Annotated in this window: 106 protein-coding genes, 1 tRNA gene, 1 rRNA gene, 3 pseudogenes and 1 other annotated feature (2 of these 112 only partly in view); of the genes and pseudogenes, 32 read left to right on the top strand and 79 right to left on the bottom strand. The window is 49.7% G+C overall.

The genetic code is table 11. The features are described from left to right. The 10 genes from BBD41_RS30495 to BBD41_RS14820 form a co-directional block, all read right to left on the bottom strand. A protein-coding gene (locus BBD41_RS30495) for a DUF7601 domain-containing protein (RefSeq protein ID WP_099480629.1) crosses the window boundary here: on the bottom strand, positions 1-86 show its start. It extends 6454 nt beyond the left edge of the window; only the first 86 of its 6540 coding nucleotides appear in the window; its start codon is at positions 84-86; its stop codon lies off the left edge, out of view. 934 nt (positions 87-1020) lie between these two features. Beyond that, positions 1021-1674 carry an FMN-dependent NADH-azoreductase gene (locus BBD41_RS14860; RefSeq protein ID WP_099478015.1) on the bottom strand — a complete coding sequence of 218 codons (654 nt, stop codon included), beginning with the start codon at positions 1672-1674 and terminating at the stop codon, positions 1021-1023. A gap of 170 nt (positions 1675-1844) precedes the next feature. After that, on the bottom strand, positions 1845-3506 hold the full coding sequence (leuA, locus tag BBD41_RS14855) for a 2-isopropylmalate synthase (RefSeq protein ID WP_077568883.1): 1662 nt from the start codon (positions 3504-3506) through the stop codon (positions 1845-1847). A gap of 80 nt (positions 3507-3586) precedes the next feature. Beyond that, positions 3587-3852 (bottom strand) — a binding site (T-box leader). Positions 3853-3959: 107 nt separating this feature from the next. Further along, positions 3960-5669, bottom strand: a complete 1710-nt coding sequence (locus tag BBD41_RS14850) for an ABC transporter permease (RefSeq protein WP_077568884.1) — start codon at positions 5667-5669, stop codon at positions 3960-3962. Next, on the bottom strand, positions 5666-6694 hold the full coding sequence (locus BBD41_RS14845; RefSeq protein ID WP_077568885.1) for an ABC transporter ATP-binding protein: 1029 nt from the start codon (positions 6692-6694) through the stop codon (positions 5666-5668). The genes BBD41_RS14850 and BBD41_RS14845 overlap by 4 nt, the downstream gene beginning before the upstream one ends. An 84-nt stretch (positions 6695-6778) precedes the next feature. Continuing rightward, positions 6779-7891, bottom strand: coding sequence for an extracellular solute-binding protein (locus BBD41_RS14840; protein WP_206098245.1), 1113 nt, complete (start codon positions 7889-7891; stop codon positions 6779-6781). A 42-nt stretch (positions 7892-7933) separates the two neighbouring features. Then, positions 7934-8752, bottom strand: coding sequence for an MBL fold metallo-hydrolase (locus tag BBD41_RS14835; RefSeq protein WP_099478013.1), 819 nt, complete (start codon positions 8750-8752; stop codon positions 7934-7936). 40 nt (positions 8753-8792) lie between these two features. Next, entirely contained in the window at positions 8793-9944 is a 1152-nt protein-coding gene (locus BBD41_RS14830) for a GntR family transcriptional regulator (RefSeq protein ID WP_099478012.1), read from the bottom strand. A 905-nt stretch (positions 9945-10849) separates the two neighbouring features. Further along, on the bottom strand, positions 10850-11038 hold the full coding sequence (locus BBD41_RS14825; protein WP_237086800.1) for a hypothetical protein: 189 nt from the start codon (positions 11036-11038) through the stop codon (positions 10850-10852). 215 nt (positions 11039-11253) lie between these two features. Next, entirely contained in the window at positions 11254-11718 is a 465-nt protein-coding gene (locus BBD41_RS14820) for a VOC family protein (RefSeq protein ID WP_099478011.1), read from the bottom strand. 102 nt (positions 11719-11820) lie between these two features. Here BBD41_RS14820 and BBD41_RS14815 point away from each other — a divergent pair, with 102 nt between their 5' ends. Continuing rightward, positions 11821-12732: a helix-turn-helix transcriptional regulator gene (locus tag BBD41_RS14815; protein ID WP_099478010.1), complete on the top strand. Its 912-nt coding sequence runs from the start codon at positions 11821-11823 to the stop codon at positions 12730-12732. A 221-nt stretch (positions 12733-12953) separates the two neighbouring features. On the opposite strand, the pseudogene BBD41_RS14810 reads toward BBD41_RS14815, so the two are convergent. The 3 genes and pseudogenes from BBD41_RS14810 to BBD41_RS14800 all read right to left on the bottom strand — a co-directional run. Next, positions 12954-13203: pseudogene (locus BBD41_RS14810) on the bottom strand (ankyrin repeat domain-containing protein); the annotation flags it as partial. Between the two features lie 294 nt (positions 13204-13497). Next, positions 13498-14373, bottom strand: coding sequence for a DUF4261 domain-containing protein (locus BBD41_RS14805; protein WP_237086798.1), 876 nt, complete (start codon positions 14371-14373; stop codon positions 13498-13500). Positions 14374-14633: 260 nt separating this feature from the next. Beyond that, positions 14634-14996: a winged helix-turn-helix transcriptional regulator gene (locus tag BBD41_RS14800; protein ID WP_077570757.1), complete on the bottom strand. Its 363-nt coding sequence runs from the start codon at positions 14994-14996 to the stop codon at positions 14634-14636. Positions 14997-15176: 180 nt separating this feature from the next. On the opposite strand from BBD41_RS14800, the gene BBD41_RS14795 reads away from it, so the two are divergent. Next, positions 15177-15713, top strand: a complete 537-nt coding sequence (locus tag BBD41_RS14795) for a dihydrofolate reductase family protein (RefSeq protein ID WP_099478009.1) — start codon at positions 15177-15179, stop codon at positions 15711-15713. 317 nt (positions 15714-16030) lie between these two features. Here the strand turns inward: BBD41_RS14795 and BBD41_RS14790 are convergent, their stop codons facing one another. From BBD41_RS14790 to pnuC, 6 genes and pseudogenes are all read right to left on the bottom strand, one after another. After that, positions 16031-16438 carry a DUF7668 domain-containing protein gene (locus BBD41_RS14790; RefSeq protein ID WP_099478008.1) on the bottom strand — a complete coding sequence of 136 codons (408 nt, stop codon included), beginning with the start codon at positions 16436-16438 and terminating at the stop codon, positions 16031-16033. 63 nt (positions 16439-16501) lie between these two features. Then, a complete protein-coding gene (locus tag BBD41_RS14785) occupies positions 16502-16780 on the bottom strand; it encodes a DUF1963 domain-containing protein (protein WP_206098244.1) in 279 nt (92 codons plus the stop codon). 67 nt (positions 16781-16847) lie between these two features. Continuing rightward, positions 16848-17399 (bottom strand): annotated as a pseudogene (locus tag BBD41_RS14780) (NADAR family protein). 2 nt (positions 17400-17401) lie between these two features. Continuing rightward, on the bottom strand, positions 17402-18286 hold the full coding sequence (locus BBD41_RS14775; RefSeq protein WP_099478007.1) for an NUDIX domain-containing protein: 885 nt from the start codon (positions 18284-18286) through the stop codon (positions 17402-17404). Between the two features lie 53 nt (positions 18287-18339). After that, positions 18340-19366, bottom strand: a pseudogene (locus tag BBD41_RS30655) (AAA family ATPase). Further along, complete coding sequence (gene pnuC, locus BBD41_RS14765; RefSeq protein WP_237087110.1) at positions 19363-20034, bottom strand: nicotinamide riboside transporter PnuC; 672 nt, start codon at positions 20032-20034, stop codon at positions 19363-19365. Before pnuC ends, BBD41_RS30655 begins: the two are co-directional and overlap by 4 nt. 316 nt (positions 20035-20350) lie before the next feature. Between pnuC and BBD41_RS14760 the strand changes: the two genes are divergently transcribed. Further along, complete coding sequence (locus tag BBD41_RS14760; protein ID WP_099478005.1) at positions 20351-21460, top strand: PRK06851 family protein; 1110 nt, start codon at positions 20351-20353, stop codon at positions 21458-21460. A 21-nt stretch (positions 21461-21481) separates the two neighbouring features. Here the strand turns inward: BBD41_RS14760 and BBD41_RS14755 are convergent, their stop codons facing one another. After that, entirely contained in the window at positions 21482-21886 is a 405-nt protein-coding gene (locus BBD41_RS14755) for a VOC family protein (protein ID WP_099478004.1), read from the bottom strand. A gap of 366 nt (positions 21887-22252) precedes the next feature. Here BBD41_RS14755 and BBD41_RS14750 point away from each other — a divergent pair, with 366 nt between their 5' ends. The 3 genes from BBD41_RS14750 to BBD41_RS14740 all read left to right on the top strand — a co-directional run bounded on the left by BBD41_RS14750 (position 22253) and on the right by BBD41_RS14740 (position 25109). Beyond that, positions 22253-23428: a sensor histidine kinase gene (locus BBD41_RS14750; protein ID WP_167392975.1), complete on the top strand. Its 1176-nt coding sequence runs from the start codon at positions 22253-22255 to the stop codon at positions 23426-23428. Continuing rightward, positions 23415-24062, top strand: a complete 648-nt coding sequence (locus tag BBD41_RS14745; RefSeq protein WP_099478003.1) for a response regulator transcription factor — start codon at positions 23415-23417, stop codon at positions 24060-24062. Before BBD41_RS14750 ends, BBD41_RS14745 begins: the two co-directional genes overlap by 14 nt. Before the next feature lie 147 nt (positions 24063-24209). After that, positions 24210-25109, top strand: a complete 900-nt coding sequence (locus BBD41_RS14740; protein WP_099478002.1) for a CPBP family intramembrane glutamic endopeptidase — start codon at positions 24210-24212, stop codon at positions 25107-25109. Between the two features lie 252 nt (positions 25110-25361). On the opposite strand, the gene BBD41_RS14735 is transcribed toward BBD41_RS14740, so the two are convergent. Beyond that, a complete protein-coding gene (locus BBD41_RS14735; RefSeq protein ID WP_099480623.1) occupies positions 25362-25934 on the bottom strand; it encodes a Crp/Fnr family transcriptional regulator in 573 nt (190 codons plus the stop codon). 115 nt (positions 25935-26049) lie between these two features. Between BBD41_RS14735 and BBD41_RS14730 the strand changes: the two genes are divergently transcribed. Further along, positions 26050-27012 carry an NAD(P)-dependent alcohol dehydrogenase gene (locus BBD41_RS14730; RefSeq protein WP_099478001.1) on the top strand — a complete coding sequence of 321 codons (963 nt, stop codon included), beginning with the start codon at positions 26050-26052 and terminating at the stop codon, positions 27010-27012. 137 nt (positions 27013-27149) lie between these two features. Here the strand turns inward: BBD41_RS14730 and splB are convergent, their stop codons facing one another. After that, positions 27150-28178, bottom strand: a complete 1029-nt coding sequence (gene splB, locus BBD41_RS14725; protein WP_099478000.1) for a spore photoproduct lyase — start codon at positions 28176-28178, stop codon at positions 27150-27152. Beyond that, a complete protein-coding gene (locus tag BBD41_RS14720) occupies positions 28171-28419 on the bottom strand; it encodes a transcriptional regulator SplA domain-containing protein (RefSeq protein ID WP_099477999.1) in 249 nt (82 codons plus the stop codon). The genes splB and BBD41_RS14720 overlap by 8 nt, the downstream gene beginning before the upstream one ends. 231 nt (positions 28420-28650) lie before the next feature. Between BBD41_RS14720 and BBD41_RS30280 the strand changes: the two genes are divergently transcribed. Genes BBD41_RS30280 through BBD41_RS14710 form a run of 3 tightly spaced genes read left to right on the top strand, consistent with a single transcriptional unit; the run spans position 28651 to position 29787 of the window. After that, a complete protein-coding gene (locus tag BBD41_RS30280; RefSeq protein ID WP_237087076.1) occupies positions 28651-28749 on the top strand; it encodes a MerR family DNA-binding transcriptional regulator in 99 nt (32 codons plus the stop codon). A 40-nt stretch (positions 28750-28789) separates the two neighbouring features. Then, positions 28790-29026: a MerR family transcriptional regulator gene (locus tag BBD41_RS14715; RefSeq protein WP_418304246.1), complete on the top strand. Its 237-nt coding sequence runs from the start codon at positions 28790-28792 to the stop codon at positions 29024-29026. Further along, a complete protein-coding gene (locus BBD41_RS14710) occupies positions 29023-29787 on the top strand; it encodes an SDR family oxidoreductase (RefSeq protein WP_099477998.1) in 765 nt (254 codons plus the stop codon). The genes BBD41_RS14715 and BBD41_RS14710 overlap by 4 nt, the downstream gene beginning before the upstream one ends. A 210-nt stretch (positions 29788-29997) precedes the next feature. Here BBD41_RS14710 and BBD41_RS14705 read toward each other — a convergent pair whose 3' ends face one another. The 5 genes from BBD41_RS14705 to BBD41_RS14685 form a co-directional block, all read right to left on the bottom strand. After that, a complete protein-coding gene (locus BBD41_RS14705; RefSeq protein ID WP_099477997.1) occupies positions 29998-31071 on the bottom strand; it encodes a hypothetical protein in 1074 nt (357 codons plus the stop codon). Positions 31072-31150: 79 nt separating this feature from the next. Beyond that, a complete protein-coding gene (locus BBD41_RS14700; protein ID WP_099477996.1) occupies positions 31151-32224 on the bottom strand; it encodes a hypothetical protein in 1074 nt (357 codons plus the stop codon). 193 nt (positions 32225-32417) lie between these two features. Next, positions 32418-33479, bottom strand: coding sequence for a hypothetical protein (locus BBD41_RS14695; RefSeq protein WP_099477995.1), 1062 nt, complete (start codon positions 33477-33479; stop codon positions 32418-32420). Beyond that, entirely contained in the window at positions 33463-34041 is a 579-nt protein-coding gene (locus BBD41_RS14690; RefSeq protein ID WP_099477994.1) for an RNA polymerase sigma factor, read from the bottom strand. Before BBD41_RS14690 ends, BBD41_RS14695 begins: the two co-directional genes overlap by 17 nt. 500 nt (positions 34042-34541) lie before the next feature. After that, complete coding sequence (locus BBD41_RS14685) at positions 34542-35339, bottom strand: SDR family NAD(P)-dependent oxidoreductase (protein WP_099477993.1); 798 nt, start codon at positions 35337-35339, stop codon at positions 34542-34544. A 253-nt stretch (positions 35340-35592) separates the two neighbouring features. Between BBD41_RS14685 and BBD41_RS14680 the strand changes: the two genes are divergently transcribed. Both BBD41_RS14680 and BBD41_RS14675 read left to right on the top strand, forming a co-directional pair. Next, positions 35593-36447 carry a helix-turn-helix transcriptional regulator gene (locus tag BBD41_RS14680; RefSeq protein ID WP_099477992.1) on the top strand — a complete coding sequence of 285 codons (855 nt, stop codon included), beginning with the start codon at positions 35593-35595 and terminating at the stop codon, positions 36445-36447. Between the two features lie 96 nt (positions 36448-36543). Beyond that, entirely contained in the window at positions 36544-37416 is an 873-nt protein-coding gene (locus BBD41_RS14675; protein ID WP_099477991.1) for an SDR family oxidoreductase, read from the top strand. A 110-nt stretch (positions 37417-37526) separates the two neighbouring features. Here the strand turns inward: BBD41_RS14675 and rlmH are convergent, their stop codons facing one another. The 3 genes from rlmH to BBD41_RS14660 all read right to left on the bottom strand — a co-directional run bounded on the left by rlmH (position 37527) and on the right by BBD41_RS14660 (position 40174). Then, positions 37527-38006, bottom strand: coding sequence for a 23S rRNA (pseudouridine(1915)-N(3))-methyltransferase RlmH (rlmH, locus tag BBD41_RS14670; protein WP_099477990.1), 480 nt, complete (start codon positions 38004-38006; stop codon positions 37527-37529). A 392-nt stretch (positions 38007-38398) separates the two neighbouring features. Further along, the gene (locus BBD41_RS14665) at positions 38399-39520 is read right to left on the bottom strand and encodes a cytochrome P450 (RefSeq protein ID WP_206098308.1); all 1122 of its coding nucleotides are present in this window, start codon (positions 39518-39520) and stop codon (positions 38399-38401) included. A gap of 75 nt (positions 39521-39595) precedes the next feature. Then, complete coding sequence (locus BBD41_RS14660; protein WP_099477988.1) at positions 39596-40174, bottom strand: TetR/AcrR family transcriptional regulator; 579 nt, start codon at positions 40172-40174, stop codon at positions 39596-39598. A 268-nt stretch (positions 40175-40442) separates the two neighbouring features. On the opposite strand from BBD41_RS14660, the gene BBD41_RS14655 reads away from it, so the two are divergent. The 3 genes from BBD41_RS14655 (at position 40443) to BBD41_RS14645 (ending at position 41518) form a co-directional block, all read left to right on the top strand. Next, positions 40443-40616, top strand: coding sequence for a DUF3934 family protein (locus BBD41_RS14655; RefSeq protein WP_099477987.1), 174 nt, complete (start codon positions 40443-40445; stop codon positions 40614-40616). A 53-nt stretch (positions 40617-40669) separates the two neighbouring features. Next, entirely contained in the window at positions 40670-41113 is a 444-nt protein-coding gene (locus tag BBD41_RS14650; protein WP_099477986.1) for a HEAT repeat domain-containing protein, read from the top strand. A gap of 111 nt (positions 41114-41224) precedes the next feature. Then, positions 41225-41518 (top strand): hypothetical protein, encoded by a 294-nt coding sequence (locus BBD41_RS14645; RefSeq protein WP_099477985.1) that lies wholly within the window; start codon positions 41225-41227, stop codon positions 41516-41518. A 104-nt stretch (positions 41519-41622) separates the two neighbouring features. Here the strand turns inward: BBD41_RS14645 and BBD41_RS14640 are convergent, their stop codons facing one another. The 3 genes from BBD41_RS14640 to BBD41_RS14630 all read right to left on the bottom strand — a co-directional run bounded on the left by BBD41_RS14640 (position 41623) and on the right by BBD41_RS14630 (position 44900). Further along, a complete protein-coding gene (locus BBD41_RS14640; protein ID WP_099477984.1) occupies positions 41623-42663 on the bottom strand; it encodes a dynamin family protein in 1041 nt (346 codons plus the stop codon). A 186-nt stretch (positions 42664-42849) separates the two neighbouring features. Then, positions 42850-43017: a CxxH/CxxC protein gene (locus BBD41_RS14635; protein ID WP_099477983.1), complete on the bottom strand. Its 168-nt coding sequence runs from the start codon at positions 43015-43017 to the stop codon at positions 42850-42852. A gap of 509 nt (positions 43018-43526) precedes the next feature. Beyond that, positions 43527-44900 carry a S1C family serine protease gene (locus BBD41_RS14630; RefSeq protein WP_077570823.1) on the bottom strand — a complete coding sequence of 458 codons (1374 nt, stop codon included), beginning with the start codon at positions 44898-44900 and terminating at the stop codon, positions 43527-43529. 786 nt (positions 44901-45686) lie between these two features. Here BBD41_RS14630 and BBD41_RS14625 point away from each other — a divergent pair. Next, positions 45687-45944, top strand: coding sequence for an alpha/beta-type small acid-soluble spore protein (locus tag BBD41_RS14625; protein WP_028406228.1), 258 nt, complete (start codon positions 45687-45689; stop codon positions 45942-45944). Between the two features lie 552 nt (positions 45945-46496). Here the strand turns inward: BBD41_RS14625 and BBD41_RS14620 are convergent. The 8 genes from BBD41_RS14620 to BBD41_RS14585 all read right to left on the bottom strand — a co-directional run bounded on the left by BBD41_RS14620 (position 46497) and on the right by BBD41_RS14585 (position 55915). After that, positions 46497-47300: an MBL fold metallo-hydrolase gene (locus BBD41_RS14620; RefSeq protein WP_077570825.1), complete on the bottom strand. Its 804-nt coding sequence runs from the start codon at positions 47298-47300 to the stop codon at positions 46497-46499. Positions 47301-47307: 7 nt separating this feature from the next. Further along, complete coding sequence (gene yycI, locus BBD41_RS14615; protein ID WP_099477982.1) at positions 47308-48057, bottom strand: two-component system regulatory protein YycI; 750 nt, start codon at positions 48055-48057, stop codon at positions 47308-47310. 444 nt (positions 48058-48501) lie between these two features. Next, entirely contained in the window at positions 48502-49779 is a 1278-nt protein-coding gene (locus tag BBD41_RS14610) for a YycH family regulatory protein (protein ID WP_099477981.1), read from the bottom strand. Continuing rightward, the gene (gene walK / locus BBD41_RS14605; RefSeq protein WP_418304254.1) at positions 49776-51530 is read right to left on the bottom strand and encodes a cell wall metabolism sensor histidine kinase WalK; all 1755 of its coding nucleotides are present in this window, start codon (positions 51528-51530) and stop codon (positions 49776-49778) included. The genes BBD41_RS14610 and walK overlap by 4 nt, the downstream gene beginning before the upstream one ends. A gap of 74 nt (positions 51531-51604) precedes the next feature. After that, positions 51605-52336 (bottom strand): response regulator YycF, encoded by a 732-nt coding sequence (gene yycF, locus BBD41_RS14600; protein WP_099477979.1) that lies wholly within the window; start codon positions 52334-52336, stop codon positions 51605-51607. Between the two features lie 46 nt (positions 52337-52382). After that, entirely contained in the window at positions 52383-53018 is a 636-nt protein-coding gene (locus tag BBD41_RS14595; RefSeq protein ID WP_162292786.1) for a hypothetical protein, read from the bottom strand. 351 nt (positions 53019-53369) lie between these two features. Then, entirely contained in the window at positions 53370-54938 is a 1569-nt protein-coding gene (locus BBD41_RS14590) for a M23 family metallopeptidase (protein WP_099477977.1), read from the bottom strand. Positions 54939-55216: 278 nt separating this feature from the next. Then, complete coding sequence (locus tag BBD41_RS14585) at positions 55217-55915, bottom strand: hypothetical protein (RefSeq protein ID WP_099480621.1); 699 nt, start codon at positions 55913-55915, stop codon at positions 55217-55219. Between the two features lie 323 nt (positions 55916-56238). Here BBD41_RS14585 and BBD41_RS14580 point away from each other — a divergent pair, with 323 nt between their 5' ends. Then, positions 56239-58182 carry a glycosyltransferase gene (locus BBD41_RS14580; protein ID WP_077570841.1) on the top strand — a complete coding sequence of 648 codons (1944 nt, stop codon included), beginning with the start codon at positions 56239-56241 and terminating at the stop codon, positions 58180-58182. A gap of 93 nt (positions 58183-58275) precedes the next feature. Here BBD41_RS14580 and BBD41_RS14575 read toward each other — a convergent pair whose 3' ends face one another. The 19 genes from BBD41_RS14575 to rpsF form a co-directional block, all read right to left on the bottom strand. Further along, positions 58276-58470, bottom strand: a complete 195-nt coding sequence (locus BBD41_RS14575) for a hypothetical protein (RefSeq protein WP_099477976.1) — start codon at positions 58468-58470, stop codon at positions 58276-58278. A 204-nt stretch (positions 58471-58674) separates the two neighbouring features. Further along, complete coding sequence (locus tag BBD41_RS14570; RefSeq protein WP_077570845.1) at positions 58675-59961, bottom strand: adenylosuccinate synthase; 1287 nt, start codon at positions 59959-59961, stop codon at positions 58675-58677. 234 nt (positions 59962-60195) lie between these two features. Beyond that, the gene (dnaB, locus tag BBD41_RS14565; protein WP_007129199.1) at positions 60196-61560 is read right to left on the bottom strand and encodes a replicative DNA helicase; all 1365 of its coding nucleotides are present in this window, start codon (positions 61558-61560) and stop codon (positions 60196-60198) included. Position 61561: 1 nt separating this feature from the next. After that, positions 61562-62005 carry a 50S ribosomal protein L9 gene (gene rplI, locus BBD41_RS14560; protein WP_028406239.1) on the bottom strand — a complete coding sequence of 148 codons (444 nt, stop codon included), beginning with the start codon at positions 62003-62005 and terminating at the stop codon, positions 61562-61564. Continuing rightward, positions 62002-64002 carry a DHH family phosphoesterase gene (locus tag BBD41_RS14555; RefSeq protein WP_077570847.1) on the bottom strand — a complete coding sequence of 667 codons (2001 nt, stop codon included), beginning with the start codon at positions 64000-64002 and terminating at the stop codon, positions 62002-62004. The genes rplI and BBD41_RS14555 overlap by 4 nt, the downstream gene beginning before the upstream one ends. Before the next feature lie 11 nt (positions 64003-64013). Next, positions 64014-64940 (bottom strand): DUF2232 domain-containing protein, encoded by a 927-nt coding sequence (locus BBD41_RS14550; RefSeq protein ID WP_237087075.1) that lies wholly within the window; start codon positions 64938-64940, stop codon positions 64014-64016. Further along, positions 64937-65239 carry a MazG-like family protein gene (locus BBD41_RS14545; RefSeq protein ID WP_028406241.1) on the bottom strand — a complete coding sequence of 101 codons (303 nt, stop codon included), beginning with the start codon at positions 65237-65239 and terminating at the stop codon, positions 64937-64939. The genes BBD41_RS14550 and BBD41_RS14545 overlap by 4 nt, the downstream gene beginning before the upstream one ends. Positions 65240-65470: 231 nt before the next feature. Beyond that, entirely contained in the window at positions 65471-65914 is a 444-nt protein-coding gene (locus tag BBD41_RS14540; RefSeq protein WP_077570851.1) for a CBS domain-containing protein, read from the bottom strand. A gap of 243 nt (positions 65915-66157) precedes the next feature. After that, complete coding sequence (locus BBD41_RS14535; RefSeq protein WP_077570853.1) at positions 66158-67144, bottom strand: LCP family protein; 987 nt, start codon at positions 67142-67144, stop codon at positions 66158-66160. A gap of 216 nt (positions 67145-67360) precedes the next feature. Then, complete coding sequence (locus BBD41_RS14530; protein WP_099477975.1) at positions 67361-68347, bottom strand: D-alanyl-D-alanine carboxypeptidase family protein; 987 nt, start codon at positions 68345-68347, stop codon at positions 67361-67363. Positions 68348-68789: 442 nt separating this feature from the next. Next, positions 68790-69755 carry an ABC transporter ATP-binding protein gene (locus BBD41_RS14525; protein ID WP_099477974.1) on the bottom strand — a complete coding sequence of 322 codons (966 nt, stop codon included), beginning with the start codon at positions 69753-69755 and terminating at the stop codon, positions 68790-68792. Beyond that, positions 69755-70729: an ABC transporter ATP-binding protein gene (locus BBD41_RS14520; RefSeq protein ID WP_099477973.1), complete on the bottom strand. Its 975-nt coding sequence runs from the start codon at positions 70727-70729 to the stop codon at positions 69755-69757. Before BBD41_RS14520 ends, BBD41_RS14525 begins: the two co-directional genes overlap by 1 nt. An 11-nt stretch (positions 70730-70740) precedes the next feature. Then, on the bottom strand, positions 70741-71664 hold the full coding sequence (opp4C, locus tag BBD41_RS14515; RefSeq protein WP_099477972.1) for an oligopeptide ABC transporter permease: 924 nt from the start codon (positions 71662-71664) through the stop codon (positions 70741-70743). Positions 71665-71676: 12 nt separating this feature from the next. Continuing rightward, a complete protein-coding gene (locus tag BBD41_RS14510; protein ID WP_099477971.1) occupies positions 71677-72639 on the bottom strand; it encodes an ABC transporter permease in 963 nt (320 codons plus the stop codon). A gap of 66 nt (positions 72640-72705) precedes the next feature. Next, complete coding sequence (locus tag BBD41_RS14505; protein ID WP_099477970.1) at positions 72706-74472, bottom strand: ABC transporter substrate-binding protein; 1767 nt, start codon at positions 74470-74472, stop codon at positions 72706-72708. Positions 74473-75190: 718 nt separating this feature from the next. Continuing rightward, entirely contained in the window at positions 75191-75865 is a 675-nt protein-coding gene (locus tag BBD41_RS14500; protein WP_077570866.1) for an SOS response-associated peptidase, read from the bottom strand. Between the two features lie 1022 nt (positions 75866-76887). Further along, positions 76888-77160, bottom strand: a complete 273-nt coding sequence (rpsR, locus tag BBD41_RS14490; protein WP_006207333.1) for a 30S ribosomal protein S18 — start codon at positions 77158-77160, stop codon at positions 76888-76890. Positions 77161-77181: 21 nt separating this feature from the next. Next, on the bottom strand, positions 77182-77658 hold the full coding sequence (gene ssb, locus BBD41_RS14485) for a single-stranded DNA-binding protein (RefSeq protein ID WP_077570870.1): 477 nt from the start codon (positions 77656-77658) through the stop codon (positions 77182-77184). 47 nt (positions 77659-77705) lie between these two features. Then, positions 77706-77990 (bottom strand): 30S ribosomal protein S6, encoded by a 285-nt coding sequence (gene rpsF, locus BBD41_RS14480; RefSeq protein ID WP_007129214.1) that lies wholly within the window; start codon positions 77988-77990, stop codon positions 77706-77708. Positions 77991-78276: 286 nt separating this feature from the next. Here rpsF and BBD41_RS14475 point away from each other — a divergent pair, with 286 nt between their 5' ends. Beyond that, positions 78277-78471, top strand: a complete 195-nt coding sequence (locus tag BBD41_RS14475) for a YjzC family protein (RefSeq protein WP_028406519.1) — start codon at positions 78277-78279, stop codon at positions 78469-78471. Positions 78472-79264: 793 nt separating this feature from the next. Here the strand turns inward: BBD41_RS14475 and BBD41_RS14470 are convergent. From BBD41_RS14470 to BBD41_RS14455, 4 genes are all read right to left on the bottom strand, one after another. Next, positions 79265-79355 (bottom strand) — tRNA-Ser (locus BBD41_RS14470). A 116-nt stretch (positions 79356-79471) separates the two neighbouring features. Beyond that, positions 79472-79690, bottom strand: coding sequence for a DUF951 domain-containing protein (locus BBD41_RS14465; RefSeq protein WP_099477969.1), 219 nt, complete (start codon positions 79688-79690; stop codon positions 79472-79474). A 64-nt stretch (positions 79691-79754) separates the two neighbouring features. Continuing rightward, positions 79755-80654 carry a mechanosensitive ion channel family protein gene (locus tag BBD41_RS14460; protein WP_077570873.1) on the bottom strand — a complete coding sequence of 300 codons (900 nt, stop codon included), beginning with the start codon at positions 80652-80654 and terminating at the stop codon, positions 79755-79757. A 15-nt stretch (positions 80655-80669) separates the two neighbouring features. After that, positions 80670-80912 (bottom strand): putative Se/S carrier protein, encoded by a 243-nt coding sequence (locus BBD41_RS14455; RefSeq protein WP_077571012.1) that lies wholly within the window; start codon positions 80910-80912, stop codon positions 80670-80672. Between the two features lie 346 nt (positions 80913-81258). Here BBD41_RS14455 and yyaC point away from each other — a divergent pair, with 346 nt between their 5' ends. After that, entirely contained in the window at positions 81259-81864 is a 606-nt protein-coding gene (gene yyaC / locus BBD41_RS14450; RefSeq protein WP_077570875.1) for a spore protease YyaC, read from the top strand. Here yyaC and BBD41_RS14445 read toward each other — a convergent pair. The 12 genes from BBD41_RS14445 to rpmH form a co-directional block, all read right to left on the bottom strand. Then, positions 81839-82339, bottom strand: coding sequence for a DUF4446 family protein (locus tag BBD41_RS14445; RefSeq protein ID WP_077570876.1), 501 nt, complete (start codon positions 82337-82339; stop codon positions 81839-81841). The genes yyaC and BBD41_RS14445 overlap by 26 nt on opposite strands. 38 nt (positions 82340-82377) lie before the next feature. After that, positions 82378-83526 (bottom strand): aminotransferase class V-fold PLP-dependent enzyme, encoded by a 1149-nt coding sequence (locus tag BBD41_RS14440; RefSeq protein WP_077570878.1) that lies wholly within the window; start codon positions 83524-83526, stop codon positions 82378-82380. 397 nt (positions 83527-83923) lie between these two features. Then, complete coding sequence (locus tag BBD41_RS14435) at positions 83924-84763, bottom strand: ParB/RepB/Spo0J family partition protein (RefSeq protein ID WP_099477967.1); 840 nt, start codon at positions 84761-84763, stop codon at positions 83924-83926. After that, positions 84756-85517, bottom strand: coding sequence for a ParA family protein (locus BBD41_RS14430; RefSeq protein WP_007129223.1), 762 nt, complete (start codon positions 85515-85517; stop codon positions 84756-84758). Before BBD41_RS14430 ends, BBD41_RS14435 begins: the two co-directional genes overlap by 8 nt. A gap of 486 nt (positions 85518-86003) precedes the next feature. Beyond that, positions 86004-86822 carry a nucleoid occlusion protein gene (noc, locus tag BBD41_RS14425; RefSeq protein ID WP_077570885.1) on the bottom strand — a complete coding sequence of 273 codons (819 nt, stop codon included), beginning with the start codon at positions 86820-86822 and terminating at the stop codon, positions 86004-86006. Positions 86823-88638: 1816 nt separating this feature from the next. After that, the gene (rsmG, locus tag BBD41_RS14420; RefSeq protein WP_077570887.1) at positions 88639-89358 is read right to left on the bottom strand and encodes a 16S rRNA (guanine(527)-N(7))-methyltransferase RsmG; all 720 of its coding nucleotides are present in this window, start codon (positions 89356-89358) and stop codon (positions 88639-88641) included. A 3-nt stretch (positions 89359-89361) separates the two neighbouring features. Next, entirely contained in the window at positions 89362-91248 is a 1887-nt protein-coding gene (mnmG, locus tag BBD41_RS14415) for a tRNA uridine-5-carboxymethylaminomethyl(34) synthesis enzyme MnmG (RefSeq protein ID WP_077570888.1), read from the bottom strand. 229 nt (positions 91249-91477) lie between these two features. Then, positions 91478-92854, bottom strand: a complete 1377-nt coding sequence (mnmE, locus tag BBD41_RS14410; protein WP_099477966.1) for a tRNA uridine-5-carboxymethylaminomethyl(34) synthesis GTPase MnmE — start codon at positions 92852-92854, stop codon at positions 91478-91480. A 236-nt stretch (positions 92855-93090) separates the two neighbouring features. After that, complete coding sequence (gene jag, locus BBD41_RS14405; protein WP_099477965.1) at positions 93091-93876, bottom strand: RNA-binding cell elongation regulator Jag/EloR; 786 nt, start codon at positions 93874-93876, stop codon at positions 93091-93093. Beyond that, on the bottom strand, positions 93873-94751 hold the full coding sequence (locus BBD41_RS14400; RefSeq protein ID WP_007129229.1) for a YidC/Oxa1 family membrane protein insertase: 879 nt from the start codon (positions 94749-94751) through the stop codon (positions 93873-93875). The genes jag and BBD41_RS14400 overlap by 4 nt, the downstream gene beginning before the upstream one ends. A 77-nt stretch (positions 94752-94828) precedes the next feature. After that, complete coding sequence (gene rnpA, locus BBD41_RS14395; RefSeq protein WP_099477964.1) at positions 94829-95179, bottom strand: ribonuclease P protein component; 351 nt, start codon at positions 95177-95179, stop codon at positions 94829-94831. A 237-nt stretch (positions 95180-95416) separates the two neighbouring features. Next, on the bottom strand, positions 95417-95551 hold the full coding sequence (gene rpmH, locus BBD41_RS14390; RefSeq protein WP_007129231.1) for a 50S ribosomal protein L34: 135 nt from the start codon (positions 95549-95551) through the stop codon (positions 95417-95419). A gap of 442 nt (positions 95552-95993) precedes the next feature. Between rpmH and gnd the strand changes: the two genes are divergently transcribed. The 4 genes from gnd (at position 95994) to gntK (ending at position 100891) form a co-directional block, all read left to right on the top strand. Continuing rightward, complete coding sequence (gene gnd / locus BBD41_RS14385; protein WP_099477963.1) at positions 95994-96893, top strand: phosphogluconate dehydrogenase (NAD(+)-dependent, decarboxylating); 900 nt, start codon at positions 95994-95996, stop codon at positions 96891-96893. Between the two features lie 153 nt (positions 96894-97046). After that, complete coding sequence (locus BBD41_RS14380) at positions 97047-97724, top strand: GntR family transcriptional regulator (protein ID WP_077570896.1); 678 nt, start codon at positions 97047-97049, stop codon at positions 97722-97724. Positions 97725-97890: 166 nt separating this feature from the next. After that, the gene (locus BBD41_RS14375; RefSeq protein ID WP_099477962.1) at positions 97891-99252 is read left to right on the top strand and encodes a GntP family permease; all 1362 of its coding nucleotides are present in this window, start codon (positions 97891-97893) and stop codon (positions 99250-99252) included. A gap of 91 nt (positions 99253-99343) precedes the next feature. Further along, positions 99344-100891 (top strand): gluconokinase, encoded by a 1548-nt coding sequence (gntK, locus tag BBD41_RS14370; protein WP_206098306.1) that lies wholly within the window; start codon positions 99344-99346, stop codon positions 100889-100891. A 239-nt stretch (positions 100892-101130) separates the two neighbouring features. Here gntK and BBD41_RS14365 read toward each other — a convergent pair whose 3' ends face one another. Beyond that, positions 101131-101862: a DUF6199 family natural product biosynthesis protein gene (locus tag BBD41_RS14365; RefSeq protein ID WP_099477961.1), complete on the bottom strand. Its 732-nt coding sequence runs from the start codon at positions 101860-101862 to the stop codon at positions 101131-101133. Between the two features lie 601 nt (positions 101863-102463). On the opposite strand from BBD41_RS14365, the gene dnaA reads away from it, so the two are divergent. From dnaA to gyrB, 6 genes are all read left to right on the top strand, one after another. After that, complete coding sequence (dnaA, locus tag BBD41_RS14360) at positions 102464-103810, top strand: chromosomal replication initiator protein DnaA (RefSeq protein ID WP_007129237.1); 1347 nt, start codon at positions 102464-102466, stop codon at positions 103808-103810. A 203-nt stretch (positions 103811-104013) separates the two neighbouring features. Continuing rightward, entirely contained in the window at positions 104014-105156 is a 1143-nt protein-coding gene (gene dnaN, locus BBD41_RS14355) for a DNA polymerase III subunit beta (RefSeq protein ID WP_077570898.1), read from the top strand. Positions 105157-105254: 98 nt separating this feature from the next. Then, on the top strand, positions 105255-105470 hold the full coding sequence (yaaA, locus tag BBD41_RS14350) for a S4 domain-containing protein YaaA (protein ID WP_028406533.1): 216 nt from the start codon (positions 105255-105257) through the stop codon (positions 105468-105470). Positions 105471-105519: 49 nt separating this feature from the next. Further along, the gene (recF, locus tag BBD41_RS14345) at positions 105520-106632 is read left to right on the top strand and encodes a DNA replication/repair protein RecF (RefSeq protein WP_077570900.1); all 1113 of its coding nucleotides are present in this window, start codon (positions 105520-105522) and stop codon (positions 106630-106632) included. A 12-nt stretch (positions 106633-106644) separates the two neighbouring features. Then, positions 106645-106896 (top strand): extracellular matrix regulator RemB, encoded by a 252-nt coding sequence (remB, locus tag BBD41_RS14340; protein ID WP_007129241.1) that lies wholly within the window; start codon positions 106645-106647, stop codon positions 106894-106896. 26 nt (positions 106897-106922) lie between these two features. Then, positions 106923-108833, top strand: coding sequence for a DNA topoisomerase (ATP-hydrolyzing) subunit B (gene gyrB / locus BBD41_RS14335; RefSeq protein WP_077570901.1), 1911 nt, complete (start codon positions 106923-106925; stop codon positions 108831-108833). Positions 108834-109158: 325 nt separating this feature from the next. On the opposite strand, the gene BBD41_RS14330 is transcribed toward gyrB, so the two are convergent. After that, entirely contained in the window at positions 109159-109962 is an 804-nt protein-coding gene (locus tag BBD41_RS14330) for a YheC/YheD family protein (protein ID WP_077570903.1), read from the bottom strand. A 470-nt stretch (positions 109963-110432) separates the two neighbouring features. Here BBD41_RS14330 and gyrA point away from each other — a divergent pair, with 470 nt between their 5' ends. The 3 genes from gyrA to BBD41_RS14315 all read left to right on the top strand — a co-directional run. Then, a complete protein-coding gene (gyrA, locus tag BBD41_RS14325) occupies positions 110433-112928 on the top strand; it encodes a DNA gyrase subunit A (protein WP_099477960.1) in 2496 nt (831 codons plus the stop codon). A gap of 177 nt (positions 112929-113105) precedes the next feature. Then, complete coding sequence (locus BBD41_RS14320; protein ID WP_099477959.1) at positions 113106-114218, top strand: HD-GYP domain-containing protein; 1113 nt, start codon at positions 113106-113108, stop codon at positions 114216-114218. 322 nt (positions 114219-114540) lie between these two features. Continuing rightward, positions 114541-115343: ribosomal RNA gene (locus BBD41_RS14315) — 16S ribosomal RNA — on the top strand; it runs 752 nt beyond the window's last position.

Here is a 115343-nt window from a genome sequence, read left to right as displayed (position 1 = left end):
AAAGAGAACGTCACTGTCTGCAAGACAAGCAGAATCGCCAGGCAGAAAGAAAGCAGTGCCTTGCCTATGCTGCGTTTTTGTTTCAAGAACATTTTTCCTCCATTCCTGGGATTGCCGGAATAATGCCGGCAGCATGGATCTCTGCCAACGCTCAAGTATGTCGACATCCGCTTGTTGCTTCAGCCAGCGGCTCATTACATCATTCGAATCTTGCGAGCTTAGGCCAAACGGGTAGGTGCCATGAGCGTTTATGGCCATTGATCATGCTTTTTCTTTATCTTCGTCAACATTTATACAAGCTGTCGGGGATCACTTGTTTGCGAAGCCCCTCTTTTTCACCTCCCATAGGAACCTGATAGACTTACCGGAACAAGCAGTAGACCCCTCTTCGCTTCCCCTTAATTTAGTTATGACGTGATCTATCATGACCAATATCTTCTCAGATGCAGGACGTCTAATAAGGGAGTGATACAGTGGACCTATCTTGGTTCCTTTTTCATACTAAACATATGAGAAGATTTTCCTACCCATTTTAAGTCATTAGACTTTTTCCGACAATACCCGGCAAATACGCCTTCTATTAACCTGTTTGTTACTGTCGGAAGGAAGAATCTATCGAAAATATAAAATCTCTTCGATAATTAATTGCAACTTGGTTATATAGTAATAAGTTTTTATTCTCAAATATGGACTAATTACCCTTGCGCAAATTCCAAACTATACTTGAACAACAAATTTGAAAGCATTATCCTTTGCGAATAGCCCAAAAAAATTTTTTCGAAAAATTTTGTTAAGCGCTTCAAAAAGGCACCGCCATTCGCTGCTCTCCTTTCGTATATAGCAGCAGGTGTGCCACGTTCAACATATTCCACATGACTATAGCGCAGCAACGAGCGATTGCAGTCAAAACGAAACAGCCTCGGTCTGATCGAATTCAGAACCGAGACTGCCTGATTGACTTGACTTTTATATTTTTGAACTGTCTACTGGGCGAGGTGAATTCACCGTCGCCAAACGAGTTCACGCGTTTTCAACATGAACCGATCTTGCAAAGGACGCCGCCGCAGACTCGGCTTCACGGAAGGCCTGGGCTAAAACTTCATCCTTTCCCCGTGAATAGCTCCCTTGAGCACGGATAATTTGATAGTCGACGCCCATAAAGTTAAACATCGCCTTTAAATACTTGTGAGAATACTCGACTTCCGTGTACCAATCCTGATTCGTATAGATTCCATCGCTTGCTTGAATGACAAGCACGTTTCTGCCGTCGGTTAGCAGACCGACCGATCCCTTGTCCGTATAGGCGAACGTCTCTTTAGCGATCAGAATGTTATCGATATAGTCTTTCAGCTTGGAGGGAATGTTAAAGTTATGGAGCGGCATGGCGATGACATATTTCTTCGCACGCTTAAATTGCTGCAGAATTTCGGTCATGCGGGTGTCGAGGGCCTGCTCTTCTTCAGTCAAGGTCTCCCCGCTTCTCCTTTTCTCGTGCAGGCTCAGAAAGGTACGGTCTATGCAAGGAATGGTATCCCGATATAAATCGATCCGTTCGATTGGCCCTTCCGGATTCATCTCTCTATACGTCTCCAGAAAATGATGGAGCACTTGCAGGCTTATCGACGAATCGGCATCCACCATGGGGTGTGCATTGATAACGAGCAGTGTTTCCAACTTCGATCTCTCCCTTATCCTGTATTTCTGATACATAGATGAGACAAATAGCAGATGTCTTTTGTGACATGACAGCTTAGCCTAGGATTCCAAATAAAAACAACCGACCCCAAAAGCAGGTCGGTTGTTCTTGTTCTATAAGCAGTCCATGAACTCAGACTTTAGTTGGCTCATTTCCGGCTAAATTGATTCACGGCGCTAAACAGCGCTTTTACAGACGAGGTCATAATATCAACGTCAATGCCGCAGCCCCAATATACGCTGCCGTCAGCAGCCGTTATACCGATGTAAGAGACCGCTTGTGACTTCGAGCCTGTTTCCAAAGCGTGTTCTTTATAGATCAAGTCGGTATAGTTCATTCCAAGCTCGGTTTGGAGCGCATTGCTGATGGCATCAAGTCTTCCGTTTCCGGTGCCCTCAATCTCCTTGACTTCATTGCCGGTTCGGATCGTGACGGTCGTATGGAAATCTTCATTGTCCGTCATCCGGTATTTGATAAACTCGACAGGAGATGTTATGTTCACATATTCCTTCACGAAAATGTCGTAAATTTCATCCGGCATCAATTCCTTCTGCTGTTGATCCGATACGTTCTTCACGAAGTATCCGAAGTTTTCGCGCATTTTCGCCGGGAGATCGAGTCCGTACTTCAGCTGCAGGACATATCCGATGCCGCCTTTGCCGGACTGGCTGTTAATGCGGATAATATCGCCTTCATACTCCCTGCCGATATCCTTGGGATCAATCAGCAGATAAGGAACCGACCAATGCCGCGGCTCTTGTTCCTCGCGCCACTTCATTCCTTTTGCAATGGCATCCTGGTGCGAGCCCGAGAAAGCGGTGAATACCAGCTCGCCTCCGTAAGGATGTCTCTCGCTTACTTTCATCTTGGTCAGCCGTTCATAGACGGAGATGATCGCAGGGATGTTCTCAAAATTCAGCTTCGGGTCCACCCCGTGCGAGTACATGTTGAGCGCCAGCGTCACGATGTCGACGTTCCCCGTTCTCTCGCCGTTTCCGAACAACGTGCCTTCGACGCGCTGGGCTCCGGCCAGCATTCCCAGCTCCGCATCCGCCACGCCCGTTCCTCTGTCGTTATGCGGATGGACCGACAAAATGACATGCTCCCGGAAGCTCAGATTCTCGCTCATATACTCGATCTGACTTGCGTAGACGTGAGGCATCGACATGGAGACTGTTGCAGGAAGGTTTATGATAACCGGGTTCTCGGCCGTCGGCTGCCATACGTCGAGCACGCTGTTGCAGATGTCCAGGGCAAACTCGATCTCCGTACCGGTGAAGCTCTCCGGCGAATACTGGAACTGGAAGTTTCCTTCCGTCTCGGCAGCGCATTCTTTGAGCAGCTTGGCGCCGCTCACGGCAATGTCGATAATCTCTTGTTTGGACTTGCGGAATACCTGTTCCCGCTGCGCTACGGAGGTCGAGTTGTACAAATGGACGACGGCCTTCTTCGCGCCCTTCAGCGATTCAAACGTTTTGCGGATGATGTGCTCTCTCGATTGGGTCAGCACTTGGATCGTAACGTCATCCGGGATCAAATCCTGCTCGATCAATGTGCGCAGAAAGGTGAACTCCGTCTCCGATGCCGCGGGGAATCCGACCTCGATCTCCTTGAACCCGATCTCCACAAGCAATTTGAAGTATTCCAGCTTCTCCTCCAAATTCATCGGAACGATCAATGCCTGGTTTCCGTCGCGAAGGTCGACGCTGCACCAAATCGGCGCCTCGGTAATGTATTCCTTTTGGGTCCAGCTCAAGCTTGTCTCCGGCGGCATAAAATATCCTCTGGCGTATTTCTCAACATTTTTCATGGATATCCTTCCTCTCATCGATTTCCTGTGCTTAACTGCAAAAGATCCGGATGCACAAAAAAAGCCTTCCATCTCCAATAACAGGAGACGAAAGACTTTGACATCTTACGCGGTACCACTCCGAATTCATGCCGTCATCAGCATGCACTCTACGGATACAGGGCTGGCAGCAACGCACAATCCTTGCATCCTCCTGAAGATAACGGTCAGGCTCCGGCTCCACCTACTCTACGGGTTCAGCGAGCAACTCCAAGGCGAGTTCCGATTTTCTCCACGGCTGTTTCGCACCATCCAACAGCTCTCTTCACGTTTTGAAAAACGTACTATTCCTTTTCAACGTTTTAAATATTAGAAACAATGTATATCACCAATACGTTTGATGTCAAGTATTATCTTCATGTGTCAGGGATGTGCATTGTTTTATAGTATGCCGCTATTTCGGAATTTTTACCTTCAAGTTCTGCTGTTTCTGCCATATACAAAATATAAAGTAATGGTGGACATGATCATCAATATTACGGAATACACCAAGGTTAACGCTTTAGTATCCGCTGCGGCCTGCGCATCCGTGCTGTTCTTGATGACGATTCCTAACGGTTGGTACAAGGGATGATAGAGGAACACCGTAACGTCGTAATCGGCCAAAATCCCGTTGAAATTCAAGGCAAGGACCGCTAACGTCGACGGAAGAATGATGGGCAGCAGCACTTTCCTGAACGTATAGAAGGGTTTGGCGCCCAGGTTTCTTGCCGCATCTTCCAAATTGCCGTCCAAGCTGAAGAATGATGCCTTTACCATACGCAGGGTGAAAGGAATATGAACGATCACATACGCGATCAACAGCATCCAGACCGTTCCCACCAGAACCGAATTCCCGATCACCAGCTTGGGCGTATTAAACGTTACGATCAGTCCGATCGCGATTAATGTCGAAGGCAGGATCCATGGGATCAGCAGCGAGTATTCCAGGGCAAGCGTCCACTTGTTATTATATTTATGCAATAATCTGGAGACCGCCAGCGTCAACGCAACAACGATGACCGAGGCTGCGGCAGCATAGACGATGCTCACGAGATACGGCTTGAATGCCGACATGGATGAAAACACTTGAATGTAATTATCCAAGGTGAAGCTGTTCGGATTCAGCGTGGCGGTTGTGATGCTGGCCGAATCGGTGAACGAAAAGAGAATGATGAGCACGACCGGAACGATATAGAGCACAAACAGGCCGTATGCCAGAATATGAGCGGCCACATTCCCGACTTTGTGCCGGATTTTCTGCTTGACCAGCTCGGACTTGACTTTGGAGACCGACATGAAGTTGCCCTTGCGTTCAAACCGGATCATCACGGTTAACAGCACCAGTGTCGCCAAACCGAGAATAAGGGCCAGCAGCGCGGCCAGATCCCTCGACGTCATGCTTTTCGAAAAAGTCAGGATCATCGGCGTAATCGTCTGGAATTCCTTCCCGCCGAGGATGAGCGGTGCGGACGTCGCAGCAAGGCCGGTCAGGAAGGTCAGAATCGTCAGCGCATAAATGGTTGGCTTCAGAACCGGAAGCACGACCCGCCGGAGGATGTACCATGCAGACGCCCCCATATTTCTCGCCGCTTCTACGGTCTGGAAGTCGATTTTGCGAATGGCATTGCTCAAGAACAGGAAGTGGTTGGACGTGCAGGCGAACGTCATGACGAATAGAACCGCCCAGTACCCATGGAACCAGGTCGTATCAAACGAAGGGAAGATGCGGACCAAGAGCTTGGTCATAAACCCCTCTTCGCCATACACGAATTTATATCCGGACACCAGCACGACCCCGCTGTAAATCAGCGTCGTCGAATATCCCAGCTTTAGGATCTTCGCCCCTTTGATATCGAAGTATTCCGAGATCAGCACGAGCGTAATGCCCACGATGTTTACCGTAACGACAAGCGAGAACGCCAGAATAAAGCTGTTATACAAACTTTTCATCGCCCGTTCGGACGACAGCAGCTTTTCCGCCGCCTCCAGCGTAAATTTGCCGTCTTTAAAGAAGATTTCGCCGTAAATATTCAAGTTCGGATAAATTAGGAAGGCAATGACGAACCAAATAATCAATCCGTACAGGATGATGGCGATTGGGTTCATGGAAGCCAGCCGGGTGTTTAGGCTCCGGACATTCATGCTTCCCCCTCCTTCATCGGGTACTGCAAAATATCGCCTACCGGAATATAAATATCCACCTCGTCGCCAACCTCATGATGGACGAGCCGGCTCTCTTTTTCGATGGTCTTTAATTGTCCGCCGCCGGAAATCTCCAGCACATATTTGCTGTATAATCCGTAAAATTCCCGCTCCGCAATCTTGCCTTTCAGCTGGATCGTATCGATGCCCGGCAGGGGCAGCAGACTTACCTTTTCATTCCGGACGTAGGCGATATTTCCCGGGCGGACCACCTCATGCAACCGGCTGTTTGTTATCACCTGCGGATCGATCCGGTTAATATCCCCGATAAAATTGCACACAAACTCTGTCCGGGATTGGTTGTAGACCTCCAGGGGCGTGCCTACTTGCTCCAGGACCCCTTGATTGAATACGCCGATCCGGTCGGACAGCGTCAACGCTTCTTCCTGGTCGTGCGTGACGTAGATCGTCGTGATCCCGAATTTCTTCTGCAATTGCTTCAGCTCGTTTCGAAGCTGTACCCGCAGCTTCGCGTCCAGATTGGATAATGGCTCGTCCAGCACCAGGATGCTCGGCGTCAATACCAGCGCTCTGGCAATCGCCACGCGCTGCTGCTGGCCGCCGGATAGCTCCGATACTTTCTTGAAGAGCTGTTCATCCTTCAAATCGACCTTACGGGCAATATCCCGTACTTTACGGTCCACTTCCGTCTTGGAAATCTTCTTAACCCGCAAGCCGAAGGCGATATTCTCGAACACATTCATTGTCGGAAACAGCGCATAGCTTTGAAACACCATCCCGATCTCCCGTTTTTCGATCGGCGTATGGGTAATGTCGGTATCTCTCAGCAGAATCTGTCCGCTCGTAGGCGTAATAAATCCGACCAGACTGCGAAGGGTCGTCGTTTTCCCGCAGCCCGAAGGACCAAGGAACGTGAAAAATTCCCCTTCCCGAATATGCAAATTGAGGTTTTTGACCGCATGAAACGCTCCGAATTTAATGTCCACGTTTTGGAATGTAATCATCGTATACTCTTCCTTTTTGTTGTTCTTGAATGAACGGCTGTATATTGGCCTCCCAATATACAGCCGGCTTGACTCCATTCCTTCTTATTGCATAATCTCCAGCTCGATTTTCTCCGCCCACTGATCCATGTTTTCGGCGATGAAGGCCCAATCCAGCTCCTGCGGTTTTAAGGTAGAATACAGCTCCTTGACGGATGCATTGGCTTGCTCGGCCGCTTTCGTATTGGCCGGCATCGCATTGAACTGTGCCGCGAATTGTCCTTGGACTTCTGCAGATCCCATCCATTCCACGAATCGTTCCGCCGTTGCCTGCTTCTTCGTTCCGTTCACGATCGCAGCGTGTTCTACGACCATCGGCACGCCGATTTCCGGACTGACGATGCCTGCCTTCACTTTATACTGCTCTTCCTTCTGCTCCAAGGTTCCGGACACCAATGCTCCCAGCGGTGTTTTGCCGCTCGCCAGATTAGCATAGAAGTCTTCGCCCTCGACAGCGTTAACCCCGTTATCATAGAGCTGTTGAATTTCGTTCCAGCCTTCCTCGGAGATGCCGAGATCGCCATTCGGATCCTGGAATCGGGTCAGAATTCCCGCTACAACAAGGCGCGGTGTGTTTTGTCCAAGGAGCGTAGGAGCCTCGTATTTCCCTTTGAACGCGTCGTTCTTATAAAGGTCCGTCCAGTCCTTCGGAGCGGTATCTGCCGTGAATTCGTTCGGGTTGTAACCAAGCAGAATCGCTTGCTTCACAAGACCGTGGTAGTAGCCTTCCGGATCGTTCAGGCCCTGCTCAACATCTCCGGCCCAGCTTGGAACAAACTTAGCCAGAACGTCTTCCTTCTTCAAATTCTCATACAGCATATTGTTCAAGCCGTATACGACGTCCGCGATCGGGTTGTTCTTCTCGGCGATCAGCCGGTTCGTCAAATCGGCGCCGCCCGCTCCGACAATTTCGATGTCAAAGCCCGCGCTCTTCGCTTGCTCGATCAACCATTCGCCGCGGCCGTCGGAGTTTGCATTCGTGTACACGATCAGCTTCTCATGCTTGGCCGGTTCGGAAGACGAGTCCGTCCCGGATGTTCCGGCCGGCGCTGCGGCACCCGAATCGCCCGTGTTTGCATTGCCGGCATTGTTGCCGCCGCAAGCGGATACGACCATACACAAGATGAGGAGCAAGACTGCCATTGTCAATTTTCTCATGATTATCCCAACTCTCCTTTAATCATTCTTCTTAATTGCGTTTCAAATGTTTATGATTAACCCGTCATAAGCCGGCACAATTCCGACGGGATTGAAGATGCGGACAAACTCATCGTGAAGCAGCTTGGAATTATGGCTAAAGTGCGTGACGACGATTTTGCCTTCGGGCTTCAGAATGTTTTCTTTTTGGAACTCGCGCTGAGCCTCCAGCACCGTTTCCACGCACATATGATTGCGGTCGCGGGAATTTCCCGTATAGCCGTGCGTGCAATCAAGGATGGCGCAATCCAGATTCTTGCCCTTTAACCATGCCCACGTCGCTTCCGGGAACCATCCCGAATCATGTCCGTACAGCAGTGCTTTCCCATCCTTCTCAATCACGTACAGCAGACAGGTTTCCATGCGGTCATGATCCGCCAACAACGGCGTTACCCGCGCATCGCCCATCCTGAACGTCTCGAACGGACGCACCAGATGGAAAGCATATCGCTGTCCTTCAAAGCGGCCGATCGCGGCACGCGTGTGATGCATCACGGTACCGTTCCCATAAATGTGCATCGGATGCTGGAGGCCGTGCGCAATCCCTTCCCTGCGGCATTCCAGGTCAGCGGCATTATAGTGGTCCGAATGGGAATGGGTGACGAGCAGATGCTCGATGGCCCCCAGATCAATGTTGTCCCGCAGCGCCTGCATATAGGAATCGGGGGAATAGTCAAACTTGATGACATCGTCAATGATGGCGGAAGTTCGGGTGCGGATATTTTTCCCGCCAAGCTCCCGCGCTTTGTTGCAATACTCGCAATGGCAAAATGCATTGGGAAAGCCCTCTGCGGCTGCGGTTCCTAGAAAGTGTATCTTCAAAAGTCATTTCTCCTTACCATGCAAACTGTAGCGATCCATGTTACGTTCTGGACAGAACGGATTTTCGTTCTACAATCGATGTTTGAATTTTAATCGTGATCGGATTCTCGTTGGAGCTGCCGACGCGCTTCATCAGCAAATCAACGGCCGATCGGGCAAGCCTCTCGGTATCCTGTCGAACCGTCGTCAGCGGAATCGGAATATAGGCCGCCAACTGGATATCGGAAAACCCGACGATGGACAGCTTGTCAGGGACCGGGATATCCATATGGAGCGCGGTATATATCGTCGAGATGGCCACATGGTCGTCACCGCACATGATGGCGGTCATGTGGGGGTTGTTCTGAATGAACTGCTCCTGTTCCGGATCGCGTTCGTGAATACGGCTGGTATTGCAAGCCACGCTCCTGAAATGAATGTTTTGGTATTTGACCGGGATTTTATGGTCGAGCAGCGCCTGGATGTAACCTTGGTACCGCTCCTCCCGGCTTGTAATATGATCGATCGCGTTCGACGTATAGCCGATTTCCCGGTGCCCCTTCCCGATCAAATACTTGGTCATTTGGTAGGAGCCCATATAGTGGTCGTGATATACGCAGTCGATCTCTACTTCATGGAAAATGCGGTCAATGATGACAAGCGGCAGCTTTTGCAGCTTTAACCGTAAAACCTGATCGCTGCAGGTCTTCCTCCCCTGAGGGAATAAAATAATGCCGGTGATTCCTCCTTCGGCCAGCCTTTCCAGACAAAGCTCCTCATCGTCGCAATCCTTTGTCATTTTCAAAATGAGGTCGCAGCCGTGCTTTCGCACTTCGGCCTCGGCGGCGGCGATGATTCGGGCAGTATAATCGGACAGGTGAGGCATGATGAGCGCGATCTGCCCGCTCCGCTTCTCAACCGCCGGAACCGCCTCAGGATCCTGGGCAGGAAATCCTCCCTGCGTGATCCGTCCGTCCTGCGGTTCGGCGAGGAACGTTCCTCTTCGGGGCAGACGGTACACCAGACCCTGCTCGGCCAGCTTCTGCAGCGCTAGCTTGCTCGTCATCCGGCTGACGCCGAACAGCTTGGCAAGCTCGCCCTCCGAAGGAACCGGATCATGCGGCCGCAGCCTGCGGCTTTGAATAATCTCGATGACCTGATCGGCCACCCGGTGATAGAGTTGGTTCTGTTTGGTCAAACGGATATCTTTCATCACATTATCCCTCTAATCGTTGAGTCGACTCGAATCCGCAAGGGATCTAATTTGAACATAAAGAATGTCACTGACATATTCAATGATATATATGTAAATGTCTTGTAAAATCTATGTTAAATCCGGATTTTATGCTCCAAATCCAGGAATTCTATGTCAGTGATATCTAATTTACTGTGTTCTCGAACCTAACAAATTCAATTGAACCATCGAAAGCCAGCAAGCCTATTAATCTATTATTATGCGGCTGACCATTACGGGCCCTCCCTTCTTTACATAACTTAATATGAACGACTAAGAAGGGAATGAATAATCATGCCGACAAAGCGAAAAAACGTAAAGCTTACATCAGGTCCTTTTATCGTGCCATCATCTGTTGACGGTACCCGTGGGGGAGCCATAAGGGTGCTGCTAATCGGTCTTAAAAATATTTCGAACCGTGCATCCACTGTAAATATATCAGTGCATGTTTGTAGAGAAAGAGCCTTATACCCGGCTACTCCCCCGGAAATAAGAATCTTCCATCGAAAAGTTACCATCCCCGCAGGGAACTGTGCTTTCCTAAGAGTCCCCTCTGGACCTAATACCTTCCGCGGAGATAACATGCTCCGTGTCGTGATGGAAGGTGACACGAGTAAAAATGCGCACGGCGTTGTAATATCCTTGTCAGGTACTGCGGCGAATGGACAAACAGCCACTTCAATGATCTTTAAGCATGAGGAATTTATTAAAGTTAAATGATTTATAGCAGTTGAACAGCGAATCCCCTGTCTGTGCCAGACGGGGGGATCGGCGTGTCCATGTTTGCACTGGTGGACGTAAATGAAATGAGCCCGGTATGTACCGGGCTCATTTCCTATCTGGCTATTTACAGTCATTTTACAAATGGAGCAGCCTCTATCTCATTAAGGCTTCGATACGGATACAAGAAGCTCGTTATCCCCGGAGATGACCGTCACTTCAGGCGGTAGGATCAGGTCCTTCACGAAGCGTGTATCTCCGAGTTCCATCGCACGGATGTCCAGTTCAACCGTAGTTGGCAGATCTTTCGGGAAAGCCTCCGCAGCCGTCGAACCCCCCTGAACGGGGATCAATAGAGAAACATAGCATCCAAACCTCCATCCTTTCCGATCGATCGCAATACATTAAATGTAAAAACCCTGTAAATACAGACGAAGGCATCCCACTCCGAAGAGTGGAATGCCTAATGGGTTTCATCTACCATATCATAGTTTGATGGATATTGGTATAGGGTTACGTTCGGTTTCAGATGTTGCCGATAAAGCCAGCTTCATTAGCTCAGAAGTGCTTACTGTTTGTTTGCTATCACATGATCAAGAAACTTATCTGCATCTCGATTAAATTTCCAGGAGACGCCGAACTTATCAACCAGCAGCCCAAAGCACGAAGACCACGGAGTATTGGATAACGGCATGATGACATGACCGCCAATGGACAACTGGCTAAAGTATTCTTCCAGTCTTTGCTTATCATCGATAACTAGACTAATCAGAATATGATTCCCTTTCACCAGCTCACCTGTTACCGCCTTCATGGAAGGCAAAATATCCGACATCATGACCTTCCCGCCTGAGAATTCGATCGAAGATTCCATGATCATATTTAACTCATTGTCGGGCAATGGATAGTTAGGATCTTGCGGGATGTCCGCAAATTTCACTTTTTTTACTTCCGTTGCTTTTAAAGCCTCCGCATAAAAATCAATCGCTTGTTCGGCATTTCCATCAAAATTTAAATAGGCAATAGCTGACATAAAGCAATACCTCCCTCTAGTGATACATGAAGTATAATGTATAAAAGGTGACAGCATTTTGTCACCGTTTCTAAGAATAATAACGAATAAATAGGAGCAAATATGGACAAGGTTGAGAGGCTCATTTCCATCATCATGATCTTGTTAAAAAAAGAAATCGTGTCAGCAAGCGAATTCGCGCAATTATTTAATGTTTCCAAAAGAACGATTCTTCGCGACATGGAAACACTAAGTTTATCAAACATCCCGATTTATGCAGTCAATGGAGTTCATGGCGGTTACGGCATTTTGGATGAATACAAGGTCGATAAACGTCTCTTAAGCAGCTCCGATTTAGAGAATATATTAACCGCGCTCAGCGGATTGGAGAAGATCCTCATTAGCGAGGAAGTAGAAATGACGATTAAGAAAATAGAAGCCATGGTCAGCCCATGGTCACTGAAGCATTCGGTTCGACTGTCATTTTACGATTGGGAGGGTCGGTCGGAAATTCTTGAAATCTTGAGGTCATGTCAGGAGGCTATATTGAAGAGAAGATTAGTTTCATTTGATTATACAGATAAACATGGTAATGTGACGAAAAGAACGATCGAGCCTTATCAGCTTCATTTTAGCGAAACGAGTTGGTATCTGAATGGATTTTGCCTACAACGTATGGGATATAGAGCGTTTAAATTATCTCGGATCGATCATCTTAATATGAAGGGACAAACGTTTAGCCCTAGAGATGGTTTGTTGGAACAAGAGCAGCAGGCGAGTTATCAACCGGAGCTGGTCGCAGTCAAGGCGTTAATTGCGCCTGGCATAAAAGATCAATTCATAGAAAGGTACGGTCGAAAGAGCATCGAATTCTATAGTTCTGAACTTTTCTTGGCAACAATCTATGTTCCTCAGAACAGTATTGGTTTTCGATTCTTAGCAAGTTTCGGCACAAATTTAGAAGTCATAGAGCCCGGATCCTATGTTCAGGATTTCCGAAAATATTTACTTGAAATGGTGGGCAAATATTCTTAAAGGGTCCCTGAAAAAGGCTCTCAGATGTCTCCGCCGACCTCCTTCCGTCACTGAAAAAAATCGCCGTCCGATCCCCATTAGGGATTGTGAACGGCGACAATGCTAAAGTTATCACTTAAGCTGCAGTCTTCTGGGGTATACGCATATGAAGATCGAAATCATGCTCTCCGGTTTATAGGGAGGAATGAGGCACAAGTAGAAATCATTGCATGGTTCTCCATTTACGCCTCTCCCTCAAGAAACTTCACGAGGTGCATTTCAGGCGACGCTAGGAACTCGGTAAAGTCTGCATAAATCCGCATAAGTCTGATGCTCCACGTCGTAGCAGCCGATCAGCCCTTTTTTCTTCGGATTCCAAACGAGCTGCAGATCGGAGTAATTGTCGATATCGGCTGATAGACGCAGCAGCTTTTGCTTGCCGACTTTCATCTCAATCGTATCGGTCAATGTGAAAAAGTCGATATTCCTGATTTATGGTATATATGCATCGCGATTTCCGGCAGCTCCTCGAACCTCCCGATATCTTTCAGAACGATCATCCAATTCCACTCCTATCCTGTCCGTTACTTAGCCCGTTTAGGCCCAAGCGGTTGCCATGTCCGAAATAAAAGTATTAAAAAAGCCAGCGGAAAACGTACCGCCAGCTCATTTTCGTGCCGTATCATACTGCAGGCATGTTTAGTATAAAGTTGATGGCCCAGTCGGCAGGATCGGGACACCTCTCGCGACTCCCGCACGAGACGCTCGGTCATACGCCGTCCTAATTTATTCTCGTTCTCCAGCCGCATATTCGCCTGGACAGACATCCATCACTTCCCTGGCAGGCTGGATCAGCGACATTTCGAACCTGCAAGGCCAATGCACCTCCGGTGCCATCTCCCCGTTCAGCAAGCCGGCGATCGTCTCGCCGTCATTCACCGGCACGTCCGCTTCAAACAGGTAGGCTGCGACATTGAATGCATGCCGTGACACGTCGTTCGGATCCAATGTGTGAAAGTGGTACTGGACATCCGGAAGCCCAAGCGCAAAGAGGCCGAGCGAATCGATCAAGCTGTCTTCAGTTCCATGAATGGTAAAATAGCGGATATTCATGCCAAACTGCAAGAACCTCGCGGCTCCCTCGTACGGATTCTCCGCAATTTCCGCCGGATGCAGCAATTTCCCGCTCGATGGAATCCAGATCGCTTTGCAGGTCGGGAACAGGCTTACGGCAGCCTCCAGCCAATCTGCCAACAAGGCGCTGCGCGATTTATAGTCCAGCCCCGCCGCCATGAAGTCGCTGATCAGCAGCTTATAACGGCATTGTTCTAGAACGTCCTCCGCATCCGGCATCGTCCAAAACTGGGTGCGTTCCATTTCGGTGATCGACTCTGGTTGAAAAGGCGTAAAGTCCGCCATCATCACCTGAGCCGGCATTTCCCCATCCCGGTAGGCCACTTTATAAGCCTCTACGGCAAACGACGACAACGCGTCGGATCCCGATACGGTATCCGTTTTGCCGCATCGGGTTTCTATCGCAATCCGGATGGCCTCAGCATTCGGCCGTTCCGCTTCCTCCTCAAAAAGCAGGTACATTTGAAACAACCGCTGAAACTCACTTTTTTCATCTAAATTTTGCTGAAGCACGCGTTCGCTCTCCATTTCTCTCCTACCACTCCGTTCGTATGTCGTTCCCCTCTACTATAGAGATTGCCGCACGGTTCCGGCAAGCCTTCGCAGGAAAATGATTCCAAAGTCCGATCTATGAGGTGTACAGCCTTTCCCGAATCGGAACGCCCATCTCCGCCTTATGCCTATCAAAGCTTATTGTCGCCGTATGGTATCACCGAGCTCTCTGTAGCGGCAAGTATTAGGGCTAATCTCTACGGAGATGCTCTTCTTTCTAATACCCCGTAGCATAATCACATCACTTCATTACTATCTTGGTCCATTTCGTCCGTATTTGTCCTTAAATATGCGCCATGCTCCTGTGTCCACGTCCACATTGCGGCGAAAATCGGCTGCAAACCCAGCCCGCTCTCCGTAAGTTCATATTCGACATGTAGTGGTATTCCTGGGTAGAGCGTGCGTGTGATAATTCCTTTTTCCTCTAACAGTCGCAAGCGATCTGTCAAAGTTTTCGGACTAATGGGCTGCAACCTCCGGCGTAATTCCCCGAAACGCTTGGTTCCGTTAAATAATTCGAATAAAAGAAGAAGCGTCCATTTTCCGTCCAAAATCTCAAGAATCGGTTCAACGGTACCAGGGCAGTTACGATCCATCATCGCGATCACTCCATAGTTCATTTTTTGAAACTATTGCACATAAATGTAACTACTTTTCAAATGTACCATAGTTCGATTACCATGTGAATGGAAAGACCCTGAAGGATGTCATACGAACATCCGAATCGGGGAATCGTGCTAATCTGAAGTAACTGAATCGCAAAATGAGGAGGAAGTTTAATGAAAACCACTTTATGGGCAACCCTAACTGCGAACGGCAATTATGCACAATCCAGCCCGGCTAACCCACCGAAAAAGGAAGCGTTGGAAGACTTCGCAGCACAAGCAAAAGCAGCAGGAAATTTCATTGTCGGACGCAAGACGTTTCAGGAAATGTCAGACCCAAGCCGGGTCTCCCAAGAGGAACAGGTAAACACGGAAGGTCCTTTCGCGGGGATCGACATCGTTGTTTTGTCTAAGAACATTGAACAGATCCCCGGCGTAACAGTGGTAAAGTCGCCACAAAAAGCCATAAGCTACCTCTCACAGAAAGGGCACCAAACCGCTCTCATCGGCGGCGGTGCGGATATTCACAATTCGTTTCTAGAACAAGGTCTTGTAGACGAAGTGATTTTCAATGTGGCGCCTGTATTTGAAGGTAAGGGGTTAAATCTGCTGATCGACAAGGACAATTACCGTTTCAAGGCTGTGCGATTGCTAGACTGCAAGCCTCTCGGCAGCGATATCGTTCAGCTGCGATATGCGATTGACCGATAGATGCCAAATTCCTTCATTAACTGGTTACTGCGAGGATAAGCCAAATGATAAGCGAACAAGACCCCTTTATTTGAGGGGTCTTCAGATTGTCAACTTGCCTTTACTATGCGGTTCAAGCTTAACGGGTCTATCGGCGAAACATGCTAAAGAACTAGTCTGCAACCCGTTTAAGCGATGAAGCGCCTCACATCGAAATATACTACGATTTACGACATGATTTTTTGCATAATTTCTAACCTTGCAGAGGTATTAACCTGTTGCAAGCTTCAACAAGCTCAAAGCCGACGATGTACTTCTGAGCACTTTCACAGGCTTCTTTAAAGCACAGCAATTCCACTGTCAAAAATGACTTTCAGATAGTCACCTTCAAAGTGAAACTCCATACTCAAAGTCAGATCGTTGGGTTCGCCATCTGTCGTTAATGCATATTCATAAGCAATTCCGCTTCCATCGTTAAAGTGATAGAAGGATTCTTGTTGATAAACACTGCCATCTTTATAAACAGGCCTAAAGGTACATTCTACATCAAACCTGTCGATCTGTTCCAACTCATTATCTTCCTTATAACGCTCGATGACCTCTTTTAATAGCTCAACGTTCCAATCCTGCATATCATCAACTTTTTGGGCAACTTCCTCATATCGTCCATCTGCGATGGAGTCAACAACCTCTTTTGCGAACGCCCGAATGATATCTTCCTCTTTGCCCAACACCCGTTTAAGCATACGATGTGCTCCCTTATCTCCAGAAATAATATGTATCTCACGGAGAGCGTCCCCTTCACTGCTCTACCATGATGCCTTACTCACTAGCAACATTGCCAATTTATACACAACTTTTGAAAAATCCCTGCTTCTCAAAGCATCCTTTGGAATTGAGAAAACACAGTTCCCGGCATCGCCAAACATAATACCGCATTCATCATCGATATCCAGCTGCAGCAGAAGGAAATCATCATCAAAGCCTAAATATTCATTCTGAATAAAATAGGGATAACTGCCAATTCTGCTACCACTGCTATAGCAATCATCACTCAGAAAAATTTCAGGAATTTCGTATGTTATCAATTTAGGCTCCTCCATTCCGATTACGCCGAAGCAGTATGATCCCTAATTCTGTTATCCTGCCAAAAAACTAGCTTTGCAGCAGCTCGTCCCGCGCTTCGGTCAGCGCGAACCCCAGCAGGTTCTGGCCCCGCCATTTCACGGGGTTCTACGCATCCGGATTGGACTGGCCTATGCCGATCCCCCAAATGCGGTCCCGCGTGCTGGCTTCGACGAGGATGCGGTTCTTCGTCGACTTGAGGTATTCGCCAAGCTCCGGATTCTGCGAAAACTTGGCCACACTGGCTCTTTTGACGTTGCCGTAGCATTCCTTGTCCCAAGTATCCTTGTCGAAGTTACGGACCGCTCGCCCATAAGCCTTCATCTCCTTGGGATGCTTAGCTATAAGGATCGACTCCAGCATTTCATGGTCGCCGAACAGCCTTGCCTTCTCAGCCATCATAAACTGCTCGGCACAGGAATATTCCGTCCCCTCTACCGTGAACGGGCACATCCACCACTGGCTGAAGCAGCTTTTGTCGATGCTCCCGTCCTTAGGCGGCGTATGGCCCCAAAAGAATACAAACTTGAACGTTTTCCCTTCGTTATAAGCTTTTCTTAACTCATCGAGGTTGTAAATCATCGTTAATCCTCCAGTTTTCTCCGATACAAGCGGGAAGGCCTGTGTCCCGCATTTTCGGTGTAATGATCGGTCTCCGCCACGAGATCGGCCACCTTGCGCCGGAAGGCTGCCTTCAATAGCACTTTATCCAAAATGACCTCATAAACCTGCTGCAGCTCCGTCAAGGTAAAAAGCTCCGGCATTAAGTGCAGCGCAATATCGGTATAGTTCACTTTTCCCCGCAGCCGCTCGATCGCGCATGCTATAATCTTCGCGTGGTCGAAGGCCAAACCGTTATTCGATACGATCTTATATTCCGTGCTGGTCGATGAGGTCTTCACGGTCAACGTCCTCGCCACGACCGCCGAAAGCTCCTCTTCACCGCTTAGCTTGAGTTCATACTCCAGCGTCTTGACGTATCCGTCCTCCATCATCTCTTTCTGCTCCCGCAGCAGCCGATAGGAGACCTTGAACCAAGCGGCGTCGGCCGCATCGTCTCCCGCCTGAAGCTCCAACTTATCGCTGTTGATCAGGGCCATGTAGCTGCAGCTCATCACCCAGGTTCGGGGATCTCGCCCGATGTCACTGAACGTATACAACTGCTCCAAATAAACGTCGTCCACGCCGGTCTCCTCGCGCAGTTCCCTTGCCGCGGCCTGTTCAGTCGTCTCGCTCGGCTGGACAAAGCCGCCAGGCAGCGCCCATTTACCCAGGAAAGGGTGACCTCCCCGGCGGATGAGCAGGATGCGGAGCTCTTTTTCGGGTAGCTTCCGATAGCTGTCAGCCGCCTCATCCGTAACCGTGAAGATCACCATATCGGCTGCCACCGAAGGCCGCTCGTAATCCTTTGCCCGGTACTTCTCCAAAAATTCGCGTTCCGTAAGTCCATCCCGATCCAACAAATCCAATGGGGGCGCCTCCTTGTTTTTGATTCTAAATGAGCTGTGGTTATGGGTTTATTTTACTCCCTGCCTGCATCGAATTCTAACCGTTTTAGCTCCCCGAAATAGTTCCGATAGGGCTCGAACTTCGCCAGCACCTCGTCTACCTTGCGCATGCGCTCTTCCAGGCCCCCCCGCAGCGTAATGTAGGGGATGCGCCGTTCCTTCAAATCCGCGATGATCTGTTTATGAAAAACATGCCGCTTCTGATCCCCGCTTCGATCCCATGTATCGTCATAAGGAATATCGTCATCGCACAAGAAGAACAGGTCGTAGCGCTGCGCGTTCTCCAGCGCAATCCGCGTTAATCGCTCCGGCGCCCGGCCATGGTAATCCATGGCGAACATATATGTCGTAATCGCATTGGTATCGACGAACAGGAATCGGTTCGCCGCTATCAAAGCCTGCTCTTCCCGCTCGATATGGCCCACTGCGATTTCATCGAACGCCTCCAGGCTGATTCTGCGGTCCACCTGATGCTCGGTCCAATAATCGCGCCCGTATTCACTGGCGTAGGTCGTGTGATACCAGCGCTTCGGTGATCGTCGACTTCCCCGTTGACATCGCCCCGACAAATACCACCTTCGTGATTAAGTCCCGATACACGATATCACTTATGAACTCCCTGTACTTATACGGGTCGGAACGGATCATCGTTGCAGAGATCGGAACCTGCTCGCGGGCTTCATCAACCCGCCGGTCAACCGAGCCCAAAGCGAGACTCATATGCCTGCCGTAAAACTCGCTCGAATAAAAATGCGTGACTTGCTCGCCGTTCAGTAAACGGAGGATATACTGCTCTTCCCGGATCTCATGCTCTCGGTCATCCGAATACCCGTCCGGTCCGTCCCAAGCTTCGACGACCCGTACTGCCGGGTATAGCCGCCTTATCCAATTCGCCCGGATATGAAGCGGGATCGGCATGACGGTCGTCTCGTAAATGACCACGATCAATTCATCGACCTCCTGCAGCGCCGTTTCGATCATGAACTGATGCCCTTTATGCAGCGGGGCAAATTTCCCCAGCGTTAATCCGAGCGTTTTCATGCCGCCACCTCCTTGGCCCCTTTGTTCCAGTTGTAATAGCCGTATACGGCATTGACCAAATACGCGCTCCACATGACGATCATCAGCATGCCTTCGCCGCTGCCCTCCAGCAGTCGAATCGCCCACAGCAGCACCGTAAACAAATTCAACACAATATAGACCAGCCATTGTTCCTTGAATCTGCGGACCATTAAGAAGGTGGCCACAACGGACAGCACTGTCGTAGTCGCATCGATGTAGGGCGAGTTCTGTCCCGGGATGAACGAAAGCCCGTATCCCAGCAGCAAACAGCCTAACAGACAGGCTGCGCCAACGAGAAGCAGACCTCTAAGCTCCATTTGGCGCATGATCAGCTTGCCGTCTTGTCGGTTATTTTTCCACATGTAGAAGCCAATGACGTTCATCGGAACGAAGAACAGCAGATTCAGCATAACCTCTCCAAACAACCCGTTAATATAAGCCAGATAAGCGTAACCGACGGTATTGTACATGCCGAAGACATAGCTCATCAGACTGCCCTTCGCCGCAAGCACCACGCAAAGCACCCCGGTAATAAAAACGGTAAATCCGAATAAAGAGTCCTTTGAAATCACCGTAAACAACGCGGCAATCGAGGTAAACAGCGCCAACCACGCGATTTCGAACAGGTTCCAGCCGCGCGCAACCATCCTCACATTACATCCCCTCCGCTTTCTCCGCTGGTTTATAGTACGAAAACACTCACTCATACTTAGTATCATTTTATTAATAACATTTTGTTACTATCAAAAATAACAGAAAAGCCTGCGCAGGGCAAGTGAAATCTGCCCATTTAGCGCAGGCATGAGCTTTTACCTTCCGCTGTCCCGTATCAAATAGCGAAAATCACGAGCGGACGAACACCACTTGTTACAATGCGGAATATACAAATAAATAGGCACTTATCCCAATCATGCTTATTCTGTAAGCTTGGCGAATCGGAATAGGCACAAAGGAGTGTGTAGGTTGGTACTCACATCATCTCACTATTTTGCCCACGGCAACACTGCGCGCGGGGCTCATTACTTGTATGAATCCGCATTTGATGGATTGAACAAGATCTTTGTCCTTACGGGGCCCCAAGGTACGGGGAAATCGACGGTCATGCAAAGCTTGGCGGATCGCCTGCTGGATCAAGGCTTGCATGTGCAATGCTTCCACTCCCCTCTCCGTCCCGACGAACTGGATGGCATTATTTGTACGGAATTGAAGGTTGGTATGGTCGACGGGCGAGTCTGTAAGGGGATATCGGATCGCGGGGCCGGCGACATCGTCTATATCGATTTCGGGGAAGCGTTCGATAACAGCCTGATTTCACCGGAAGACTTGGTCACGATAGAAGATCTTAGTGGCAAGCTTGAGAATGCCTATTCAGCTGTGTATGAAACATTCGCAACGGCACTACGGATTCATGACGAGTGGGAAAAATATTACATCGAAAATATGGATTTCGCGAAGGCCGATCAGATTGCACTGGAATTCATTCAAGAATTATACGCCGGTCATGAGAGCGATACGCCAATCGCTCCGCGTCACTTATTTTTCGGAGCTGCGACCCCGAGGGGGGCGTTCGATTTTATTCAAAGCCTGACCGCTCAGCTGGAAAGACGGATTTTCATCAAAGGAAGGGCGGGATCCGGCAAATCGACGCTGCTGAAAAAGCTTGCCTCCGCTGCCGAACAGAAAGGAATCGACGTTCAAGTGTTTCATTGCGGCTTTGATCCGAACAGTCTGGATATGCTGATATTCCCCGAGCTTCGAACAGCGATCTTCGACAGTACCGCTCCGCATGAATATTTTCCGGATCGGGACGGGGATGAGATCCTGGATATGTATACACGGACGATAGCTCCTGGAACCGATGAAGCCTATGCTAACGAAATAGCGGCTATCAAAGTACGCTATTCGGCAAAGATGAAAGAGGCCACCTCCCATCTGGCGGAAGCCGAAGCCATCGATTCTCAGATTAAAGCCTACTATGTTGCGGCCACTGATTTTTCAATCGTAGAGAAACTCCGTCTGCAATTACAGTCCGAATTGGATGAGCTGATCGGCTCCATTCAGCCTCCACAATAAGATACAACCCAAAAGCGTTCGTCAATGTCTACCTTTGAACCGCCTAATCGCATCCTCGGTCACCGGCTCGAAGAAGTTCAGCAGATTGCCATCGGGATCGCGGAACAGCATAGAACGGTTCCCCCACGGCATCGTGGTCGGTTCCTTTACCCAATGATCGACAAATGGCTTCAAGCGCACATATTCGGCTTCGACATCATCGACGCGGAACTCAATAATGACAGTGCGATTATTGGCCCCCGCTACGGAACCGGCACCGAATAGCTGCGCCGTCTGGGAGTGGCCGATGGCAAGGGTGCATGATGGCAAGACGAGTTCGGCAAATACGGGCGCGGGTCGCTCCGCCGAAACCCCCATGACTTTCTCATAGAACTCGACGAGACGATCCACGTCGTCAGTAATGATGCGTACAGAAGCGAAATTCACAACATATCATCCTTCCTAATAATGGGTTTGGCTGTGCCCCACAGCCGTTGTAAAACATGCTTTTTACTTATTACATTTACATGTCCAATAATAAAAAAACGCTATTGACAACGTCATGTCAGTAGCGTTTTAGAATTTTTGGGGCTTAGTTCGATTCCTTCACCTTATTTGCGATGCCATGATTAAATCGAAGGCATACTCGCAAGTGGCGATCCGCCTTTGACACACAATAAACCATTAAAGACATTTATGGCGGTTGGGACGACCGTAGGTTATCGTATTGAACTGCTACTGTCTATGCCGAGTTTTATTTTACTGGCTGGTATGCGAGGTTCCAAGTTTGTAGATTTCCTGTAAAATGATGTTATGAAAAAAATATTATCGTTCATGGATTGGGGTATATTCGCTCTTCGTTTGTACCATTATATTTTGCTGTTGTCCCAGGCTCTGGCGGTAAGTGAGCTTTCGATCCGAACGTTATTAAATGTGATCTGGCTGGGCGCAGCCCTTGGCGTCCCTTTGCTGTTCTGGTTTCCTGGGCGCCGGATGAACAAAGTCTGGTTTTGTATACTAGAGCTGTTACTAGGCGGTTCTTATTATGTGCATTCTGTGATTGATCCGGATCTGACTTCAAAAGCGGACTATTTGCTGCCGAGTCTTACAATGGGGTACTTATTGACTAAGCAAACCCTTTGGATCATCCCCGTCGTTGTTTTCATTCCATTTTCCTTTCAATCTCACCTCAGATTATCTTGGGAGCAACCCCTAAGTATCGGAGCAGACAATCTGCTATTCTGCTTCATCGGCATGTGGGCAAGCCTCGTAGCCAATGCGTATGATCAGAAGAATAAACTGGTAGCCGAAGTAGAGCATCAAAATAAGCTCTTAACTCACTATTCGGCCGAGATCGAGAAAATGACTTTGCTTGAAGAACGCAACCGCATGTCCAAGGAGCTTCATGATACGCTGGGTCATTCCTTTATCTCACTCATCCTGAGTCTTGATGCTTCTATTGCCCTTATGGATAGCAAGCCTGCCGAGGCCAAAGATCGGTTAATACGCTTAAGGGCATTGGCTGAGAAAAATCTGGACGATATGAGAAACATCGTACACGAGATGGGGGGAGAAGAGGAATCCAGTCTGATCCGACAGGTTGAATCCCTTGCGGCCCGTTTCCGGGAGCACACGGGTACGGCCCTGACTTTGAGTCTGCCGGGGACAGAGCGGTCCATACGTTTTGAAGTACGGCAAACAATCCTTCGGGTCATCCAGGAGTCCTTTACGAATGCAATAAAGCATGGAAAGGCATCTCAGCTTGATCTGGAGCTTAAATTTTCCGAGAGCCATCTGCAATTGTCCGTTCGAAATAACGGCAAGCCGATCGACAAGCTCAATTACGGCTTCGGCTTGACCACGATGAAGCACAGGGTTGAGCGGTTGGGAGGCAGCTTGCACCTGTCGTCCGGGAAGGGAACTCCAGCAGTAACCGAAGTCCGATGCGAAATCCCGCTGAAAGGAGTGATGCCGCTTGGAGAAAATTAAGGTGCTGATTGCTGATGATCAAGAATTGATTCTCGAAAGTTTACATATCGTGTTGTCCATGGAACCGGATTTGGAAATTGTCGGTTTGGCCAGGAATGGCGAGGAGGCACTGAAGGGCTGTGAGCAGTTTTTGCCGGATATCGTGTTGATGGATATCAATATGCCTGTCGTGGACGGCGTCGCCGCAACAGCCCTGATTAAAGAGCAAATGCCTGCAACTAAAATCATCATGCTAACCTCCTATAAGGAAGTAGAGTATGTGCTAGCAGCGTTAAGCCATGGAGCAGAAGGTTATCTGCTCAAAGCCCTTCATCCCAGAGACCTGGCTGCAGGCATACGGGTGGTTCAGGCGGGAGGGACTTTAATTTCGCAGGAAATGGCGAGTAAAATGATCCAGACCATCAACAATGCTGCCCCTGCAAAAAGTAACGAATTTGGGCTCACCGCCCGTGAAATGGAAGTGCTGCATAAGCTGGCTTCTGGCCTGCGTAATCAAGACATTGCCGAGTCGCTGTATCTTAGTGAAGGAACAGTCAAAAATTATATCTCCACGATTTATTCAAAGCTGAATGTGAAAGGTAGGCGCGAGGCCGCCCGTAAAGCCCGGGATTCGGGAATGCTGGATCATTCATAAGCTGATTCCCAAGAAGCTGGTAACTCATTAGAGTTACCGGCTTTTTTCTCAATAGCCATAGATTAAATGATGACCAAAGCGCACTGTCTCTTTATGACTTTTTCAGCCTATACTCTGAGCATCAAACAATAGAAGAGGCGATAAGAAATGAAGAAAAAAATGTCCGGAAATAAAGAACTTCTGCAGAAGCAGAATGGCAGGAAGTTAAGTGCTTGGAGTTCATTTTGGCGCTTTCCAATCGTCTGGATGCTTGTAGGAGCTATCGGTATTGTTCTTATCGATACGTTGTTCCGGCAGCTGACAGAGCGAGTGGATGGGGTGATCTCCCTTGCCCTTACACTAGTAATGGGGTTGCTGGCCATCTTGGTTTATAAGCTCACCCTGACATACCTGGCCCGGCGTTCCACTCCAGAGATAGCTAGACAACGCGCAGGGATTGAGGCCTTGCTGGGCGTACTTACCGGGACAATCTTTATTGCAGGCTCCGTCTTTATTATTATGGCTCTGGGAGGTTACTCCTTTCAGTGGGCAAGTTCTGCGAGTGTGGGTTCAGTTCTGACGTCTTCCATTGGAGCAGCTTTAGGAGCAGCCATTGTCGAGGAGCTTATCTTTCGCGGACTTGTGTTTCAAGCCATTGATCGATTTTGGGGAAAACCGCTCGCACTCGCTGTGACCTCACTATTCTTCGGTATTGCCCATCTTGGCAATACAGGGGCAACATTATGGAGCTCGTTCGCCATAGCCCTGGAAGCAGGCGTTCTGCTCGGTGCCGCCTTCCTGTGGCGGCGGAACTTGTGGTTTGCCATGGGACTGCATTTTTCGTGGAATGCTATTGAGGAGTTGCTAGGCATTCCTGTTTCCGGACACTCATCTGCCGGTCTATTTACTGTAGAGGTGAACGGTACCACACTTCTCACAGGGGGCGATTTCGGACTTGAAGGTTCCATTGTTCCGGTTGTGGTCAGTCTTCTAATCTCCATTCCAATGCTAATTGGGGCTGCACGTTATCGAAGGGTTGAGGCCCGGAACCTTCCTGTATCAAAATAAACGGCAGCTTACAGAGCCATTGAAAATCCAGCAATTTTCCGCAGTCTCTTCTATGCCCTGAAAGGCTCTTATTCGAATCTAACTTTTCGCTGTTACTTATGGTATGGTTCTTCGCGCTGTCTGTACCGGCAAGTTTAAAAGGGCCCTGGAAGGAAGGGGCCCTTTCTGCATATCCAGACTCGTCTATTGATTTAAGTCAATGCAAGTAAATATCCCCCTGGTTATAATTAGGGGGTCGAATCAGTTAAGATCTTACTGGATTCTCTTCTTAATTCGGCTTAGCGACTCTGGCGTAATGCCGAGATAACTGGCCAGTTGATGCTGGGGTACCCGGTCAATGAGAGAGCGGCGTTTCATGAGAAGTGTCTTGACGCGTTCTTCAGGCGAAGAAGCGATAAAAGCAGCGAATTCATCTTGGACCTGACTAAAGTTCTCCTCCATCATCCTGCGGGTCATGGATTCCAATTGAGGGTGTTTGGTATACATGTCCTGTTCCTTATCCAGAGCGCCAACAACCATAACCGAATCTTCGGCGCACACGAAAGTGTAATCGGAAGACTTATCTTGTTTGTGATGGCTGAAAATCGCGATGGCTTGCTCTTCGGTATAAAAATTTGACGTGACCTCTCTGCCATCCGCATCGATCGAATACTGCCTTACACAGCCTTTCAAGATGAAATAGCATGCTGTCGGGATATCTCCTTGGTTAAAGAGGACGGTTCCCTTTGGAAACTCTTCCAAACGGATTTCGTTCACTATGGCTTGCTGATCTTCCTTGCTAAGAGTCGTCCATCTCGACATGTATTTGTACAGAATATCCTCCATTGTTTTCCTGCTTTCATCTCCTTCTCCGCTTTTGCTTTCTCTACCCATTTTCTTACGTTGGGAGCCTCTTGTAAATGTCCGTTGCAGTAAAATTACCGTTAGGAGGGGGAAACCCATGAGAGCCATGGTTCAAAATTCGTATGGTCCACCGGAAGTGATTGTTCTGCAAGAAATCGCGAAACCATCGCCTGGAAGCAAAGAGCTGCTCATACGTATTCAAGCTGCCAAAGTAGGGCCGTCGGACTGTGCCTTTCGCAAGGGCAATCCGTTTATGATTAAACTGTTATACGGGCTATCCAGGCCGAAATTTGCGGTAGGAGGAACTGAATTAGCTGGTGTGATCGAAGCGGTCGGCAAGGAAGTGCAGCATTTTAAGCCAGGGGATCGCGTCTTGGGCATGAGCGTCAAAAACTTCGGTGCGTATGCCGAATATAAGTGTCTTTCCGAAGATAGTCCCCTAGCGGTTATACCGGACAACCTCGCCTTTGAAGAAGCCGTCGGCGTCTGTGACGGGGGTGCTACCGCATTGACGTTTCTAAGAGATAAGGCAAAGCTGCAGAGGGGACAGAAAGTGCTGATTAATGGCGCCTCGGGGGCTGTGGGCATTTACGCTGTGCAATTAGCCAAATACTATGGCGCTGAAGTAACCGGTGTCTGCTCTGCCGCCAACGAAGATCTGGTTAGACAAGCAGGAGCGGACTTCGTTATCGATTATACTCGGGAAGACTTCACGAAAGCAGACAAAGCCTATGATGTCGTTTTTGATGCCGTAGGCAAGCGCTCCTTCTCGGCTTGTAAGCGTGTGCTAACTGCCAAGGGAGTCTATCTGACGACCGCGCCCAGGTTGTCTGTCCTGTTGCAGATGATATGGACATCTCTGTTACAAGGCAAAAGAGCTGTTTTTGCAACAGCCGGACTGATGCAAAACAAAGCTAATTTGTCATTTCTTATGGAACTCGCAAGAAGTAGAACGCTGAACGTCGCGATTGATCGTCGATATCCTTTGGAGCTTCTGCCGGATGCCCACAAATATGTAGAGACCGAGCGTAAAAAAGGTAACGTGATTATTAGGTTCTAAAGCCGGCCGTGACCTTTTGGCTTAAAAACTTGCCGCTATTTAGCGTCCAGCTCATCCTAACATCTATAGAGAGAAATCAAAAAGGCACCCCATCAAGTGCCTTTCTTCTTTGGCGTATCTTTATTCAATTCGCTTAATTACGTAAAATATTCAATTTTCGCATTAGGGAAATAAGTCTGGATATACCTGCCTAGCGTATCTTTAATATCCTCCTGCTCTTGATCAGTGTACACGTATTTTCCAATCCCGTACCGCCCCCACTTCCACTTCCGCTTCGTTTCATCAAGTTCCAGCTTCGTCATCGGATAGTTTTTCTGTATGACATTCTTCGCTGGTTTAGTAAAGCGATGCTGAATCAGCTCGAAGGTCAAATCCTTTTTGGAAGAGTGGGTAAGTGCGGATTCTAATTTCTCGAACATATCCTTATAGCCCTCTTTCCATCCATCATGCAAATATATAGGGGCAATAATGAAACCTAATGGATATCCTGCCTCCCCAACCTTTCTGGCGGCTTCGATCCTCTCTTCCTGTCTGGATGTACCCGGTTCAAAATTTTTAATAATATAATCGTCATTCATACTAAATCGAAAGCGAGTCCGCCCATTATGCTTGGCATCAAGTAAATGATCAATATGAGCAAACTTCGTTACGAAGCGTAATTGTCCCAAGTCAGACTTGCCAAAATATTCGATAGCCTTCTTGAGCGTATGGGTTAAGTGATCAATACCCGCGATATCCGATGTACATGATGCTTCAAACCTTGTAATCTCAGGGGCTCGCTCTTTCATATATTGGTCCGCAGCTTCAAATATGTCGTCAATATTGACATAAGTCCGAATGTACGGCTTACTTCCCATCGTCGTTTGTAAATAACAATAATGACAATGGCCCATGCACCCTGTTGCAAACGGAATAGCAAACTCTGCCGAAGGCTTTGAAGTATCGAATTTCAAGGTTTTCCTAACCCCGACAACTAATGTTGACTTTGCTATTCGATATTTTTGAAAATCATTGTCTCCAGGCAGGTTCCGAATTTGGTTATGTGAGGTCGTCTCGCGGATTTCGATGCCCATGGTTTCAAACTTGGATATTAATTCTCTTCCCAACGGATAATCCAATGCCCTTGGCTCTACATATACGAGTTGAGGCACAAATGGCTTAACCATAATACGCCCCCATGTCAGATAAACCGAATGCCTCTCTATAGGCGTGCTCAGCTTCACTTGCTGTCGGGTACACCGCAACCTCATCGTTCAATGGATAATACGTCTCATAAATAAATAGCGCATAATTTCCCGGCGAATCCGGATCATTCACTACGGCAGCTTCCTGGACATTCGCGACACCCTGAACATGCGGGTTACGAATGATTACATACACAATCTGTCCCGGTTGATATTCATTCATCACTTCATTGACCCCTATCCTTGATGTTTCGGTTAGTATCACACAAAACAATCTGGAATATGCCGACATGTAAGGAGATCCGGCACTGGGGCATTTAAGGTGGGACCAACCCGGTTCACCGCTGTCTAAAACGGCATATGCACGCATGAAAACTAACGGTTGACTTAAACCATGGTTTAAGTCGTATCCTATTCTTGTCGACATTGAAATGTAAGATTTGGAGGCCTTCAAATGAAGTATTGTTCCATTAGCGAAGTTTCAGCCAAATTCAATATTCCAGAATCAACATTGCGTTATTACGAAAAAAAAAGGGCTCCTGCCACGAATTGAGCGTGATGAAGCAGGCAGGCGGTTATTTTCAGAAGTCCAAATGGCGCTCCTTCAAACCGTCATTTGCTTAAAGAATACGCGTATGCCAATAAGGGAAATTAAGCAGTACATGGATTGGATCCAAGAAGGGGACACCACAATTGAACGTCGACTTGAAATGATGACAAAACACAAACAGACCGTGCTGGATGAGATTTCGTTAATGACAGACTCCTTGCAAGGTATTGATGAAAAAATAAAGCGCTATACAAATCGAATCAGGGAGGAACGATCATGAATCTTTCAGGGAATACAATTCTCATTACAGGTGGAAGTGCTGGAATCGGATTAGCCTTTGCAGAAAGGTTTATTAAGGCTGGAAATAAAGTCATCGTTACTGGACGGCGGGAAAATGCCCTTCACCATGCGAAAGAAAAACTTCCAAGCCTGATAACCCGCGTAAGCGATTTGAATAAGGAATCCGAGCGTGCAGCATTGTTTGACTGGGTAACAACAAACTATCCAGAAGTAAATGTGTTAGTAAATAATGCAGGGATCCAGCAACGTTTTAACGTATTGAAAGCAGATGCGACAAACAATTGGAGCTATTATAACAAAGAAATCATAACGAACCTTGAAGCACCGCTCCATCTCTCTATGCTCTTTGCTCCGTTTTTTGCAAATAAAGAATCGGCGACCACCATTATTAACGTAACATCTGGGTTAGCTTTTACACCTTTAGCGATAGCTCCGATCTATTCAGCAACGAAAGCGGCACTTCATTCGTTTACGATGAGTCTAAGGCATCAGCTGTCCGATACGTCTGTCGAAGTTATCGAAGTCGCTCCCCCGGCAGTAAATACAGATTTAGGCGGTGCGGGATTGCATACGCATGGCGAGCCGTTAAACGCCTTCGCGGATGGAATCTTCGACGAATTAGCAAAAGGAACAATGGAAATTGGATATGGTTCTTCTGTGGCCCGCTTGCGCATGTCACGAGACGAAATCGACAAATACACAGAAAATATGTATAAAGCAACGAAAAACACCGTTGAATAACCACTTGTATAAGAAACTACTCCCATAACGCTGATCAGCCAATCTACAGTTGTCGTGACGCAAATTGGCTTCAATAATGGATGCATTCTTTATTAACAAAAAAGCATCCATTATTGATTCGCCAAAAAACTTTCCCTACTTATGACATCCGCTCGCCTGCTTCAAGTTTTTGTGCCGATTTCAAAAATATCAAGATTTCCACATTTAGAATTAGTTGATTAATACTTTTGGTTCCTCATTTGCAGGCCCTACGATCGTGTTTCCGCCGAAACTGAGATGCTGGCCATTCTTCTCTACTATAAATTCGTTAAACGATCCGTCTGCATCCACTGTGGCAATGACTGTGGGAGCCCCTTTTTTGGTGAACGTCATTTGATCCTTGTCCCATGCATTTGTTCCTCTTGCTCCCTTATATCCTTTCAAATCCAGATTTAGCATCGTTTTTGCATCTTTCACTGCATTCTTCATTAATGTATCCAATGTCAGCTTCTTGATCTTTGCATCTTTTTCTTTTTCATTATTTTGGAATTCTTTGTAATTATCTATGCTTTTACCATTACTATGATATACGCCTGCTTGAAGCAGTTCCAGCGTTTTTTCTTCAATGGCAAAGCTCGCATTCATCGTTTTGGATTTATACTTATATTGATACACATTCGGTTTGCCATCACGGACAAACACACGATCCAACTTAGCCCCCTGCTTAACCTTTCCATTGGTGAGCTTGGATAATACCTGAGCAGCCTTCTTCTCCACGCTTGCCGGGGCATCATCAGGAGCATAATTCACACCATGAGCCTGCTCCTTCTCTGTCATATAAACTTGTTTATTTTGCTTGGCATTCGATGAGATCGTACCCACACTGTAGTTTGACTCTGAGATACTCACATACTTTGGTGCTTCCCCTGGGAACAAAGCTTCCCACGTTTTCCCCAGCTCAGTTTGATATTTTCCGCCATTTAAATCTTCATAGTTGACGTTAATATTGATGCTTTCAAGCTTTCCATTCTTTTTATAAGTAATAACATCATATTTGAAATTCTCTCTTTTAAAACTCACTAAATCTTTCATGGCTGTTCCCTGAATTAACTTATAGGTATTTCCTGTTAGCTCTTTCAGTTTATCCTGAGCCTGCTGCATAAGCTTCTGATCCGCCTTAACGTTCTGTGAAGCATTGATATTTACTTTGTTAGGCGAATCTGCCTCAACGGGTGTTTGGCATCCCAGCAAACTTCCTGATAATAAGGCTACCCCGAGTATAGAGAAAATTTTCTTTTTGTTCATATCGATGAATTCCTTTCTTTGGCTACCTCATGGTTATACTGAAATTTAAGTGCATCTCCAAGCTGCTTTTCCATACATATCAGTCAATTAACAATTTGGGTTCTTCATTTGGGGGACCAGCGATGGTCATTCCGTAAAAATCGATTGTCTGATTATACTTATCAATGGTAAAGCTGCTAAACGATCCGTCTTTATTAAATCTAGCAGTAACTGAAGGAGCCCCTTCTTTGGTGAACGTCATATAATCCTCATCCCATGCATTCGCCCCTCTTGCTGCCTTATACCCTTTCAAATCCAGGTTAAGCATCGTTTTTGCGTCTTTCACTGCGTTCTTCATCAAAGTGTCTAACGTCAACTTCTTAATCTTTTCACTTTTTTCTTTTTCTCTTTTCTGGAATTCTTCATAACCGTCTACCCCTTTACCATCGGTATGATTTACATCTGCTTGGAGCAGTTCCAGGGTTTGTTCTTCAATGGCAAAGGTCACGTTCATCGTTTTTGATTTATACTTATATTGATACACATTGGGTTTGCCATCAAGGACATACATACGATCCAACTTAGCACCCTGCTTGACCTTTCCATCGGTAAGCTTGGACAGAACCAGATCAGCCTCCTTCTGCACGCTTGCCGGGGCATCGTCAGGAGCATAATTTACGCCATAAGCCTCGCCATTCTGTTGCATATAAATCTGCTTATTTTGTATAGCATTCGATGAGATGGTGCCCACATAGTAGATTGACTCTGAGATATTCACATACTTCGGTTCTTCCCCTGGGAACAAAGCTTCCCACGATTCCTTCAGTTTGGTTTGATATTTCCCACCGTTTAAATCTTCATAATTGATTTTAATACTGATCATTTCGAGCTTTCCGTTAGCTTTATAGGCGATGATATCGTCCTTGAAGTTCTCTCTTTTTAAATGGATAGATTCTTTTGCAGCAGTTCCTTGAATCAACGTATACGTATTTCCTGTCAATTCTTTAAGCTTACCCTGGGCCTTTTGCATAAGCGTCTGCTCAGATTTAGCATCTTGCTTAATGTTCACATTCTCGTTGTTAAGAGAATTATCCTGAATCGGTGTATCATATCCAAGCAGACTTCCCGATAACAAGGCTGCTCCGATGATAGGAAAAATTATTTTTTTGTTCATACGAATAAACTCCTTTATAATTTTATTACCCACAGCTTTTTAATGGAATGCTTCAGTCACGATGAAATAAATCTATAGAAGACCAGTAGTCATCACCCCCTCTCTCTGCCTTAGACGGGCAGAGCAGCACCTTCAACCTGCCAGGCAGGACAGCTTTTGCCATTTAATTCAGCTTAAACCCTGCACCTTCTGATTAGTCCGTACCTTTTTCAGATAATTGCTTTAGCTCAATTTTAATAGAATAGATCGTTCCTTTAGAGGTAAACAACGCAGTCACGTCTGGAGAACCCTCTTTTGTGAACGTTAATGTATCAAACCGTGATTCAAGTTTGGCTACGTTATAATCAGCCAAATCCAAATTCATCCATGCCTTAGCTTGCTTCACTGCTTCCTCATGAATCTTGTCCAGCTCAATTGCTTTTGTTTTCTCAACTAAGTCATGATATTTATTTTTATCATCCAATTGATTAAGTTGATCCGACAGCGGAAAAGCAACAACTCTTGTGATCTGATTCGTATTTTTTTGTACATCAATGAGGATAGAACCCTTGTGTGTATGATACACGAACTTATACACCGGATTTTGATCGGGTCTTAAGATCATTTGACTTACTGACCGTTCACTTTCTTTAAAATCCCCAACTTTATGAAAAGCTTGGTCCGCTGCATCCTTTGTTGCATCTGGAACCTGCTCCTCTTCAATCGTTTGCTGCGCATAATACCATTTACCTTGGTCAAATTCGACGGAATTATTTTCGTTTCGCGCCTCTATGTGAAATGTGTTCGGTTTATATTCGTACATAATCACATCATTAATTCCTTCTCCTTGAGGGAAAATCTCATCCCAAACCTTTTGCAGCTGGCTTTTAAACTCCTGGTCCTCAATGTCCTCAAAGGGAATCATCCCCGTATGAAATTTCTTATTCCCATCCAAATCTCGTGAATAAATGGTATCCACCTTCTCATTTGGACTACTTTTCATTTCTTTGGCAAACGGATTAATATATTCAAACAAAGATAGCCGCTCTATGGCTTGAGCCATGACAGGAGTTAGAGACACACAAAAAGCAACCAACGCCGCTGCGATGACTCCCACTCTTCTTGTGAAGATCGGTTTTTGTGGTGGCATGCTTTTGGATTCAAGTTTTTCGACAATCCGTTGACTCATGCTGTACTCTGGCGTCTCCGTATCCCGAATCATTTGCTCCACTTGGTGAATACTTGCGATTTTAGATGGATTAGGTGATCGACGCATTCACTGTTCCTCCTTCATTAACTTCCTTCGTCTGCAGTTTTTTGCGAAGGCGTTCATACTTTTTGCGCACGGTTGCCGGTTTCATATTCATGATTTCACTAATCTCGTTGAAGTTATATCGATGAATCGCCCGGAGAACTAATATATGTCTCTCTTCGATCGTCAGTGAATTTAGAAAATCCTTCAGTGTCGTTTGACTGTCTATTTGCTGAGTCGAGGTCTCAGGCTGATCATATTTATAACGATCTATAAAACGAAACCACCTTTTTTTGCTGCGGATTTGATTCAGACTGTAATTGTAGGCAATTTTGTACAGCCATGCCGAGAAACTCATATTTGGACGATACTTATGTATCTGTTCATACACTTTAATAAATATTTCTTGTAGAGCATCCTCGGCTTCTTCCTTGTTTTTGAGTATATGGTAACAATAGATATACATTGGTTTTTCAAAGTTTCTTATAATTGAAGCGAAAGCTTCCTTATCACCAAGCTTAGTCCTTTCAACCAGCATCTCAATTTCTTCTGTGTTTGATTTATACTCTCTGTAATGACTATCCAAAAACTTACCTCCTCCTGCCTACACTCTTAAAACACCAATGCAGCTCAATTTGTGACAGCAGCATCAAAAATAATAACATCATCGACCTTGAAATGATGAAAAAGAATATAATATTTACCGGTATACAACACTGGGAAAGCCTTGTTTTCCACTTGTAATGTACGAAGACGGCAAATTATTCAGTACAATCTCTTAGAGGGGTGCTGATCGAGTAGGTCACCGATGAACAGACGGAGGGCGGTTGAAAAACATATGCATTGCATCACGGGAAGAGCAGGGAGATCTATTCGAATGGGGGAAAGCGGAATTAGCGAACTAAATGCATTGTTTCATAAGCGAACGCCCTTTGGCCTCACAGCTTAACAGGCCTAACGGCGAAAAACTCTTCTTGGAAAGACCAGTCTCCATGAAGAGTTTTATGGTTAAATGATATCTATATGATTTACTGTTGGTGATCTTCAAGTGCATCGAGACTCTAAGTCAAGAACCGGATCCCGCTATCAGTGCCTTTTTGGTTTTGACATACGTTCCATGATTAAAGCCACCCTGCGCCTGCTGAAAAGTCGGATCATTAGAGCCATAAAGTAATTGCTACGGCCATCGATGATATAGCTGCGCCCCTGGTCAATTCCGCGGAATCCGGCCTGTACAACCTTTTCCGGGGTCGAGAGCTTCTGACCTGCTCCCATCTCCTCGCTGCCGACCGCATCGAAAAATCCCGTCTCTGTTGCACCCGGGCACAGTGCGAGCACGCGCATACCACGCCCGCGCGTCTCCGCCCATAGCGCCTCAGAGAAGGACAATACAAATGCCTTGGTACCCCCATAAACTGCAGAATATGCACAAGGCATGAACGCAGCCATCGAAGCTACGTTAACGATGACTCCATCCTTTCTCCTCAGCATATCGGGCAGCAGCCGATGCGTAAGATCGACTAACGCAGCCGTATTCAACAGAATCTCCTCCTGCTCGCGCTCCGGGTCTATTTCCTCGAAACGGCCATAAGTGCCAACGCCTGCGTTGTTGATGAGAATATCGACCGACAAGCCCAGTTGGGATATTTGTTCGGCCAGCTGACGCGGGGCATTCGCTTTGGACAAATCGCAAGCGAGCGCATAAGCCTGTACGCCGTACTGGCGGTTGATTTCCCTTGCCATTGCATCCAGCTTGTCCTTGGAGCGCGCTGCCAGAACGACATGACTTCCTCGTGCCGCCAGTTCTTTGGCATACGCTTTCCCGATTCCAGATGAAGCACCAGTGACTACTGCCAGCTTATTTCGATATATATATTTGTTCAAGAAGCCAACCTCCTAATTTAAGCGTCTCTGACGTAAATTATCTTCATTGTACTGTCGGTGGGGGGAAGTCAACCACATCATGTTTATACTATTAGCGGGATTAACAGCCTCTGTGCTCGTTGTGTTTCTCTTTTGTAGAAACGGCATTCAACAGAGATTATAATAATCATATATAACGTTCTTTTGGTCCATGTGGTACTAGCAATTTGCATCTTCCCTATGAGTAAATAGATAAGTAAATGAGGTGACCCATTTGAAAAAGAATCATTCTCCGTCCGCATTGGGTGACTTCCTTAAATCGCGCAGAGAACGGTTACAGCCTTCAGAGGCAGGGATCCAGCCGCTGCCCGGACGAAGACGCACTCCGGGACTTCGAAGAGAAGAAGTCTCTTATCTTGCCAATATAAGCGTGACTTACTATGCCTGGCTGGAGCAAGGCAAGGAGGTTAATCCTTCGCCGGAAGTGCTGCTAAGTATCAGCAAAGCGCTTCAGCTTGACGAAGACGAGCAGAAGCATCTATTCGATCTGGCCAATGTAGATGTGACGAGCGTCGTCACAGTGCCAAATAACGGTGGGCCGGATACGGGAGTTCTGCAGAAAATCGTAAATCAACTGCATTATCCTTCTTTTATCACAGACGAAGGTACGGATATTATCGCCTGGAATCGAGCGGCAGAACTGATCGTAGCCGATTTCGGCAGTCTGCCGGACAACGAACGGAATATGATGGACATTATGTTTTTAAAGCCGGATTACCGCAACAGACTGGTGAATTGGGAAGGCTTTGCCCGTTACGCTGTAGCTGTTCTGCGGGCAGGCTTCGATCTATACAAGAACAACCCGTTATATATGGAACGGTTCGAACGCTTGAGGCGGGAAAGCCCGGAATTCGTGCATTTCTGGGAGCTATATGAAATCAAACAAAAACGTGTAGCCACCGCTTTATTCCGTGTTCCTAACGCACAGGAGATGGAGTTTGAGCTCCATTCCGCGGCTGTAATCGATAATGACCCGGCACTGCACTGGTGTTTCTTTGTTCCGGTGCCCGGTTCAGGTACGGAAGAGAGATTATTGCGTTTACTTGAGCAGGACAGGCAGCTACCGTAGACTGTTACTCCCATTAATAGAATAGACGTGCTGTGGCTAGCTCCCTCTAGTTGTTTGTATAATTCGGTGGATGACAACGATTGGAGGGTGTTTAGCATGCAAACTTGGTTTATTACAGGAGCATCAGGAGGCTTGGGTTCATGTATAACTCGCCGGTTGCTGGATAGAGGGGACCGTGTAGCCGCAACGGTACGCAAGCCGGGGGTGCTGGATGATCTGCAGGCACAGTATGGCTCTGGGCTTTGGCAGGCTAATTTAGATCTGACAAACTCTCAACAAATTGCTGAAGTGGTGGAGCGTGCATTTTTAGAACTGGGCACGATCGATGTGTTTGTCAATAATGCAGCCTATGGCTTGTATGGCGCAGTGGAAGAAGCAAGCGATAAGCAAATTGAACATCAGTTTATGACCAATGTGCTTGGCTCTCTGCGTGTAGCGCGTGCTTTCCTGCCCTTCTTCCGTAAGCAGGGCGGCGGTCACATGGTACAGATTTCGAGTATGGCGGGTCATTATTCTATTCCGGGTATGGGACTGTATTGCTCTTCGAAATGGGCGGTCGAAGGAGCCTTTGAAGCGCTAGCTAAGGAAGTGGCTCCGTTCAATATTAAGACCACTATGGTGGAGCCCGGCGGAATCCGAACGAATTTCATTACAAGCAACGCCGTATTCGGCGAGCGGATGGACGAATACCGGGATACGGAGGCAGGCCGATTCGTTAGCCTGATGAAGGGAGAACTGCCTGGTATAGATATGAGCATGTTCAATCAAATGGTTGTCGGCGATCCGGATAAAATGGCGCAGCAGATTATCCACCGTGTCGACCAGGGAGATGGGCCGATACGTATGGCGTTGGGCAGCGATGCCTATGAGCAAATCCGGGCAGCCCTGCTGGACAGACTGGCCGCTCTGGAAGCACAGAAAGAGCTGGCTTACTCCACTGATTCAGATGATGTGGTAAAACCCTTATAAAGGACACCAAAAAATTCGGCATCCACGATAACTGGTATGCTCCTCTGCAAGTAGCCTGTTTATTTATTAAACCTGCTTACTTAAAGGGGGGCATATTTAATAACTTGCCGTTATTTATGGTACGGTTCCCCCCGATTAATCTTCACCGCTCGGTAAATCTGCTCCACCAACACCAGCCGCATCAGCTGGTGAGGCAAGGTCATGCGCCCGAAGCTGAGCTTCGTTTGGGCACGCTTCAGCACGGCCTCGGAGAGACCGTTCGAGCCGCCGATCACGAAGGCGACGGTGCTGGTACCGTAGGTGCCCAGCTTGTCGATATGGGCGGCCAGATCCTCGCTGGACCACAGCTGTCCGCCGATCGCGAGCGCGATCACGTGGGCGTCCGGCTTGATGTGGCCGAGAATGCCCGCGCCCTCCTTCTCCTGCACTTGACGCATCTCCGCCTCGCTCATGTTCTCCGGCGCTTTCTCGTCAGGCACTTCGTGCACCGACAGACGCACATAAGGCGCCAGGCGCTTGCTGTATTCCGCAATGCCCTGAACCAGATATTTCTCCTTCAGCTTGCCTACGCATACAATCTGTATATTCATGCGATAATTTCGCTCCTTGTCTATACTGTTCTGACGTTCATTCTACCATTGTAACCCCTGCACGGAAAGAAAGACGCCGTCTTACCTCCCTCCCGTACGAAGCCTGTCGTTTCCACCCACTCATGAAATAAAAAGAACCGCAACCCGCGGCTCTCCATCCATCGTTATTTTCAGTTGCTGTTCATCGTCGTTACAAGAAGCTGGTGCAGTCGGACTTTCTGATGTAAACATCAGAACTACCCCGCACACTTCATTTGAACACACACAACCTCCGGCATTTTGAACACACCGCCTCCGGCGCCCCCTCTTCCATGCACATGTCCTCCCGGCAAACCCTTATGGTTGAGCAAGTTCTCTAGCTTGCCTTTACCTTGAAGGCGTCCTCCCGCCCCTCAGCGCAATATGACAGGCAACTCCTTCAGCGCAAACATCATCGTACTGTCCATCCGGGTGAGCGGGGCCGAGCGGTCGCGCCGATACTCCGGGAAGCGCTCCAGCAGCGCCTCAATCGCAATGCGTGATTCCATCCGCGCGAGCTGAGAGCCGAGGCAATAATGGATGCCGCTTCCGAGTCCAAGATGCGGATTCGGACTCCGGTGAATGTTGAATACGTCCGGACGCTCGAACACCGCCTCGTCATGATTGGCGGAAGCCATCCAGATATACACATGCTCGTTCTCCCTCAGCGTCTTCCCGCCCAGCTCCGTCTCCTGCTTCACGCGGCGGAACATCACCTGTACGGGCGAGAAATAACGGAATACTTCCTCCAGTGCGCCCGGTATGAGTGATCGGTCCGCGAGAAGCTCTGCCCGCACCTCCGGCAAGCTATCGATGGCCAGAACGGCAGAGGAGATCAAATTCGTTGTCGTTTCATTGCCGGCCACCAGCAGGAGGATGCAGAAGCCGATGATTTCAAGCTCGGTCAATGACTCGTTATCGATACGGGCTTCCACCAGCTTCGTAATCAGGTCATCCTGCGGATGGCGGCGCCGGTCCTCCGCGATGGCCGAGAAGTACTCACTCATCTCGCGCTGGCACTGGATATATGCTTCGTAATTATCGCCAACCAAAGCGTCCGACCAAGCCTTGAAGCGTTCCCGGTATTCCAGCGATACGCCTAGCATCTCGGCAATGACGACGATCGGGAGGGGACTCGCTAAATCCGCCACGATGTCCATCTGCCCCTTCTTCTCCGCTTCATCCAGCAGAGACTTCGTGATCTCCTCGATCTTGGGAGCAAGTGACTCGATCATCCGCGGCGTAAACGCATGGGAGACCAGTCTCCGAAGCTGTCGGTGCTTCGGTGGATCCTGCCGCAGCAGGCTGGACTCGATCGGGTCCTCCGAAGAAGGCGCACCTTGGGACGAGAAGACCTCATAGTTGGTGAAGACCGCCTTCACATCCTCATATCTGAAGACGTTCCATGCGTTGTCGCCAGCCTTTTCCACGGGGGAACTCTTACGCATATTGCTGAACCATTCCAATGGGAGCAAACCGTTCTGATTCCATTCCATACCGATAACCTCCATCTTCGCTTCAAGATTTGAACTGACTGGTCAGTCATGCCTGCTTACAAAAGAAGGCCGTGTTTATTCAACCGATATAAACAGGCCTTGGGTAATGACCGTGAACGCAAACTGCTCTAGGTCTTCGCGGGTATAGGCTTCTTGATGATTCAAATAATAATTACATACGCTCTCCAATGTGCCGATCATGCTGACCGCAGCCAGGTTGGCATCGACATCGCGGAACAGATTCTCTTCACACTTGCCATCCTCAATGATCTTCGCCAGAAAGCCGATATGCGTCCGCTTCAGCTCCTTCAGCTCTTCCAGGACATCCTGCTCAATGCCGTTCGAGATCTCATTGAATACGATATGGGAAAAATGCCGGGATTCCAGAAACAGATCCAGATGATGACGGATGGTCCGCATAATCATCTCTTTGATCGGCAGCGGGGAATTCAGATCCGCTTCGGTCCGCCGCATAATATCCTCGAAGCCCTGCTTGACGACCGTCTTGAAGAGCTGGGATTTGCCCGGGAAGTTGTAGTACAGCGTCCCCTTGGCAACCTGAGCGCGGGCGGAAATCTCGTCCATGCTTGCGCGGTGGTATCCGTTCTCGGAGAATACTTCTATGGCTGCTTGGATAATTTTCTCTTTACTCACAATGGGGTCTGCCCTTTCACATAAATTTCAGTTCAATGTCTCTTGTTCTGACTGGTCAGTTCAAAAATAAGATAACATGCTGGGAAAAATTAGTCAACCGAAGACGTCCCTAGACCATATCAATGTTGGATTCCATCCATATATATTTCGATTCTTAGGTTTATTTCCGTTGTATCCTATACATATGGTCCAATACAGTGTATATTTCAACAGGGCTGGTAAAGAATCAGCATATAGGGATAAGAATATATCGTAACGGAGTGATGGGTTGAGTAAATCCAAGGGCAAGGGCGGAACAGGCCGAGGCACAGGCAAGAAAGGCTGGAGTCGATGGGATGCCAGCGCGAGAAGAGCCAAGAGTAAACCCAAACCTTATACCAGTAAAGGGACCAAACAGGCAGACAATGCAGCGGACGCCAGTCATCATAAAGGTACCCCATAATGAACATATGGTTTTAGGAACCCCTGATACCACCTATGAAGGAGATGAACGGATTGGACAATCAAGAGGTTGTGACGGACGTGCCGTCGAATTATGAAGAGCTGAAAAGCTCCGCTAACCGGAGCGCCAATTGGAGAGAACGGTTAAACGCCGTTGAAGAGCTGGGAAATTGGAAAAATCAGAAATCCATCGATATTTTGCTGCATAGACTGAATACGGATGCGGTTCACCAAGTAAGGGAAGCAGCCTATCACAAGCTCCTTGCCTTTGGCGAGGACGTGCAGATGCCCGAAAGACGAAAAGGCGAACTGATGAAAGACGTTTCTAAAGTGCTGCTGCGCATCAAAAAAAGCCTTCCCCGTGACCACAAGTATGAAGACTTCAAAGACAAGTTAAAAAAGATGAGAATTGATATCTATGATACGTACGAGGGTGACAAAGGGGACGAATTCGACAGCTGGCTGGAGCAAACCTGGTCTTCCTTGTTAAGAAGATAACGGGGTAACCAGCCTTCCAGAAAGCTCACCATGTTTATGAGATTTCCGGATATGTTATACTGAACACAAATATTAGTTTATAGGAGTGGTACTCTGAGAAAGCAAAAGCCCATGTCGTTTGATGATCTGTTGAAGGAATTGCAAGGACAAAAGTCGGTACAGGAGGATCCGGATAACATCTCTCTGGAAAAGCTGTTCAATGAATCGTTTATGCGTAAACATTCATCCTATAACAGCTTTGGGGATTTTGTCGTAAAAGGTAACTTCCAAGTGGAAACGCACGAAGATATCGAGAACATTCCGGACGAATTGTTTGACCGTCACGTTTCAAGAGAAACCGATTTTTCGGATTGGAAATCGATGCTGGAGAAGGCCAAAGCCGATTATGAGGCTGCCACGAAGTAAATCAATGATAAATAGCGCTGCTTTGACGCAGCTATGATCAGGAGCCGAAGGCTCCTTTTTCTATTCCATCCGTTTAACGTGGTATATATTCGACATCGGCTGGCTTACTTCGACTCGGAAATGGATTCCGATTCCGTCTCGGCCTTCTCCCTGAATTTCTTATAGAGCTTTGTAATATTCGCCGGATTGATCTGGATGTTGTGCTCGTAAGCGTATTTCACAGCATATCCCAACGCCAGGGTCGTAGCCCCCGCGACCGTCGCTCCGGCGACCGATCCCGCGCCAGGGAATACCTTCACGATCTGCCGGAAAATGCTCTTCCCGATATTCCCGAATATCGTGGCAATGACGAGCTCTTTCGCCGTCTCCTTGCTGATCGGCTTATTGTATAGCACCGCAAGCCGGGTAAGGAGACTCACTTGAATGCCGGTAATCGGAATGATATCCGATCCCGGAATGGGGGATGCGCCTACTGCTCCTGCCGAGATCGAGGCTCCGATGATCCAACCGTTGGCGGTCGCCGACTTCTCCTTGATGCTTTTGGCAAAGAGGATGTCTTTAGACTTTTTTTTAAGCATCTCCAGAATGCTGCTCCGCAGCTGGTCGATGTTCTCGCCCGTCCGTGAAGACACCGGCACAACCTCATAGCCCCCTCCGGTCTCCTTCCGGATCCGCGCCACCAGGCGGTCGATTTCATCCGCGGCATCAATTTTGTTCAGCACGATCAAGATGTTCGGGTTGACGCCTTGAATTTTCTCAAACGATCTCTTCTCCACCTCCGAAAAGACGGTGCCTGCAGCGTTGAGGAAGAACAGCACGATATCCGCCTGTTTATAATAATTCAAGGTCACTTCCGAATTGGCGGTATTCACATCATTCAACCCGGGTGTATCAATGAAAGATATATTATCCTTATATTTATGCGGATGAATCACCGTCGTTTCCCCGGGCTCAGCCCCGACGCCGGCCACCTCTTCGCCCACGATCCGATTCATGGTTGAGGATTTGCCCGTATTCACGTCGCCAATCAGCGCAATGAGGATTTCCTGCTTCAGCTGACGGTTGATTTCATCCATTTCCTTCTCGTAAGCCTCATCGGCTGCCCGCTTGATCTCCTCTTCCCATACTTTACCGAAGTCATCCATCTCTAATCGTCTCCATTCACGATAGGTTATCGGCGCCTCCGTGCAATCCATACATCTATCATACACTACGGAGGACTGTCCACCAAAGCTTCGCTGCTTCTATTCCCTTCATGATCTCTTAAACAAAAAAAGCGTGAAATCATCACGCTTTCTCATTCGCATTATTTATGAATTAAAATATTCACGTTACACAACTAAAAATTCAGCATGCTTCTCGCACTCCGCGCACTTCACCGGCGGGTCCCAGTCCGAAAACTCCGTCTCCTTCAAATTCACGATATCTGGAGCATCCTCATACTCATCCACGAAATTTTCGATTGCCAGTTCCACATGTTCTTTGCATACGACGTACATTCTATGCATCCTTTCTGTTATCGCCTATGAGCCCGCGTTTCTATCAAACCGTATAGCCACTCTTCTGTTCTACCACACTCTGCGGGAAAAAGAAATGCTTTTACCCGAATTACCCCCGCATCCGGGCTTCCAATGTATTCTGCCACGCTTCCGGGCCCGATATTCCCCGAAATTCTTCCTCCTGGTTTTTTCGGCAAAGGATTATTCGTTATTCTGGGACAATACCACGCTCATAGAAGCCCGCTCTCTACGCGCAGCCTCGATGAATCCATACTCGTGGAGGCGGGCGAACGTCGACGAGGAGTTGATCAGACCGATGTTCGGGACAAGATATGCCGAACGGGGAGGCCTATCCCCAGATGACGTTAAATTACCGCTAGGGAGTGCCTCATTGCCTCAATCCCAGTAAAACAGCAAGAGAGCGTGCTTTGCACGCTCTCTCTTTAGTCCGCCAAGTGACTGACATTTAACCATTTTCATATCTCTTTCGTCTAAGGCCTAGCCGGAGCTTATTCCTCCGGCTTCTCTTCCAGCTTCACCTTGAGCGATTGCAGCTTCCCACTCCGGTAGAATGTTACATCCAGCTCACCGCCAACCTTGGTGTTGCGGTACAAATGCTTGCGCAGCTCCAGGGTGGTCTTAATCGGCTTGCCGTCCAGCTTCACGATGACGTCGTTCAGCTGAAGGCCCGCATCCTTTGCAGGTCCCAGGGCATCCAGTACGACCACGCCCTCGGTTACACTCTTCGGCAGCTTCAGATTTTCCTTCTCTTTCTTGCTCAGCGGCGCATAGGGATTGCCCAAATCCACCGTATAAACACCCAGGTATGGACGCGCAATGTAGCCCTTCAGCATAAGCTCCTTAACAACCTCGGTAATCTCATTTACCGGAATGGCGAACCCAAGGCCTTCCACACCGGTATCCGCGATCTTCATCGTATTAATGCCGATCACCCGGCCATTGAGATCGACCAACGCACCGCCGCTGTTGCCCTCATTGATGGCGGCATCGGTCTGAATCACTTCCTGCTCCCAATCGTAATTTCCGTCCTGATTGAGCGAAACCGGAATGATCCGGTTCGTATAACTGACGATGCCGGAGGTCAGCGTATCTCCCAGCCCGAGCGGGTTCCCGATCGCAATGACCGTCTCGCCCAGCCGCAGCTTGGAGGAGTCGCCGAACTCGGCAACATCGCCAATGCCTTTGGCGTCAATCGAGAGCACCGCAATATCACTCACACGGTCGGTGCCGACAAGCGTTGCTTGTTTCTTCTCACCGGTTACCGTAACGACCTCGAAGGAATCGGCATTCTCTACGACATGATTATTCGTGATGATATAGGCCTTACCTTCAAGCTTTTTGAAAATAACACCGGATCCCAGCGCATCCTCCTGAGATTCGCCGAAATCGCCGAAGTCATCCCCGAAGTCGAATTCCTCTCCGAAATCAAATCCTTCCGGAAGCTCCAATCCCTCTTCGTCTTCAGGCAGGACTTCTTCCTCGTTCTCCAGCTCCTCCTCTTCCGGCAGCACCGTCTCTTTATGCGTCAGCACGCTTACGACAGCAGGACGCACCTTCTCGGCTGCTTGGATAATCCGCTCGTAAGGGTCCCCTTCCGTCGAGGACAGCTGATGTCCGCCGTTCACCAGAGTAACCCGGGATGTGGAGGCAGGATGACCGGTAATGAAGCTGAACAGCATCACGGCAATTAGTGCGCTGCAGACCGAGCTGATCGCGGAAATTTGGAAGGTGGACAGCCCTCTGCTCCGGCGGCTGGTCCGCCACTTTGTTCGCCACTTGGTTCGCGCAGATCGGTCCTCGCTGGCATTTTTGCTCTTCCTGGATACTTTGGTTGAATAAAAATCATCGTCAAACAATCCCATTCGCGATCCCTCTCTCCCCTTGTCGCTGCACGTCAAGATACGATATCCGCTTAAAGACCATCGCCATTACCGACCGACTCCGAATTCATTCTGTCGCCATAACAATCCGCCCTGCATCGTGTATCAGATCTTTGTTCCAACGCATGCCCACGCCAATAAATCTCTCTATAGTTATAACTCTTAAGAAGGCCAAAAAGTTGCATCTCTCGGCCATACTCTTTCTATTTGTACCATTTATACGAACCCTGCCTGAACGTTCCGACAGGAAACTATGAATCTTCATCCAGAAAAGGTATGTATTGGTACCTGTATGGTTCAAAAAAAACCCTGTATCCTTCTATTACCACAAACAGGGCGGCTCCAAGCGCAAATTCCATGTAATTTTATGAAACAGCCGGCAGCAATCCGCCTGCTCCATCCATCGCAACAACCCAGTTCACTGCATCCTTGCATACTGTACCGACAGCTGTCATGAGCATGTTCTTTAGTGCTCCTATTGTACCACAATGATCACGTTTAAAGTTAGCTGTCTTTTGTAAAAACAATTGTCAAATTGATGGAAATATTTCTGGAATTCCGGTCAAGTACCTAAAAGGTCATGCTGCAGCCACGCTTCTCATAACACACTATTAGGTAGTACGCAAATTTCACCATAAGGTTCCGGAATTCTGCTAAGGCTGCCCCTGTCTGCCAAGGCTCGTCAGCTGCTTGCGCATGCGCCCGCCAGAAGGCGGGGATGTTAATAACGCATCATGATTATGGTTCGCGAAAGGGAGGTGAACGCATATGGCTAGAAGATCAAGGCGGCGCCGCAGTCCTGAAATGCAGCAGTTCATGAACGATGTCATGCGGAACGAGGGCTACCAGGTCAACCCGCAGCAGGAAGTGAAGTATGAGGTTGCAAAAACGCTGGGTGTCCCGCTCAAGCCTGAAGGTAACGGCAATCTGACCACCGAGCAGGCCGGGAAAGTCGGAGGCGCCATCGGCGGCTCGATGGTCCGGGAAATGATCCGGATGGCCCAGGAGAGTTTAAGCAAGCCGTAAGAACGTTCTGAACTGCCTGTGCTATGGCTAAAAACACTCCATGGCTTGCGAATGCTACATGGCCTGGGACAATGCTCATCATTCAACCATGTCGTTCCTTGCACACGCGCTAGGGGTTAGCGCCTGGGGCTTCGTGGTGCGGGGCTGGTTCCCCTTAAGGCAGGCGACTAGGGCATGGGCATATGACGTTAACGCCGTTGCATCTTTTGCGCTTAATGGCAAAAAGCAAACAGGCTGCCTCTGTCACAATCCACGTGACGGAAGCAGCCTTCTCTTATGTTATCGCGTCCAGCCAGCTCCTTGCCCTCCACGCCCGGCATTTCTCCGGCTCGGCGGTCCATCAGGATTACCCGTCCTAATGTAATGTGCGGCCTATTGAAGCAATTGCCGATTCGCTCATTATACTGCGCCCCAAACGAAACGCAACTATACCCGTTCGCCGCTGCATATACGAAAAACGCACCGCTGTATATACGTGAAACACACCACTGCATATACCAACACACCCAACTGTCCAACCGCTTGCGCAGTTCCTGTGCCCCACAGGCCTTACTAATCGCCTACCTTATCCCAAGGGGTCGAGCGGTCATAATAGGTATCGCACAGCTTAAACTCGCTGTCCTTGAAGAAGCAGCCGCGGTCTTCCATCGTATCGCGCACGGTCATTTTAGCCAGATCCATCATGTTATGATCCAGACTGAGATGCGCCAGATACGCCCGCTTCGTATCCCCTGTCAGCAGCTCGCTCAGCGCCTCACCGGCCGAATTGTTGGACAGATGGCCCATGTCGCCGAGAATCCGGCGCTTCGTGTTCCATGGGTAGCGGCCCATACGCAGCATTTCGATATCGTGATTCGCCTCCAGTACCAGCACATCCGACCCGTCCAGCGCTTTTTTCACTTTATCGCTCACATATCCAAGGTCTGTCGCAACACCAAGCTTCTCATCGCCGTCATAGAAGCAGTAACCGACCGGTGCCGCAGCGTCATGGGAAATTTCGAACGGCTCAACCCGCAGCGTTCCGAAATCTTTCACCTCATGACTCTCCAGCACAATCCGGTTCTCTTCGGCAATTTTTCCAAGCGATTTGCTCATCGCTTCCCAAGTCTTCTCATTGGCATAGATCGGCAGATTGTATTTGCGCGCGACTGCCCCGAGTCCTTTAATATGGTCGGAATGCTCATGCGTTACCAAAATACCGTCGATTTCTTCTCCCATCATATCACGTTCCTTGAGCAGCTCATCGATGCGCCGGGCGCTTAAGCCCGCATCAATCAGCAGTGTCGTATCCTCGTTGCGGACAATGGTCGCATTGCCCGTCGAGCCGCTCGACAGCACGGAAAAAGATATCCCCATAATTCTGTTACTCCTTTGCCGTATCGCTTTTGGGTGTGAGCACATCCCCACTAATTCCCTGTACATAGATCATCTCGCCGTTATCCAGCGTGAACCGCCATGTCGGCGCCGCCAGCTGGTCCTCCGTATTGAACAGCTGACCGTAATAACCGAGCTGGATATCCCTTACCGCCGTATCCCGCGGAATGAAATTACGCTCAATCAAGGTCTCCAGCGCTTTGGATGCCGGGAGCACCTTCTGCTCCTCCGCCCCGTCCGTCGGCAATATTTCAAACACCGGCTCCCGATAGGCATGGATTTTCTGCGACTCATGGATAAACTCCAGCTCCACATTAAACAGCGGCCATTCCTTCAGCACCAGCGGCCGGAACACAAATACATGCTCTTGATCCGAGGGCTGATCATGACGATAGTTTGCGAGGTCCGGGATTGCCCCCTCCAGGGCGCTTCGCAGCTCCTTTTCATCGGCGTAAATCAGCTTCGTATCCACCGGCTCCTCGAGCTCCACCGGCTCCTTCTGCATTTCGGCGCTGTAAATATAATTGATTTTGGGCAGCTGGGGCGTTTCCGACGGAATCGGGCTCTGCACCTGAATCCCGTTCTTCTCCATGATCTGCTGCGTGCTTTCCGAGAGCGAGGTAAAGTCCAGACTGGAGCCGGCCTGCTCCCGATAGTCGATCCACAGCTGATAGCCCAGCACCAGATTCAGCAGCAAAAAGGCGTAGATCAAAACATTTTTAGCCCGGCCCCAATCCATCACGTTCCCTCCTTGTTCTCGAATTCCAACACAGCCTGCATTACCATGTCATTCGTTAATCCAACCACAACTGCTTAGCATCTCACTTGTGATTCCAATAATTCGTTACCGTGTCACTCGTGAATCCAACTTCTTAACGCGTGCCTCTCCCGGCGCGCGGTGTAATGTTGATCAGCGTCGACGCTCGGACGACAAGCCATACTGGTTAGCGTGTTACTCGTGATTCCAACACACCCCGCTTGCCTTGTCATCCGGCAATTGGCAGGAAGGAGCGTGAGGAGTCATCTGTCCATTGACGATCACGATCGGCGATCGTGGAGCGAGCCTGGATGCGCGGATACCAACAGCCCCAACCCGTTTGACTGGCACAGTTCAATTGGCCCCACACCTCTAGAACTCTCCTTCCACTGTAACAGTAGGTCGCCAAGCTGCCTTCGCAGTCCGTTACTCCAGCGTGCGCACACTTCCGTTCTGAAGCTCGACGGCCCATACCGGTTTAAGCAGCAGCCCTTCTCCTGTAATGATCGGCAGATATGCCGGCTCCAGATTCTGAATCCGGGATTCCTCCGCGATCGCATCCAGCTTCGCTTGAAGCTCCTCGCCTCCTGACAGGGTCACCATCTGCTTGCTCAGCGCCGGCGATTCCAGATAAAGCAGCGAACGTTCATACGACGTCACCGTGCCTTGCTGCAGATCAAGCTCCATCACGCCGTACTGGAAGCCGGACGTATTGAGAATCGGATAGCCTCCATAGTACTGCTGGAATTTCACCAGCGTCCGCTCCTCGGATTCACTGGCTTTGCTGAGCCGGTAGATTCCGTTCCACCCTCCGTGCTGATTGACAAAATCAATCGCAGACAGCACATCCTTCCCCGGACTGCTCTCTCCCGACGGCGGCGCAGCCGGGTCGGTGTAGCTGATCCAATGCTGTCCCTGATCCACCTGCAGGCTTCGCTTGCTGTCGGTATAAATCTCGGAGCCGTCTTTTTCCCGAATGTTGCGGGTAATGCTAGGGTCAAAGAACAGGCTGCGCTGCATCTGCTCAATCGTATACACGCCGACCGGCAGCTCGGTGCTGACCATATTCAGCTTCTTGTTCGGCACATAATACCTGCCGTCAACCATGGTGTATGGCGTCCAATTGAACCCGAAATCGACCAGCTGATCAACGTCCTGAACGGTCAAGTCGGCCTGGACGGCTTCGTACACAACATCTCCCTTGGTGCTGAAAAACATCACGTGAACCTTCGCCTCGCCCGGAACGCTGTACAGCCACATTTTGTTAATGCTCTCTCCTTCGAACAGCGAATCGGGCACGATCTGCATCACGCGCTGCAGAAGTGTTACCGGGATGCCCGAATCAAAGCTCAGCTCAATGCCCCGGTTCTCGGATCGAACCTTGTTCCAGTCGATATTGCCTACCATCCGGCGCTGGAAATTGTCGAAGGTCCGGCCCTTCAGCCGGTTGTACACCAGATTGTAGAACGTATCGTTCGGATAAAAGATCGTATGCTTGTCTTCACCGAGATGGATGATCATTTTGTCGGGATACAAGAGATTCTCCGGCTTCTCTTCCGGCCCCATCTCCTCGGTTCGGATGTAGGAATCCTTCGATTGCACAACAGAATCGCTGCCCGGCAGACGGTAGATCAACACATAGCTTTGCACGAGACTGCCTAAGACCAGCACGACCAGCAGCAAAGTCTTTAATCGTTCCTTCACGTCGTTGACCTCCCCTCGTTATTCAGGGGCAAGGTAAAGGTCACGGTCGTACCTTTCTCCAGCTCGGACTGAAGGGTGATTGAACCCCCGTGGGCTCTAACAATTTCCCGGGCAATGGACAGGCCAAGACCGGTGCCCCCCAAATTGCGGCTCCTAGCCTTGTCCACCCGGTAAAACCGTTCGAAGATGCGGTCCAGATCCTTCTTCGGAATGCCGATCCCGGTATCCTTCACGGATAGGGACAGCATGCCGTCCTCTGTGATGCTTGCCTCCATGGTGATGGAGCCCCCATCGGGCGTATATTTCAGTGCATTGGAGATCAGATTGTCGAGCACTTGGTCGATACCGTCCCGGTCCAGCATCGCTGCGGACACGCCTGGCTTAATATCGATAATGGTGCGGATATGCTTCTGTTTCATTTGAAAAGAGAACCGGTCCTCGACATCCTCCAGCATCTCCACGATATCCGTCGGCTCCTTATGAAGCGCCGCTTCCTTGGAATCGAGCCGCGACAGGTGAAGCAGGTCGGTGACAAGGCGGATCATCCGCCCGGTCTCGTTCTGGATAACGCCCACAAAGCGCGGCCCCATCTGCTTGTCCTCCAGCGCCCCGTCTTCGAGCGCTTCGGTATAGCTCTTGATCGTGGTCAGCGGCGTACGCAGCTCATGCGATACATTCGCCACGAACTCCCGCCGCGAAGCCTCAAGCTTCTCCTGCTCCGTTACATCCTGAAGCACGGCAATGGTGCCCGTAATGCCGATCTCCCGCCGATGGATCGGCGTAAAGGTAACCCGCACCATGAACGGCTCTCCGCCTTCACGCGGCGCGATCTCCAGCAGCTTGGAGTCATGATGCTCCCCGCGCGCCAGCGCCTCGGATTCGGCTTCCTCCAAACCAAGGAGCGATCCGATATCGCGTCCTGCCAGCTCCTCGCCTTCCACGCCCAGCATTTCTCCGGCCCGGCGGTTCATCAGAATCACCCGGCCTGCTTCATCCGTGGCAATGACCCCGTCGCTCATATTGGTGAGGATCGAAGCAAGCTTCTCCTTCTCCTCCTCGTTCTGGGACAGCGCCTCGCGCAGGCGGCTCGTCATATAATTGAACGCCTGGCTGAGCTGGCCGATCTCGTCGCTGCCGAATACCGGCGTTTTCTCGGTAAACCGGCCATCCGCGACCGCTCTTGCATGCTTCGTCAGCTCCTTGATCGGATGCGTGATCGTATGCGACAGGATGACGCCGAGCACAGCCGTTAATCCGAGCGCCAGGAGAATCCCGGATATAAAAATATTGTTAATCCGCTGCATGGTATTGTACAGCTCGCTCATGCTCGCCACGATGTAGATCGCGCCTACGATTTTGTCGTTGTACATGACGGGCTTGGCGACTACTTTTTTGCGGATGTTGTCATCGTCGATAATATATTCCTCGTTGTCCTGAATTCCCTGCAAAGCTCGGCTTACGACCGTCTGCGTGTTTTTCGTGCCCTCATAATCGGCGTGGGAAGGCAGCGAGGTCGTCAGTACCCGTCCCGTCGAATCCAGCACCTGGATCTCGGCCCCGCTCACATTGAACAGATTGTTCACCATGACGCGCAGGCTTTCCACCGGATCCTCCTCCGATTCGTTCTCGCCGCCAAGGGTTTTGGCAGCCAGCACCGACATCAGCTCCGCACGCTCCTGCAAATCCTTCGTAAAGTTGCTGGTCAGGGACGTCTTCATCGCACTGACGAAATACACCCCGATCAGCTGCATCGCGATCAGAATGAGCAGCACATAGATGATGATGACCTTCGCCTGAATCGTGCGGAAGAAGGAGAGCCACTTCATTAGAGGCCTCCGTTTTTAGGGCTTCGCATCAGGTAGCCGAGACCGCGCCGGGTCAAAATATACTCCGGCTTGCTCGGATTCTCTTCAATCTTCTCCCGCAATCGGCGAATGGTCACATCCACCGTGCGGACATCCCCGAAGTACTCAAAGCCCCATACCGCTTGCAGCAAGTGCTCACGGGTCATCACTTTGCCGGCATTGCGCGCCAAATAATACACCAGCTCATACTCCCGGTGCGTCAGATCAAGGGCCTCGCCGCCCTTGTATACCATATACATATCCGTATCGATAAACAGATCGAACAACCGCAGGCCTTGTCCGCCCGCACCGGTACTGCCCGTTTGATCCGCCGTGTTGTCAGGCTTTTGCTGCCGGCGCATCTGCGCCTTCACCCGGGCCAGCAGTTCTCTTGTGCTGAACGGCTTCGTCACGTAGTCGTCCGCCCCGAGTTCAAGCCCGAGCACCTTGTCGATCTCTCCGTCCTTAGCCGTCAGCATGATGATCGGGATCTGCAGGTTGGCGGCACGCACCTCGCGGCATACGTCCATCCCATCTTTACCGGGGAGCATCAGATCAAGCAGCATTAGATCCGGGCGCCGAGTCAGCGCGATGTCGACCGCACTGATGCCGTCAAAGGCGCAGATGACCTCATAGCCCTCTTTTTCCAGGTTAAACTTCAAAATATCGGCGATGGGCTGTTCGTCATCCACCACCAGAATAGTTCCCTGCATCTTCCTGTTCACCTCATACCTTCACTTGAACGGTCTTCTTTTCATTTTAACACACCTGCCGCCTGGACACACCCATTCCGCGGGGGAATGGACGCCCCAAGCACGCAGCACTCACTCCGTTGCTCCAGCTTCTCACTTCGTCACCCACATCCCCCGCCTCCACGGCCCGCTCCGATTCACGGGGAGCGGCCCCTTCTTCGGCAGCATCTGCTTCCACGGAAATGGGGATGGACTTTGCAGATAAGGGAAACCCTTCATACGTAGCTTGGGGGGCATTCGGAAAGCGGAGCGCTCGCCTTTGAATTCGGAAAATCTCATCAGGGATGATTAGTTCCAATTTTTCCGAATTCAACAGCGATGGAGAAGGACACCCCATGCCCAACAGCGGCTGGAAAGACATTTCCCGCTCTGCCACCCACATCCCCCGCCTCCACGGCCCGCTCCGATTCACGGGGAGCGGCCCCTTCTTCGGCAGCATCTGCTTCCACGGAAATGGGGATGGACTTTGCAGATGGGAACCCTTCACGCAGCTTGGGGTGGCATTCGGAAAGCGGAGCGCTCGCCTTTGAATTCGGAAAATTTCATCAGGGATGATTAGTTCCAATTTTTCCGAATTCAACAGCGATGGAGAAGGACCCCCCATGCCCAACAGCGGCTGGAAAGACATTTCCCGCTCTGCCACCCACATCCCCGCCTCCACGGCCCGCTCCGATTCACGGGGAGCGGCCCCTTCTTCGGCAGCATCTGCTTCCACGGAAATGGGGATGGACTTTGCAGATAAGGGAAAATATCTTGGAGGCCGCCTTTGGGAGCCCTTTGTCCCCTTAGTCCAAATTCCAGTCAAGACAAAGGGCGGACAACAGCGGCTGAAAAGATATTTCCCGTTCTGCCAATGACATCCCCAAATCCCATCCAAGCAGATGCAAACGAAGAAAATGGCCGCCCCCGTAAAGGAGCGGCCATCTTCATCATTATGATATATAAAACCAATAATGGCTTATGTCGTCACTAGTAACGATAGTATAACACAGATCTATAAATATTTCATCGGGTTTTGGGCAACTCCATTTTTTTGAATTTCAAAATGGAGATGGGTGCCGGTCGAACGGCCGGTGTTGCCCATCACGCCAAGCTTCTGACCTTGGCTGACGGACTGGCCGTTGCTGACGGAGATCCGGCTCATATGGCCGTATAAGGTGCGGTACCCGTTACCGTGATCCACGATGACCACATTGCCGTACCCGCTCTGCTGGCCGGAGAAGACCACCCGTCCGGAAGCCGCAGCCATAATGGTGCTGCCGCCAACGACGTCGATGCCCTCATGGCTCCGTCCCCAGCGATGTCCGAAGGAGCTCGTGATGCGCGCTCCACTCACCGGCCAGGCGAACTGCTTGCTGCTCGATGTTTTTTTGCTAACCTTCGGTGCGACCTTGCGTTCCACCTTCGTGCCTTTATAAACAACCTCCGGCAGCGCCTCCTGAACCACCTCTTGGCCGGTCCACTGCTTGGAGACGACTCTGCCGTTCTCCTTCGTTACCACGTAACTCACGGTTTTGACGCCGTCTCGTCCAGGGCGGACAACCTTACGCTTCCCGAGAGGAAGCTGGTCGCTCTTGCGAACGATCGTCTCCGGCTTGCTCGGCTGCTTCTCGGTAACCGTCTCGACCGTCCGCACCGTGAGCGGCGCTTCCGGCTGGGTAAGCTGAAGCTCGGATCCGATCTGCATGTATTTCTCCTCGAGCCCCGGATTCAAGGCCATAACCTCCGATGATTTCATCCCGAACTGCTTGGCGATCGAGGTGATCGTATCCCCCTCTTTCACCGTGTAGGTCACCGGCTTGTCCTTCGTCCCGGTCAGCACCTTCACGGCGTCCTCCACATCCAGGACCTTGTTCGGATCGGCTTTCGTACCGGCTACCGTAATCTCTTCCTTGATCTGGACGGACTCCAGCTCGGCGCCTTCCTTATTCTTGGCAGAGGCTTGAGCAGAGACCTTCTTAAAAGCAACCTGCTGCGTCTGGGTTTTCCCCGCATCCGCGTCCGGCGTAAATTTCAGCTTGGCAGCCTCAATCGCAGCCCTTGCGGTCTCCTGGTCCTTAACGATTGCAACGGTCTTGCCGTCCACCTTCAGCTCGACGCCTCGAGCATATGCCTTCAGCATGCCGTCCAGCTTGTTCAGCGTTTCCTCGCTGTTAATGTCCGGCTTGAAGGAGCGGTCTGCTTTCGTTGTAATCCCATCGGTATGCAAAACCATAAGCACATCCGGATATTTCTCCTGATATTCCTGCCGCTTCTCTTCGAACAGCTGATCCAGCTCAGCGTCATCGGCTATCGCGCCGATCGCCTGCCCGTTTACATATACATGATAGAACGGAATGGTATTGGCGTTCACATAAGCCTTACCGCCGGTATATATCGATCCTGCTAGGAGTAGAGCCCCTGCCGATATCCAAATCCACTTGCGCGGAATGGCCCGTCCAGTAGATTCCGGATGAGAAGGCAGCTCGGACTCGTCTGTTGAATTGTTGTGTAGGGCGGAGCGATCCGCTTGCTGTCTACGAAGCAAACCTTCGATCCACCGTATCCCCTTGAAACCCTTCATGTCCCTCTCCTTCTAGCCTTGTTCATATGTAATCCCTGCATATCATCTGAACATGTTGACTGCTCGTTTGGAAAATGTCATCACCTGTCAAAAGGTATCAAAATTTTAACCTTTTTTGGTCTTTGTTTACTTTAACATAGCCCTTAAGTTCATTTCAAGTTTGCCAAAACAGCAAAAAACCCGCACCACATGCGGGTTTTCACACATCTTCCATTATTATGCGGCTTGCAATTTGTGACAAAATCGTGACGGGGCGCATCCTGATCCAGGCCCTGCCCTTATTCCTGGAGCAGCGAGATCAGCTTGTCATACTCAGCTTCACTCAAGTATTGGGTGATGCCTTCCTCGATCTCCGTGAGTTCGGCCTCCGTCAAGCCATCCTCCATGGCTTCCGAGATTTTCTGCATTTCCGATTGAGGAAGCTTGCTCATCAGCAATGTAAAGATTTCCTCCTTGTCCTCCAGCGGCAAACTGCCCTTGCGGTCTACAATATCGCCTGGAGTCATGACAATCTCGTCCTCCGGCGCCTCTTCCGAATGGGTCGCCGAGCTGCCCATGACCGGCAGCGAGCCGTCCGGAGCCTCCTGCCCGGGAGACGTCCCTTCCGTTTCCCCCGCGCCCGCATCCGTTTCTTCAGCTTCCTGCGACCCGTTGGTGTCCGGTGCTGTCCCATCCACAGCGGGCTCCTTGTCATCCCTGTGTACGGAGTCAGGTGAAGTTTGATTGTCATCCTTCACATTCACGGTCTCCGAAGTGCCGGACGTCGTGCCTGTTCCGGCATCGGTACCCGCGCCAAAGCCAAGCATCGACTTCATGATGCCCCCGACTCCAAGAGGCTGCGCCTCAAGCTGGATATTAAGGCTGGACAGGATCGACTGAATATAGGCGTTCACAACGACTCCCGTGGTCACGATCGTCAACGTGCTGACTAGGATCGCCGTCAGACTGACCTTCAGCAGCCATTTCATCAGATTCATCCGCCTCTCCTCCTTCCGCATGCCATATAACGGTGTGATAATGCCTGCCTTCTTTTTCCAGTATTGACGCTTATCGTCCCCTTCAACCTCCAAGCTTTCATATTTTCTATTGAAATTTGCTATAGGGTATGGATTTACACCCCGTGCATTCGCATAATTACGCCACGCGGATATGATCACCTATGCCCCCTATGCCGAACCTGCATACGATAAAGTACTAGTTGCAGGAGATGCTAGAGCGAGACGATGCTCCGTTTGCCGGAAAGCAGGAATGATTGATCACATGGTCGATCTTTAAGTGAGAGGAGGCACATTAAGGCGCAATGTTTATACATTCTCAAGAGAGCGAGCCGCTGGTATCGGTGGTGATTGCATGTTATAACTATGGAGTTTATCTCGAGGAAGCGATTGACTCATGCCTCGCCTCCACGATTCAAAATATCGAGATTATTGTTGTCGATGACGGTTCCGATGACCCCTTTACCGTAGAGCTGTTCCGAACCATGAAGAAGCCGAAGACAAAAGTCATTCGACAAGAGAACAAAGGAATCCCTGCGGCGTTAAACCGGGGCATACAGGAGGCCAGAGGAAAGTATATTTTTCGCCTTGATGCGGATGACCGGATCCACCATACGCTGCTGGAGAAGGGGGCGCTTGTTCTGGACACCCGCCCCCATGTCGGTTTCGTTACTTGTTATCTTCAGGCATTTGATCAAGAGAATTGGACTTGGATCCTCCCCCCCTTCTCCTTGGCCGAGCTGCTTAGAAATAATATCGTGGTCGGGAATTCAATGTTTCGGCGCGCCGCCTGGGAGGGATCGGGGGGATTTGACGAGCAAGGCATAGGCTACGAGGATTGGGACTTCTGGATCCAGCTGACCAGTCTCGGTTGGGGAGGATTCTGTATTCCTGAATTGCTGTTCTTCTACCGCAGACATGGTGAAACCGAGTCCGTCAGACAGCTTGCCCGCCAGAAGGAGCTTCGCGAACATCTTCGGAGAAGGCACCACCGGGCCTACAGCATGCTCGATGCCGGACAGCTGGAGTACAGCATGAGGCAATCGTCTGCGATATCGTCAAACTGGAACATACAGTCAGAAAACTATATGGTGACAAAACCGGCTGACAACAAAATCAAAATTATGATCATCATGCCATGGCTCATTATCGGCGGGGCGGAGACCTTCTTCCTGGATCTGTTGGAGGCCCTGCCTAGAGATCAGTACCATATAACACTGGTCACGACCATTCGGGAGGAAAGTCCGCTTTACCAGAGATATGACCAATGTACCGATGAAATCTTTCTTCTCCCTTCGATTTGCGAGCTGCCGGAGCAAATGGAAGCCATCATTCATTACCTGATCGAAACCAGAGGCATCCAGATTCTCCATAACAATAACAGCGAAGTCGGCTACAATATACTGCCTGGCTTGAAAGCGAGGTTTCCACATCTCAAAACCATTGCCCTGCTGCACGCCTATGTTCCTGAATTGCCATGGGACCATGTAAGACATTCCGTTCAATTCGACCCCTGGATTGACTGCTATAATGTATGCAGACAGTCGATGAAGGACACCTTGACGAACCTGTTCCATATCAATCCCGATAAAATCTGCCTTTTGCCAAATGGGATCGATACGAATTTATATCGTCCGGGTACTGCCGAGGAATATGCCATCCTCAAACAAGGCTTTAACATCCCGCTGGATAAAAAGGTCATCTCCTACATCGCCAGACTGAATACCGACAAGGACCCGTTAAAATTCATTTCCATCGCCAAACAAATGATTGCTTCCGATTCCGCGGATCGGTACCGGTTTCTTATCGTTGGGGAAGGCCCGTTGAAGCAGCAGGTCATTGAGGCCATCGGACCGCTGTCGTCCAAAATCATCGTCCTTGGTGCGCGCGGCGACGTGCATCAGATTCTGAAATTTACGGATGTGATGGCGTCCACCTCACCAAGCGAAGGACTTCCGATTAGCGGCTTGGAGGCGATGGCAGCCGGGGTACCGGTCATTGCATTCGCTGTCCGTGGATGGATGGACTTGATTCACCAGCACCATGACGGCATTCTCATCGGGCGTTCTGAAGCAGAGGAGCTGGATTATGCGCAGCAGCTTATGTACCTCCTGGACCATCCTGAATGGAAAGAGCGAATGAGTGCTGCAGCCCGTTCGAAAATAGAAACCTATTACGGACGCGATGCGTTCCTTAATCGGTATCAGGCACTCTACAATCTGTTGGTTTCAGGCAGCATTCCGCATTAAGGTTCGGTAAGCGTCGGGATTCTACGTAGTCTATGAGATCTATACACGCTGGAAGGGATTCAGCCATTGCGGTTGCAAAGGGTACCATGCACGTTAAAAGACCGGAATCATCCGCATGTAATGCTTTTTCGGATAATTCCGGTCTTTATGCTGCCGGGAATCGGACTCCCGGCTCTCCCATAAGGCCGTAACCCTTGTTAAGAAGCGTATGGCTTCTTCCCCTCTATAATCCTGGCTATCCTGCCGTGCTGTTCGCTGTCTTAGCCCCAATTCCAAACCCAGCGTCATTCTTTATTTCTAACTCCATTATAGGGTTGAAATCTTTCCGGTCGAGGGATAATTTCCTCGTACGGAGGGGCATAATCTTATACTTCTACCTCATGGCTATACATATAAAAAAAGCCTGCCAGGTTCTCACCCTGGGCAGGCTTATCGATATCTATCCGATGACATTCCCGTCTCTTTGCTTCTAAAATTTCAAGCTTTGCAGGATTACTCGTAGATCGGCAGCACTTGATTCGTCTGCTCCCGGTTGCGGCCTACCGAGAAAATCGCAATCGGAATGCCGGTCAGCTCCGATACCCGCTCCACATAACGGCGTGTATTCTCCGGAAGATCCTCCAGCGTCTTCGCACCGGTGATGTCTTCGCTCCAGCCCGGCAGCTCCTCATAGATCGCTTCGCACTCGGCCAGCATCTTGAGGCTGGACGGGTAGTGCTTGATTTCCTCACCGCGGTATTTGTAGGCTGTGCAGATCTTAACGGTCTCGAGACCGCTCAGCACATCCAGCGAGTTCAGCGACAGGCCGGTAATTCCGCTCACGCGGCGGGCATGACGGACAACGACGCTGTCGAACCAGCCGACGCGGCGGGCACGGCCCGTAACGGTGCCGTATTCATGGCCTTTTTCCCGGATATAGTCGCCGATTTCATTGTTCAGCTCGGTAGGGAACGGTCCATCGCCGACACGGGTCGTGTACGATTTCGCTACCCCGATAACCTGCTGGATCTTGGATGGCCCTACACCCGAGCCGATGCATACGCCGCCGGCTGAAGGGTTGGACGAAGTGACGAACGGATAGGTGCCTTGGTCGATATCCAGCATAACGCCTTGTGCGCCTTCGAACAGCACCTTCTTGTCTTCATCAATCGCATCATTCAGCACAACCGACGTATCGCGAACGTAAGGACGAATAATTTCGGCATACTCCAGGTACTTCGTCAAAATCTCTTCAACATCGAGCTCCTCGCCGCCGTACACTTGCGTGATCACCTGATTCTTCTCCTTCACCATATGGCGAAGCTTCAGCTCGAATTCTTCGGGATCCATCAGATCCGAGATCCGGATCCCGTTCCGTGCAGCTTTATCCATGTAGCAAGGACCGATCCCTTTGCGGGTTGTTCCGATCTTGTTCGGGCCCTTCCGGTCCTCTTCAAGTGCATCCAGGACCATATGGTACGGCATGATGACATGCGCCCGGTCGCTGATGACCAGATTGTCCGTGCTGAATCCGTTATCGTGAATATAATTAATCTCTTCAATCAGTGCAGCCGGATTTACGACCATGCCGTTTCCGATTACACAGGTTTTATTTTTATAAAATACTCCGGATGGAATCAAGCTGAGCTTGAACTTTTTACCGTCAATCAGAATGGTGTGACCGGCATTGTTGCCGCCTTGGTAACGGGCCACCACGTCGGCGCTTTCCGCCAAATAATCCGTGATCTTCCCTTTCCCTTCATCTCCCCATTGTGTTCCCACAACGACTACCGTTGACATATTCATTCCTCCGCCCGGGCATTAGCACCCTTATTATTTCGTCAAACCCTTTATGAAATACATCGTCTGAAGCATATTACATATTCTCCACTGCACAAAAGGCAGCAATACCAGTGTAACAGTCCTTATTTTTAAAGTCAAATAAAAAACGAACAATCGTACATGATGCAGTACGATTGTTCGGAATTAGGACGAGAACTGCGGATGATATCCGGATATTTCGTATATAAATGGCTATCCTGCGGCAAATGCATCCGCATGCGTACGCTCGTAATTGACGAATTTGTTGAAGTTCTTCAAGAACACCAGCTCGACGGTACCGACCGGACCGTTACGCTGCTTGGCAATAATGATCTCGATGATGTTCTTCTTCTCCGTCTCCTGATTGTAATAATCATCCCGGTATAAGAACGCGACGATATCGGCATCCTGCTCGATCGAACCGGATTCCCGAAGGTCACTCATCATCGGACGCTTGTCCTGACGCTGCTCGACGCCCCGGCTCAGCTGGGACAACGCGATTACCGGCACTTCCAGCTCCCGCGCAATCTGCTTGAGCGTACGGGAAATTTCGGATACCTCCTGCTGCCGGTTCTCGCCCGGCTTGCCGCGCCCGTGAATGAGCTGCAGGTAGTCAATCAGAATCATCCCGAGCCCCTTCTCTTTCTTCAGACGCCGGCACTTCGCCCGGATATCGGCAACCGTCACTCCAGGCGTATCATCAATATAAATTTCCGCTTCCGACAATGCGGCGATCCCCATCGTTAGCTTGGACCAGTCCTCATCGCCTTTAAAATCACCGGTCCGCATGACGCCTGCGTCGAGGTTAGCCTCGGCGCAGATCATACGCTGAACCAGCTGCGGCGCGGACATCTCCAGACTGAAGATCGCAACCGTCTCCTTCGCCCGAATCGCAACATTCTGCGCGATATTCAGGGCGAACGCCGTTTTACCTACGGATGGACGTGCCGCTACGATAATGAGGTCACTGCGCTGGAAGCCGCTCGTCATTTTATCGAGATCCACGAAGCCGGACGGAATTCCCGTCGTGCTGCCCCGGTTCTGATGCAGAACCTCCACCTTCTCGAACACTTCCATCAGCACATCCCGGATCGCTATGAATCCGCTGCCCGTGCGCCGGTTGGAAATTTCGAGAATGCGGCGCTCCGCCTCGCTCAGCATGCCGGCCACGTCTTCGCCGCCGGTATAGCCTTCGCTCACGATCTGCGTCGCTGTTCGGATCAGCCGCCGGAGCATCGATTTCTCTTCGATGATCTGCGCGTAATAGTCCACGTTCGCCGCCGTCGGAACCGCATGCGCCAGCTTGGCCAAATAGCTGACGCCGCCGATTTCCTCAAGCTGTCCTTTATCCTGAAGACGGGAGGTGAGGGTCACCAGATCGATCGGCTGATTCTCTTCTCCGAGCTGCACCATCACTTCGTAGATCATCTGGTGCGTTTTGTCGTAGAAGTCCTCGGTCTGCACCCGCTCCATCGCCGTAATCAGCGCTTCGCTCTGCAGCAGAATGGCCCCCAGCACCGCCTGTTCGGCTTCGAGGTTCTGCGGGGGGACCCGATCGAAATAGAGTTCTCCTCCCATGTTATTCCTCCGTAATTTGAACCTTAAGCGTTACCTTCACATCAGGGTGCAGCTTCACCGGTACCTGTGTTACGCCCAGAGTTCGAATCGGTTCGCCCAGCTCGATTTTGCGCTTGTCGATCTTAATTTTCTGTCCTGCGAGCGCTTCGGCAATTTGCTTGCTCGTAATCGCGCCGAAGAGACGGCCGCCTTCGCCGGCCTTCGCTTTCAGGACAACCGTCATTTCCTCCAGCTTCTTGCCAAGCGCTTGAGCCTCTTCCTTCTCTTGAGCCTTGCGCTTCTGCTCGGATGCCTGCTGCTGCTCCAGCGTCTTCATGTTGCCCTCCGTTGCCGGACGCGCAACCCCGCGCGGGAACAAGAAGTTTGTTGCATAGCCTTCCGATACTTCCTTCACTTCGCCTTTCTTGCCTTGGCCCTTCATATCCTTTATAAAAATCACTTTCATTCGAATAACCCCTCTTTCGCTTCAATGTCCGCCAACACTTCCAGCAGCTGCTCTTCGGCTTCTTCCAGCGTCGAGTCCAGCTGTACGGCGGCGTTGGTTAAGTGTCCGCCTCCCCCGAGACGTTCCATAATCATCTGAACATTCATCTTGCCCATCGAACGGGCACTGATGCCAATCTTGCCGTCTGTGCGTTCGCTGATAACAAACGATGCTTGCACATCGTTCATGTTCAGCAGCATATCGGCAACCTGCGCGATCAGCATTTGCGGCATCGGCTCCCCGCTCTCCGCCACCGCAATGGCGATGTGATCATATACCATTCTAGCATGTTTTACGACTTCTGCCTTAGCGATAAATTCTGTCAGATCTTCCTTCAGCAGCCGTTGGATGAGCATCGTATCCGCGCCATGCCGCCGCAGGAAGCCTGCTGCCTCAAACGTTCTGGACCCGGTATGAAGCGCGAAATGCTTCGTATCGACCGTTATGCCCGCTAACAGGGCCGTTGCCTCCACAGGGGTAAGCGATACCCGGTCGTGAATGTACTGCAGCACCTCGGTCACGAGCTCACAGGTGGAGGATGCGTACGGCTCCAGATAGATCAGCACCGCATCGTTGATAAATTCCTCGCCGCGGCGATGGTGATCCATCACGACCACCCGGCTAGCCCGCTGCACGAGCCGCGGCTCCATCGTCATGGACGCCTTGTGCGTGTCCACGACAACGAGCAGGGTATGCTCGGTCATCATCTGCATCGCGTGCTCCGTCGATATGAAGCGGCTGATCAAGGCTTCATCCTTGCGAACCTCAGCCATAATCCGCTCAATCGACGGGTTGAGCCCCTCGAGGACAATATACGCATCCACTTTATACAGCTGAGCGGCTTTCAGAATACCGACCGATGCCCCGATCACGTCCATATCGGGCAGCTTGTGCCCCATCACGATAACGCGGTCGCTCTCCTGCATCAGATCGCGCAGCGCATGGGAAATGACGCGAGCGCGGACCCGTGTCCGCTTCTCCACGGCATTGGATTTGCCGCCATAGAAGGATAGGCGCTGCCCTGCTTTCACCGCTGCCTGATCGCCGCCCCTTCCTAGGGCCATATCCAGGCTGGACTGGGCCAGCTGGCCGAGCTCGGTAATGTCATCAGAGCCGAAAGCAAGACCGATGCTGAGCGTAAGCGGCACCTTCAAATCAGCGGTCATCTCCCGCACTTCATCGAGGATGACGAACCGGCTGTTTTCCAAGAGATCCAGCGACCGGTGATTCAGCATCATCAAATAACGATCCGATGACAGCCGCCGCAGGTAGACATTAAACTCCCGGGCCCAGTCCGTAATTTCGCTGGTCACCTTCGCGATGAGTGCCGTCCGCTGCTGGTCATCCATGCCCTGGGACGCCTCGTCGATGTTGTCCATCATAATGATGCCGAGCGCCAGACGTTCATCCTCATACCGCTGGCGCAGTACGACCAGCTCGGTAATCTCATCAAGATAGATCAGCCGTTCTTCAGGAATGACGGTCGCCCCATAAAACTTGTCCTCATGTGATATTTCCAGCCGAATTTCCTTAGACTGGGTCTCCTTGCCATCCTTCTTCTCCCGCGTCTCCCTAATCGCCTTCACCAGCTGAGGAAACAGCTCCTCCAAGGATACGCCGACCAGCGTCTGGTGAGGAAACATATTCACAACGAATTGATTATGCCACTCCACCGTCTTGTCCTCGCTGTACAATACGATTCCGAACGGCAATACGCTGACGGCCTCTCCCTCCACGCGCCGAATGCGAAACGACAGATCGCCGATATACTCGACCAGTTCCCGCCGGAATTTCATCTCCGCCTTCAGCATTGCGTACCCGCCGATCACAGCCAGCAGCAGCCCGACCAGGCCCAGAATCGTGTTGTAGAACGACAGGAATATGACAAGCAGAAGCACCAGCGCAAACGCCCAGACGGTGTGATAGCCGTGCCAGCGTTTCTGCAGAAATTTAGGCATGACTCATCACCCTATCTTTTGTTTTTACTAAACGCTTGACGAAGCGGAAACGCCAAATCCAGAATGCCGATGATGATCGCCGGCGGGAACAGCACGATCGGAATGGCCGTCAGCAGCGGAAGAATCGGATGCCATTTCCGGATGTGGGCCAGATAGTAGAAGAAGCCCAGCGCCTGAATCATAAAGCATATTTGCAGCAGCGGCGTTGCATTCGCCACGATCGTCTTCATGAACGCATTATCCGAGTTCACCGTTGCGATATTGATAAAGAAAATGATCAGATAGTACCAAATTAGCGAACGCGGCAGCATCCACTCTCGGGCAGGCTTCAATTTCGGCACGGACAGTCCCATGCTGTTCAGCGTCGGACGAGCCAGCGAGTGCGTGATCACCGTCATCAGGAACGAGCTGATGATCATGGCGAACGGTACAAGCTGCAGGGTTCTGTCCTTGATCAGCTGCGTGTCGATTTCCGGTCCGACGAGTTGTCCGCCAAAATTGCCTTCAACCCCTATCTCGGTCAGTGGGGCCGTTGTCATCTTCACGATTTCATCCACATACGCCGACAGGTCCATCTGGAAGAAGGCCGTGCTGATCATAAGCAGCAGCAGCAATTCCACCAGCATCGTGGCCACGCCGAATTTTAATACTTGCATGGCAGCCTTTCTTTTCCGGTATAGATATCCCATTACAACCCCCGGAATCGCAAAGTAAACCGCGAACAGGAGAAAAATCGGATGAATCAGCAGCGCGATCAACCATACAGGCGCAATATGAAGAATAAACGATTGTGTATTTAATGCCGTAAACAGGATCGCAACCGGCAGAACCAGAAGGAATGCCGTCACAATGGAAAAGGGGGTTTGCAGAGAGAGCAGCAGAAGCAAATAAATGATGCTCCAGGCCGCTGTTGTCCAGCGTAATTTCAATATGTTCACCTCTTACGCAAATGTTCTTCGAGTGCGGATATATCCTGGTACCAATCCTCAAGCTGATGTCCTTCCTGCTTGTGCTTCCTCAATTTCTCAAGCAGGAGATCGTCCAAATCACGATAGGTCATGCCCAGCCTTCGGCCTAATATGTAAGAGCTCATCATCAGGCTTACCAAACTGTCTCCAACTTTCGTTGTGCTGCCTTCCCACAGGGCTTTGAATAACCGAGATACATTGTCAATGACTTCGGTTTTCAGCCATTCAATCACTTTGGCGCGTTTAGCTACATCCAAGTCCTTTGGCATATTTGGCATATCCATCTCTCCCCGAAAACAGCTTTATTCTCCATTATAGCATAAATAAAATTCACCCACATAAAGTCCCCCGGGCCTTGGCCTGTCAAGGTTGCGGCAGCTGCCTGTCATGCGCTCCCTTCTCTGTGTCTCCAATTATCCCTCTAATATTCCCGCGTATGAAAAATAGGGCGTGATACCTACGTACTCACCGCGGTTACACGCCCTGCCACTTTTCCTAAATTATATCGAGGTTTGAGCCTTTCGGGGCTCCAATGTCTCCTTTGAAACAAACCGCTCACAGTATTCGATAATAAGGCTCCTGCGCACGATTCCGATGAACCGGTTCATATCATCCACTACCGGTACAAAGTTCTGTACCTTCGCCAAATTGATCAAGTCCTCCATTCTGGCATCGATGGATACCGGCTTAATGTCCATTCGGAACGGTACGTCCTTCAGCAGAAATTTTGAAGCGTTCTCAAATGTGATTTTGCCATCGGAATTCTTCATGTGCCAGAGCAGATCGCCTTCCGTCACCGTGCCTGCGTACTGGCCGTTCTTATCCAGCACCGGTACCGCCGTATAACGGTGGTATTCCATACGCTCCAGCGTCTGCCTTAGCGTGGAATCCAGGGTGAGGCAGACCACTTCCTGTTTCGGTAAAAGAAAAAACGCGATATTCATAATGCCTTATCCTCCTTATGACCTTTCCAATCCCTCAGAATTAAGGCCATCTAAGTAACCTTGCCAATGCTGGCTGGACAAGCAGGTTACTCCTTTCTCCTATCCACTATCATACATACGCAGCCCACCCGTGTCCCGATTCATAAGCATCAGGACACAAAATCAGCAGCCAGACGATCCGGACTGCTGATTATGGTGAGAAACGCATGTTAGGAACAAATCCGGACAATGCCGGTGTATGGGTTACTGTAGTTTTTGCTTCTCAGCATCCTTCGGCTTCAGCAGCTGGTCGGATGGAGTATCCGGGTTCATCCAGTTGTCAATCATGTCTCTAGCTTCTTGAACATCCTCCATGTCGGGATCGTTGTAGTAGACCCCTCCAATTCGCATGCCTTCTCCCATGATCGTAAAGCTGGTCATGTCGACTTTAGGCCCGGTCAGCATTTGCTTCGCCAAATCAATAATGAACTTGGGCTGCATATCCGTCTGGAAGTTGTCGCCCATGATCGCGATCAGTTCGGGCACCTTGCCGATCTGATCGGGCTGCTTCAGCCGCTTGGCGGCCATATCCAGAAATACCTGCTGGCGTTTAGCCCGGTTGAAGTCGCTGTCCTCCCGGTAACGGACGTAGTTCAGCGCTTCCTCCCCGCTGTAAATCGGCTTGTTCGCCTTGACCGTAAACTTCTCGTGGTCTTTGCCCTTATTGACGATATCCTTGCCGATCGGCAGCTCCACACCGCCCATGGCGTCTACGACATCCTTCAACCCTTGAAAGTTAATCGACGCATAATAGTCGATATCTTCATCAAGGAATGCCTCCATCGTATCTTTGGCCATCTGATGGCCGCCGAATGCAAAAGCATGGGTGATCTTATCTTTCTTGCCCTTGCCGATAATATCGACATAGGTATCCCGCGGAATCGATACAAGCAGTACCTTGGATTCCTTCGGACGGACTACGGCATAGATCATCGTGTCCGAACGTGCGGGTTCGTCCTCCCGCTGGTCACTGCCCAGCAGCATGACCGAGAAAGGCTTGCTTTGGAGCACGACAGGCTCCGGCTTCTTGTCGCCTTGCAGCGGCTTATATGACTTTTGCAGCGAGTCCTCAACGTCCTTCGCCATAAACAGATCGAAAGCAGCTACGATAAGCTGGGTACGGAATAAGTAGGCTGACGATCCGAGGAGGATGAGAACTGCCAGTGTGATATATATTGATTTCCTCTTCATGAGATTAGATTCCTTCTTTATTATAAAATAAATTGATGAATGAGTCAGTTCCAATCAGGGGCAGTATGCTCCCAAAGCAGCTAGGCTCACCCTCCCTTCCTTATTTAAACGGGATTGCATCCCGATGACGCACGGCATCAACCATGCGTATTCAGATTCGGCACACCATCTATTGTAAACCACATCCCTGTCGGATGTGAACCCTCCCACTCACATTTACAAACTTGCCAATTGATGTGAATCCATAGGATCACCCGGTTTATACAAAAGAGCAGCCGTCATTCCCGCATTGAGAAACCAATCATCCAGCCGCTCTTTCCATGTTAATGTTTTTTTGAATCCATAGTCAAACAGCTTGCGCGTCACCTCGAACCGGGCTTCCTTCGATTCAGTTCCCATGACGACTGCAATAAGCCGGCTGCCCTGCTTCTCGGCCGTTCCGGTGAAGCAATAGCCCGCCTTAGGCGTATATCCGGCCTTTAGCCCGTCGGTTCCCTCGTACGAGTAGGGCCCCCCGATCGACGGCAGCATCCAGTTCGTATTGCTTAAATATAACCCTCGCCCACTGAGCTTCATCTGCGCCTTGCTTGAGGTGGTCAAAATGTCCGGATGATGCTTGATCAGATGGGCTGCAAGCTTCGCGGTGTCGACGGCGGTCATCACGGTTTCGTCCTCCGGTGATACGGACTGGGAGAGCTCCGCACCGGAAGCATTGGTAAATCTCGTTTCATTTGATAATCCGATCTCTCTCGCCTTGCTATTCATGCGCTCAACGAAGGCCTTCTCCGAACCGGCCACATGCTCCGCAAGCGCCACAGCCGCGTCATCAGCGGAATACACGGCCATACTCTGAAAGAGCTCACGCAACGCCAGGGTCTCCCCCGGCTTCAAATCGATACTGATTCCTCCGACCTTGCCCGCGTTGTCGCTGATTACGACTTCATCGTCCCACGCTCTCCTACCGGATTTGATTTCATCCAGAATGACCAGCTCGGTCATCAGCTTGGACATGCTTGCAGGGGGCAGCGGCACATCCCCGTTTTTGCTCAGCAAAATATGGCCTGTCGTGATGTCCATCAAGACGACCGCTCTTGCGTCTACTCTCGGTTTAAACGCTATCCGTTCTATATTTAATATAAATACGGCCACAAGGGGCACAATGATCAGCACCATCAATCCGATCCAAAGCCACCGTTTATTCATCGATTTCGCCCTCCATAATAATAGACGGTTCAAACGGTGTTTTGGTCTGCGTTTTTTTCAAAAAAAATTGAGGGAAATTATGTATATTTCTTGAACTTGCCGTAATTCTCTCTATCCTAGTCTCTATTCTTCTAACCCTCTCCCAATTCTCCCTAACTCGGCTCAAAGTTCTTAATCTAGGAAGCGTATCCTAGCAAATATGACCTTGGTTTTTTATAGCAGCATGGAACATTTACCTTGCAGTCAGCATATAACGGAGGGCAACTAAAATAGTAGTTGTATGCATGGATCCTACTAAAAAAGGACTTCTAGTCAGTCTTAAGACTGAAGAAGTCCTTTTTGGATTCTGATACTGTAATAAAACAAGAGGATTTTGTCAGAATCGGGTTAAAGCGCAAGTCTTATATAATGAGAACCTGTTAAACCGATTTTCGTTTGCACCTTAAGCGTAATGGCAAGCCACATAGTGATCATTGCCGACATTACGGTATTCCGGCACCTGCTGCTTGCACAGATCGGAAGCAAGCGGACAGCGGGTGTGGAATTTGCAGCCTGACGGCGGATTTGCCGGGCTCGGAATGTCACCCGTCAGCACGATGCGTTCACGCTTCAGCGTCGGATCCGGAATCGGAACGGCGGAGAGCAGCGCCTTCGTGTAAGGGTGCAGCGGGTTGCGGAACAGCTCTTCCTTGCTGGCCATCTCCACCATCGATCCGAGATACATAACCCCGATCCGGTTGCACAAATGCTCGACAACGCTAAGATCATGGGAAATGAACAGATACGTGAGCTGCTTTTCGCGCTGCAAGTCGCTGAGCAGGTTAATAATCTGCGCCTGGATGGACACATCCAACGCGGATACCGGCTCGTCTGCAACAATAAAGTCCGGATTCAGAATGAGCGCACGGGCAATCCCGATCCGCTGCCGTTGTCCACCGGAGAATTCATGCGGATAACGCTCATAGTGATACGCGGCAAGCCCGCATATTTCCAGGGTCTCAACAACCTTATCCTTGAGCTGTCTGCGGTTTACAAGACCATGGTCGATGAGCGCTTCGCCGATGGCTTCCCCTACCTTGATTCTCGGGTTCAGCGAGCTGAACGGATCCTGGAATACGATCTGCATCTTCGGCCGCATCGCGCGCATCTTTTCCTTGGACAAGGCATGGATGTCCTCACCGTTGAACAGCACTTTGCCGTCCGTCTTATCGAGCAAGCGGAGAATCGTACGTCCGATCGTGCTCTTGCCGCAGCCGGACTCGCCTACGAGTCCGAACGATTCACCCTTATTAATGGTGAAGCTGACGCCGTCGACGGCCCTAACATCGCCGATTCGGCGCTGGAGTATGCCGCCGGTAATGGGAAAGTATTTTTTTAGGTTATCAACTTCAAGTAGTGCCTGACTCATTATTCTTTCCCCTCCTCTTCATACAACCAACAAGCGACCTTATGGCCGTTCGGATCGGTACCGAGCGGAGGCTGTTTCTCTTTGCAGATCTGCATGCAGAATTCGCAGCGATCATGGAAATGGCAGTTATCGCCAAGATCGACCGGGTTCGGTACTTGACCCGGAATCGAATAGAGACGCTCCTGGGTCTGATTGATGACCGGCTTCGCCTTCAGCAGACCCTTCGTGTACGGATGCTTCGGCTGCTTGAAGAGCTCGATAACCGGAGCCTCTTCAATCACTTTGCCGGCATACATAACAACGACATAGTCGGCCATTTCGGCTACAACGCCGAGATCATGCGTGATAAGCATGATGGACGTCTTGAATTTATCCTTAATGTCACGCATCAAGTCCAGAATCTGGGCTTGAATCGTCACATCGAGCGCCGTCGTTGGCTCGTCTGCGATGAGCAGCTTCGGATTACAGCTCAGCGCAATCGCGATCATAATCCGCTGACGCATGCCGCCGCTAAGCTCATGCGGATAAGACTCAAAGATTTTCTCTGCACGCGGAATGCCGACCAGGTTGATCAGGTCGATCGCACGCTTCTTCGCTTCTTTACGGTCCACAAGCTGATGAAGCAAAATCGGCTCAACAATCTGCTCGCCAATCGTCAGTACCGGGTTCAAGGAAGTCATTGGCTCCTGAAAGATCATTGCGATATCATTACCGCGGATCAGACTCATTTCCCGTTTGCTCATCTTGAGCAGGTCTTTGCCTTCATATAAAATCTCCCCGCCAACAGGGGGAACATCGATCAAACGCATCAGTGACATTGCCGTCACGCTCTTGCCGCAGCCCGACTCGCCGACGACGCACAGGGTCTCGCCTTCCCGGATTTTGAAGCTGACATCGTCGACGGCTTTCACGGTACCTGCGGAGGTTTGAAAATGCGTTTTTAAATTGCGGAATTCTACTAATTCTTTTGCCATATTCGCATCTCCTACTTCTTCATTTTCGGGTCAAGGGCGTCGCGAAGTCCATCACCGATCAGGTTAATCGCTACAACCGTGATCAGAATACATGCGCCTGGCGGAATCCAGGTCCATGGCCGCTTACGGAATTCGATCATGTTATTGGCGGCGGTGATCATATTCCCCCACGATGGCGTCGGAGGAACGACCCCGACCCCCAAGAAGCTTAGTGAAGACTCGGCAATAATCGCTCCCGCTACACCCAGCGTAGCCGATACAATGACAATCGGAATTGTATTCGGCAGGAGGTGGCGGAAAATTTTACGGCGGTCCTTCAGCCCGAGAGCCTCGGTCGCCTGCATAAATTCCTGTTCACGGAGCGTCAATATTTGCCCACGTACGAGACGTGAGATACCGCTCCATCCCAAAATACCGATAATAAGCATCAAGAAATAGATACGTTCACTCGGTTCTACCTTAAGATCCGACAATACCGCACCCATGATAATCAGGATCGGCAGTGTCGGCAAGGCCATGAAAATATCCGCGATCCGCATGATGAGGGTATCGACCCATCTGCGGTAAAATCCGGCCAATGCCCCGAGCGTTGCCCCAATAATAACGGAGATCCCGGTTGCAACTAGACCAACCGTTAAGGAAATTCGGCCTGCCAGCATCACACGCAATAACACATCGCGCCCCAGCTTGTCTGTTCCCAGCCAGTATTTAGAGCTTGGGGGCAGGTTCTTGTCTGCAACATTGGTATCAAGTACGGCATACGGTGAAAACAGCGGTCCGATAAAACATAGCAAAAACATAAAGACTATTATGACAAGCCCGATGACAGCAAGGCGGTTTCTGGTAAAGCGGCGAATGGCCATTCTCCACGGGGAATCCGGCTGTCGTTTCGGAGCTGATACATTCGTTTGTAATGGTGCAGTCTCTGCGGCCAAATGAATCTCCTCCTACTTTAAGCGAATTCTTGGGTCAGCTGCGCCGTACAGGACATCAGACAGCAGATTGCCGATCAATGTCAATACGGAGATAAACACGGTGAAACCGAGCATGAACGGATAATCCCGCATGTTGATCGATTCATAGTACACCTGACCAACCCCAGGCCATATGAAAATTTTCTCCAGAATTATTGCCCCGCCGAACAATGCCGGCAATTCGAAGCCCATCAATGTAATTGCTGGAAGCAGCGCATTACGCAGCGCGTGCTTGAATATTACCGTACGCTCTTTGAGCCCTTTGGCGCGAGCGGTACGTATATAATCCTGACGGATAACCTCCAGCATGCTGGTACGGAAATAACGCGTCAGGCTTCCTGTACTCAGCATGGTCAGTACCAGTACCGGCAGGAACATATGCCAGGCGATATCAACCAATTGGTCCCAAGTGCTGCCATTCAAGCCGGACGTCGTCATGCCTCCCACCGGGAACAATCCCAGATCGAGCGCTAAAAACTTGATGAGGAGAAGTCCGATAAAGAAGGACGGCAACGACATACATAAGAAAATAAACAAGGTTACAATCTTATCGAATAAGGAATATTGAAATTTAGCCGAGAATACGCCCGCAAATATGGCGATGATCCAGCTGAAAATCAATGAAAATACCGCAACAAAAAATGAATTCCATACATAATTCCCCATCACTGTCGTGACAGGCTTCTTGTGCACAAGGGAATCTCCGAGATTGCCCTTTAACATATTACCAGCCCAGGTGAAGTAACGCTCCACCGGATTTTTATCCAAACCGTAAATTTCCCGAAGCTGTGCTGCTTTCTCAGCAGACATCGTCGGGTTGTTGACTGCGGTGATGTAATCACCTGGCACCATCGCTGATATTGCAAATATGATAATCGAGATCCCGATCAACGTCGGAATGATCTGCAGCAGCCTCCGGATAATGTACTGCTTCATAATATTCCTCCCGGCTTATAAGTGGATATGCCCAGCTCTTGCGAGCTGAGCATATGTTTCCTGCTGTTATTGTTCAATCTCCGCTTTGTACAGATCATGAGTGAAGTCTTTGTAAGGGGTAATATCCATACCGTTTACACGGCTGTTGATCGCCCAAGCGTCACGTCTTTGGTAGATCAGAAGATCCGGAACGTCTTTGTTCAGGATTTGGTATGCCTTCGCATACGCTGCTTTACGCTCTGCCAGATCGAACGCGTTCAAACCTTCCTTCATCGCTGCGTCGTATTCAGGATTCGAGTATCCGATGTCGTTTTGTTGTCCGTCTGTCATGTAAACATTGGTATCCGGATCCGGAGTCAATCCCCATGCCGCGAAGAACATTTCGAAGTCGCCTCTGTCCTTCTTATCCATAATGGCATTGAAATCCAGAGTATCAGCAACCAGCTTAATGCCGAGATCTTGATAGTTCTTCGTCATTATAGGAATGAGTGCGTCGATAACCGGGTTATCCGAGGTTGCCGAGAAGTTGATCTCGAATTTCTTGCCGTCTTTCTCACGGATGCCGTCTGCACCAGGAACCCAGCCTGCTTCGTCAAGAAGCTGCTTCGCTTTCTCTGGATCGAACTCATAAGGCTCGATGCCTTCATCCGTATATGCCCAAGAAACGCTGGATTGTGGTACGTTCAGTACGTTTGCATATTCACCATAGATGATCTCTACGACTTCCGCACGGTTCAAACCGTACAGCAGAGCTTGACGAACTTTAACGTCTTGGAACTTCGGATCTTTATGGTTCATGGCAACATATCCATAACCGTTGGTCGGGAAAATGTTGAGATCCAGGAAGCCCATTCCTTTCAATTCCTCTACGTTATCTTCGTTAACGGTAACCATATCCATATCGATTTCACCGGATTGGAACATTGCCAAACGGGTTTCCTCGGTTGTTGTCTTATAGATCAGGTTTTTGATTTTTGGTGCGCCCAGGTGATAGTTAGGGTTTGCTTCCATAACTACTTCTTGACCAGGCTTGAATTCTTTCAGGATGTACTGGCCGCTGCCGATCGGTTTGTCATGCAGGTCAGCCATGTATCCCAGATCGCCTTGCTTGTAATCTTTGCCGTAATAAGCTTCTGGTGCGAAATAAACGGTAGCGAGTCTGTCTTTCGTCATTGCGTTTGCTTCGGAAACTTTAACTTCGATCGTGTGGTCGTCAATGATCTTCACGCCGGAAATTTCGGAAGCCTTGCCGTCGTGGTACTCTTGACCGCCTACGATTTTAGCTTGCAGAATATCGGATTGGCCGTCATAGCTCGCGTCATGCAGTACTTTCAGAGCGAAAGCATAGTCTTTAACAGTAACCGGCGTTCCGTCGGAATAAGTTACGCCTTGCTTCAGCTTGAAGGTGTACGTCAGTTTATCTTCGGATACGTCAATGCTCTCAGCCAGACGGTTCGTATATGTTCCGTCGCCTTGAACGACTACCCATGCGTCAAACAATGTGTCAACCACATACATGTCATATGCAGTTTGAGCGTAGAATGGGTTGAATACGCCTTTTGGAGCTGTCATACCAACAATCAGCGTGTCTTTACGAGCTAACGCTGCTGCCGGATTGAGGGAAGGATCCTCGGCCTCGAAATAACCTTGGCTCTCGTCCTGTCCTTCAGCTGGCGGTTCTGTTTCTTTGCCTTCGCCTTCAGCAGGTGGAGTCTGCTCAGTTTGCGTGTCCCCTTGGTTTGGTTGTTCTGCTGTCTGACCGCCGCCGCACGCTGCAAGAACCAAAATGGCCATGAGCATGATGGCAAGCAGTAACGACATTCTCTTCTTCATGCTAATCCTCCTCTTAAAATATAATGATGCTATAAATTATCAGGACGAATATTGAAATCATCCTTAAATAATTTCGGCCTCGGATCGGACTCGTAGGTGTCAAAGCATGATGTGAAATCCGCTGAAAGATTTACAGAAAATATACCAATGGTCAATTAGTGCCAAAGTCTCTAGCAATATCTTCTTGCCTATAAAATTAATGTTATGATACGTGTAAAATTAGGTAACGTCAATTACTTTTTTTCAAATTTCTCAAAAAACATGTTTTTAACGTCATTTTCGGGGTTAATAAATACTTTTAATCGCTTACTTTACTTTTCGTTTACTGAAAATGTATGAAATTTCAAGTTCATTTTACATTTTATAGATAATGAGACGCTTATGTATATGATAATCACGTTAACTTACCTTACACGAGAGTATGGCATCGTTTAAGCTGAAGCCTATAATTCAAATATCCCCCTCTATCCTGTCAAAAATAAGTCAGGAAACATTTCATCAGAAATGCATAATGCAGCAATAATATAGCTGGACCTATTTTCGATGTTAAATATTGTTCTCCACAAAGCAAACGAGGAAGGACCATAGTCCGACCGAAATCGTCCCGCCATCGCTCAAGCTTAAAACAAAAAAACAACCCGGAATCGGTTCCCGGATTGTTCGGATAGCTCAGCTCATTACGACTTATCATGCACATTAAACACTTCATACTTACGAACTAAATGCTCTTTACCCATGCCCGCTTCAGATCCATCTCCTCGATACACTGCTGGTGATCATGGGAATCATCGGCGATCAGTGGCGTGACCGGATATATCCTCATTGAACCCCGGTATGTACCAAGCAATGGCTGCAGTGCATGCACTCCTTTTACCTCTGGATCCAGCCACTTCTCCATGCTCTCTTCAGACAACAATGCCGGCATACGCGTATCAAACTCCCGGATTGCCTCGTTGGCCTCTGTCATAAGTACCGTGCAGGTTCTCATTTCGACACCTCTGGCATCCCGCCATGTTTCATACAATCCGGCCATCCCAAAAATCTCGTTGTTCCCGACCACGGTTCTAACCGCATAGCTCCGCTTGCCTACAGTTCTCCAGTAATACAAGCCATTGCAAGGAATGACACAACGCCGTGTATCAATGGCTCTACGGTAAGTAGGATTCTGATCCACTGTAATCAAATCCGCATTCACCGCATCCTTTCCCCAGTAAGGGACCAATCCCCAACGATATTCGTCAAGCACCCGTTCGCCCCCCTCCTGGACAACTACAGGTACGGATTGGGTTGGGCTGATATTGTAGCGGCTCTTATAATAATACATCACGCGGCTGATTCCGAAATAGCCGTTCACTTCATCAAGGCTGGCGGAAATGGAATACCGTCGGCACATAGTCATACCTCCTTTTCCCTTTATCATCTGGATAAATGAGGCTAAGTATGCATCATTCGACGATTCCTTCGTTTCTTCCACGTGATGTACGATTGTATCCTAGGAGTGGACAGGGAATTTTAAGCCGCTATATGTAAGTTCTATAGAGATTCTCATTTCACTTTCTTTCGATTAGAAGCATAACCAAGGGGATTTTTTATGTATACTCACAATAGACACCTTAATTTCTAGAACTGCCTATGCTGGTCTGCGTAACTTGTACCTACGAGAAACGGTTCTCTTATTAAGGTATGTCTGTAAACAATCAGCTTAATTTTATAAGTTCTAAATTAACACATATATAATAGAAGAAAATTTTTTAAAATAACACAACGACATCTGCAGCTTCCTCCTAAACAGCTGACATACTAGACCAACTTATTGGAAAGCTGTATTTCTCTCAATAGACAATGTCCTTTAATGGTAGACATTATTTATGACTTTAAAACTGGAAAGCTTTAGTATAGACTCGCGTTACACTACCATACTCATTAAAATTTTGTCTTCTCTGAGAAGACAAGGTTACTCTAAAAAGACATGAGCGCTGTAATGGAATCCTAATGCAGAAAAAAGTTTTTCACGAGCATGCCAAATATACCGAAAAAGATGTCGACCACGGCTTCTTATTCGAATTGGATCATGTTCAAGACCAATAGTAGTCAACAACATCTCTGGATTCATCCACCGGAGTTTAGCAGAAACGCAATATTGAGAAGGGATACAAATGCAAATAAAAATACAAATATTACAAGCGCCGATTACGGTTACTACTCCTTCCAACGGTGCTTCTCCTCAATGCTCGGTTCGTTCGCGCTTCAGCTGATTCTCGAGAACAAGGAACTCATTTCAACATCTAACCATCTTAACATTCCAACGTCCCACGTGCCTTATCCGGAGGCTTGGAGACAAGCGCTCATTTTGATGGGAAGCCGAAACAAAAAAGCGGCCCAGCCTATAAAGGCTGAACCGCTTCTGTAACCGAATTACTCGGTCGTGTATGGAAGCAATGCGATTTGACGGGAGCGTTTGATCGCAATCGTCAGAGCACGCTGATACTTCGCGCTGGTACCTGTTACACGACGAGGCAGAATTTTTCCACGCTCGCTGATGAATTTCTTGAGCAGATCGGTATCTTTATAATCAATGTGAGTGATCTTGTTCACAGTGAAGAAACATACTTTACGACGCTTGTTGCGGCCGCCGCGGCGTGCCGGTCTTTTGTCGTTGTCTCCGCCTTCTCTTTGTTTAAAAGCCATGCGTTGTCAGTCCTTTCCGTATTAAAATGGCAAATCATCATCCGAAATATCGATCGGTTTTCCTTCATCGGAAAAAGGATCCTGATTGTTGCGCGAGAAGTTGTTGCCCCCGCGGTTTCCGCCGCCGCTTCCGCCGCCGAACGATGACTCCTCACGGTTTCCGCCGCCTCCGCCTTCACGGTTTGACTCCAAGAAACGAACATTATCGGCAATGACTTCGGTGACGTATACACGCTTACCTTCGTTATTCTCGTAATTCCGCACTTGAATGCGCCCTTCTACAGCCGTCAACCGGCCTTTACGCAGATAGTTGGCACAAGTCTCCGCGAGCTGTCTCCAGGTTACGACCGGAATGAAATCCGCCTCGCGCTCCCCGCCTTGTCCGGTAAACGGACGATCTACAGCAAGTGTAAATTGTGTGACAGCGACTCCTGAAGGCGTATATCTAAGCTCCGGGTCCCGAGTCAGTCGGCCAATCAAAATGACACGGTTCAACAATCCAATCCCCTCCTTTAGAACGAAATCAATTACAAAGACTTCGCGTATTAAGCAACGTCGTTCGTGATGAGATAACGAATTACTTCGTCAGAAATCTTCATGAGACGCTCAAGTTCTGCTACAACATCTGGTGTTGCGTTGAAGTTAACCAGAACGTAGACGCCATCACGGAATTTCTTGATCTCATACGCAAGGCGGCGCTTACCCATTACTTCGTGCTTCGTAATTTCTCCGCCGTTGGAGATGATGCCTTGGAATTTTTCGACTGCAGCTTGAACAGCTTCTTGTTCAATGTCAGGACGAATAATGTACATCACTTCATATTTGCGCATATGTTTCCACCTCCTTATGGACTTCGGCCCCCAATCTAAGTTGAGAGCAAGGAGCGAGCCTAACTCGCACCATAATACTATACCAGAACGGATGATCGGATGCAAGTTTCTTTTCCCTTGCCGATTCCCTTTTCGGGTCCCTTATCGAGACTGCACTCTTGTCGATGTCCGTGAGGCATTTCCCCTATTTTTCCGTCCCTTTCTCACTTTACCTGCCATGCATTTCGGCCTTCCGGCACATGCTAACAAATGCAGTCCATCCAATACGTTAAGGGAGGGTTCCATGATGGGAGAACAGACTGAATTCCGCGGTGGAGATAAAGCTCCGAACAACGGGATCTATATGGAAGTCGGTGTAAGAGACCACATAATGGGGATCGAGAATCCGCGTCAGATCAAAATGGAGAAAGGCGACACATTCCCGGAGACGCAAAATGATGACCGGGTATGGCTGAATAAGCGCCGGGTTCAACCTAAGTAATCACCACCCTACCCAAGGCCCGCATGCGGTTTATTCCTCCGTTTGCGGGCATTTTAGTGCTTTGTTCGCGAAATTATGGTGCAGCAGCTTAGTTCAACAGCCAATTGCATTGCACGCCGCCAAAATGTTGTTAATCGATTTGGTATCCGGTATATTTTCCCACTCCCGGATTTTTGTATAGGAATTCAACTTCCTGCACATATTATCATCAGGTGGTGCATGAGAGAGGTGTGGTTCCGTTGGACGTTGCAGCTGAACGACGCAGAGAGGTTTCTGATATTCACACGTATTGCAAGCGGAGGACATAAGCGAACTGGCTTGACCTGATGGACAAGCTTTAGCTGTTGTCAATGGTTTTGCAGCATGTGTTGATGAGACGAGGATTCCAAAATCACAAGCACCGCCTACCCAGAAGGAAGGACCCGTATGGGTCCTTCTTTTATATTGGAGTTTTATACCGCCTACCTTGAAAGCAGACATTTGACCTTCTCGTCTTATTCACCCAGGTATTAAGCGAGGATCTCTGAATCCTGAGTTCTCAATCAGAATGGAGGCCACCTCGGGAGTGGATTTGGAGCTTTTTGTTCGGATTTCAACTACTCTAAGGGCTGCACATTGGCCAGATACAGGAAACGCAATTGCCTGCTTGATATCAAAAAACACCCTCGTCATGATCAGGAGACAATCCCGATTCATGGCGAGGGTGTTCTGTTATGCGGCGATTGTTAGATCGCCTGCCTTATGTACCACATATTCCCCTATATTCATAACAGCGGAGCTTGAATATAGTTGGTGGCGGAAAGGGTGGGATTCGAACCCACGCACGCCTTGCGACGCCTAGCTGATTTCGAGTCAGCCCCCTTGGGCCTCTTGGGTACCTTTCCACAGCAGAATTGATTATAACATGAAAATAAAGCTTGGTCAATACCTGTTCCTATTCAATCCTGAAATATCATCCGGTGACCCCATTTAACCAAAAGAGGCTGAAGGCGCGGCATGACTACGCCTCCCCTGCCCCTTCCTGCTCCTGAGCTGACCGCAGCACCTTCTTCATATTTTTCTCGAATTTGGCTCTCGGTATCAGCACACTATGCTGGCACTTCGTACACTTGATCCGGATATCCATCCCCATGCGGATAATTTCCATCTCATTATTCCCGCAAGGATGCGGCTTCTTCATCTGTACGATATCCCCTAGTTGAAATACCTTACGCTCCATTAGCTACCGCTCCTCCGTAATCAATCACATTTTATCTATTATATATCATCGGATGCCGACATGATCAAGCCTGGGCCCGTTCCTGTCCTTTATCCCTCGCTTCAATGGCTTGCTTAATATCGGTTAAAATCCGCCGCTCGACGGTTTCTCTAGCATTCGGATTACACTCGGCCGCAATGCGCACAACATACTCGGAGGTGCTCAGTGACTGGATACCCAATACATCCGGCGTACCCTTGACTTCCGGACACCGGTCCATAATATTGCCGAGCGCAGCCTGAATGAGCGCGATCGTGTCTTGAAGCTGCTGTTCGTTCTTGACCGGCAGATCAACCACGGCAAGGGAATTGGAGAGGGAAAAGTTCGTAACGCTCGTGATTAATCCGTTGGGAATTATATAGATTTCCCCGTTGAAGCCTCTTACGCGTGTCGTGCGCAATCCAATAACCTCTACCGTCCCCCGGTATTCTCCGCTCTTAATGACATCCCCTACGGCAAACTGATCCTCGAAAATAATGAAGAAGCCGGTAATAACATCCTTCACCAAGCTTTGGGCACCGAAACCGATTGCTAGGCCCAACACACCGGCACCGGCCAATAGCGGACCAAGCTTGAACTGGAACTCCGCCAGAATAATCAGGATCATGACAAAGTTACATACAAATGAGGTTACATTTTTCAGCAGCTCCCCTACCGTTACAAACCGTCTTGCATTGACTTGAATCCGGCTTTTTTCCTGTCTGAGCAGAAACCGGTCGATCATCTTATAAACAATGCGAATCACGATCCGGGTTAAGATGAAGATAATGATGACCCGAATGGCGGAGGAAAGAATGTGCATCCACATCGCTTCATCCGTTAACCACGCTAATATCTGATCCTTCAACTGCAATGCCTCCTGTCCCATTTGCTCAATATTTTCTGGATCACCCGAATTCTCTGTCAAATAGCCCATTGCCCTCATTCGTAATTGTCCTCCCTAATCTTCGATGTTCACATAAATCTGGTTGTCATTGAGAGCAAATATTCCTCTGATCTCCACTTGCTCCTGCCTAATGATATCTTGAACCTCATTTAACGCATCAGGCGGAAATTGAATCGACAATGCGCAACCTGCGGTAATTTCCTTCGGAGTCGGAAACAAATCAATTTCGATATCCGCATACTCCAGCAGCATTTCAGCTCGCAGCGCCTGCTGGGTGGAATCAAAAGCAATCAGCATGGCATCCCCCACGTCTCCAACCCTCCCTCCATCTTTCTTGGCTTCTGTTCTACCAGCAATCCTTGCCACCCACTTATCTACCCGCTGAATTCATCCCTTCCTTCTCTACTATGTAAGCCTCTTCCTTCTATTATGGTATTGCCATAATCTAAGAGATTTATATACGGCATTAACCCTCATCATCCGGACCAACCATCGAGCATTTCCGGCCGAGCCTCTACTCGTCTAGCTGTGTATTTGGGATTATGGAAAGACCACATCTTAACATTTCCTGATATCGCAAAGTATAAAAACAGTCTTTCATCCATATACTGATACTACCAAATGCAGACGAAAGGAAGATTCTATGAACAGGCTATCTAAAATAACGTCTCGTTCTGATACTCCGAGTTTGAAAATATCTCATACCGATCCTGATATTCACTCTGCCATCATCCATCGTTTACTCTTCCATCTATCCGATGCACGCGTCCAGCAAAGGCCGCTTGTCATCGTTTGTATTGGCACCGACCGTTCAACCGGGGACTGCCTTGGACCTTTAGTCGGAACCTCTCTGGCACGTTATAACAGCCCGTTGTTCCATTTATACGGTACATTGGACGAGCCTGTCCACGCTATGAATTTGAAGGACACATTGACGGCGATCTATGAAAAATTCGACAATCCCTTTGTTATCGGCATCGATGCATGCCTTGGCCAATCCTCAAGTGTCGGATCAATCCAGGTGTCCGATGGACCGCTCAAACCTGGTGCCGGCGTGCATAAAGAATTGCCGCCGGTTGGCGATATCCATGTAACTGGCATCGTCAATGTCGGCGGCTTTATGGAGTATTTCGTATTGCAGAACACGCGATTAAGCTTAGTCATGCGGCTGTCCGATATCATTGCAACCTGTCTATTTGCCGGGATCAAGGAATGGCATCGTTCTACCCTTCTTGCAGCGCAAGAGTAAGGGCCTCTTTCTCCTCCGGAGACAATGGATATTTGGATTGTCCGTCTTTGAGCGGCTTGGCATACACATAGGAGCTCTCCCGGTTATGAAGACCGGTCAGAACAATCCCTTCCTCTTGATCGCTAACGATAGCCAGGGAGAAGCTCATTTCGTTCCCGCGTTCTCCATATGCATTATAACGAACAATGCCAACCCGTGATTTCATTCCTTTCAGCTTCCGGTTAATCGAATCCAGCATTTTTTGATGATCGGCTTGACCCTCTTCAATTTCATCGATTTGTACCTTTAATTGAACCAGTAAGCTCTCCAGATCCTCGACTCCGCTTCCTGCCATCATTGCATCATAGCGGCGACGCATCCCCCGCAGCTTTGCTCCTTGAACGATGACCGTAATCCATAAGATCAAGATGATCATGATCATTACGACGACAAACCAATGCAGCTGTTCCATGATCAATTCATTTAATTCAGTCATGCTTTCTTCCTTCCTCTTCTCCATCTTGATCTCTATACTCAGCCATGAATTTCTGCCATAGCCTGAAGCATAAGGCTTATTTCCTCCGGACGTGTCGATATACCGACACTCGCCCTAACTGCACCCATCCGATCAGTACCAGCCGCCATATGCGCAAGCGGCGTGCAATGGTAACCGGAACGAACAGCTATCCCATATTCCCGATCCAAACGAAACGCTAATTCCGAAGCGCTGTATGTATCCGATACGAATGCTACGATGCCTGTACGCGCCTTCCCCTGCTCCGGTCCGAGTATCCGAATCGACGGCAGCGTAAGCAGCCCCTCCATCAACATCTGCGTTAGCTCCCATTCATGCCGGTATATCTGCCTTGGCGTCCACTCCAGCACTTTACGAACTCCAGCCTGAAGGCCTGCGAATCCGACGGTATTCGGAGTTCCCGCTTCGTACCGATCCGGACGAACCGTCGGCTGCTCCAGCGCCTCCGACTGACTGCCTGTCCCTCCATGCAAAAGCGGCTCCAGATCAATATCAGGCGAAATATACAGCCCACCTGTCCCCTGCGGACCCAGCAGCCCCTTATGCCCTGGAAAAGCTAGCATTCCGATTTTCATATCCTCTACTTGGATATCCAGCACCCCTGCACTTTGGGCTGCATCTACGAGAAGGACAGCGCCTCTCTTTTTCACAAGCGCCCCCAGCTCTTCCAATGGAATAATAGAGCCAAGCAGATTCGAGCTATGGCTGCATACGACAAGCTTCGTATTCGAGCGAAAAGCCGCCTCAACCTCCTGCAGCCTTAACTCTCCCTCTCCATTAACCGCCACGTAGTCTACCTGCACTCCCCGGGTCCGCTTTAAATACTCCAGCGGGCGACGGACGGAATTGTGTTCGACCATCGTTGCAATTACGTGATCTCCCTCCCGCAAGTATCCTTTAATCGCTAAATTCAGTGCCTCTGTCGTATTGGATGTGAGCACGATATCATTAGGATTTCTAACCCCGAACAAAGCTGCCAGCGCCTTTCTCGTCCCGTATAGAACACGGGAAGCCTTCACAGCCATGGCATGACTCCCGCGTCCCGGATTGGCCGCCGCCTCTTCCATCGACACTCTCATCGCTTCCAGCACTTCTGGAGGTTTCGGCCATGATGTTGCTGCATGATCCAGATAAACGATTGAGTCCACGTTTGCCGCTCCTTCTCAATCCGAAGATACGTTTCTTTGAAACCTGTCTTCCCTTCACCCAAAACACATTTCCATTAACTTCACCCATAAAACTTGTTAACGCTCAAAATCGAAAGAATTTTCAAGTTCAAAGTTACATAAAAAAACTTTTGCTTCCCACGACGAATAGTTGTCTTTTCTTTGACCTTAGATCACCTATTCATATCATCGTATTCTTTCTAATAGGGTTAAACAAAGACATATCTAATTCCCGCTCCGGGAACATCGACATGTCTTTGGTTTTGGCATGGCAACACAACGACTTTGTTGCATGTCCTCATTCGATCTTACGGGTGCTCACCTATTATACAGGATCCAGAACCTGAATGATTTGCATTTTTGATAACTATTGCCGGGATTATTGAAGCATCTCCAGCAAGCGTTCCAAGTCCTGTTTACTGTAATAATTCAGTTCGATTTTTCCTTTATCTTTGTTATGCTTGATCTTCACCGTTGTCTTGAATCGTTCCCTCAGGCTTTCTTCAAGGTGGTCGATATACGGATCCTTCTTCTTCGTTTTAACCTTGCTCTTGTCAGCCGGTTTGCGATCCAGATTTTTAACCGCTTCTTCCAATTCGCGGACACTCCACTCCTGTTCCACGCATTGCTTAGCCAGCTGCTTCACGAGCACAGGATCTTTAATTCCGACGATTGCTCTTGCATGTCCCATAGACAATGTTCCACGTGAAACATTTTCCTTCACTTCTTCAGGAAGGGACAGCAGCCGAAGGAAGTTTGCGATATGCGACCGGGATTTTCCGACCTTTAGCGACAGCTCCTCTTGTGTTAAGAAAAATTGTTCCATCAACCCTTGATAAGCCACTGCGATCTCCATCGCATTCAGATTCTCCCGCTGCAGGTTCTCGATCAGCGCAATCTCCATTACCTGCTGATCGCTGAATGAACGGACTACGGCAGGAATGGTCGCTTTGCCGCAATATTGAGATGCCCGGAACCGACGCTCCCCGGCAATGATTTCGTATCCCTTTAAAACACTGCGTACAATAATTGGCTGAATGACGCCATGCTGCCGGATAGACTCTGCCAATTCCTGAATTGCTTCATCGTTGAACGTCTTGCGCGGCTGGTACGGATTCGCTCGCAACTGAGTCAGCGGAATTTCCACAACCTTGTCATCCTCATGAATAGACAAAGAAGGAATAAGCGCATCCAGCCCTTTTCCTAAACGTTTACTCATACGAGATCACTTCCTTTGCCAGCTCCAAGTATACTTCCGCTCCCTTTGAACGAGGATCATAGGTCATGATCGATTGTCCATGGGATGGCGCTTCACTCAAACGAACATTCCTTGGAATAATCGTACTGTACACTTTCTCCTGAAAATACTTCTTCACTTCTTCAATGACCTGAATGCCGAGATTAGTCCGGGCATCCAGCATCGTCAACAGCACACCCTCGATCTTCAGCGATGTATTCAAATGCTTCTGAACGAGACGAACCGTATTTAGCAGCTGGCTTAACCCCTCCAACGCGTAATACTCACACTGAATCGGAATAATGACCGAATCGGCTGCCGTCAATGAATTAATCGTCAAAATACCGAGCGATGGCGGACAATCAATGAGAATATAATCGTATTGGGGTTTGATCAGCTGCAGCGATTTCTTGAGACGCACTTCACGGGAGATCGTGGGAACCAACTCAATCTCCGCGCCAGCCAATTGAATGGTTGCCGGTATGATGTCGAGCCCCTCTACGTTCGTCCCACATATAGCGTCCTTCGGGTGTACTTCATTGATGATAATATCATAAATGCAATTTGCAACATCGGCTTTATTAATACCAACCCCGCTTGTCGTGTTGCCCTGGGGGTCTATATCCACCAAAAGCACCCGTTTGCCTAGCGTAGCCAATCCAGCTCCCAGATTGACGGATGTCGTCGTTTTGCCGACACCGCCCTTTTGATTTGCTATGGCAATGATTTTAGACACTCATTTCACCTCAATGTAGGAAGACTCTTCTAAGTAGTCGCAATAGATGATACACAGCCCGAGAGCCGGATATAGATCTTGTGAACAGCCCCAAATCAATAAGTGCAGATCCGGGTCATTCAACGATAGAAAAATTCACTTCAGATATACAAGCTTCACCTTTTACCGAAGTCCTGCTTCTGGCCGTAGATGTAAAACGTTTGATCGTGGCGTAAACCTCCTGAATCGGAAGGAAGTTTATTGTCGCCATATCTTTATTGAAAATAACACCGAGCCGATTTTCGCATAATTTCATACGATCGGATAAGGACTTTGACAAAGCATAGAGGGTTATTTTTCTACTAACCCAGGCTGAAATGACCCTGGAAAGCCCCTATTCATGTACACGGAAGTCAATGAATAGAGAGAGTAACAAGCCTTGGATTCAAATGCCCCATTTATGCTCAATAGAAAAAGCGGCACGATGCATACCGCCTTTACACCCGATTAACGTTTAGGTATTTTGATCACGATTTCATAATGATCTTCATGGTCGTTCTCTGTTGTCTTGATAGCCATGCCTGAGCCTGAAACCATATCGATCGACTGACGGATCGTATTCAGTGCTAGACGGACGTCCTTGCTATAAGAGATCCGTTTGGCCTTCTTCATCGTTGTTACTTCTTTATAGAAGGCAATACGCGCTTCCGTTTGTTTTACATTCAGTTCCTTGGTGATGATCTCATCCAGCACCTTCAGCTGAGTCTCTTCATTGTCCAAAGAAAGCAGCGCACGCGCATGGCGCTCCGTAACTTTACGCTCCATCAATGCTGCTTTGACCGGTTCCGGCAGCTGCAGCAAACGGATTTTGTTAGCAATTGTAGACTGGCTCTTGCCAAGTCGCTGCGCCAGGCTTTCCTGAGTTAATTGATGAAGGTCGATCAGTTTCTGGTAAGCCACGGCTTCTTCAATTGAAGTAAGCCCCTCACGCTGTAGATTCTCAATCAGGGCAATCGATGCCGCCTGAGAATCGTTGAACTCCCGAACAATAGCCGGAATCGTATCCAGACCCAGCTTCTTAACCGCACGCCAGCGGCGTTCCCCGGCAATGATTTCATACACGCCGTTACGGACCCGGACAACGATCGGTTGAATAACTCCATGGGTCTTAATGGTCTGGAGCAACTCATCAATCTTCTCATCATCAAAAATCGTCCGCGGCTGGTATGGGCTGCTGACAACCTCGTTTACCGGGATTTGCTTCACTTCATCCCCTTGGTTACGCTCTGCCGCCAAGCCAAACAACTTCGAAAATTGTTCTTTCATTCCGTATATTACCACCTAATTTCATGATAGCATGGATGAGCCCCCGACAATCATCAGAGCCGGCAAATACCGGCAGGCAAACTACCGCCCTGCAGTTTACACTGCTAGCCTTGGCAACCCATATTCCCTATATGTGGAAGCCTTTTATGTAGTGATAGAGCCAGGCATTTCCCTGCAAAAACATACTTCATGCAAATTGAGAACCAACGCCATTCTCTTAGCCGAGCGCACTTCTCTGTAAAGCCGCAGCCTGACACGGCTGATTCTTGATAGATTCAATAGAAGGTAATATCATGATGTCATTTGCAATTGAATATCTAGCAAGAATAGATCTATACTCTACCCGTGCAGCAAACCCCAATGAACAGACTGCTTTCAAAAATAGTCGTCGTTATCTCAACAGCCGTTTCCCCCGCCGCTGTGTGGTAGTGTTCGTCTGCACGTAGCAGGGATGGGCGAATCACCTTAAGTCGAACCTTTCGCTCAGCCCATCAAAGAACGGGCTAAGTCAGCCCGTCTGCTTGGATCATGCTACGATTCTATTCTACCACTTTTTGTTCTATAACTCTATTCTCCAAAATCACCTTTTTTCCTGCATTTCTCGTTTTGATTGGCATTCTTTTATGTGAAATCTCACAAAACAATAATACTCATACCTCCCTATTTTGAATAAAGGCATAGTCGGTTTTTATTCTAAATGATTGGTAAGGTAGATTCATAGTTTTTGTGAATTCCTTCATTAATAGAAGTATCGTTCCTCTACATGGATTTTCCAAAAAATGTTCCATGTCGACTGCGTAATGCCCGCCATACCATTTAAGGCTGGAAATGGGCGTCAGCCATCACGCATGCGAATAGGTATTTGCTTTGGTAAAGCAACATGCTATCAGGCTTCAAATTTTATACTTCATACTTCTCTTACATTACTTCGCACTTCATACTTCATACTCCCTAACCCATGTTAGTCACATCATTTGGTTCATGATCGACCCTACTCCTTCCCTATCAAATGTTTCACGTGAAACATTTAAATAACTTCTGCCAACTGATGGATCAAAGCAGCATAAAGAAGCATAAGGCCCTGGAGAGCTGCTAGCGCATGCGAACCTACGATATCCACATAAAAAACATGAGAGATTTCCTTATAACGTGTTGAAGTCCGCAAGTTTCTTGGTCAGCATGTTACCCGTATAGCGTTTTACTTGACCAGCATCTCGAGCTCTTGGTCCAGCAAATATCGCATTACATCGTATTATCCGTTCCGACCGGTTCAACCGGCGATTGTCTTGGACCGTTAGTCGGAACCTCTCAGGCACGTTAGAATAACCCGTTGTTCCATGGATGATGGATCCCTGACCAAACTGATCTGTAACGGACTATTTAATGATTTTATAGCTGTTCTTATAATTGATCTTGCAGCTAAACAAGCAACTGATCACTTGCAATAGCTGATCTCACAGATCAGCTGAGTAGATGGTGTGTGAAATAAGGGATGTAAATTATGTTGTGTGAAATCGGTATATATAATTAACGACTTTGGTTGGTATGTGGCAATATCCTTGGTTATAAGACGTCAAACAACACATCCTGAATCCTTGATATTGTTCTACATCATACCATGGCACAAAAAAAAGAAGGACCCGGCTTGGGTCCTTCTTCTTTACAATTACTTTCACGGATGCTGTCTGATCGATGCTGCAATTTTTACCCTAATCAATACTGTAACTGTGCCTCAGCAACTTGACCAACCATCAAATCCAATAAGCAAAGCACCTCTATCATCGCTTTGCGCATGCCCAGCATGCAGCAAGAACTCTTAGAGCGGAGATTTGGCCGCCGTCCCCGCTTTCCGCGGGTATTTGGCCGGGGTAGCACCCTTCTTGTCGATAATGACGATGTGGCGTTCCGATTCCTCAATCGGAAGCGAGAATGAGTAGATCTGGTCCAGGGAGCCTCTTAGCTCTTTCAGGCTGCGAGCTGCCTCCTTGACCTCCTCTGAAGGATCGCTGCCTTTCATTGCCGCGAAACTCCCTCCCACCTTCGTAAACGGAAGGCAAAATTCATTCAGCACCGCCATTCGGGCTACCGCTCTGGCAGTAACCAGGTCGAATCCGTCCCGGTATCCCTGCTTGCGGGCCACCTCTTCCGCCCGGCCGTGAATCAGTTCAACCTGCTCCAAGCCCAAAGTCTCTACCACGTGCTTCAAAAAGGTGATGCGCTTATTCAGCGAATCTACGATGGTCAGCTTCATATGCGGGAACGCGATTTTGAGTGGAATCCCCGGGAAGCCTGCGCCGGACCCGATATCGGCCATATTTCCGATGTCGGGCATTTTTACGTAGAACGCAAGCGTAAGCGAGTCGTAAAAATGCTTCGTATAAACTTGATCACGCTGTGTGATGCCGGTCAGGTTCATCTTCTCGTTCCATTCGACAAGCAGCTCATAATATTGCTCAAATTGATGAAGCTGCCGATCGTCTATCGCGATCCCTTGCTGCTGCAGCCGTTCAACAAATGACTTCTGGATATCGTCCATACCTTATCCTTTCGCTGCGGTTACCCGGTTATAATGCTCAAGATACACAAGCAGTATCGAAATATCCGCCGGTGTTACGCCACTGATTCGGGATGCTTGCCCGATGGAGATCGGACGGATTTTGTTCAGCTTCTGACGAGCTTCGATTGCCAAGCCGTGAATATCATCGTAGACGATGTCTTCCGGAATCCGTTTCTTCTCCATCTTCTGCAGGCGCTCCACATGACCCAGCTGCTTCTCGATATAACCGGCATATTTGACTTGAATTTCAACCTGCTCCTTCATTTCCTCATCCAGTTCAAAAGGAGACGGTGAAATCGACTCGATCATCGCGAACGTCACTTCCGGACGGCGGAGGATGGTGAGCAGATTGCTTCCGTCCTGGATAGGAGCCGATCCGGCTGCTTCCAGCATCGAGTTTACCTCAACCGGCTTCACCTTTGCTTGACGGAGCCGCTCGATTTCCTGCTCGACCAGTTCTTTTTTGCGCAGGAAATTCGCATACCGCTCTTCCGAGATCAGGCCGATTTCATGACCGATTTCGGTCAAGCGCAGATCCGCATTGTCATGACGAAGCAGCAAACGGTATTCCGCACGGGAAGTCAGCAAGCGATAAGGCTCATTGGTTCCCTTCGTCACCAAATCATCGATCATTACGCCGATGTAGCCTTGCGAACGGTCCAGAATGACCGGTTCTTTTCCTTGGACTTTGCGGGCGGCGTTGATGCCGGCCATAATCCCTTGCCCTGCCGCCTCTTCGTAGCCGGATGTTCCGTTAATTTGACCAGCCGTAAACAGCCCCGGAAGCTTCTTCGTCTCCAGCGTTGGCCACAGCTGCGTCGGAACGATCGCGTCATACTCAATAGCATAACCATTGCGCATCAATTCCACTTTCTCCATCCCTGGAATGGAACGGAGCATGGCCAGCTGTACATCTTCCGGCATGCTGGTGGACAGCCCTTGCACATAGTATTCCTTCGTGTTTTTACCTTCAGGCTCCAGGAAAATCTGATGCTTCGACTTGTCGGCAAAACGGACGACTTTATCCTCAATCGAAGGGCAGTAGCGTGGTCCGGTGCCTTCGATGAGACCCGAATACATCGGAGCACGGTGCAGATTATCATTAATAATTTGGTGCGTATCCACCGACGTGTACGTCAGCCAGCATGGAAGCTGCTCGTTATCCGACGATTTCGTTTCGTACGAGAAAAACTTAGGATTTTCATCGCCCGGTTGAATTTCCGTTTTGGAAAAATCAATCGTGTCCTTGTGAACCCGCGGAGGAGTTCCGGTCTTAAAGCGGACGAGGTCGAAGCCGAGCTCGCGAAGGTTCTCCGCCAGCTTCACCGATGGCTGTTGATTATTCGGGCCGCTCTCGTACGTTAGCTCACCCATAATCACTTTGCCGCGCAGGTACGTGCCTGTCGTCACGACGACCGCTTTGGCGCGGTATTCCGTACCGGTTTGTGTCACAACGCCGACGCAGACGCCGTCTTCAACGATGAGGCGGTCAACCATGCCTTGGCGAAGCGTGAGCTTCTCTTCCTTCTCGAGCGTTTCTTTCATCGTGTGCTGATAGGAGAATTTATCGGCTTGCGCACGCAATGCATGCACCGCCGGTCCTTTTCCTGTATTCAGCATCCGCATTTGAATAAAGGTTTTGTCAATATTGCGTCCCATTTCCCCGCCAAGCGCGTCAATCTCGCGAACGACATGTCCTTTGGCCGGACCGCCAATCGACGGGTTGCAGGGCATAAAAGCTACCATATCCAGGTTGATAGTGATCATCAACGTTTCGACACCCATTCGGGCAGACGCAAGCGCCGCTTCACAGCCGGCGTGTCCTGCACCGACGACAATAACGTCATACGTGCCTCCCATAAAACTCATGGCTAACCCTCCTATTCGAATATTGTTTTCATATATTAAAGCCTCCACCAAGTCTGTGGGGCAGCTTAGAACTTCTAAAAAACTACAACCTGCAGCTTATCGCTTAATTATAGAAGAAAAACGATGGTAATGGAGACCAAGAATTTCGGAAGCCTATCCGGTCACCCAAATCACCTACAACCTCCGGCTCCGCATTTTGCTTCCATTTCAACAAATCATCCTCCAGCGATTACTTGCCCAGACAGAACTGCGAGAAAATCTGGTCAATCAGCGAATCGCCAACGGCTTCGCCCAGGATTTCGCCAAGCTGCTCCCAGGCGAGCCGCACATCGATCTGGATCATATCGATCGGAATGAGCTGATCGGCCGCTTCATAAGCATCCTGAAGCGACTGCTTCGCTTTTTTCAACAGGGCAATATGCCGCACATTGCTGACATACGTCAGATCCCCGCCTTCGATTCGGCCGCTGAAGAACAAATTCGAGATGGCCTCTTCCAGCCGATCGATGCCCTCCTGTGCTTTCACGGACATCGGAACGATCAATTCATCCGGAACATACCGGTTCAGCACATCCTTATCGAGCTGAGACGGTAAGTCCATTTTATTCATAATGACGATACATTGTCTACCGCGTATTTGTTCCATCAATTCCAGTTCATCCTGATGCAGCGGCTCGCTGGCATTCAGTACGAGCAAAATCAAATCGGCCTCGTTCACCGCATGCCGGGAACGCTCGACGCCGATCTGCTCGACCACGTCCATCGTTTCGCGGATTCCGGCCGTATCCAGCAGCTTCAGCGGAATATTATTGATTGTCACATATTCCTCGATCACGTCGCGCGTCGTGCCCGGAATATCCGTCACGATCGCCTTATTGTCTTGCGCCAGCGTATTGAGCAGCGAGGATTTCCCTACGTTCGGGCGCCCGACGATCGCAGTCGTGATGCCTTCGCGCAAAATTTTCCCTTCCTGGGCCGTCTTCAGCAGCTTGTCGATCTCGCCCATCACCTGACTGCTCTTCTCTTTAATGAACTCTGCCGTCAAAGATTCCACGTCATGCTCGGGATAATCGATGTTCACCTCGATGTGGGCCAGGGTTTCCACCAGCGTATGACGAAGCTCCTTGATTTTCCGGGACAAGGTCCCCTCCACCTGCTTTAACGCCACCGAGAAAGCACGATCCGATTTCGAACGGATCAGGTCAATGACCGCCTCAGCCTGGGACAAATCGATACGGCCATTCAGGAAGGCACGCTTCGTAAATTCCCCCGGCTCGGCGAGACGGATGTTCAGCTGCAGCAGCAGATCCATCACCCGCTTGACCGAAATGACTCCGCCATGGGCGCTGATCTCAACCACATCCTCGGTCGTGAACGACCGGGGTGCCCGCATGACCGTAACAAGCACCTCTTCGAGATTCTCGCCGGTCTGCGGATCTACAATATGGCCGTAGTGAACCGTATGGGATTCCACCTGGCTCAGTTTACGTTTACTTTTAAATATACGCTCCACTTCCGTCACGGCGTCCGGTCCGCTGACGCGAATAATCCCGATCCCGCCTTCTCCGACGGCCGTAGAAATGGCTGCAATGGTATCGCTATACATGCTGTATTCACCTCTTTCTATTTAGAACGGATGCAGATTCATACCCTATGCATTCTGCAACTCGCTGTATCTCCTCTTAGATAACGCCCTCTTCGGACGTATAGCGGCTGCACCATGCTGTTGCTCGGACGAATCGCCCGTTGGATGCACCCAAAACTGTATCTTGGTAAAAAACAATGACTCCCTTTTACAAGCTTAAGGAGTCATTGATCAACATATACTCTTCTGATTAAGGCTTACGACGATTTCGGCGTGATGACCACTCTGCGATTCGGCTCTTCGCCTTTGCTGTACGTCTTCACGCCTCCGTGGGATTGCAGTCTGGCGTGGATGACCTTCCGCTCTGCGGCCGGCATCGGCTCCAGCACAATCTCCTTGCGGCTCTTCAGGACCCGTCCGGCAAGCCGGTCAGCCAGATCCTCCAGCGTCTTCTTGCGGCGTTCCCTGAAGTTCTCCGCATCCAGCACGATGCGAAGGTAACTGTCCGAATACCGATTCGCCACGATGTTCGCCAGATACTGAAGGGCGTCCAGCGTCTGGCCTCTGCGGCCGATCATCAGCCCGAGGCCCGCGCCCGAAATATGAAGCGTCGTGTAATCTTTCCCCTTTTCCTGCTCGACCGAGATATCCAGCCCCATGGCCTGTCCCGTCTCACGAAGGAAGCTGATGGCTTCCTCATAAGGGTCCTTCTTCGCCTCAGCGGCTTCCGTGCGGCTCTCTTCCATCGTTGCCACGGCGGATGGTGCCGGTGCGCTCGAGGCTTGGGATACCTTCACTTCTGCGGCAGGTGCCGACTGCTGCTGGGACGAAGGAGTCATCGGATGGTGTGATTCGCCGCCGGCGCGTTCAGGCAGGAGCGTTAGTTCGACTTTCGCTTCCTTGGCCCCGAACAGGCCCAGGAATCCTCTTGATGGCTGACTCAATATTTGAACCGATACACGATCCTGACTTACACCCAAGCGGGCCAGCCCTTGTGCGACAGCTTCTTCAATGGTTTTTCCTGTTGCGACGATTTTACTCATCTCGACTTTTTGGCTCCTTTCGAACCCTTTTTCCCGCCTTTATGACCGCTCTTGTTCCCGGATTTGTTGCTCTTCTGACCTTGGGTCGCGCTGGCAACGCTTGCCGTTACAGCTGCCTTGTCATTGTTGCGGTACAAGAAGTAGTTCTGCACGATAGTGTAAAGGTTGCTGTAGAACCAGTACAGCGGAAGCGCAGCAGGAAACTGAAAGGACATGACAAAGATCAAAATCGGATACACGAACAGCATAAACTGCATCATCCCCATCTGTGGAGACGGGTTCATCTTCATCATCATCTTCGTTTGCAGATACGTCGTGGCTGCCGCCAATACCGGCAGGATGAACAGCTTGTCCGGCTCGCCGAGCTGCATCCACAAGAACTCATGCTCACGAAGAAGTCCATTATAGTAGATCGAATGATAGAGTGCGATAAAAATCGGCATTTGAACGAGCAGCGGCAAGCAGCCCGCCATCGGATTGACCTTATTCTCCTGGAAAAGCTTCATCGTTTCCATCTGCATTTTCTCAGGATTATCTTTATATTTCTCACGGATCTTCTGAACCTCAGGCTGGATTGCCTGCATGGCCTTCGAGCTTCTGACCTGCTTCAAGGTCAGCGGCAGGATCAATGTACGGACGATAAGCACCATTACAAGGACAGATAATCCGTATTCACCGTTAAACCATGTAGCAAACGTATCAAGTGCCAAGGTAAAGTAGTAAACAACGTTGCTCTGCCAAAAGCCGCCATTCTTCAAGTCTTCGATGGAACGCGTTTGGTCAGCTCCAGGCGCACAGCCTGATATAACCGCCACTGCTAGTATTACAGCGGCGAGGAGGAACCATTTTCCTCGTCTTGTCTTCATGAACGACACTTCAAAACCCCTCTCTTCGCCATTGCCATTCCACGGTAAATCATAACATATTTATATGGACAAATAAACACAAGCGTTCAGCCCTTTTTCGGTTTCAAAAGCGAGGATTTCCGCAGAACATGCAGCACGCTTTTTTCAAGCTCCTGGTACGACTTGCTCAGCGCTCCCTTTCGGACAATGAAGATCAAGTCGATATGCTCCACGATCTCATGCTGATGGTGCCGGACAATCTCCTTTACCACTCGTCTCATCCGGTTGCGTACGACGGCATTTCCGATCTTCTTGCTGCACGATACGCCGACGCGAAACTGCTCTACCTCTTTTTTACGCGACCAATACAAGACAAATTGATGATTGGCAAAGGACTTTCCGTGTCGATATACCCGGCTGAAGTCCGCGCGGTTCCGTAAACGAAGTTTTTTATGCACAACACAAGTCTCTCCCTGCCTGACCGATAATCAATTCCATTAAACGACATTCTCCGCCTCCGGGCATCGCTTCCTATATATATAGTATAGTCATGCCGGTACAACGGTAAACGCAAACAACATCACGTACACGAAGGGCCTCCTAAGTGATCTAATACAGGTCGGCATTTGCCCCACCCTTCATCAAACAGGAGATATTACGAAAAAAAGACCACCTCGGTGGTCTTCGGCACAGTATTAAGCGCTAAGTACTTTTCTTCCTTTTTGACGGCGGCTAGCCAATACTTTGCGTCCGTTCTTCGTGCTCATTCTCTTGCGGAAGCCGTGCACCTTCTTGCGCTTGCTCACATTCGGTTTGAAAGTTGGTCTCATGATCTAATGCACCCCCTTACAGGAATCTCTCGTACGTATTCTAAGAATAAACGTCTATCGACGCACTTTCACGGAAGACAGACCGCCAAGTCGTCGTCCATCGACGCATCTCTTGATAACAGACCGCAGTACATGCGGGTGATGTCCTTTATCTTCACAGAAAATGCCTTTTTACATTTAATCACGATCAGGCCCAAAAGTCAAATCAAACTTTGCCTTTTTAGGAAGCTTAAGTTTTCCACATGTAGCGTTTATTGCTAGTTTTGATTTATCCACATGGGGATAACCTATTGAAACCGTCTGTGAATAGATCGATTGGCGTTTTTCGGCCCTCGATCGGGCGACGCCTCGCCGGTTTACACCGGCGCCATAAAGGAGTAGTATAAATAATTGAATTTAAGTTGTATACAAGTATACACCTAAGAAGGAGCTGCATCATATTATGAAAATAGGCATGATCGGCCTTGGGAAAATGGGTCTCAATCTGGTCCAGAACCTGATTCATCATCAGCATGAGGTTGTCGCATACGATTTGAATGCCGATCTGGTGAGCAAGGCTGCCGGTTATGGAGCTGAAGGCGCTGCCTCGACTGAAGAACTGGTGGCGAAGCTGGATTCGCCCCGTATCATATGGATGATGGTTCCTGCCGGTAAGATTGTGGATTCGGTCATTGATTCGCTATCCCCTCTTCTTGCGCAGGGCGATATTCTGATTGACGGCGGCAACTCTCACTATAAGGATTCCATTGCCCGGGCAACCCGTTTGTCGGAGCAAGGAATTTATTATTTCGATGCCGGCACGTCAGGCGGCATGGAAGGTGCCCATAACGGAGGCTGCTTTATGATCGGCGGCAACCGCGAGGTATTCAGCCGCATCGAACCCTTGTTCAAGGACATGGCTGTCGAGAACGGCTATCTATACGCCGGCGAAAGCGGCAGCGGACATTTCCTCAAGATGGTCCATAACGGGATCGAATACGGGATGATGCAGTCCATTGCCGAAGGCTTTGAAGTGCTGGAAAAGAGTGCCTTTGACTACAATTACGAGGACGTTGCCCGGGTATGGTCGAACGGTTCCGTCATCCGCAGCTGGCTTATGGAGCTCACGCAGAACGCCTTCTCCAAAGATCCGAAGCTGGAAGGCATCAAAGGTGTCATGCATTCCTCCGGCGAAGGCAAATGGACCGTCGAAACAGCGCTGGAAGTTCAGGCAAGCGCACCGGTTATCGCTCTCTCCCTGTTTATGCGCTACCGCTCGCTGGATCAAGATACGTTTCATGGAAAAGTCGTGGCAGCGCTTCGCAATGAATTCGGCGGCCATGCGGTCGAGAAGTCGGAATAATCCGCTTCTCCATCCGCGTTTTAGCAAGCGGCTTCATAGCCTGGAGCACATCCGGGGAAAAACGGCATCATGAATGGAATCCGGAACTTTTCCTGTGGTATGATTACCACGAAAGAGGATGATTACTAGTTACCCGGATTGGAGAATCAGTCTATGAAATACCCATCGGCCTGGCTGCAGGGAGCTTCGCTTGGCGAGGCCATTGCGAGCGAGTTAAGGCTGCAGATCATTAGCGGCACGATCAAACGCGGGGAAGTCATTTCGGAGAACCGGATCGCAGGCGAGTTCGGCACCAGCCGATCCCCTGTTCGCGAAGCGATGAAAACGCTGTCCAGCGAGGGCTTGATCCAATTGGAGCGCATGGGGGCAGTCGTCATGGGCTTATCCCTTAAGGACGTCGAAGAGCTGTACGATGTGCGGTTTCTGATTGAAAGCTTCGTGCAAGGCGAGGTTTTTGCAAGGCAGCAGCCGGAATTGATCCGCCAGCTTCGGCAAATTGTCGACCGGATGGAGCTTGCGGCCAAGCATAGGGATCCGATCGAGTATTCCTATCAGGATCTGACTTTCCACGAACGCATCATTACCGAGGCGAATCATAAACGGATTCTGCATTTGTGGAGGAGCATCCGGCCGATTGTGATGACGGTCATGCTGATCACGACACGGCAGGTGTTCAGCGGAGGTGCCTCCAAGCTCCGATACGTAACGGACAAGCATATCCGGCTTATTCAAGAGATGGAATCCTTGGATCCGGACCGGATTCAAACGGCGGTTCAGCAATACTTCGATGATTCCCGCCAAACGCTGCATCTGAGTTTTCCGGAGGATTAACGTATCATTAGATCCTCCCTTCCTCCGTTTCCTATTGCACGCTCTAAGTTGTCGACAAGTATACAATAGAAATTCATTCTGTTTTGGGTATACTACCGCAGAAAACCGCTCAGTTTACCAATAATCACCCGGACATAATGGGTAATCTATAGGAGGAAGCACAGCTATGAACACACTTTTTGGTCTCAGCCATAACGCTACATTAATGTTCTGGACCTTGCTGACGATCGTTTTTCTGATCGTGCTGATATCCAAATATAAGTGGAATCCCTTCGTTACACTACTGATCGCGGCGCTGCTGCTGGGACTGTTGACCGGCATGCAGCCGATGGACGTGATCACATCCATAACCGGCGGTCTCGGCGGAACGCTCGGTACGATAGCCATCGTTATCGCCCTTGGCACCATGCTTGGGAAAATGATGGCCGAGTCCGGAGGCGCCGAGCAAATCGCAACGACGCTGGTCAATCGCTTCGGGGAGAAGCGGGTACACTGGGCCATGATGATTGTCGGCTTTATTGTCGGTATTCCTGTATTTTTTGAGGTCGGCGTTATTTTGCTGATTCCGATCGTCTTTACCGTAGCCCGTAAAACGAAATTGTCGCTCCTGCAGATCGGTATTCCGATTCTGGCCGGCTTATCCACGGTTCACGGTCTGGTTCCGCCCCATCCCGCTCCGATGATTGCGATCGATGCATATGGTGCGGACCTGGGCATTACCATTCTGTACTCGTTTGTCATCGGCATTCCTGCGGCCATCCTTGCAGGCCCCGTATTCGGCAAATATATCGGCAAGCGGATCACAACCGAGCCGCCTGAGGAGCTGGCCGAGCAGTTCTCGAGCAAAGCGGACCGCGGTCTTCCCGGCTTCGGCATCACGATCTTCACTATTTTGCTTCCCGTCATTCTGATGCTGATCGGCTCTGCTGCTGAGATCATCGATCCTAACAACACGAGCGCCATATCTGTCATCTGCAAATTCGTGGGACACGAAGTCATAGCCCTCCTGATTGCGGCGGTGTTCTCGTTCTTCTCGCTCGGTTTTGCACGCGGCTTCAACAAGCATGAGCTGTCGAAGTTCACAAGCGAATGTCTTGCACCGATTGCCTCCATCATTCTGATTATCGGTGCAGGCGGCGCCTTCAAGCAGGTGCTGATTAACAGCGGCGTCGGCAATGCGATTGCCGAGATTGCCACCGGCGCCAACATCAATATCATCTTGTTCGCGTGGCTGGTTGCAGCCCTGATCCGGGTGGCAACCGGCTCGGCCACCGTAGCCATGACAACGGCTGCCGGCATCGTTGCCCCCGTGCTCGCCATGACGCCGGACGCCAATGTCGCGCTTGTCGTCCTTGCTACCGGCGCCGGATCCATCGTCTTGTCCCATGTTAATGACGCTGGATTCTGGATGGTTAAGGAATTCTTCAATATGACCGTAGCCCAGACGCTGAAGACCTGGACCGTGCTGGAGACGATTCTCTCTGTAACCGGTCTCGTATTGGCTCTCGTCCTGAATCTAATTGTATAATTGAACATAAGCTCATGAGGTCCCCGGTGGAGATAAGCGCATCAACGCAAGGCTTCACTCGGGGACCTCAAATAGAAAGAAGGTATGTCTCTTGAGTACACAGAACTACATGATCGGTGTTGATATCGGAACGACAAGCACCAAAGCGGTGCTGTTTAAGGAGAACGGAGAGGTCGTTGCCAAAGCTGGCGGTGAATATCCCCTTCACACCCCTACGCCTTCGACGGCCGAGCAGGATCCGGAACAGATTTTTGAGACGGTGCTCTCCTCGGTCCAAGGCGTCATGGCTGATACCGGAATTTCTCCGAAGCAGGTATTGTTCGTGTCCTTCAGTGCTGCTATGCACAGCGTTATTGCCGTTAATAAGGACGGAATCCCGTTAACCCGCTGCATTACATGGGCGGACAACCGGAGCGCAGCCTGGTCCGCGAAGCTCAAGAAGGAGCTTGGCGGCATGGAGCTGTATTTGAGAACCGGCACGCCGATTCATCCGATGTCACCGATAACGAAGCTGATGTGGCTCCGGCATGATGAGCCGTCCGTGTTCAATCAAACCGCCAAATTCATTTCGATTAAGGAATATGTATACTATAAGCTGTTCGGCAAGTATGTAGTGGACCATTCCATCGCCTCCAGTACCGGCATGATGAATCTGGAAGCCCTCGCTTGGGACCAGGAAGCACTGAAGCTGGCCGGCATTACCGAGGATCAATTGTCCACACTCGTGCCTACTACACATATCATGACAGGCCTGAAGGAAGAATACGCTGTTCGTATGGGTCTCCTTCCTTCCACACCGTTCGTGCTTGGAGCCGCGGACGGCGTTCTGTCCAACCTTGGCGTCAATGCGATTCAGCCGGGCGTCGTCGCGGCGACCATCGGAACGAGCGGCGCCATCCGAACGGTCGTGGACCGGCCGATGACCGATCCGAAAGGACGGATCTTCTGCTATGCCCTGACCGAGAAGCACTGGGTCATCGGCGGCGCCGTCAATAACGGCGGCATGATTTTCCGCTGGGTACGGGACGAATTCGCGGCATCGGAGATAGAAACGGCCAAGCGTCTCGGAATCAATCCATACGATGTGCTGACCAAAATTGCAGACCGCATTCCTCCGGGCTCGAACGGCCTTCTGTTCCATCCGTATTTGACGGGAGAACGCGCCCCGCTGTGGGATCCGAACGCGCGCGGGTCGTTCTTTGGCCTTACGCTGAACCATCAGAAGGAGCATATGATCCGCTCCGTGCTGGAAGGCGTTATTTTCAATATGTATACCGTTCTGCTCGCCATGGAGGAGCAAATGGGCCATCCGGCGAAGATTCACGCCACCGGCGGGTTTGCCCGCTCCCCGATCTGGCGCCAGATGATGGCCGACATCTTCGACCAGCAGGTAATCGTGCCGGAGAGCTACGAGAGCTCCTGTCTCGGCGCCGTCGTGCTGGGATTGTATGCCACGGGAAGAGCGGAGTCGCTCGATATCGTCTCAACGATGGTCGGCGGCACGCACGAGCATCAGCCGGTGAAGGAGAACGCCGATGTGTATAAAGCGCTCCTTCCGATCTATATCCGGATCTCGCGCAAGCTGGAGGAAGACTATGAAGCCATATCGGAGTTCCAGCGCAGATTTGAGCAGAAATAATCATGACTTAGCCTTTAAAATAATGAAGCCTGTCTTTAAGCGGAGGAGCATCCTCGCAAAGACAGGCTTTTTTTGTGATGCAGGATGAATGCTCCCCGGCGCACCAACAATCTGGGTGATCATGCAATCACCGAGGGCGGATTAAGAGCCTGGGGCGAATCGCCAACAATCTCGAATCAAGCGGACCTAATGTTTTTTTAACAAAGAAAACGGCGTAAGCCTCCCCCTCAACTCTACTATTACAGCGCGTGAGCAAAAAATATTCCCAGCGAAACTACCATCCCGAGAACACCGCCGACCTTGCACATAAAGAAATAAAAATCGCTCGGCTCCGGGTCACTCACCATCAGATTGGAAGGAGAGATATGAAACAAGAAGCGCTGAAAAGCTTCATAGCGAAAGCCGCACCAGTTGAATATAAACAATGCGACGGCCAAAAGGAAGAACCCTACGCCGCCGTTAGGCTGATGGAACGCTTCGTCCGATGCAGCGGCAATGTCCGCTGGAAAATAACGCAGGCTATCCGGATCCCTTATTTTCTTTCCCAACCCAACATGCATGACTGCCGGGGGAAGCACCCACTCTCCAGCCTGATCAAACACCTGGAATCCGTCTTGGCCAAACGGCTCCACCCGATATTCGGTGCCAGCCGGATAAACGACCGCATACGGCTCCCATTCCCCCTCCAGTCCTTCAGTTCCACGGACCAGGTAGCTTTCTCCCCCTGTCTCAATCACCCGTTCTAAGGCTCTTGCATGAACAACAACCGGGTTTCCGCGTCCAAATGCTGCACGATATTCGATCGTACCGCTGCCCGAATCCTCATACTTGAAATATTTGGCGTCGTCCAGATAAAAAAACTTCTTCGAATAATAGCTTTGCGCCCAGCCTGCGACCACAGCCATAATCAAGACCACCAAGGCTACCCCCAACCATCTTCTCCACCGAATCCTTGGCTGCGTTTCCCCCATCCCGTTTCCTCCGTTCGAAGTTTCCTTATAGTACGTCGATGAATGACCTCAGATTGCGGGGCCCTCTGGCGCCTCTGAACAGGCAAAAAATCCCCCATTCGACATGCCACGCACGTGCATGTGAGGGATATCCACAGCCATTTTTACCTTTGGTTGATTATAAAAGCCGCTAGAACATTCAACCAGAAGTTATGAACAGATGGAGATGGAAGCAAAAATTGTTTGGGATTTGGACAACCTGTGCATAATTTTTTCCGCAAGAAGGCTAATGATGTCGAAAGCTGAACAATTTATAAACAATATCTAGTGGTGTGAATAAGATTTATGCACAACGTATTGAATTTGTGGATAAATTAGCGACATACATTGAAAATAAGGCCTTCTTTTGCTATGATGATATTACTTTTGGATGTGAATATGTGAATGAACACATTATATTATCAACAGGCTGTGGATAAAGTTGTGAACAATTTCAATTTATCCATATTTTTTTGTTTCCACAGGGGTTTAGCTTTGGGGATAATTTGACATCGTTCATTTTGGTTCGACATTTCTACTCATGGCTCTAGCCACATTTGGAAGATTTAAAGGAGTGACAGTTTTGGAAAGCCATACTTCCGAATTATGGCAGGAAATATTATCGATTATACAGACCAAGCTCAGCAAACCGAGCTTTGACACTTGGTTTAAAGCGACCAAGGCATTGACCATTAACGATCACTCCGTCGTCATTTCCGCGCCGACAACGTTTGCCGTGGAATGGCTGGAGAGCCGATATACGAAGCTGGTAAGCTCAACGGTCTATGAGGTGATCGGCAAGCAGGTCGATGTGAGGTTTGTGATTGAAGAGGCAAAGTCGCAGGAGCCGGCACCTCAGCAGCCGTCCCCCCCGCTCGAGGTTAGCGGAGACGAAATTCAGTCCCATATGCTGAACCCGAAATACACCTTTGACACGTTCGTCATCGGCTCGGGCAACCGGTTTGCGCATGCCGCCTCGCTCGCCGTCGCCGAAGCGCCGGCCAAAGCGTACAACCCGTTGTTCCTCTATGGAGGGGTAGGACTTGGCAAGACACACTTGATGCACGCCATCGGCCATTATATTTTGGAGCATAATCCGAGCAGCAAGGTCGTGTACATTTCCTCAGAGAAGTTCACCAACGAGTTTATCAACTCCATCCGTGACAACCGCGCCGAAAGCTTCCGCAACAAGTACCGCAACGTCGATATTCTGCTCATTGACGATATTCAGTTTTTGGCCGGAAAGGAATCGACGCAGGAGGAATTTTTCCATACGTTCAACGCACTGCATGAGGAACGGAAGCAAATCATCATTTCAAGTGACCGTCCGCCCAAGGAAATTCCGACACTGGAGGAAAGGCTCCGTTCACGGTTCGAATGGGGACTGATCACCGATATTCAGCCGCCGGACCTTGAGACGCGGATCGCGATCTTGCGCAAGAAGGCGAAGGCCGAGAATTTGGACATTCCGAACGAAGCGATGATGTATATCGCCAACCAGATCGATACCAACATCCGGGAGCTTGAAGGCGCCCTTATCCGTGTTGTTGCCTATTCCTCTCTGACGAACCAGGATGTGACCACGCATCTTGCAGCCGAAGCGCTGAAGGATATCATTCCGTCGAGCCGGCCGAGAATGATTACGATCCAGGATATTCAGCAGAAGGTGGGCGAGTACTACAATCTCCGGCTGGAGGACTTCAAAGCCCGCAAACGGACCAAAGCCGTCGCATTTCCACGGCAGATCGCCATGTATTTGTCCCGTGAATTGACCGATTATTCGCTTCCTAAGATCGGTGAAGCTTTCGGAGGACGCGATCATACCACCGTTATTCATGCGCATGAGAAGATCACCCAATCGCTGAAGACCGACCAGGAGCTCTTCAAAGTGGTTAACAATATTACGGAGAAAATCAAAAATCCAACCTGAACAAGTTCAAAGCCTATGCACAATCTATACACATGTGGATAGGCTTAATTTTATGCCTTTTCACGGGCTTATCCACATATTCAGTGCGCCTACTACTTGTACTATAAATAATTAATAAAATAATTATCCATAAAGAGGGGAATCATCGGCTTCCCGCCGAATGAAACAATACCCCTCTCATTTTTCCGCAAGGAGTGAAATTGATGAAAATCAGCATATTGAAAAATGTATTGAACGAATCCATCCAACACGTGTCCAAAGCGATTTCCAGCCGGACCACCATTCCGATCTTGAGCGGCATTAAACTTGATGTCACTTATTCCGGCGTGACGCTGACAGCCAGCGATACGGATATTTCCATCCAATCGTTTATTCCTTCGGAAGATGAAAAGCACACGATTGTACAGGTTGAAAGACCAGGTAGTGTCGTCCTTCCGGCCAAATTTTTCGTTGAAATCATCAAGAAGCTGCCTTCCCAGGAAATCCATATGGAGGTTAAAGACCAGTTCCAGACTTTTATTTCCGCAGGCGCAACCGAAATCCAAATGGTCGGCCTTGATCCGGATGAATTCCCGGTATTGCCGAACATCGAAGGCAGTCAGACGATCTCGCTGCCGGGAGATCTGTTGAAAAACATGATCAAGCAGACGGTATTCTCCATATCGACGCATGAGACGACGCCGATTCTGACAGGGGTCCTCTGGAGCCTGAACAACAATGAGCTGAAATTTACCGCTACCGACCGTCACCGTCTGGCAACTCGGTCCGCAAATATCGAAGGCGTCGAAGACATTTCGTTCAACAACGTCGTCATTGCCGGCAAAACCCTGAATGAGCTGAGCAAGATCATTCCGGACCAAAATACGCTGGTCGATATCGTTGTGGCCGATAATCAGGTATTATTTAAAATTGACCGTGTGCTGTTCTATTCGCGTATATTAGACGGCATTTATCCCGATACTTCTAGAATTATTCCGACGACGCATAAAACAGAACTGGTTTTGGACACAAAAAAATTAAGCGAGTCGATCGACCGTGCGTACCTGCTGTCGAGAGAGGAAAAAACGAATATCGTGCTGCTGCAAACGATGGAGAACGGGGGCATTGAAATCTCCTCGAGTTCGTCGGAGCTCGGTAAAGTGCGTGAGGAATTGGATCTGATTGAATTCAAGGGGGACCCGCTGCGCATCTCCTTCAACTCGAAATACATGCTGGACGTGCTGAAGGTTGTCGAGAGCGAGCAGCTGATGATCGCTTTTATGGGCGTCATGAGCCCGATCATCCTGAAGCCGCTGGATGACAGCAAGAGTCAGTATATTATTCTGCCGTACCGTACGGCCAACTAATAGAGGTCGATCAAAAGTCGTCTTTCGATCACGAATCCGGCTTTTTGAACCCGCAACTAAAGTTATCCCCATGTTGATAAGGGGGAAAGGACAGGCAAATGAAGCAAATCTTTATCCACAGCGAATATATTAAGCTGGACCAATTTCTGAAGCTGGCGGATTGCGTATCCACAGGCGGCATGGCGAAGGCGCTGCTGGCGGAGGGTGCCGTGCTGGTCAACGATGAGAAGGAAGAGCGGCGCGGACGCAAGCTGGTTCCCGGCGACATCGTCAAGGTGGAGGACTGCGGAACCTTTCAGGTGGCGGCGCAATAGACAGCCTCCCGTTAGGCGCTAGGCGCGGATGACGAGGGAGAGGATCAACTTGTTTGTTAACAATATCAGTCTTCAGCATTACCGGAACTATGAGCAGCTTCAGCTGAGCGCGTTCGGTGATGTCAATCTGATTATCGGGCGCAACGCCCAGGGGAAGACCAACTTGATGGAGGCGCTCTTCGTCCTTGCTTTGACGAAGAGCCACCGCACCTCCAAGGATCGGGAGCTGATCGCCTTCGAGCAGCCGAGCGCGCATATTGCAGCCGAGGTTGAGAAGAAGTACGGGATGCTGAAGCTTGAGCTGAGCTTGTCCCAGCAGGGGAAGAAGGCGAAGGTCAACGGATTGGAGCAGCGGAAGCTGAGCGATTTTATCGGCTCCCTGAATGTGGTCATGTTCGCACCCGAGGATTTGGAAATCGTCAAAGGCACGCCGGGGGTTCGCCGCCGGTTTCTTGACATGGAAATCGGACAGGTCGCGCCGAGCTATCTCTACCATCTGCAGCAGTACCAGAAGGTGCTCGTGCAGCGGAACAATCTGCTCAAGCAGCTCTGGGGGAAGGAAGCGTCCCAGCAGGCGATGCTGGACATTTGGAACAGCCAGTTGGCAGAACATGGTGTTAAAATCGTCAAGAAGAGGAAACAATTTATAAAAAAGCTTCAAAAGTGGGCGGAGGGCATTCATCAGGGCATCACCAACGGCCTGGAAGAGCTGTCCCTGCACTATGTTCCGTCCTTTGCTGACGCGGAGGAAGAAGATGAAGCTGTCTTATTTGAGCGTTTTATGATAAAATTATCACAAATGAAAGAGCAAGAAATAAGGCGTGGTATGACATTGGCAGGTCCTCATCGAGATGATCTGGCTTTTTATATTAACGGCAAGGAAGTCCAAACGTACGGATCCCAAGGTCAGCAGCGAACGACGGCGCTCTCTTTGAAGCTGGCCGAAATCGAGCTGATTCAGGAAGAAATCGGTGAATATCCGGTATTGCTTCTGGATGATGTGCTTTCCGAACTCGATCCATACCGGCAGACACAACTGATAGAGACATTCCAGAGCAAAGTGCAGACATTCATCACGGCGACGGGCATCGAGACATTGAACACCGACAAATTGAAGGGTGCCAGCATTTTTCACGTCCATGATGGACAGGTGGGCTCTTAAGGAGTGATTCCATTGTATATTCATTTAGGCGGAGAGAAGATTATCCGTTCGTCCGAGCTGGTTGGCATCTTCGATATCTCGATCGAGAAATCGTCCAAGATCTCCAAGCAGTTCGTCACGCATGCCCAGCAGCATAAGGTCGTGGAATTAATCGGTGAAGAGGACCCGAAATCCATCGTGGTGACGAAGTCCATCGTCTACTATTCCCCGATTTCCTCCGCAACGCTGAAGAAGCGGGCAAATCATTTTGTAGCTCAGGCATAACAGAATCTGTAGAAGTAGGTGAAGGCATGTCTATGAATCAACCGACATATGATGAGAATCAGATTCAGGTACTGGAAGGGCTCGAGGCTGTCCGCAAACGTCCGGGGATGTACATCGGCTCGACCAGCGTCAAGGGTCTGCATCATTTGGTATGGGAGGTAGTGGACAATAGTATTGACGAAGCGATGGCGGGAATATGCGACCATATCGAGATTATTGTCCATGAGGATAACAGCGTTACCGTTATCGACAACGGACGCGGAATTCCGGTCGGCGAGAACGCCAAGCTGAAGAAATCCACCCTTGAAGTCGTTATGACCGTCCTGCATGCCGGCGGTAAGTTCGGCGGCGGGGGATATAAGGTATCCGGCGGACTTCACGGCGTGGGCGTATCCGTCGTTAACGCATTGTCCACCAAGGTCGTCGTCCAAGTTAAGCGGGACGGGCATATTTATCAGCAGGAATATCGTCGCGGCGTGCCCCAGTATGACATCAAAGTCATCGGGGATACCGAAGAGACCGGTACGACGGTTACCTTCCTTCCGGATCCGGAGATTTTTACGGAGACCACGGAGTATGACTACAATACGCTTCTGACGCGGATTCGTGAGCTGGCCTTCTTGAACAAAGGCATCGCGCTTACGCTGAAGGATGAGCGTACCGGGGCTTCCGATTATTTCAAATACGAAGGCGGTATTATCGAGTACGTCAAATTCCTGAATGAAAAGAAGGAGGCGCTCCACGAAGAGCCGATCTACGTGGAAGGCTCCCGGGACAACATTCAGGTGGAGATATCCCTCCAGTACAACGACAGCTATACCGAGAATATTTACTCGTTCGCGAACAATATCAATACGCATGAGGGCGGAACGCATGAATCCGGCTTTAAGAGCGCTTTGACACGGATTATTAACGATTATGCCCGCAAAACCGGCATGATCAAGGACAACAGCAATAACTTGTCCGGTGACGACGTTCGCGAAGGCTTGACGGCGATCATCTCGGTCAAAGTGCCGGAGCCGCAGTTTGAAGGGCAGACGAAGACGAAGCTCGGCAACAGTGAAGTCCGCGGCATCGTCGAGTCCTTGTTCGCAGAGAAGCTGCAGGAATTCCTGCAGGAGAATCCTTCGGTGTCCCGCCGTATCCTGGAGAAGGCGCTGCAGGCCTCCCGTGCGAGGGAAGCTGCACGTAAGGCGCGGGAAATGACGCGCCGGAAGAGCGCGCTTGAAGTAAGCGCCCTGCCGGGCAAGCTGGCCGACTGCTCCTCCAAGGATGCGTCGATCAGTGAGCTGTATATCGTCGAAGGCGACTCCGCCGGCGGATCGGCTAAGCAAGGCCGTGACCGGCATTTCCAGGCAATTTTGCCGCTGCGGGGGAAAATCCTTAACGTCGAGAAAGCGCGTCTGGACCGCATTCTCTCCAATGCGGAGATCCGTGCGATCATCACGGCGCTCGGGACCGGGATTGCCGACGACTTCGATCTGTCGAAGGCCCGTTATCACAAAATCATCATCATGACCGATGCTGACGTCGACGGCGCGCATATCCGCACACTGCTGCTGACGTTCTTCTATCGCTATATGCGTAAGCTGGTGGAAGCGGGATATATTTATATCGCGCAGCCGCCGCTCTTTAAGATCGAGCGCAACAAGGTTGTCCGTTATGCGGGCAGCGAGAAGGAGCGCGACGAGATCATTAAGGAATTCGGCGAGAATGCCAAGTATAACATTCAGCGGTATAAAGGTCTCGGCGAGATGAATGCTACCCAGCTGTGGGAGACGACGATGGATCCGGAGAGCCGCACGATGCTGCAGGTGACGATCGAGGATGCCATGCTGGCGGATACGCTGTTTGACACCCTCATGGGCGACAACGTTGAGCCGCGTCGGGATTTCATTCAGGAGCATGCGAAGAGCGTTCGTAATCTGGACATTTAGCATAGAGCAATAGCCCCAGGGAGCATCCGGGCAGGTCATTGGACCTGCGGATGCTCCTTTTTGCTGCGAGCGGGCTGCCGGGTCGACTCGAAGGCTGCTACCAGCTCGAAGGCCGAGGTCTGCGAAGGCAATGAGCCATCCGGCAGGATGGAGGTCATGGCCCGAGCATTTAGGGGGGGGCAGTGCGGTCAGGTGTTCAGCGGGGGCTGACACAGGTATTCAGCGGGGCTTCGCAGGAGATGTGAATTCGTCGGACGGGCACATTTGAAGGGCCTCTGAACCAAGGAATGGCAGAGATGCCGGACGTCCACCGGGGGTGGCCAGGTTAGCGGGCTTTCTTTTTACTGCCGGACAAATTTCGTCCGTAAGCGCTGGCGTACTTCTTGACCTTGTTATATATGCTTGGATCCTTGAAGAACTTCTTAAACGGAAAAAGCGCCGGCCTCGTGTTGACCTCCAAAATCCAGATGTTCCAGCGGCCGTCAATAGCGATATCAAGCCCGATTTCCTTCAGATTCGGGTAGGATTTCTGCAATTGGCCGGCAACATTCACCCCGAGCACATGCAGCTCCCGGCGGATATTCTCCGCCTCCTCAGCCGTCATATGCTCAAGCATAAGCGGCTTGTAATGCAAAGCGGTGCCGCCGCTGTGATGATTCGTAATGATTTTGTTCTTGGCGGCGACCCGCCCGATGATGCCGGTGCTTACCCACAGGCCTGAAGGGCTTTTCTGCGTAAGGACGCGCAGGTCAAAGGGACGGCCCTGGTACCGGAGCAGATGAATGCCCTGCTGAATCAAGTATTCCTTGCCTTGGAACAGTGAATTCAGCGTTTTGTGAAGACTCTCCAGCGATTCGAACGTCTCGGTCTTTTGCTCATATCGGAGCTTGTAGGTCTTGGAGGCGGCCGATTCCTCCGTATTCTGGGATTCGATTTGCTCTACGCACATGACGCCGTTGCCGTATGTCCCCCGATCCGGCTTAATATAAACCAGCTTGTGGTTATCCAGCATCTCTTCCAGCGCTTCGAGCGAATACTGGCGGGTTGCGGGAATGTAGGAGGCAAGACCTTTATTTTTCAACAGAATTTTTGTTTTCGCCCATTTGCTTGCAACGCGTTGTATAGCCAACCAACTTCATCCTTTCCGGCCGTTTTTTGAGTGAAGAACAGATGTACCTGTCACGAAAAAAAGCACGAACGCGGGGATACGCCTATAGTCTGCCTAAGCCATCCCCCGTTTAGGGGAAGGTCGAACGCTATCCATGATCGATCGAAGCGCCGGGCGGTTACATCCGGCACGTGAAGCTGCCAAACGGGAAAACATAGGACAAGTATGACAAACAGTGGTATAATATAAAGATGTGATCGATGCGAAATCTTTTTCAATGCATTGTATGTGAAAAGCGGCACGGAGGACAGGGCGTATGTCACGGTTTCCGGGCAAAAAACATACTTTCACGCTTTCTATCCCGTGTTTAATTGTGCGTGGTTTGTGAAAGTAATATAATAAAGGTTGGTGCATTTATAGCTTCCTGATCATTATTCTGCTTTTTTCACATAGAGCAAGGCATGGTTGATAGAAAATGAAGGAGGTCCAGCATGGCGGAAGAAAATTTCTCCCAAATCAAAGATCGGGACATTGGTACCGAGATGCGCGAATCCTTTATGGATTACGCGATGAGCATCATTGTCAGCCGGGCCTTGCCAGATGTGCGGGACGGAATGAAGCCGGTTCACCGTCGCATACTATATGCGATGTCGGAGCTCGGCATGGCCCCGGACAAACCGTACAAGAAATCGGCAAGGATCGTTGGCGAGGTTATCGGTAAGTACCATCCGCATGGTGATTCGGCAGTGTATGAATCCATGGTCCGGATGGCGCAGGACTTCTCCATGCGATACATGCTCGTTGACGGGCATGGTAACTTCGGTTCCATTGACGGAGATATGGCAGCGGCAATGCGGTATACGGAAGCCCGTTTATCCAAGATTGCCATGGAAATGCTGCGTGATATTAATAAAGAGACGATTGACTTTGCACCCAACTACGATGGTGAGGAGCAGGAGCCGGTCGTTCTGCCGGCACGATATCCGAACCTTCTCGTAAACGGGGTATCGGGGATTGCGGTCGGCATGGCGACGAATATACCGCCTCATAATCTTGGCGAAGTCATCGATGGCGTACAGGCGATGATTCGGAATCCCGACATCACCCCAATGGAGCTGATGGAATATATCCAGGGACCGGACTTCCCGACAGCGGGCTATATTTTGGGACGCGAGGGGATCCGCCAGGCATATCGTACGGGACGCGGCTCGGTGACGATGCGCGCGAAAGCGACGATTGAGGAAAACAATAACAAGGCGCGCATTGTCGTCCACGAGATTCCGTATCAAGTGAACAAAGCGCGTCTCGTGGAGAAGATTGCCGAGCTTGTCCGCGATAAGCGAATTGACGGGATTACGGATCTCCGCGATGAGTCGGACCGTAACGGTATGCGGATCGTGATCGAGCTGCGCCGTGACGTTAACCCGAACGTCGTCTTGAATAATCTGTATAAGCACACGGCTATGCAGTCCAATTTCGGCATCAACATGCTGGCGATCGTCAACAATGAGCCGAAAATATTGAATCTGCGTGACGTGCTGCACTATTACCTGGAGCATCAGGTAACGGTAATTCGCCGTCGTACCGAGTTCGAGCTGAAGAAGGCCGAAGCGCGTGCCCACATTTTGGAGGGCTTGCGGATTGCGCTGGATCATCTGGATGAGGTTATCGCGCTGATCCGCGCCTCCCAGACAACCGAGGCCGCGCGCGAAGGGTTAATGGAGCGCTTCGGGCTTAGCCAGGAGCAGGCTCAGGCGATCCTCGATATGCGTCTGCAGCGCCTGACAGGACTCGAACGCGAGAAGATCGAGAACGAGTACCAAGAGCTGCTGGCCCGGATCGCCGAGCTGCGCGAGATTTTGGCGAACGAACATCTTGTGCTGCAGATCATCAATGATGAGCTTCAGGATATCAAGGAGCGCTTCGCAGATGAACGCCGTACCGAAATTACGGTAGGTGAAGACAGCATCCTGGACGAGGATCTCATTCCACGTGAGGAAGTGGTCATCACCATTACCCACACCGGTTACATCAAGCGTTTGCCTGCCAATACGTACCGCAGCCAGAAGCGGGGCGGACGCGGCGTCGTGGGGATGGAGACGAAGAGCGAGGACTTTGTGGAGCACCTCTTCGTAACCAATTCGCACCACTATCTGATGTTCTTTACGGACAAAGGGAAGGCTTACCGTCTCAAAGCATACGAAATACCGGAGCTTAGCCGTACCGCCCGCGGAACGCCGATCATCAATCTGATTCAGATCGAGCAAGGCGAAACCGTCAATGCGGTTATCCCGGTCGAGAGCTTCGATACCGATAAGTTCCTGTTCTTTGCAACCCGCCATGGGGTTGTGAAGAAGACACCGCTCGAGGACTATGTCAATATCCGCAAGGGCGGCCTGATCGCGGTTAACCTGCGCGAAGACGACTCCCTGATCGACGTGAAGCTGACAGACGGTCAGCAAGAGATCATTATGGGAACGGCACAGGGCATGTCTATCCGATTCGAGGAGAGCGATGTGCGTTCAATGGGAAGAAGCGCAACCGGGGTTAAGGGCATAACGCTCGATGAGGGTGACGAAGTCATCGGCATGGACGTTGTGGATCCGGAGCTTGATATTCTGATCGTAACGACCCGAGGATACGGCAAACGGACGCCGGCCGGCGATTATCGTGTTCAGACACGTGGCGGTAAAGGGATCAAGACGATCAATATCACCGAGAAGAACGGACCGGTTGTTGCGTTGAAGGTCGTGAAATCGGAAGAGGATCTCATGATCATTACGGCCAGCGGAACCCTGATCCGCACAAGCATGGAGGGCATCTCGACGATGGGCCGCTATGCGCAGGGCGTGAAGCTCATTAACATCCGCGAGGATGATTCTGTCGGTACGGTATGCCGTGCAGACAAGAGTGATGAACCGGAGAACGATGGTGAAGAGGGCGAATTCGAAGAAGGCATGGAATCTTCTGAACCAAGCGAAGAATAAAGCAATGGAGAGCGTGGATGCAGATGAAGCATCCATGCTCTTTTTTTTCAGTGATCCAGATTACAAAATAAGGAAGTCAGTATTGTACAGCCTGAGTAAGTCGAACTATAATAATGTATAATATAAAGGTGAAGCTTCGCTGCCAGGAGCGCAGTGGAATAGATGGAGAGGTTGATCATGACGATCAAAGCCGTGAACGAAGTGGTGGCCGGCGTAAAGCTGGCTAAGGATGTGCATACGCCTCTTGGGGGCCTTTTACTTCATAAGGGGAAGGTACTGCTTCCTCGCGATCTGGAAGTGCTGAAAGCATTTATGGTCGAGCAGGTTGATGTTGAGTCCGTCGAGGGAGAGAGCACGCGAATTCCAACGGTGAAATCTGCAGGGCAGAAGCCCTCGCTGATTTTTGCGGAAAGCCCGCAAGGGAGCGAGGGCGATGATGTACCAAGTCGCAAAAACCTTCCGTTGCATGAAGAGTATGACAGAACGCTGTCTCTGGTCAAAAGCTGTTATCAGTCAGCGATTACCGGCGAGATCCGAATCTACGAAATCCGGAGTCAGATGGAGAACTTGCTTAAGCACCATAAGGATTACCAGATCCTTAAGTTTATTCCGAGAATGACGAATCGCCATGATTACCGGTATCACAGCGCGGTGTTATGTGCTCTTTCTTCCTATAAGCTGGCGCGGTGGCTCGATCTTCCGCAGAAAGACTGGATGCAGGTGGCCTTTGCGGGTCTGCTCCATGACATCGGAAACGCCAAGATCGATCCTATCATATTAAATAAGCCGTCCAAGTTAACCGATGAGGAGAACGAGGAAGTACGACGCCATACCACTTACGGTTATCAAATCCTTAAGAATGTTGCCGCAGTCAACGAAGGGGTTCGCCTTGCAGCACTGCAGCATCATGAAAAAGTGGACGGGTCCGGCTATCCCCTGCGTCTGGAGGGGAGCAAAATCCATATCTACGCCAAGATTGTGGCGGTTACGGATATCTTCCATGCGATGACATTGGATAAGTTTTATCGGAGTGCGCAATCTCCTTACTTGGTGCTGGAACAAATTCAGCTGGAGGCGTTCGGCAAGCTTGATCCGAAGATCGTTCAGACCTTTATTCGTAAAGTGACGGCTTTACATTCAGGAACGAAAGTCAAGTTAAGTAATGGAAGCACGGGCGAAATCGTATTTACCGATAGTCAGCATCCAACCAGGCCAATGGTATCCGTGGAAGGCAGCATCATGAATTTAATGCAGCAAAGGCAGATCTATATTGAGGAAGTTATTTCCTAGGTAATAATGGTTGACCTAATCATAAAAGCTGTGATATATTATTCCTTGCCGCTTTTGAAGCGGATATATATCACGGCTTTTCGATAAAAAAGTTTTTTAAAAAAAAGCTTGCTAACTCTTCGAAAACATGATATATTATAAGAGTTGCTGATGCGAACGAGATTCGCCGGTAACGAAAAGGTTGATCTTTGAAAACTGAACAACGAGTGAGTAAAACGAACCGCTTCGGCGGGGAGTTACAATAGAGAATTGAACAAATTCTCGTCAGTTTTTCTAAATGAGCTTAATCGCTCTTTCAATCAATCATCCGAAAGGATGATCTTTATTGGAGAGTTTGATCCTGGCTCAGGACGAACGCTGGCGGCGTGCCTAATACATGCAAGTCGAGCGGAGCAACGGTTTCCTTCGGGAAACCATTTGCTTAGCGGCGGACGGGTGAGTAACACGTAGGCAACCTGCCCTCAAGACTGGGATAACTACCGGAAACGGTAGCTAATACCGGATAATTAAACCTGCTGCATGGCAGGGTTATGAAAGGCGGAGCAATCTGTCACTTGAGGATGGGCCTGCGGCGCATTAGCTAGTTGGTGAGGTAACGGCTCACCAAGGCGACGATGCGTAGCCGACCTGAGAGGGTGAACGGCCACACTGGGACTGAGACACGGCCCAGACTCCTACGGGAGGCAGCAGTAGGGAATCTTCCGCAATGGGCGAAAGCCTGACGGAGCAACGCCGCGTGAGTGATGAAGGTTTTCGGATCGTAAAGCTCTGTTGCCAGGGAAGAACGTCTCATAGAGTAACTGCTATGAGAGTGACGGTACCTGAGAAGAAAGCCCCGGCTAACTACGTGCCAGCAGCCGCGGTAATACGTAGGGGGCAAGCGTTGTCCGGAATTATTGGGCGTAAAGCGCGCGCAGGCGGTTCTTTAAGTCTGGTGTTTAAACCCGAGGCTCAACTTCGGGACGCACTGGAAACTGGGGAACTTGAGTGCAGAAGAGGAGAGTGGAATTCCACGTGTAGCGGTGAAATGCGTAGATATGTGGAGGAACACCAGTGGCGAAGGCGACTCTCTGGGCTGTAACTGACGCTGAGGCGCGAAAGCGTGGGGAGCGAACAGGATTAGAT

Origin of the sequence: Paenibacillus ihbetae (assembly GCF_002741055.1) — a bacterium.
Classification (GTDB): Bacteria; Bacillota; Bacilli; order Paenibacillales; family Paenibacillaceae; genus Paenibacillus_AQ; species Paenibacillus_AQ ihbetae.
Note: the sequence above shows the minus strand (reverse complement) of the source record. Positions and strands in the feature narration are given on the sequence as shown.

Coding starts and splice junctions, on each gene's coding strand:
- leuA (WP_077568883.1), bottom strand. CDS start 3,506: ATGAAAAATGTTGAGAAATACGCCAGAGGATATTTTATGCCGCCGGAG.
- BBD41_RS14850 (WP_077568884.1), bottom strand. CDS start 5,669: ATGAATGTCCGGAGCCTAAACACCCGGCTGGCTTCCATGAACCCAATC.
- BBD41_RS14845 (WP_077568885.1), bottom strand. CDS start 6,694: ATGATTACATTCCAAAACGTGGACATTAAATTCGGAGCGTTTCATGCG.
- BBD41_RS14840 (WP_206098245.1), bottom strand. CDS start 7,891: ATGAGAAAATTGACAATGGCAGTCTTGCTCCTCATCTTGTGTATGGTC.
- BBD41_RS14830 (WP_099478012.1), bottom strand. CDS start 9,944: ATGAAAGATATCCGTTTGACCAAACAGAACCAACTCTATCACCGGGTG.
- BBD41_RS14820 (WP_099478011.1), bottom strand. CDS start 11,718: ATGTCAGCTATTGCCTATTTAAATTTTGATGGAAATGCCGAACAAGCG.
- BBD41_RS14815 (WP_099478010.1), top strand. CDS start 11,821: ATGGACAAGGTTGAGAGGCTCATTTCCATCATCATGATCTTGTTAAAA.
- BBD41_RS14805 (WP_237086798.1), bottom strand. CDS start 14,373: ATGGAGAGCGAACGCGTGCTTCAGCAAAATTTAGATGAAAAAAGTGAG.
- BBD41_RS14800 (WP_077570757.1), bottom strand. CDS start 14,996: ATGATGGATCGTAACTGCCCTGGTACCGTTGAACCGATTCTTGAGATT.
- BBD41_RS14795 (WP_099478009.1), top strand. CDS start 15,177: ATGAAAACCACTTTATGGGCAACCCTAACTGCGAACGGCAATTATGCA.
- BBD41_RS14790 (WP_099478008.1), bottom strand. CDS start 16,438: ATGCTTAAACGGGTGTTGGGCAAAGAGGAAGATATCATTCGGGCGTTC.
- pnuC (WP_237087110.1), bottom strand. CDS start 20,034: ATGGTTGCGCGCGGCTGGAACCTGTTCGAAATCGCGTGGTTGGCGCTG.
- BBD41_RS14750 (WP_167392975.1), top strand. CDS start 22,253: ATGAAAAAAATATTATCGTTCATGGATTGGGGTATATTCGCTCTTCGT.
- BBD41_RS14740 (WP_099478002.1), top strand. CDS start 24,210: ATGAAGAAAAAAATGTCCGGAAATAAAGAACTTCTGCAGAAGCAGAAT.
- BBD41_RS14735 (WP_099480623.1), bottom strand. CDS start 25,934: ATGGAGGATATTCTGTACAAATACATGTCGAGATGGACGACTCTTAGC.
- BBD41_RS14730 (WP_099478001.1), top strand. CDS start 26,050: ATGAGAGCCATGGTTCAAAATTCGTATGGTCCACCGGAAGTGATTGTT.
- splB (WP_099478000.1), bottom strand. CDS start 28,178: ATGGTTAAGCCATTTGTGCCTCAACTCGTATATGTAGAGCCAAGGGCA.
- BBD41_RS14720 (WP_099477999.1), bottom strand. CDS start 28,419: ATGAATGAATATCAACCGGGACAGATTGTGTATGTAATCATTCGTAAC.
- BBD41_RS30280 (WP_237087076.1), top strand. CDS start 28,651: ATGAAGTATTGTTCCATTAGCGAAGTTTCAGCCAAATTCAATATTCCA.
- BBD41_RS14715 (WP_418304246.1), top strand. CDS start 28,790: ATGGCGCTCCTTCAAACCGTCATTTGCTTAAAGAATACGCGTATGCCA.
- BBD41_RS14710 (WP_099477998.1), top strand. CDS start 29,023: ATGAATCTTTCAGGGAATACAATTCTCATTACAGGTGGAAGTGCTGGA.
- BBD41_RS14705 (WP_099477997.1), bottom strand. CDS start 31,071: ATGAACAAAAAGAAAATTTTCTCTATACTCGGGGTAGCCTTATTATCA.
- BBD41_RS14700 (WP_099477996.1), bottom strand. CDS start 32,224: ATGAACAAAAAAATAATTTTTCCTATCATCGGAGCAGCCTTGTTATCG.
- BBD41_RS14695 (WP_099477995.1), bottom strand. CDS start 33,479: ATGCGTCGATCACCTAATCCATCTAAAATCGCAAGTATTCACCAAGTG.
- BBD41_RS14675 (WP_099477991.1), top strand. CDS start 36,544: ATGCAAACTTGGTTTATTACAGGAGCATCAGGAGGCTTGGGTTCATGT.
- rlmH (WP_099477990.1), bottom strand. CDS start 38,006: ATGAATATACAGATTGTATGCGTAGGCAAGCTGAAGGAGAAATATCTG.
- BBD41_RS14665 (WP_206098308.1), bottom strand. CDS start 39,520: ATGGAATGGAATCAGAACGGTTTGCTCCCATTGGAATGGTTCAGCAAT.
- BBD41_RS14645 (WP_099477985.1), top strand. CDS start 41,225: ATGTCGTTTGATGATCTGTTGAAGGAATTGCAAGGACAAAAGTCGGTA.
- BBD41_RS14640 (WP_099477984.1), bottom strand. CDS start 42,663: ATGGATGACTTCGGTAAAGTATGGGAAGAGGAGATCAAGCGGGCAGCC.
- BBD41_RS14635 (WP_099477983.1), bottom strand. CDS start 43,017: ATGTACGTCGTATGCAAAGAACATGTGGAACTGGCAATCGAAAATTTC.
- BBD41_RS14630 (WP_077570823.1), bottom strand. CDS start 44,900: ATGGGATTGTTTGACGATGATTTTTATTCAACCAAAGTATCCAGGAAG.
- BBD41_RS14625 (WP_028406228.1), top strand. CDS start 45,687: ATGGCTAGAAGATCAAGGCGGCGCCGCAGTCCTGAAATGCAGCAGTTC.
- BBD41_RS14620 (WP_077570825.1), bottom strand. CDS start 47,300: ATGGGGATATCTTTTTCCGTGCTGTCGAGCGGCTCGACGGGCAATGCG.
- yycI (WP_099477982.1), bottom strand. CDS start 48,057: ATGGATTGGGGCCGGGCTAAAAATGTTTTGATCTACGCCTTTTTGCTG.
- walK (WP_418304254.1), bottom strand. CDS start 51,530: ATGCAGCTGATCGGGGTGTATTTCGTCAGTGCGATGAAGACGTCCCTG.
- yycF (WP_099477979.1), bottom strand. CDS start 52,336: ATGCAGGGAACTATTCTGGTGGTGGATGACGAACAGCCCATCGCCGAT.
- BBD41_RS14590 (WP_099477977.1), bottom strand. CDS start 54,938: ATGAAGGGTTTCAAGGGGATACGGTGGATCGAAGGTTTGCTTCGTAGA.
- BBD41_RS14585 (WP_099480621.1), bottom strand. CDS start 55,915: ATGAATCTGATGAAATGGCTGCTGAAGGTCAGTCTGACGGCGATCCTA.
- BBD41_RS14580 (WP_077570841.1), top strand. CDS start 56,239: ATGTTTATACATTCTCAAGAGAGCGAGCCGCTGGTATCGGTGGTGATT.
- BBD41_RS14575 (WP_099477976.1), bottom strand. CDS start 58,470: ATGACGCTGGGTTTGGAATTGGGGCTAAGACAGCGAACAGCACGGCAG.
- BBD41_RS14570 (WP_077570845.1), bottom strand. CDS start 59,961: ATGTCAACGGTAGTCGTTGTGGGAACACAATGGGGAGATGAAGGGAAA.
- dnaB (WP_007129199.1), bottom strand. CDS start 61,560: ATGGGAGGAGAACTCTATTTCGATCGGGTCCCCCCGCAGAACCTCGAA.
- rplI (WP_028406239.1), bottom strand. CDS start 62,005: ATGAAAGTGATTTTTATAAAGGATATGAAGGGCCAAGGCAAGAAAGGC.
- BBD41_RS14555 (WP_077570847.1), bottom strand. CDS start 64,002: ATGCCTAAATTTCTGCAGAAACGCTGGCACGGCTATCACACCGTCTGG.
- BBD41_RS14545 (WP_028406241.1), bottom strand. CDS start 65,239: ATGCCAAAGGACTTGGATGTAGCTAAACGCGCCAAAGTGATTGAATGG.
- BBD41_RS14540 (WP_077570851.1), bottom strand. CDS start 65,914: ATGAATATCGCGTTTTTTCTTTTACCGAAACAGGAAGTGGTCTGCCTC.
- BBD41_RS14535 (WP_077570853.1), bottom strand. CDS start 67,144: ATGAAGAGGAAATCAATATATATCACACTGGCAGTTCTCATCCTCCTC.
- BBD41_RS14530 (WP_099477975.1), bottom strand. CDS start 68,347: ATGAATAAACGGTGGCTTTGGATCGGATTGATGGTGCTGATCATTGTG.
- BBD41_RS14525 (WP_099477974.1), bottom strand. CDS start 69,755: ATGAGTCAGGCACTACTTGAAGTTGATAACCTAAAAAAATACTTTCCC.
- BBD41_RS14520 (WP_099477973.1), bottom strand. CDS start 70,729: ATGGCAAAAGAATTAGTAGAATTCCGCAATTTAAAAACGCATTTTCAA.
- BBD41_RS14510 (WP_099477971.1), bottom strand. CDS start 72,639: ATGAAGCAGTACATTATCCGGAGGCTGCTGCAGATCATTCCGACGTTG.
- BBD41_RS14505 (WP_099477970.1), bottom strand. CDS start 74,472: ATGAAGAAGAGAATGTCGTTACTGCTTGCCATCATGCTCATGGCCATT.
- BBD41_RS14500 (WP_077570866.1), bottom strand. CDS start 75,865: ATGTGCCGACGGTATTCCATTTCCGCCAGCCTTGATGAAGTGAACGGC.
- rpsR (WP_006207333.1), bottom strand. CDS start 77,160: ATGGCTTTTAAACAAAGAGAAGGCGGAGACAACGACAAAAGACCGGCA.
- rpsF (WP_007129214.1), bottom strand. CDS start 77,990: ATGCGCAAATATGAAGTGATGTACATTATTCGTCCTGACATTGAACAA.
- BBD41_RS14475 (WP_028406519.1), top strand. CDS start 78,277: ATGGGAGAACAGACTGAATTCCGCGGTGGAGATAAAGCTCCGAACAAC.
- BBD41_RS14465 (WP_099477969.1), bottom strand. CDS start 79,690: ATGGAGCGTAAGGTATTTCAACTAGGGGATATCGTACAGATGAAGAAG.
- BBD41_RS14460 (WP_077570873.1), bottom strand. CDS start 80,654: ATGAGGGCAATGGGCTATTTGACAGAGAATTCGGGTGATCCAGAAAAT.
- BBD41_RS14455 (WP_077571012.1), bottom strand. CDS start 80,912: ATGCTGATTGCTTTTGATTCCACCCAGCAGGCGCTGCGAGCTGAAATG.
- yyaC (WP_077570875.1), top strand. CDS start 81,259: ATGAACAGGCTATCTAAAATAACGTCTCGTTCTGATACTCCGAGTTTG.
- BBD41_RS14445 (WP_077570876.1), bottom strand. CDS start 82,339: ATGACTGAATTAAATGAATTGATCATGGAACAGCTGCATTGGTTTGTC.
- BBD41_RS14435 (WP_099477967.1), bottom strand. CDS start 84,763: ATGAGTAAACGTTTAGGAAAAGGGCTGGATGCGCTTATTCCTTCTTTG.
- noc (WP_077570885.1), bottom strand. CDS start 86,822: ATGAAAGAACAATTTTCGAAGTTGTTTGGCTTGGCGGCAGAGCGTAAC.
- rsmG (WP_077570887.1), bottom strand. CDS start 89,358: ATGGACGATATCCAGAAGTCATTTGTTGAACGGCTGCAGCAGCAAGGG.
- mnmG (WP_077570888.1), bottom strand. CDS start 91,248: ATGAGTTTTATGGGAGGCACGTATGACGTTATTGTCGTCGGTGCAGGA.
- mnmE (WP_099477966.1), bottom strand. CDS start 92,854: ATGTATAGCGATACCATTGCAGCCATTTCTACGGCCGTCGGAGAAGGC.
- jag (WP_099477965.1), bottom strand. CDS start 93,876: ATGAGTAAAATCGTCGCAACAGGAAAAACCATTGAAGAAGCTGTCGCA.
- rpmH (WP_007129231.1), bottom strand. CDS start 95,551: ATGAGACCAACTTTCAAACCGAATGTGAGCAAGCGCAAGAAGGTGCAC.
- gnd (WP_099477963.1), top strand. CDS start 95,994: ATGAAAATAGGCATGATCGGCCTTGGGAAAATGGGTCTCAATCTGGTC.
- BBD41_RS14380 (WP_077570896.1), top strand. CDS start 97,047: ATGAAATACCCATCGGCCTGGCTGCAGGGAGCTTCGCTTGGCGAGGCC.
- BBD41_RS14375 (WP_099477962.1), top strand. CDS start 97,891: ATGAACACACTTTTTGGTCTCAGCCATAACGCTACATTAATGTTCTGG.
- BBD41_RS14365 (WP_099477961.1), bottom strand. CDS start 101,862: ATGGGGGAAACGCAGCCAAGGATTCGGTGGAGAAGATGGTTGGGGGTA.
- dnaN (WP_077570898.1), top strand. CDS start 104,014: ATGAAAATCAGCATATTGAAAAATGTATTGAACGAATCCATCCAACAC.
- yaaA (WP_028406533.1), top strand. CDS start 105,255: ATGAAGCAAATCTTTATCCACAGCGAATATATTAAGCTGGACCAATTT.
- gyrB (WP_077570901.1), top strand. CDS start 106,923: ATGTCTATGAATCAACCGACATATGATGAGAATCAGATTCAGGTACTG.
- gyrA (WP_099477960.1), top strand. CDS start 110,433: ATGGCGGAAGAAAATTTCTCCCAAATCAAAGATCGGGACATTGGTACC.
- BBD41_RS14320 (WP_099477959.1), top strand. CDS start 113,106: ATGACGATCAAAGCCGTGAACGAAGTGGTGGCCGGCGTAAAGCTGGCT.